We start from the raw sequence: 111046 nt of genomic DNA on the forward strand, positions 1-111046 counted from the left end.
GGGGTTCGTGGATGATCGTGCCGAATAATTGCACGGTCTGGGCCATGCCCTTGGACAATTGCCGGATCGGCTTGTCCGCCGCCGCGCCCATGCCATGCCCCTCCAGCAACGCCCGCGCCCGCTCGCGGCCTTGCCTGAGCGGCAATCCGCGCAGCGCACCCATGAAGGCGATCGCTTCATAGGCCTTCATCGACGGATAGAGGCCGCGCTCCTCCGGCAAATAGCCGACCTGTCGCGCCATGCGCAGCGGCTGCGCGTCACCCAGCAGCGTGCGATGCCCCTCATCCGGGTCGATGATGCCGAGCAAGGTGCGCAACAGCGTGGTCTTGCCCGCGCCATTGGGGCCGAGCACGCCATAGATGGCGCCCGCCGGCACGGCGATGTCGATCCCGTCGACCGCGCGAAAGCTGCCGAATGTCTTGACAAGGCCATGGCCCTCGACGGCATAGGAGGCCGCCGGAACGGGCGCGGACATAAAGGATGGAGCCGGAGTGTCGCCGATCATCCCGTCCTGATAGTCTGGACCCATGCCCGTGCCTATAGAAACCTTGGCCGAACCCCTGGAACAGCGCCTGAAGGCGAAAGCGGCGCGTCTGGGCTTCGTCGCCTGCCGTATCGCGCCCGCCGACGCCGCGCCGCTGGCCGGCGATCGGCTGCGCCAATGGCTGGACGCGGGCCATCATGGCGACATGCTGTGGATGGAGGAGCGCGCCGAACAACGCGGATCGCCCAAGGGCCTCTGGCCCGACGTGCGCAGCGTCATCATGCTGGGCATGAGCTATGCGCCGGGGCGCGATCCGCTGGCGCTGGCCGATGTGCCGGACCGGGCGCGCTTTTCGGTCTATGCCCAGGGCAAGGATTATCATGACGTCGTCAAGAAAGCGCTCAAGGCGCTGGCCCGCTGGCTGGTCGAACAACAGCCCGGCAGCCTGAAGGTGTTCGTGGATACAGCGCCGGTGATGGAAAAGCCGCTGGCGCAGGGCGCGGGCCTCGGCTGGCAAGGCAAGCACAGCAACCTCGTCAGCCGCGACCATGGCAGTTGGCTGTTCCTGGGCGCCATCTATACCGAAATGGCGCTGGCGCCGGACGACGGCGAAACCGACCATTGCGGCCGCTGCACCGCTTGCCTCAACGCCTGCCCGACCGACGCATTCCCTTTGCCCTATGTCGTCGATGCGCGCCGCTGCATCTCCTATCTGACGATCGAGCATAAGGGGCCGATCCCTGAGGAATTGCGCGCCGGGATCGGCAACCGCGTCTATGGCTGCGACGATTGCCTGGCGGTGTGCCCGTGGAACAAATTCGCTGACGCCGCGGCCGCGAACCGCGCGTTCGTGGGTCGCGCGGAACTGGCCGCACCGCAAATCGCCGACCTGCTCGACCTGGACGATGCCGGCTTCCGCGAGATTTTCTCAGGCTCGCCGATCAAGCGGATCGGCCGCAATCGCCTGGTCCGCAACGCCGCGATCGCGGCCGGCAACAGCGGTGATGCGCGGTTGCTGGGCCGGCTGGAAGCGCTGATCGGCGATGACGACCCGGTGGTGGCGGAAACGGCGACCTGGGCGATCGGCAAGCTCTCCGGATGAGCTGATGCGCCGTGATGCCTGACGGCTGGCGTCAGCGCTTCGCTGCGGCGCGGGTAGAGGGCATGGTCGCGGCGGGCAAGGCGGACGGCGGCATCAACTCCCGGATGACGCCCCAATAGCCCTGCGTGATATGCGCATCCGCCGCATAGGCCGGATCGGTCATCAGATGCACGTGCAGCCGGCGCAGATGGTGCCAGGGCACCGACGGGAACAGATGATGTTCCAGATGATAGCTCACATTGAGCGGCGCGATCATGAACCTGTCGAGCAAGGTGGGGATGACGGTGCGCGTACCGTTCAGCTCTCTCTCGTCGGCGACGCCATTATGCTCGGCCATCGACCGAATCCGATTGATGACGTTCGCCCAGATGAATTGCGGGATCAGGACGAGGCCCAATAGCTGCCAGCGTAAGGGCGACCACAGCATCACGCCGTAGAACAGCACGGCCCAGGCGACATAGCGGAGCCGCAACGACAGGCTATAATCATAGCCGAAGCGGCGGGGATTGTGGAAATTGGCGATGGGCGCCCAGACCCGGCTGTCTCGCGCCATGCGATAATAGTTGAGGCCGGCCACGCTGCGAACCAGCAGCCAGGCCATGGCGGCCCAGCTCTTCGGGAAATGCTGGTCGGGGTCCCGCCGCTGGACGCGATAGTCGCGATCCCGCAGCGTATTGGTGTGACGGTGATGGTGCATATGGTTGGCGCGGTACAGATGGATGCTGAAACCCAGCGGATAGGCGACGAAAAGGTCGCCGATCAGATCGTTGAGGCGACGATTGCTGAAAAACATCCCGTGACAGGCGTCGTGCATCATCACCGCCAGGCATTGAATGCGCGATCCGATAACGAATCCGGCCAGAATATAGACGGCAATTCGATCGACATGGATCGCGATCGCGCCCGCTGCGATTGCGATCGCCCATTGCAGGAGCAGCAGCAGCGCGTTGCGGCGGTTGTCGATGACGGACAATTGCCGGATCAGCGGCAAAGTGCCACGCCGGGAGTAGCGATATCCGGGCGCGCGCTCCTCGGGGATATCTTCCATGGGAATGCCTCCGCATGTCGGGCCAGCCTGCGACAATGCTATGATCGGCGCAAACCGGCGTCAAGCATCGTGGCCCTGATATGTGCGGGGTTCAGGGGCGCGCAGGGCGCCTCTGGCCATCATGCCCGACCGATCAATCCATAGGCAGGCGGAACGTGCCCACTTGGCGATCGGCAAGAAAACAGCCTGTCTTGGGGCGACCGATATCGGCCGCTCTTGGCCCCTGCCCTGAAAGAGGGAGGAGAGGTAAGAAGCAGACAGTCCGCCATTCACCCCTCCTTCCGGCACGCACCCTCCCGATACGCCATAGACCGCGTCGTCGCACGGGCGTTGGCAGGGGCTTTCCCTTAGCTATTGGCTCGACAAGTCCTGCAACGGAATGACCTTCACCCCTGTGCCTGTGTCGATCGCCAGACCGGATCGACAGAAGAAGGATCGTCTCAGGCGCGCCCGATCGCTTCCAGCGCTTTCCCCACGGCCGCAATCCCCTCCGGCGCGGCGGCGAAGCCCATATGGGTGCAATCCACTTCGATCGCCTTGTCGCGCTCCCCCGCGCGCCCCCGCGCGCATTCCGGCAGGATCACGCCATCACGCTGCGACCACAAGGCCACGGTCGGCACCGGCGGCTTGGCCTCGCGGGTGCAAGGGAAAGGCGGGCGATCGACCGGAAAGCCCGATACCAACTGGTACAGACGCCAGGCGTGATTGGCGCGCGGGTCGCCCGAAAAGGGCGTGCCCATCGTCACCACGCCGCCGACCTTGTGGGCGGCGAACTTCGCATATTCGCGCGCATAAAGCCCGCCCAGGCTCCAGCCGACCAGCGTCACCGGCGCGCCGGTCCGCTTGCGGATCGCGTCCACCCGCCGATCGATCTTGTCCAGGCTGTCGGGCTTCGGCCCGAAATTGCGGCCCATGCCCCAGTCATGCGCGTCATAGCCCGCCGCGTTCAATATGTCGCGCAACCAGCCCATCCGTTGTTCCGACGCCATCAGTCCGGGAATAAGCAGCACCGACCGGCCGTCGCCCTGCATCTGGCCGGTGAGCAAGGCGGCCTGCGCACGGGTGCGGCTGAGGTCGAAGGGAACGGTCAGATTGCCCAGCAACTGTTGCAAAGGCGGAAGCTGTGCCGCGCGTGGTCCGGGCGCTAAGCGGTCTTTCCAGAAACTGCTGACAGCTTGAGCGTAAGGCGGCACGACGATGATATCCTTGAACCCCGCCGCAGGTTGCGCGACCGGAAACGATGACATTATCGTGACAACGCTGCACGCGTCTATCGGTTTCGCCGCATGCGATCAACGGTTCGTCGTTTGTGACACTGCCTGGTGGCGGCGTTCAGGGCGCCAACGGCGACGTCTGGGCCACGGTCGCGCCCTCGGTCCCGCGCAACTGGCGCGGTTCCAGGATCGCGGCCGTCTCGATCAGGTCCAGCGCGCGCCGTGCTTCCAGATAGCGGCGGGCATATTGCATCCACCGGTCCGCCGCCGCCTTGCCCGGCATCCGCTCCACCTCGCCCAGCGCGGCGCTTACCCGGCCGCCGTCGATATAGCGCAGCGCCCGGTCCATCGCCGCCTGCGGCCGGGGTGAGGGGGTCGATGCCTTGCGGATGGTGACGAGTTCGCGCGCCTCATGCTCCAGCGCATCCCACCAGCCGGTGTCGGCGGGGGGCGTGGTGACGCGGGTGGCGACGTCCATCAGTCCGCCGCGCAGGTCGGCGAGCGTGATCGGTTCGCGCGCCGCATTGATGACGGCGGCGACGGCGCGCGGCTGCGCCTGGCCGAAGCGCAGCCGCAACTGCCCTTCGACATAGCCGAGCGGCGTCCCGCTATCGAGCGCGCGGCGCGCGGCGAAGGCGACCAACAGCCCTTCGGCGCGGGCGGCATTGCCCGACGCCGCCTGCGCCTCCACGGTGATGCGGTTGAGCCGCTCTTCCAACTGGATGACGCGCGTATCCAGCATCTGCGCCGCATCGGCGGTCAGCGGCCGGACGGTCGCGCTCGCGCCGGTGCCGGTGATCAGGCCCTGCGGTTGCGTCGGGGCGGTCGGCTGCGGTTGCGGATCGCCCCAGCGACGCTGAATCTGGGGCCAGGCCCAGACGGTGAGCGCGACGCCCAGGGCAAAAGCAAGCAGGATCAGGATGAGCAGCGGGAGGATCGTGCGGCGGCGCGGCGCCGTCACGGTCGCGTGGCCGACCCCATCCTCATCGCTCATGCTGGCCCTTTCGTCTGTCATTATGCCCGTCATTCGCACAATCGCGCGGCGAGAGCCAGCATCTCGTCATCGACCGGCAGCGCAGACGCCTGCCCGCTCGCCCAGCTCTCGCCGCAGGCGGCAAGCGCCGCCGGGCTGATCGCGACAATGTGCAGCGACGCGCGCCTGTCCTGCTCCATCTGCTCAGCCAGCCTTTCGCCCGCGCGCGGCGAATGGACCAGCAGCACCGATCCGGGCGCCGCGTCGGCGACCAGCGCCGGGTCCGGCGGCAGGGCGATCATGCTGTAAACCGCGACCCGCGTCACGTCGATCGCCTCCGCCGCCATCGGCGCGACGGTGGTCCCGCCCAGATGGAGCAACCGCCGATGCCCATCCGCCGCGATGCGCGCGGCGATGGCGGTGCCGTCGCCAGCGCCCGCCACCACGTCGGCAAAGCCCGCTTCGCGCAACGCCTGCGCGGTCGCTTCCCCCACGGCATAGGTCGGCAGTCCCCGATAGGCGGTCAGCCCCGGTCCGGCCAGGCGCACGCCATGGGCGCTGGTCAGCAGCAGGGCATCGAAATGACTGGCTGGCGGGGACGTCCAGTCGACCGGCTGCGGCGCGAACAGCGGATGCACCCGCACGTCCAGGCCCAGCGCCGCCGCCTTGGCCGCCGTCCTGCCCGCCGCCGGTTCGGGGCGCAGGATGAGGACGCGGTTCACGTGTCGAACAGCGCCCGCAACGCCGGACTGGCCCGCCCCAGCAGCGCATGACCGACCGCCTGCGCCGCCTTGTCGTCGCCGCGCGCCAGCCGCGTCTCTTCGCGGACCGTCTCCTGCCCGTCCGGGCTGATGATCTCCGCGATCAGGTGCAGGTTTTCGCCGTCAACCCGGGCCAGCGCGGCGATCGGGGAATGGCAGGTGCCGCCCAATGCTTTCAGCACAGCCCGTTCGGCCATTACAGCGTCACAGGTGTCGCGGTCGTTGATCGCGCCCAGCGCCTCGATCATGGCGACATTGTCGCCCAGCGTTTCGATCCCCACCGCGCCTTGCGACGGCGCGGGCAGCATGACGTCGATCGCCACGGTCGCGCCGACATCCGGCTGGTCCAGCCGGTCCAGCCCCGCCGCCGCCAGCAACGTAGCATGGACCTCGCCCGCCGCCAGCTTGGCCAGCCGGGTCGCGACATTGCCGCGGAACAGGGTGATGGTCGCATCGGGGCGTAGCCGCTTGACCTGCGCGGCGCGGCGCGGCGAGCTGGTGCCGACGACCGGATTGGCGGGCAGGGCGGCGAAATCATCGGCGCCCACCAGCCGGTCGCGCACATCGGCGCGCGGCAGCATCGCGGCGATACGGATCGCATCCGGCCGCAGCGTCTCCACATCCTTCATGCTGTGCACCGCAAAATCGATCTCGCCCTCGACCAGAGCCCGGTCCAGTTCCTTGGTCCATAGCGCCTTGCCGCCGATCTCGGCCAGCGCCCGGTCCTGTATCCGGTCGCCGCTGGTCTGGACGGTGACGATCGTCACCGCCTCGTCGGGCCAGCCATGGACGGCGCACAGCGCGCGGGCGGTCATGCGGGCCTGGGCCAGCGCCAGGGGCGATCCTCTGGTGCCGAGGCGCAACGGTCGATCGGACAAAAGCATATGCGGCTTGCTCTAATGACCACGGGCATTAGATGGAAGCGGCAATGACAATCATCCTTGGCCTGGAATCGAGCTGCGATGAAACCGCGGCGGCGCTGGTGAGTGCCGACGGCCGGATTCTCGCGCATCGCCTCGCCACGCAGGAAGAGGCGCATCGCCCCTATGGCGGCGTCGTCCCCGAAATCGCTGCCCGCGCCCATGTCGAGGCGCTCAGTCCCCTGATCGCAGCGGCGCTGGCCGATGCGAAGATGACGCTGGCGGACGTGGACGTCATCGCCGCCACCGCCGGGCCGGGGCTGATCGGCGGGGTCATGGTCGGCCTCGTCACCGGCAAGGCGCTCGCCCATGCCGCGGGCAAGCCGCTGATCGCGGTCAACCATCTGGAAGGCCATGCGCTCTCGCCCCGCCTCGCCGATCCGACGCTGCAATTCCCCTATCTGCTGCTGCTGGTGTCGGGCGGCCATTGCCAGTTGCTTCATGTGCAGGGGCCGGGCGCCTATGTCCGTCTCGCCACAACCATCGACGATGCCGCAGGCGAAGCCTTCGACAAGACGGCTAAGCTGCTCGGCCTAGGCTATCCCGGCGGCCCGCAGGTGGAAAAGGCGGCGGCGCTGGGTGATGCCAAGGCCGTTCCTCTGCCTCGCCCCTTGATCCACACCGACGAGCCGCATTTTTCCTTCGCGGGCCTCAAGAGCGCGGTGATGCGTGCGGTCCAGTCGGGCCACTATACGACCGAGGATATCGCCGCGAGCTTCCAGCAGGCGGTGATCGACTGCCTGATCGACCGCACCCGCCGCGCCCTGGGGCAGAGCGAGGGCGTCACTGCGCTGGTCGTGGCGGGCGGGGTCGCCGCCAATAGCTCGGTCCGCGCCGCGCTCGAAGCGCTCGCCGCGGCCCACGACCTGCCCTTCGTCGCACCGCCGCTGTGGCTGTGCACCGACAATGCGGCGATGATCGCCTGGGCCGGGGCGGAGCGCTATGCGGTCGGCCTGATCGACGATCTCACCTTCCCCGCCCGGCCGCGCTGGCCGCTCGACCCGGCGGCCGAAAAGGCGCGTGGCGCAGGAGTGAAAGCATGAAGGCAGGAGTCATCGGTGCGGGCGCCTGGGGCACGGCGCTGGCGCAATTGCTGGCCAGCGACGGCCAGCCGGTCGCGCTCTGGGCACTGGAGCCGGATGTAATCGACGCGATCAATAGGCGGCAGGAGAACCCGCTCTATCTCGCCAATATTCCGCTCTCCCCCTCGATCCGGGCGACCGGCGCCATGACCGACCTTGCGACCTGCGACCTGCTGCTGGTCGTCAGCCCCGCCCAGCATCTGCGCAGCGTCGTCGCCCAGGCCCCCGCCGGCGTGCCGCTTGTTCTCTGTTCCAAGGGGATCGAGGCGGGCACCAGCCTGCTGATGTCGGAAGTCGCGCAGCAGGCGCAGCCGACCTCGCCCATCGCGGTCCTGTCCGGCCCGACCTTCGCCCATGAAGTGGCGAAGGGCTTGCCGACCGCCATCACGCTCGCCTGCGAGGATCGGACGCTGGGCCAGCGCCTCGCCGCCCGCATCGCCCGCCCGTCCTTCCGCCCCTATCTGTCCGACGACGTCATCGGCGCGGAAATTGGCGGCGCTGTCAAGAATGTACTCGCGATCGCTTGCGGCGTCGCCGAGGGCGCAGGTCTTGGCCTCAACGCCCGCGCCGCGCTCATCAGCCGCGGTTTCGCGGAAATGACCCGCTTCGGCCTGGCGCGCGGCGCGCGACCCGAAACGCTGGGTGGCCTGTCGGGTCTGGGCGACCTGGTCCTTACATGCTCCTCCACCAATTCGCGCAACTTTTCGCTCGGCAAGGGGCTGGGCGAAGGTGCAAGCGCCGCAGACCTGCTCGCCAACCGCCGCACCGTGGCGGAAGGGGCCTTCACCGCGCCGGTGCTGCGCGATGCTGCGCGCGCGGCGGGCGTGGAAATGCCGGTGGTGGAGGCGGTGTGTGCGCTGCTCGCCGACGCCGCGCCGCTCGGCGCCGTGATCGACGCGCTGCTCGCGCGGCCGTTGCGGCCCGAATAAGCCGTCGCGCCGCCGCCGCATTGCGCCTAGAACAGATAATAGAAACATGATGACGCAGGGGGTTCAGGGTTCTTTGGCGACACAGGCATCCGCATCCAAGGATCAGGATGACATCGCCGCCCTGGCCAAGGGTGGGCGCACCAACATATTCGGCTTTCTGCTGCGGCTCGCCGCGCGCCTGCCCTTCCTGTTCATCGCGGGACGCTGGTACGGGGCGGACGCGCTGGGCCGTTTCGCCTATGCCGTGCTGGTGGTCGAGTTCGTGGCGCAACTCGCCACGCTAGGGCTCAAGCGCGGCCTCGCCGGCGCGCTGAGCCAGACCGAACGGCCCCATGCTCATGTCGTGACCGACGCCATGGTCGTCACCTTGCTCGCGGCGCTGGTCGGCGCGGGCCTGCTGGTCGCCTTTCCCCAGGCGATGTTCCCCAATAGCGGTATCAACGGCCTCGACCGGCTGCTGGCGCTGGTGGTGATCGCGGTGGCGGGGTCGGACGTGGCGCTGGCGGCCTGCGCCTATCGCTTCGATGTCGGCGCGACCGTGCGCGCCCGATCGATCATCGAACCCTGGGCAATCAGCATCGGCGCCTTCGCCTTCGCTTTCTACTCGACGCGCGACGGCCTCATCCTTTCCTATGCGGTCTCGATGATCGCCGCGATGGTGGCGTCAATCATTCCCATGGCGCGCCATTATGGCCGCCCACGCGGCTGGAAGCCGGATGCCGGGCGCCTGTGGCGGCTTGCGCGGCGCAACCTGCCGCTCGCCGCGGCGGACGGCGTGGAATGGGGTTCGCGCCGGCTCGACATGGCGATATTGGGCCTGTTCGTCAGCCCGGCGGTGATCGGCATCTATTATGTCGCGCAGCAGGTCGCCTCGCTGCCGCAAAAGCTCAAGACGAGTTTCGACCCCATATTGGGGCCCGTCATCACCCGCAACCTGGCCGAAAACAACCTGGCCGCGATCGCCCGCCAGGTCAGTCAGGTCGGCTTCTGGATCATCGCGGCGCAGGCGGGCATCGCGCTCGCGCTCGGCATCCCCGGCGAAGCGGTGATGGGGCTGGTCGGCCCGCATTTCGTCGGCGGCACCGGCGCGCTCGCCTTCCTGCTGCTCGCCGAAGTGGTGGCGGCCACCGCGGTCGTCAGCGAATCGGCGCTGGTCTACATCGCCCGCCACCGCAACCTGATGATCTCGCTGGTCATGATCGGATTGCAGGCGGGCTTCAGCTTTGCGCTGATCCTGCTGGCCCGCCGGCTGGCCATGCCGGTGATGTGGGTGGCGGCGGCGCCGGCGCTGGCGCTCTGCCTGGCGCTGGCGGTCGGCGCCTTCGTCAAGGCGCGACTGCTCGCCCGGCTGCTCGACGCGCCGATCAATGCCTGGCGCTGGCCGCTGCTGAGCGCCGCGGGTGTCGCCTGCATCGTCGGCGCGGGTTTCGTCGCCTTGCCGCCACGGCTGGAATGGGTCGAGCTGGCAGTCGGCGTCTGGGCGATATTGGGGGCCTATGGCCTCGTCATCTGGCGCTGGGGCTTCGGGTCCGACGACCGCGCCCTGTTCCGCAAGCAGAAGGCGGAGTGACCCGATAGAAAGGCCCACCTCCCCAACGAGAGGCGGGCCTTTTCCCAGTCAGGCGAACAGCGCGTCGCGGATCACGACGAGGTCGGCTTCCGGCCGCGCGCCCCAGTGCGAGATCACCTCGGCGGCCGCGGCCGCGCCCAGCGCCAGCGCATCCTCGACGCTGCGGCCGTCGATATGGGCGGCCAGGAAGCCGGCGGCGAACAGGTCGCCCGCGCCGGTCGTGTCGACGATCTGCGCGACCGGCGCGGCCGGCGCTTCATGCCGCACGCCATCCACGATCGCCACGGCGCCCTTTTCGCTGCGGGTCGACACCAGCACCGGCACCTTGTCGGCGAAACGGGCCAGCGCCTTGTCGAAATCGTCGATCTGGGCGAGCGACTGAATCTCGCCCTCGTTGGAGAAGAGGATATCGATCATCCCCTGATCGATCAGGTCGATAAAGTCGCCGCGATGGCGGTCGATCACGAAATTGTCGGACAGGGTGAAAGCGACCTTGCGGCCCGCCCCGCGCGCCGCGTCGATCGCTGCCCGCATCGCCGCGCGCGGCTGCTCGGGATCCCACAGATAGCCTTCGAGATAGAGGATCTTGGCCGACCGGATCAGGTCGAAATCGACCGCCGTTTCGGGCAGGAATTGCGACGCGCCCAGAAATGTGTTCATCGTCCGCTGGGCGTCCGGGGTCACGAGGATCAGACAACGGGCGGTCGGCACTTCGCCATGCATCACCGCTGTGTCGAAGCGGATGCCCAGGGCATGGACGTCATGGGCGAACACTGCACCAAGCTGATCGTCATTGACCTGGCCAATGAAACCGCATTTCATCCCCAGCGCGGCAAGGCCCGCCAGCGTGTTGGCGGCGGAGCCTCCGCTGATCTCCTTGGCCTGCGGCATGTCGGCATAGAGGGCCTCGGCCATGTCGGCGTCGATCAGTTGCATCCCGCCCTTGGTCAGCGCATGTTCGGCCAGGAAGGCATCGTCGCTGCGGGCGAGCACATCGACGATGGCATTGCCGATCGCGACAACGTCGAGCGCCGGGGGCGGAACCTGTGCGGAAGCGGTCACGCAATATCCTTATCTTGAAATGGAAATAAAATTTCGTCGCCTTTATCGGTCCGCGCCCGCCCATGCAACGGCGCTGATTGACCTTGCGTCCATGCGGGAGGATAGACGGAGCCATGGTCCTGACCGCCGCCCTGCGCGCCTTTCCTTCCATTTTTCACGGCGCGGCGCTGCGTCTCCTGTTCAAGACGCTGGTGCTGACTTTGTTCCTGTTCACAGGATTGGGCGCCGCGCTCTGGGCCGCTTTTCATGCCCTGCGGCTCCATTTGGGCTGGGGCGGCGGCGGCTTTGCCGAAGCGACCGCCACGGCGCTGCTGGTGGTCGGCGCGGGGTGGCTGCTGTTCCGCGCAGTGGCGATGGCGGTGATGGGCCTGTTCGCCGACGACATCGTCGAAGCGGTGGAGCGCGACAGTTATCCGCAGGCGGCGCTCGCCGCCCAGCCGGTCGGCTGGGCGCGCAGCCTGCGCTTCGCCTTGGCCTCGCTGGCGCGCACGCTGGGCTGGAACCTGCTGGCGTTACCCGCCTATATGCTGTTGCTGGTGACGGGGGTGGGGACCATCGGGCTGTTCCTGGTTCTGAACGCCTATCTGCTGGGCCGCGACATGGCCGACATGATCGAGCCGCGTCATCCCGCCCTTCCGCCGATCCCGCGGAGCAGCCGGTGGCTTTTGGGGCTCGTTTCGGCGCTTGCGTTCCTGATCCCGCTGGTCAACCTGCTTGCGCCGATCTGGACCGCGGCTATGGCCGTGCATATGTTGCTCGGGCGAAAGACATTCGCATGAATTTCCGATCTTTTGTAACGGCGGCGCTGTGCCTGCCGCTGGCCGCCTGCGGCGGTGGCGTCGTGCCCAGGACCGGCTACACCCCATCGCCGGCCGGTCCTCCCGCCAGCGCCTTCATGAAGCAGGGGCCGTTGATGGGGTCGGACGCGCGCGCGCTGACCCAGATGTTCGGCCAGCCCCGGCTCGACATCCGCGAAACCACGGTGCGCAAATTGCAGTTCGCCAACGGCCGCTGCATCCTCGATGCCTATCTCTACGCGCCGGCGCGCGGCAAGGAGCCGGTTGTCACGCATGTCGATGCACGCAGCCCGGCCGGGACGGATGTCGATCCTGCTGCCTGTGCGACGGCGTTGCAGGCGAAATGACCGATTCGTGAAGCGAACGGCGAAGTTCACACCGTTGTCGGGCCTGCCGGGCCAATAGCCACGGTAAAGCCCCTGCGAAGCCACGGTCAGGTCACGGCAAGGTGGCATATAGGTCACGCCCTCGCGACGCCGACACGCCGGTGTGGCGACAGCCCCATGCTTGTCGCGCGACGACGCGGCCCGAAGCGGCAGGAGGCGAACAAGCCGGTCCACGACCCCGGATAGATCAGACGAAATCCTACATTGGAAGCGGTTTGTGGCGTGACACAGGCGGAGTGGGCCACCGCCTGAAACGTCGATTAAAGACGGTCTTCTCCCTTGCGGGGCAGGGAGCGAAGAAGCCCGTTTTTGATCGAATCCGTGGTCAACGTCGGAGGCGCGCCAATGCCCCATCCTTGCCGATCAGCGGCAGAAGCTGCCCCATGTCGGGGCCGTGATCCAGTCCGGTCAGCGCGCGGCGCAGGGGGAGGAAGAGCGTCTTGCCCTTGCGTCCGGTTTCATCCTTGAGCGCGCCGGTCAGCGTGCGCCAGATGTCGGCGTCGAAGGGGGCATCGGCAAGGATGCGGTGGGCGGCGGCAAGGAAATCGCAGTCCTCTTCCGCTGGCGGAGGCGCATCCACGGGTCCGGTGACGATCCGCCACCAGTCCGCCACGCCCGCCACCGTCTCCAGATTGGGACGGATCGCGGCCCATGCGGCAGCGTCCACGCCAACAGGCAGGCGGTCGGCCACCGCGTCATAGGACAGGAGATGGACGATCTTCTGGTTGAGGGTCGCCAGTTCCCCTTCGTCGAAGCGCGCGGGCGCGCGGCCGAAATGGGCGAAGTCGAAACTGTCGATCAGCGGCTGCATGTCGGCGAACGGCTCGATCGGCTGCGAACTGCCGAGGCGGGCGAGCAGGGATGCGACGCTCATGGCTTCGAGGCCGATTTCGCGGAAATGGGCGACGCCGAGCGAGCCGAGGCGCTTCGACAATTTGCCCTCGCTGCCGGTCAGCAGCGCTTCATGGGCGAAGGCCGGGAGCGGTGCGCCCAGGGCCGTGAACATCTGAATCTGGGTGGCGGTGTTGGAGACATGATCCTCGCCGCGCAGGACATGGGTGACGCCCATGGCGATATCGTCGATCACCGAGGGAAGCATGTAGAGCCAGCTACCGTCGGCACGGCGGATCACCGGGTCGGACAGCAATTTCGGGTCGAAGCGCTGGTCGCCCCGGATCAGGTCGGTCCAGACGATCGGCTGGTCATGGTCCAGCTTGAAACGCCAGTGCGGCGTGCGACCTTCGGCCTCGTACGCGGCGATCTGATCGGCGGTCAGCGACAGGGCAGCACGGTCATAGACCGGCGGCAGGCCCCGGCCGAGCAGGATTTTCCGGCGCAGGTCCAGTTCCTGGCTGGTTTCATAGGCAGGATAGACATGGCCCGACGCCTTGAGCGCCTCGAACCGCGCTTCGTAGAGGGCGAAACGGTCCGACTGTTTTTCCTCGCCGTCCCAGTGGAGGCCGAGCCATGTGAGGTCGGCCCTGATCGAGTCCGCATATTCCGGGCGCGAGCGTTCCAGGTCGGTGTCGTCGAGGCGCAGCAGGAATTGCCCGCCGCTCTTGCGCGCCCACAGCCAGTTGTGGAGCGCGGCGCGAATATTGCCGACATGGAGGTTGCCGGTCGGCGACGGGGCGAAGCGGGTGATGACGGTCATGATTGGTCCTAAACCCGTTCGGTTCGCGCGTAGCATAATCACTTCGCTTCGCTCAGTGCAGGGCTTCGCCTTCGCTCGGCCCGAACGGCCTTTTTGTTGCCTATATCGTGCGAAAGCCGTTGGTGATCGGATAGCGGCGGTCGCGGCCGAAATTGCGGATGCCCAGCTTCACGCCGGGCGGCGACTGGCGACGCTTATATTCGGCGATATAGAGCAGCCGCTCGATCCGGGCGACCGTTTCCTTCTCGAACCCGCGCTCGACCAGCTTGTCGACCGACAATTCCTCCTCGACCAGTCCGTAGAGGATCGGATCGAGTATCTCATAGGGCGGCAGGCTGTCGTCGTCGCGCTGGTTGTCGCGCAATTCGGCGCTGGGCGGCTTGGTGATGACCCGTTCGGGCATCACCGGACCTTCCGGCCCGATGCCAAGACCGAGCGACGGGACATGTTCGTTGCGCCAGCGGCACAGGTCGAAAACGGTGGTCTTATAGGCGTCCTTCAGTACCGAATAGCCGCCCGCCATGTCGCCATAGATGGTGGCATAGCCGACCGACATCTCGCTCTTGTTGCCGGTGGTCAGCAGCATATGGCCATATTTGTTGGACAGGGCCATCAGCGTCACACCGCGAATGCGCGACTGGATATTCTCTTCGGTCAGGTCGCGCTGGCGACCCTCGAAGACGGGTGCCAGCATCGTGTCGAAGGCCGTGACGGCGGGTTCGATCGGGATGGTGTCATAGCGGACGCCGAGCAGGCGGGCGCATTCTACGGCGTCGTCCAGGCTGTCCTGACTGGTGAAGCGCGAAGGCATCATCACGCACCAGACCCGATCCGGCCCGAGCGCATCGACGGCGACCGCAGCGGACAGGGCCGAATCGATGCCGCCCGAAAGCCCCAGCACCACGCCGGGAAAGCGGTTGCGGTTCACATAGTCGCGCAGGCCCAGCACCATCGCATTGTAGATGTCGGCCGGGCGCGGATCGAGGTCATGCTGCTCGCCGGGCAGGCAGACCCACTGGCCGTCCCATTTCTCCCATTGCGTCAGCACCAGCGATTCTTCCCAGTCGGGCAGTTGCTGCGCGAGGGAGAGGTCACCGTTCATCACGAAGGAGGCGCCGTCGAACACCAGTTCGTCCTGCCCGCCGACGCGGTTGAGATAGACGAGCGGCAGGCCGGTTTCGCGCACACGGGTGCCGGCGACGGCGTTCAAGCGGCGATCGTCCTTGTCCACCTCATAGGGGCTGCCATTGGGGCTGATCAGGATTTCGGCGCCCTCGCTGCGCAGATGCGCGGTGACGAAGGGGAACCAGATATCCTCGCAGATCGGCACGCCGATCTTTACGCCCTTGAAATCGATCGGCGCGGGCAGCGGTCCGGGGGCGAACAGGCGCTTTTCATCGAAGGTGCCGTAATTGGGCAGCTCGCGCTTCTGCCGGATCGCGGTGACCGCGCCATTGTCCAGCAGGGCGACGACGTTGAAGAGAACGCCCTGCGAAGCGACCACCGTGCCGACCAGCATCGCCGGGCCGCCATCGGCGGTTTCCTGCGCCAGCCGGTCGAGCTGGTAATTGGCCTGGTCGACCAGGGCGGGCTTGAGCACCAGATCTTCGGGCGGGTAGCCGATCAACTGGAGTTCGGGATAGACGATGAGGTCGGCGCCCTGCGCGCGGGCGCGCCATGCCAGCATGGCGTCGGCATTGGCCTTCAGGTCGCCCACGGACTGGGTCATCTGCGCAAGCGCGATCACGAGTTTGTCGGTCATGGTCCGGCGCCCTAGAGCATTTTCGCCGCTTGCGAAAATGCTCTGTTTTTCGATGCCGCATTTTCGAACCGGACATCCGCTGCGCGCACGTCCTGAAAATGCGCATGTCCATTTTGCCCCACGGCGCAAAAGCGCCTTTCCACATGGGACTTGCGCCGCTAAAGGGGCCGCGTTTCGCGCATCGTCATCAATTCGTCACGCCAATTAGTTTGGGGTTTTTCGCCATGAAACTCATGACCGGCAATTCGAACAAGCCGCTTGCGGCCGCCATCGCCGACTATATCGAAATCCCCCTGACCGACGCCAGCGTCCGTCGCTTCGCCGACGAAGAGGTTTTCGTGGAAATCCATGAGAATGTCCGCGGCGAAGACGTGTTCGTGATCCAGTCGACGGCCTATCCGACCAACGACAATCTGATGGAATTGCTGATCATGATCGATGCGCTCAAGCGCGCGTCGGCCAAGCGAATCACCGCCGTCGTCCCCTATTTCGGCTATGCCCGCCAGGACCGGAAGCCCGGCCCGCGCACCCCGATCAGCGCCAAGCTGGTCGCCAACCTCATCACCACCGCCGGCGCCGACCGCGTCCTGTCGGTCGACCTGCACGCCGGGCAGATCCAGGGCTTTTTCGACATTCCGACCGATAACCTGTTCGGCGCGCCGGTGATGTCGGCCGACATCCAGGCGCGCTTCGGCGACAAGAATATCATGGTCGTGTCCCCCGACGTGGGCGGCGTGGTGCGCGCCCGCGCGCTGGCCAAGCGGCTCGACAACGCCCCGCTCGCCATCGTCGACAAGCGCCGCGAGCGCGCCGGCGAATCCGAAGTGATGAACATCATCGGCGACGTGAAGGGCCGTTTCTGCATCCTGATCGACGATATCGTCGATTCGGCCGGCACCCTGTGCAACGCCGCCGCCGCGCTCAAGGCGCAGGGCGCAGAGGGCGTGATCGCCTATGTCAGCCATGGCGTGCTGTCGGGCGGCGCAGTCGCACGCGTCGATGCGTCGGAACTGCTGGAACTGGTCATCACCGATTCGATCCAGGGCACCGAGGCGGTGAATACGTCCCAGCGCATCCGTCACCTGCCCATCGCCCCGCTGCTGGGCGAAGCGATCAAGCGCATCGCGGACGAGAGTTCGGTGTCCAGCCTGTTCGACTGAAAGGAGAATGGGCTGGCGGCGCTCAGGCCGCGGGCAGCATCACCAGCGGCACCGTCAGGATCATGACCAGCGCGACGACGATGCGCTGGCCGCGCGAGATGCCGAGCGGCTTTTCGCGCCAGAGCATCGGGCAGGCGAGCAGCGCGAAGCCGATCGCCATGTTGGACAAAGTCGCCGAGCCGCCGATCGGCATATCCTGCCGCAGGGCGAGGCCCGCGAACAGGGTGATGAAGCTCAATATCCAACCCAGCAGCGCCATGCGTGCCCCCTTTGCGTCGCAGGCTAGAACGGTCGGGTTGCCGAAGCCTTAATCGGGGATCGGCGTCCAGGGATCGTAGCTGCCGAAGCTCCAGACATTGCCTTCGGGATCGAGCGCGGTGTAGCCGCGACCGGGATAGCCGTCATTGTCCTGCGGCTCCTGCACCACGACCGCGCCTTCGTTGCGGGCGTGGAGGCAATGGGCGTCGGGATCGGGCACGACGACATAGACGCAGGCCGTGATGCCGCCCAGGTCGCGGACGGTGGACCAGGTGTAGAGCGACTCGCCCTCCATGTCCTTGACGCTGCCCAGCATCACCATGCCGTCGCCCAGCACCAACTGGGCATGATGGATGATGGCGGGGTCGGCCTCGTCGGGATAGACGGCGTGGCGCGCAAAGCCGAAGGCCGCGCACAGGAAATCGATCGCGGCGGGGGCGTCGGCATAGCGCAGGCATGGGATGACGGGCGAACCGGGCATCTTCCTCTCCTTCTCTCGTCGGTGGTTCAGTCTAGCGTATCGCGGTCCAAGTCGCTAGGCGAAGGGGATGACCACCCGCGACGACCTGGCCCTCGCCAACCGCCTTGCCGACGCCGCCGGCGCCGCCATCCGTCCCTTTTTCCGCGCCCGCTACGACACCGAGATCAAGGCGGACAAATCGCCGGTGACGGAGGCCGACCGCGCCGCCGAAGCCGCGATCCGCGCGATCCTGGAACAGGAACGGCCGGGCGACGGCATCATCGGCGAGGAATATGGATCGGTGCGCGAGGATGCCGAGCGGGTGTGGATCCTCGACCCGATCGACGGCACGCGCAGCTTCATCGCCGGGCGGCCGATCTTCGGCACGCTGATTGCGCTGACGCAGGCGGGGTGGCCGACCATCGGCATCATCGACCAGCCGATCGCGCGGGAACGCTGGGCCGGGATGAGCGGGCAGCCGACCACCTTCAACGGCAAGCCGGTGCGCACCCGCGCGTGCAAGGCGCTGGAAGGCGCAGGCATCGCCACCACCAGCCCGCATCTGTTCGGCGAGGGCGACGTGCCCCATTATATGGCGCTGGTCGCCGCGGTGTCGGGTGGCTCGCCGCGCCAGGGTCCGGTCTATGGCGGGGACTGCTATAATTACGGCCTGCTGGCGTCGGGATTCCTCGACATCGTCATCGAATCGGGCCTGCAAAGCTACGACTTCGCCGCTTTGGTGCCGGTGGTCGAGGGGGCTGGCGGGCTGATGTGCGACTGGAATGGCGAGCCGCTGACAGCCGAGAGCGAAGGCCATGTGCTGGCGCTGGGCGATCCGGCGCGGCTGGAGGATGTGCTGGAGGCGCTGGGCAGCGCGCCGGAGCATCATCATCACGACCATTAATCGATAGGGCATTAATCGATCGGGCATTAATCGATCGGGGCGGCGTTCCTGACGGCGAGGTCGAACAGGCCGGTGGTCGATTCGTCGAAGCAGACGAAGAGAATATGGTCGAACGCATCGGGATGCAGGCGCAGCGCATCCCGCACGGCATCGGCGGCCGTCGCGGCGGCAAGAGGCTTGGGGAAACCGTAAATGCCGGTCGAGATGGCCGGAAAGGCGATGCCGCGCAGGGCATGATGCCGCGCCAGGCCGAGTGCATGGGCATAGCAGTTGGCCAGGAGCCCGCATTCGCCCTGCCCCCCGCCCTGCCAGACCGGCCCGACCGTGTGGATGACATAGCGGGCGGGCAGGCCATGGCCGCGGGTAATCCGCGCCTCCCCGGTCGGACAGCCGCCGATGATGCGGCATTCGGCGAGCAGGTCCGGCCCGGCGGCGCGGTGGATAGCGCCGTCGACCCCGCCGCCGCCCAGCAGGCTGTTATTGGCGGCGTTGACGATCGCGTCGGTCGCGCAGCTTGTGATGTCGCCCGTCACCACATCCCAGCGGGTCGCGCCGACGATCATTGCGTCAGTCCTTCACCGGGCCGCCGATCGACCAGATATGGCCGAACGGATCGATCACCTGGCCGTAGCGTGCGCCCCAGAACTGGTTGTCGAGCGGAAAGCGAATGGTCGCGCCGGCGTCGAGCGCGCGGGTCCACCATGTATCGGCATCATCGACTTCCAGATGCAGCGTGACCCCGGCCGGCGGCGGCACGGCCTCGCCATGGCTCATCTCGTGAAAATGGTCGTTCAGCATCAGCCCGCCATCGTTGACGATCAGGTGGGCGTGCATGATGCGGACGCCGTCGTCGGCCATGTGGCGCGATTGTTCGGTCGCGCCGAAGGCTGTGGCGTAGAAGGCGATCGCTTCGCCCGCCCGGCCGTCGGCGATGGTGAGATGCGGGGTGACCCCCGGCATGACGAAGGGTGCGTCGCTCATGGCCTTCTCCTCTTCGAGTCGTTGTCCGCGCAGGATAAACCTGCGCACCGCCGATCAGAAGCCGATCAGAAGATGCCGAGGAATTTCTTGTCCTGGCGCTTCTGCTCACCCTTGCTGCCCCGGCCCTTCTCATCCTTGGCCGTGGTTCCGCGGCCGACATCGTCGCGCGGCTGGCCACCCTTGGTGCGCTGCGCCTGCGCGCTGGCACCCGCCAGGATCGGGCCACAGGCCGCGCCCTTGGCATCCCCGGAATCGACGAAGGCCAGCAAAGACGCGATCGGCGTGCCGACCACGCCCAGCGCCAGCGCCGCGCCGCCACGGGTCAGCAGTTCGGGGCTGACCACGGCGATGCCCGGTTTTGCGAAATAGCCGTTGATGCCGACGGGCGACTGGCCGGAAAAGAGGCTGATCTTCTTGCCGTCGGCGCGGAAGGCAAGATCGAGGCTTTCATTCCTGAACGAGAAGCCGCCGCGGCCGATCATCACATTCTTCTTCGTGTCAATCAGGATCGGATCGGCCGCCGCCACGCCGTTGCGCACGGTGAAGGCGATCAGGCCGCAGTTGATCTCCACAGGCTGCTTCAACTTGCCGGAAAACATCTTGGTGACGAACGTGCCGACATCCAGTTCGGACAGCTGGACGTTGCGCGCCCACATCGAGCCGGCGGGCAGGATGATGGCGATGCGGCCGTTCGCAGTGCCGAGCGAATCATGCAATGTATCGCCCAGCCCGGTCATCTGCACCCGCCCCTTGACCGTGCCGCTGGTACCCGATTCCTCCACGCCCCAGCGCGCCAGCAGCTTGCCCATCGGGGTGGGCGACAGGCGGATGTCGTAGGTCGTGCGGACGGGGCGATGACGCGCGTCGATCTCTATGTCCGACGCGACATGACCGCCGGACATGTCGAAGGTCAAGGGCGACAGGGTGAGCAGGCTATGGTCGAGCTTCACCGTGACGGCTGCGTTGGACACCGGCAGGTTGGGCGCGCGGATGGTGCGCATGGTGTAGCGGACATTGGCGTCGAAATTGCGGATCGCTTCGACCCGCAGCGGGGCGTCGGGCAGGATGCGGGGCGCGCCGCCGACCGTCTCCACCGCGCCGGCCGCCCCCTGCGCCGCCAGACGATCGGGGTCATAGCCGATGAACGGGCCGACATCGATGATGTCGAGCGTCTGCGTGGCGAGGTCAGCGTCGATCAGGAGCCGCGCCCTCGGCAGCGACACGGTCATCTTCCCGGCGAGGTCGCTGTCGCCGAAATGGCCTTTCAAATGGGTGAAGCGCCATTCTTCGCCGGCCTTGGTCAGGGCCGATGTGAAGCGATAGGCGCGGGTGTCGGGGATGGCGACGCCCAGGAAATCGAACAACAGGCCGAGATTGGGGCCGTGGGTGACGAGGCGCAGGTCGCTGCCCTCCAGTTCGGTCGCGCCGGGCAAGGTGCCGCTGACCTCCAGCACGGTCGCGTCCGCCACCGCCCGCGCGGCCAGGGCGTTCTTGCCACGGCTGATCGTCTGGTTCGGGGACAGCAACCCGCCGGTCAGGGTGAAGGGCCGGTCGCGCATCATACCCTGGCCGGAAAAGCGGATGTCCTGCGCAAATCGCGTGTCCTGCGCCCGCACCGTCTCGAACCCGATGTCGGTTGCCAGTTGCAGCACGGGGTCGCGATAGCGCAACGTCGTGCCAGCCAGCAGCGCGCGCCGGATCAACGGCAGGTTGAGCGGCTCGCCCTTCCGGTCGGGGTCGCCGAAGGTCCATGTGTTGCTCTTGTGATCGCGCGACCATTCCAGATCGACGGCGGCGCCCCGCAGTTCCAGCCAGGGCACACGATATTTGGCGCCGAAGATCAGACTGAGCGGGGCGATGCGGCTGTCGATCAGCTCGGCCCGGAACAGGTCGGGGCGGCTGGCCCAGGGCAGGTTGGCGACGTGCAACCCTTCGGCGCGGAACTTGATGGCAAGGGGCGCGAAATAGAGCTGGAAGTCGCCGCCCACGCGCACCTGCCGTTCCAGCCGGCTGGTCAGGATGCGTTCGAACGGTCCCTTGAGGAAACGGCCCTTGGTGATGAAGAGGATCAGCCACAAGGCGAAGAGGATACCGACGATCCCCAGAATGATTCGCACCGGCAGCGGCAAACGCCGCCAGCGGTCGCGGGCGCGGCGGACATGGGCATGGAGTCCGTCCGATGGCGCAACATTAGGGGGGTAATCGATGTCGGCCATGGCAGGGGTAACGCCGCGCACATGCTTTAGGTCCGAATCGTCTTGCTTTCCGGCCGATGCCCGCCTATGCGCGCCGTTCGCGATATTCAGTGAGACCGCCCGGCTAACTAGGGCTGCCGGGGCTGTCTGTAATCGTCGCGCCAGACAAGGAGACGAAAATGCCCAAGATGAAGACCAAGAGCGGTGTGAAGAAGCGCTTCAAGTTCACCGCGACCGGCAAGGTCAAGCACGGCGTCGCTGGCAAGCGTCACCGCCTGATCAGCCACAACGCCAAATATATTCGCCAGAACCGTGGCACTTCCGTGCTGTCCGATGCCGACGTGGCGCACGTCCGCCTCTGGGCACCCTACGGCCTGAAGTAAGGAGTAGAGGACAATGGCACGCGTAAAACGTGGTGTAACCACCAAGGCGAAGCATAAGCGGATTTTGGATCAGGCGAAGGGCTATTATGGCCGTCGCAAGAATACGATCCGTATCGCTCGCCAGGCCGTCGAAAAGGCCGGCCAGTACGCCTATCGCGACCGCAAGGTTAAGAAGCGTTCGTTCCGTGGTCTGTGGATCCAGCGCATCAACGCGGGTGTCCGCGCCGAAGGCCTGACCTATTCGCAGTTCATGCACGGTCTGAAGCTGGCCGGTGTCGAACTGGACCGCAAGGTCCTGGCCGACATCGCAATGCACGAAGGCGAGGCGTTTAGCGCCATCATCGCCCAGGCGAAGGCTGCGCTGCCCGCAGCTTAAGCGGACCGATCGCAAGATCGTCAAAAGGGCGCCGGGGCAGATGCTTCCGGCGCCCTTTTTGTTTTCCGGCCTCCGTTCGTTTGTACGAGGGTAGGGCTTCGACAGGCTCAGCCCGAACGGATTGAGGGGTGGCCGGACATCTGAGGGGATTAATCCCATGTCGCTGCATCTGTGGTGGTTGTACGTCACGGCAGTCTTCCTGATCTCGGCCACGCCGGGACCGAACATGCTGCATGTCATGACGCAGAGCATTGCCCATGGCCCGCGCAAGGCGACCGCGACGATGGCGGGCCTGATGAGCGCGGTGCTGCTGTGCCTGACGGCCTCGGCGCTGGGGCTTGGCGCGCTGCTCAAGGCGTCGCCGGGGCTGTTTGCCATATTGCGCTATGCGGGCGTCGCCTATCTGCTGTGGCTGGGGGTCAAGGCGTGGCGCGCGCCGGTGGACGATATTGGCGCGATGGGCGCGACCCGGGCGCGGTCGCTGCGTGCCTTATATGGCACGGGCATGCTGACGGGACTGTCCAATCCCAAGCTGATCATCTTCGCAGCGGCGCTTTTCCCCCAGTTCATCGACCTGCACCGGCCCTTCTGGTTGCAACTGGCAATCCTGATCGCCAGTTTCGTTGTGATCGAAAGCTTCTGGTATGCCGTTTATGCGCTGGGCGGCCTCAGCCTGGCCCGTTGGTTGCAGCCCGCCAATCGGCAGAAACTGTTCAACCGTGGCACCGGACTGTTGTTCATCGGTTTTGGCGGCGCGTTGCTGGGGGCAAGGGCCTAACCCTTTCCTGGCCCGCCCCTTTCCTTGATCGCCATGCCCCGCTAAGGCGCGGACATGCATCCGCCACCACTGGCTCTGGAAGATTTATGACTGAAATTGCCAATCTGAAAGCCGGCCTGATCGCCGACATCGCCGCGGCCGACACGCTCGACGCGCTGGAGGCGCTGCGGGTCGGCGCGCTGGGCAAGAGCGGGGTCGTGACGGGCCTGCTTAAGACGCTCGGGCCGATGTCGCCGGAAGAGCGGATGGAGAAAGGGCCGCCGATCCAGGATTTGCGCGAGAGCGTGACGGTGGCGCTGGCCGACAGGAAGGCGGCGCTGGAGCAGGCCGCGCTCGATGCCAAGCTGGCGTCGGAAAAGGTCGATATGACCCTGCCCGCCGATCTTGGCGCACAGGGATCGGTCCATGCCGTGTCTCAGGTAATGGACGAACTGGCGGAAATCTTCGCGGACCTGGGCTTTTCCGTCGCCACCGGGCCGGAGATCGAGGACGACTGGCATAATTTCACCGCGCTCAACATTCCCGAGACGCACCCGGCGCGCGCGATGCACGACACTTTCTACTTCCCGGACGAGGAAGGCGCGAAGAAGATGTTGCTGCGCACCCATACTTCGCCGGTGCAGATCCGCACGATGATGAACGGCACGCCGCCACCGATCCGCATCATCGCGCCCGGCCGCGTCTATCGCAGCGACAGCGACGCCACGCACACGCCGATGTTCCACCAGATCGAAGGTCTGGTGATCGACAAGGGCATTACGCTGGGTCACCTGAAATGGACGCTGGAAACCTTCCTGAAAGCGTTCTTCGAGCGCGAGGACATCGTGCTGCGGCTGCGTCCCAGCTATTTCCCCTTCACCGAACCGTCGGTGGAGGTCGATGTCGGCTATACGCTGACGAACGGCCAGCGCGTTATCGGCGGCGATGGCGATGCGGCGGGCGGCGGCTGGCTGGAGGTGCTGGGCAGCGGCATGGTCAACCGCCGCGTGATCGAGGCGTGCGGACTGGACCCGGACGAATGGCAGGGCTTCGCCTTCGGCACCGGGGTCGATCGCCTCGCCATGCTCAAATATGGGATGAACGACTTGCGGGCCTTCTTCGACGGCGATCTGCGCTGGCTGAAACATTATGGCTTCTCGGCACTCGACGTGCCCACGCTGAGCGGAGGAGTGGGCGCATGAAATTCACCCTGAGCTGGCTCAAGACGCATCTCAACACCGATGCCGACCTGGCGACGATCCTCAAGACGCTGAACGCCATCGGGCTGGAGGTCGAGGGCGTCGAGAATCCGGCCGAAAAGCTCGGCGGGTTCAAGATCGCCAGGGTGCTGACGGCGGAGCGCCATCCGCAGGCCGACAAATTGCAGGTGCTGAGCGTCGATCATGGCGACGGATCGCCGCTGCAGGTCGTGTGCGGCGCGCCCAATGCGCGCGCTGGCCTGATCGGCGTGTGCGGGGTCGAGGGCGCGGTGGTGCCGGTCAACGGCATGGTGCTCAAGAAGACCGCGATCCGCGGCGTCGAATCCAACGGCATGATGTGTTCCACGCGCGAGCTGGAGCTGGGCGACGATCATGACGGCATCATCGAACTGGATGCAGCGGCGCCGGTCGGGCAGGTCTATGCCGACTGGGCGGGGCTGAACGATCCGGTGATCGACGTCAGCATCACGCCCAACCGGCAGGACTGCATGGGCGTGCGCGGCATCGCGCGCGATCTGGCGGCGGCGGGCCTCGGCACGCTCAATGCCATCATCGTGCCGGAGATCGAAGGCGTGGGCCCCGGACCGGATGTGCGTACGGACGATGTGGACGGCTGCCCGGCCTTCTTCGCGCGCACCGTGCGCGGCGTCACCAATGGCGCTTCGCCCGAATGGATGAGCAAGCGGCTCAAGGCCATCGGCCAGAAGCCCATCAGCGCGCTGGTCGACATCACCAATTACATCATGTTCGATCTCGGCCGGCCGCTGCATGTCTATGACATGGCGACGCTCAAAGGCGGCCTTGTGGCGCGCAAGGGCAAGGCCGGCGAGGAAGTGCTGGCGCTGAACGGCAAGAGCTACGCCGTCGACGAGACGATGACCGTCATCGCCGACATGCAAGCCGTGCATGATATCGGCGGGATCATGGGCGGCGAACATTCGGGTGCGACGAGCGCCACGACCGACGTGCTGATCGAATGCGCCTATTTCACGCCGGAGCGGATCGCGGTGACGGGGCAGAAGCTGACCCTGACCTCCGACGCGCGCGGCCGCTTCGAACGAGGGGTCGACCCGGCGTTCCTGGACGACGGCCTGTCGATCGCGACCAGCCTGGTCGTCAGCCTGTGCGGCGGCACGCCCAGCGAGGCGACCCGCGCCGGCACCCCGCCCGCGACGCCGCGGACCGTGGCCTATGCGCCCGAACAGTGCCTGGCGCTGGCCGGCGTGCAGGTGCCCGCCGATGAACAGAAGCATATCCTTGAAAGCCTGGGCTTCGGCGTCAGCGGCGAAGCGAGCCGCGTCGAATATGAAGATGGGATGCCGGTGACGGTGCCGGGTCGCTGGACGATCATGGTCCCGACCTGGCGCCGCGACGTCGATGGCTGGCCCGATATCGTGGAGGAAGTGGTGCGCATCGTCGGTCTCGACCATGTGCCCTCCACCCCGCTGCCGCGCGTGCCGGGCGTCGCTCGCCCGACCGCCACGCCTGAGCAGATGGTCGAGCGCCGGGTGCGTCGCACTGCCGCCGCGCGCGGGCTGGCCGAGGCGATCAACTGGTCCTTCATTTCGCAGAAGGAAGCCGCCGCCGTGGGCGGGGGCGACTGGACGCTGGCGAACCCGATCTCCGAAGAGCTGAAGGTCATGCGGCCATCGCTGCTGCCCGGCCTGCTGTCGGCGACGAAGCGCAATGTCGATCGCAGCGCGACCTCCGTTCGCCTGTTCGAACTGGGCCGCCGCTATTTCAAGCAAGGCGAGCGGGCGACCGTCGGATTCGTGCTGGCGGGCGAGAAGCTGGCGCGGGGCTGGCAGAGCGGCAAGGCGCAGGGCTTCGACGCGTTCGACGCCAAGGCGGAAGTGATTGCGTTGCTGGCCGCAGCCGGCGCGCCGGTCGGCAATCTCCAGAATTTCGGGGAGGCTTCGGCCGCCTATCATCCCGGCCAGTCTGGCACGCTGCGGCTGGGGCCGAAGGCGGTGCTGGCCGAATATGGTGTGCTGCACCCGTCGCTGGCCAAGCAGTTCGGCCTGACCGGCACCGTGGTGGCCGGCGAAATCTTCCTCGATGCGATTCCGGGCAAGCGCAAGAGCGGCTTCATGCGCGCGCCTTATGCGCCGCCCGCATTGCAGGCCGTGAAGCGCGACTTCGCCTTCCTCGTACCGGACATGGTCGAGGCCGATGCGCTGGTGCGGGGGGTCAAGGGTGCGGACAAGAAGAGCATCGTCGATGTGCGTCTGTTCGACGTCTTCGTCGGGCCGGGGGTGGAGGATGGCTTCAAGTCGCTGGCCATAGAAGTGACGTTGCAGCCGGGCGAGAAGAGCTTTTCCCAGGAAGAGCTGGAGGCGATCAGCGCCGCAGTGGTCAAGGCCGCACAGAAGCTGTGCGGAAGCCTGCGCGGCTGAACATCCTCATCGCTTTTATAAAGAAGGCGCGGTGAACGATCACCGCGCCCTTTTGCATCGACAGGAACAGGGCTTCGACAGGCGCAGCCCGAACGGTTGAGAGGGTAAATACCCTCTCAACCGCCCTACAGATCCACGCCCGCGGCGATCGCTTCCAGCTTGCGGATGCGTTCCTTGAGGTCGGCGACCTCGATCCGGGCGGAAGCGCTCGGCGGTGCAGCCTCTTCGAAGCGGCGGCCCAGTTCGGCGCGCTTCAGCTCCAGCCAGCCGTTCCAGCCGCGCAAGGCCGCCGCCGCGATGATGGCGAGACCGATCAGGCCAGCCGCCGCCAGGGTGATATAGAGATAGGGGTCTTGCATATAAGCCTCCCTGTCCGGTCAGACCGCGCTCAGTCGCGATCCCGGAGCTTTTCGAATTCCCGCTCCAGCGCGGTGGAGCCGTCCGTCGCCAGCCGTTCCAGAACGGCGACGCGATCCTTGAGCGCCTTCATTTCCGCGCGCAGCCTTTCCGTATCCGGATCGGGACCGCGCTGGATGAACTCTTCGCCCTTGTGCCGGCGAACGACGCCATATTTGGCCTGCAAAACCCGCGAGATTGCGATGATCGCCACGATAAGGACGACCATGGAAAAAGGATTGTCGATCATCTGTTTTGTCCCTTGATTATATCGTGCGCTCAGTTGGCCGGGCCGCGCAGCTGTTCGATCTCACGGGTCAGCTGGTGACTTTCGTCGGTGACGATGCGTTCGACCACGGCGAGCCGATCCTTCATCGACCCGATCTCGGCGCGCAGCTGGGCATTTTCCTGGCTCAGCAGCTTGATGCGCTCGACCATTTCCTCGTTCTTCTGCGGATAGACGGCCTTGCCCCAGCTATTTTCCAGCGGATAACCGTGGCGGATGCGCAACCAGGTGGTGAACACCCAGCCGCCGACCGCCAGCGATCCGACGATAACGGCCACCGGGGCGAAGGCTTCGAATGGAAACATGATGATACTCCCCTTGGTCGGCCGGTATCAGCGCAGCGCGTCGATTTCGCGCGCGGTGCGGGCGGCGGGATCGGTGGCGATCCTCTCCAGCACGGCGATGCGGTCTTCGAGGCGGCTGATGCGGCCCACCAGCTTTTCGTTTTCGTTGGAAAGAAGGTCGATTTTTCGACCGGCGTCGGGATCGCTTCGATGAACGGTATTTCCGTTGTCGTCGGTCAGCGGATAGCCGTAGCGCGCCCGCATCCAGGTGGTGATGACCCAGGCGCCCATGGACAGGGCGACGATGGCGACGATGAAGCTTGGTCCTGCGAAGCTCATGATCCTTGGCTCCCTCTAATCCCCTCTGCCATGCGCCTCAGCGCAGGCTGTCGATTTCGTCGGCGAGGCGGGTGTTGCGGCTGGTATAGTGGATTTCGATGTCGGCCAGGCGGCGATCGATGTCGCGGAACTTGGAGCGGACGTCGCGGGTCGAACGGGTCGGGTTGGTGCGCACGCCCTGCCAGAATTTCTCGTCGTCGCGATCGGCATAGAGGCCCAGCGGCTTGTTTTCGGCAAAGTAGGCGACGGCGACATAGGCGATGAGGGTCCAGGGAAAGGCGCCCATCAGGGTGACGAGCACCGCGCCGACCCGGACCCAGGTCACGTCGATTCCGCTATAGTCGGCGATGCCGGAGCACACGCCCATCCATTTGCCATTCTTCTTGTCGAGGTAGAATTTCGTGCGGCGGGCGGTCATGTCAGTTCCTCCGGTCGAGTTCATAGCCGTCGTCGGCCGACGGGCGAGAGGGGCGGAAATCGGGGTTGTCGGCGGCGACGATCCGTTCGACCGTCTGGAGCCGTTCTTCGAGCCGGCGGGCGAGAAGGTGGAGGTCGTCCAGCAGCTTCTCGTCCTCGTCGGTGATCTTGGGCGCCTGCTTCCACTTGGTGACATAGTGGAAGATCAGCCAGGGCATGCCGATGAACAGCATGCCGCAGACCATGATCGGCAGGAACACGTCTTCCATCGGATCAGGCTCCCCCGGTCTTGTCGGCGTTCATGGACGCCTTGAGCGCGGCGAGATCGGCATCGACCTTGTCGGCCGACTTCAGTTCCGCAATCTCCTCCTCCAGCGTCTTGGGGACGCCGCCCAGCGTGGCGGCGTCGGCGCGGCCTTCGGCCATGTCCACGCGGCGTTCGAGCATGTCGAAGCGGGCGAAGGCGTCGTTGACCTTCTCGCCGGCATAGGCTTCGCGGACGCGCAGGCGGTTTTCCGCGCTCTGCATCCGGGTGACCAGACTGTTCTGGCGGGCGCGGGCTTCGCGCAGCTTGCCCTGCAGCTTGGCGATATCCTCTTCCGACGCCTTGAGCGCGTCGTCCAGCGTCTCGATCTCGTGGGCGAGATGATCGGCCATGTCGGTCGCCTTCTGGCGCTCGACCAGCGCGGCCTTGGCGAGGTCTTCGCGGTCCTTCGACAAAGCGAGCTGCGCCTTTTCGGTCCAGCTGTCCTGCAAGGCGGTCAGCTTGGCGATGTGGCGGCGCATTTCCTTCTGGTCGGCGATGGTGCGGGCGGCCGACGCGCGGACCTCGACCAGCGTTTCCTCCATTTCGAGGATGATCATGCGGATCATCTTCGCGGGATCTTCGGCCTTGTCGAGCAGGTCGGTCACATTGGCGGCGATGATGTCGCGGGTGCGGGAGAAAATACCCATTTGAACGTCACTCCTGGTCTTATCGTCTTGTTGGGGGCCGGGGCGGGCGAGAGGGGGCACTCCCGCCCCGGCCGGGGCTTGCGCCTTATGCGAGGTAGCGCAAGGCCGCGGGGGTATCGTGCGTCGCAAGGATCGGGGCTTCGCTGGCGCGGGCCGGACCGACCGCCGAAAGGATCATGGTCGATCCGAACAGCAGGGCGGCGATGGCGGCCGACATCAGCTGGCTGATTTCGCGAACGCTGTTGGTCTGGTTGGTCATCGTCATACTCCCTGAAACTTGGCCTTCATAGGTTCCGCGATTATTTGCGGATTGCCCTGAGCTTTGCAGAGGCCGTGCCAGTTTCGAAAAATGGCCGATTTTCTGGGCTTTTTGAGCCGTTGCGGGCCAGCGGGCCAATATGCCACTTGCCAAGGAGTGGGAAATTTCACCATAAGTTGGCGCATGGAGAAAAATACGCAATTTGTCGGCCAGAGCTTCGCCTTTCTCGACGCGGTCGAGCAGGCGGGGCGCGCGGCCGAACTCAACCGGCCGGTGCTGGTGATCGGCGAACGCGGCACCGGCAAGGAACTGATCGCCGAGCGGCTGCATCATCTGTCGCCGCGCTGGGGCGAGCCGCTGATCACGATGAACTGCGCCGCGCTGCCCGAAACGCTGATCGAGGCGGAACTGTTCGGCCATGAACAGGGCGCGTTCACCGGCGCGACCAAGGCGCGGCCCGGCCGGTTCGAGGAGGCCGATGGCGGCACCCTGTTCCTGGACGAACTGGGCACGCTGTCGATGGCGGCGCAGGAGCGGCTGCTGCGCGTCGTGGAATATGGCGAGGTGACGCGGATCGGCGCGTCGCGGCCGCAGCGGGTGGACGTACGGATCGTAGCGGCGACCAATGAGGATCTGCCTGCCGCCGCTGACGCCGGGCGCTTTCGTCCCGACCTGCTCGACCGGTTGAGCTTCGAGGTCATCACCCTGCCCCCTTTGCGCGCGCGCGAGGGCGATATCACCGTGCTGGCCGATCATTTCGGGCGGCGCATGGCGGCCGAGCGCGACTGGCCGCAATGGCCCGGCTTCACGGCGGCCTGCGCAGCGGAGCTGGAAGGCTATGGCTGGCCGGGCAATGTGCGCGAGCTGCGCAATGTGGTCGAACGCGCGGTCTATCGCTGGAACGAGCCGGGGCGGCCGATCAGCCAGATCACCTTCGACCCCTTCGCCTCGCCGTGGAAGCCCAAGTCAATGATGAAACGGGCCGAGGCGGCACCGTGTGACGCCCCTGCCGCACCGTCAGCACCCACCATGACCTATGAAGAGATTAGCGACCTGCGCGCCGCCGTGGACGGGCACGAGGCGGCGATCATCCGCGCCGCGCTGGAGCGATTTCGGTACAACCAGCGCGCGACCGCCAAGGGGCTGGGCCTGACCTACGACCAGTTGCGCCACTGCATGAAGAAACATGGGTTGAGCGCGGGCTGAACAGCCCGCGCTCGATGGGCAATCAGCGCGTCGGCACCGGCTCCGCGCCGCTATAATCGTAAAAGCCCTTGCCGGTCTTGCGGCCATACCAGCCCGCTTCGACATATTTGACCAGCAACGGCGCAGGGCGATATTTGGGATCGCCGGTGGTGCTGAGGAAGACGTTGAGGATTTCCAGCGCGGTATCCAGGCCGACGAAGTCCAGCAAGGTCAGCGGCCCCATCGGATGATTGAGGCCGAGCTTGCAGCCCTGGTCGATGTCGGTGACGCTGCCCACCCCCTCGCCCAGCACGAACACCGCCTCGTTCAGCATCGGCAGCAGGATGCGGTTCACCACGAAGCCGGGCGCGTCGAAGGCGTGAACCGTAGTCTTGCCGATCTTCGCGGCAAAGCCTTCCACCGCAGCGACGGTTTCGGGGGTGGTGGCGAGGCCGCGAATGACCTCCACCAACACCATCACCGGCACGGGATTGAAGAAATGGACACCCACGAAACGCCCCGCGTCTGGCGCGGCCTGCGCCAGACGGGTGATGGGAATCGAGGATGTGTTGGTCGCCAGGATTGCGTCGGCCGCCAATATCTTGCCGACATTGGCGAAGATGGCACGCTTCACTTCCTCGCGCTCGGTCGCGGCCTCGATCACCAGTTGGGCGTCGGCCAGCGGGGCGATGTCGCCCACCGGCGTGATCCGGGCGAGCGCGGCATCGGCGTCGGCCTGCGTGATCTTTTCCTTCTCCACCGCCTTGGCCAGCAGCTTGGCGATGCCCGCCAACCCCTTTTCCGCGCGGGGCAGGTCGATATCCGACAGAATGACGGCATAGCCAGCCTGCGCCGCGACCTGGGCGATCCCCGCCCCCATCTGTCCCGCGCCGATCACGCCTACCGTGCGAATATCCGTCATGCCTTGCTCTCCCTCATGAATCGTCGCTTCTCCCTTAGCGGGGCGCAGGGCCGACGACCAGTATCGGACAGCTATGCAATCGGGCAGGCGATGGATCGTGCGCAAGTAGCGGACGGATTGCGGGTTCATCCGCCATTTCCGGCTTTGCGTGGGCGCTGCGCCATGGTTAAAAGCGCGCGATGTCCGTTTCAGACCTGATGCCCGCGCCGGCGACCGGACGCTTCCTTGCCGCCGTGCATCATTTCCCGCTGCGCGTCTATTTCGAGGATACCGACCTGTCGGGGCTGGTCTATCACGCCAATTATCTGCGCTATATGGAGCGCGCCCGGTCCGACATGCTGCGTATCGCCGGCATCGACCAGCGCGCCAACCATGAAGACGGTGCGGGCGTCTATGCCGTCACCGACCTTGCCATTCGCTATCGCCGCCCGGCGCGGCTGGACGACGACCTGATGGTGGCGAGCCGCGTCACCGAGGTGCGCGCGGCGAGCTGCGCCATTCATCAGAGAGTCATGCGGGGTCAAGAAGAGTTGACGGACGCCGCCATCACCGTCGCATGGCTGACGCCCCAGGGCCGGCCGCAGCGCCAACCCAAAGCCTGGACCGAAATTTTCACCCGCCTTTGCCAAGGGGAAGACATTCACCCATGACCCTCAACCTGCCTGCCGGCGCCATGACCGACGCCGCGACCATATCCCCGCTCGCCCTGTTCCTGCAGGCCGACATCGTCGTGAAGGGCGTGATGCTGGGCTTGCTGCTGGCCAGCATCTGGACCTGGGCGATCATCATCAGCTTCAGCGTCAGCCTGCGCAAGGCGAGCAAGGAAAGCCGCAAGTTCGAGGCCGATTTCTGGAAGGCGGAGGATATCGACCGCTTCTATGAGGCCCGCGGCAAGGCGGAATTCCCCGCGGCCAAGGTGATGGCGGCCGGCGTCACCGAATGGCGGCGATCGACCGCACAGAAGGTGATCGACCGCGACGGCACGCGCGACCGGCTGGGGACGTCGATGTCGAGCGTCATCGCGTCCGAGGTCGATCGCCTGTCCGACCGACTCAACATATTGGCGACGGTCGCGTCGGCTGCGCCTTTCATCGGCCTGTTCGGCACGGTATGGGGCATCATGCGCGCCTTCACCTCGATCGCGGCAGAGCAGAACAGCTCGCTCGCGGTCGTCGCGCCGGGCATCGCCGAGGCGCTGTTCGCCACCGCCATCGGCCTGTTCGCGGCGATCCCGGCGCTGATCGCCTACAACCGGTTCAGCCATGGCATCAACCGGCTGGAAGCGGGCCTGACCCGCTTTGCCGACAGCTTCTATTCCACGCTGAGCCGTGAGTTGGAGTCGCAGCGATGATCTTGGGCATCGCTGCAAAGAAGGATGCGCGCTGATGGCGATGTCCGGTCCTCCTTCCGCCCGTCGCGGGCGCGGGCGCGCGCCGATGGCCGACATCAATGTGACGCCGCTGGTCGACGTCATGCTGGTGCTGCTCATCATCTTCATGGTGACCGCGCCGCTGCTGGTGACCGGCGTGCCGGTGAACCTGCCCGAAACCCGCGCCAAGGGACTGGACGCGGACGCCAAGCCGACCATCCTGTCCATCGACCGCGACGGCGGGCTGTTCATCGACGAGGCGCAGATCAGCGATGCCGACCTGCCCGACCGGCTGGCGGAAATCGCCGCCGCCCATGCCGGCCAGCCTGAGCCGCCGCAAATCTTTCTGCGCGCCGACACCGCGCTCGACTATGGCCGGGTGATGCGGGTGATGGGCGAACTCAATCGCGCGGGCCTGAACAAGGTTTCGCTGGTCAGCACCGGGTCCGACGCGGCTGATGTCAGCGACGGTTCAGAATAGGGGCCATAGGTCAGCCATATGGAGCGCGCGGAAAAGATCGGCCTTGGCGTCGCGACGGCGGGACATGTCCTGCTGTTCGGGCTGCTGTCGGCCGGATTCCTGGCCACCCCCAACCCGCTGAAGCTGAAGTCGCCGCCGATGGACGTGAGTCTGGTGGACGAAGTCGCGCTGCAATCGACCGCGCCGCAAGTTTCGACCCAGCCGCCGCCGCCCAGCGTCGCGCCGGAAGAAGGCCCGACGGAAGACGCCAAGCCTGCGCCGGAGCCTGCTCCCGCACCGGAGCCGACGCCCGCACCACCACCGCCCAAGGCGGAGCCGAAGCCGGTTTCCAAGCCTACGCCGCCAAAGCCGGTCGTAAAGGAAGCCCCGGCCAAGCCCAAGCCGGTGCCGCCGAAGAAGGATGTGGCTAAGGCGACGCCCAAGCCCAAGCCAGCGCCGGAGAGACCCGCACCCAAGGCCAAGCCTGCGCCTGAAAAGCCAAAGGCGGCTGCGACCGTGCCGTCCAAGAGCGACGCCAAGGCAAAGAGTGAGGCCAAGGCAAAGAGTGAGGCCAAAGCCAAGGCGGATGCGAAAGCCAAGGCCGACGCCAAGGCGAAAAGCGACGCTAAAGCCAAGAGCGATGCCAAGGCCAAGGCCGATGCTGCTGCGCGGGCATCCGGCGCAGGCAAGGCCGACAAGCCCAAGGGGTCATTGCTGGGCAAGGATTTCCTGAAAGGGATCGACACCAAGGATGACGCGCCGCGCACCCCTGCGCCGCCGCCTGCCGCCGCCATGGGGCCGCAGCAGAAGGCCGCGCTGGACGCCGAAATCCGCCGCCAGTTGAAGCCGCACTGGCGGCCGCCTTCGGGTGCGGACGCGGATCAGCTCGTGACCTTGCTGGAAGTGCGGCTGGACAAGAGCGGCGCACTGATCGGCGCGCCCGAAGTGATCGACCAGACCGGCGTCACCGCCAGCAACCGGCCACAGGCTAAGCTGCATGCGGAGCGCGCGATCCAGGCGGTGAAACTCGCCGCACCCTTCCGGAATTTACCGCCTGAATATTATGACCAATGGAAATGGCTCCGGCCACTCCGCTTTGACGCGAGGCTGAACCGATGAAGACCAACTTCCTTCGCCGCATCTCTCTGGCGACCGTCGCGCTTGCCGCCATCCTGTCCGCGCCCGCGATGGCGCAATTGTCGGTCGACGTCACCGGCGAAGTTGACAGCAACGTCAAGGTCGCCGTCCCCGCCATGCCCGCGCAGCAGGATGTGGCGACGCCGGCCGGCACCGCCAGCGAACTGGGCCGCAAGGTGGCCGAGGTGATCGCGTCCGACCTCAAAGGCTCCGGCCTGTTCGATCCGTCGGGGCCTGGCGGGATGCCAGCGGTCGCCTTCCCCGAAGTCACCAACCCGGTCTATGACAAATGGGGCGCCTATCAGGCGCTGGTGCAGGGGTTCGTGCGCACCACCGGGGGCGAGGCCGACATTACGGTCGGCTGCTATCTCTATGACGTGGCGCTCAAGCAGGAACTGACGCGGCAGGGCTATGTCGTCGCGCCGCGCGACTGGCGCCGGGCTGCGCATAAATGCGCCGACGCCATCTATGCCCGCCTGTCGGGCGAAAGTCCCTTCTTCGACAGCCGCATCGCCTATATCGCCGAGAGCGGTCCCAAGGGGAATCGCGTCAAGCGCCTCGCCATCATGGATTCGGACGGGGCGAACCACCGCTTCATCACCAACGGCCAGTCGATGGCGCTGACCCCGCGCTTTTCGCCCGACTATAAGTCGATCCTCTATGTCAGCTATCTGGGCAGCCGCGTGCGCCTCTATATCTACGACATAGGCGCGGGGCAGCAGAAGCTTGTGACCGAAAGCAGCAACGCGACCTTCGCGCCGCGCTGGTCGCCCGACGGCCGTTCCATCCTCTTCTCCATGGCGGTGGCGGGTAATACCGATATCTATCGCGTGTCGGCCAATGGCGGGACGCCGGTGCGGCTGACCACGTCGCCGGGCATCGACGTCGGCGGCAGCTATTCGCCCGACGGCAGCCAGATCGTGTTCGAAAGCGACCGGTCGGGCGGGCAGCAAATCTATGTGATGAACGCCGACGGCTCCAACCAGCGGCGGATCAGCCATGGCGGCGGTCGCTATGCGACGCCCGAATGGTCGCCGCGCGGCGACCTGATCGCCTTCACCAAGCTGTCGGGCGATTTCAAGGTCGCGGTGATGACGCCCAGCGGCGACAATGAGCGTATCCTGACCAATGGCTGGCAGGACGAGCAGCCAACCTGGTCGCCCAATGGCCGCGTGCTGCAATTCTTCCGCACGACGCCGGGCAAGCAGGGCAGCAGCCAGGTGTGGCAGGTCGACCTGACCGGGGTGAACGAACGGCGGATTCCGACACCGCTGAGCGGGTCCGACCCGGCCTGGGGGCCGTTGCTGCCGTAATCTTGCGTTCAGGCGCCTTTGCCCATTGGGGAACCTAGTCGTCTTGACAGCGTAACGAACATCACGGACCCTGATGACTGTCTTAACGGATTGATTTTGACATTTGCATCCCCTGACGGTTGGGATGGGTCTGCAAATGTCAGAATCGGACCACCAGCGGGCGGCATAGAGAATATCGAAGGAGACCCCCATGAAACTGTCCCGGACTCTGTTGATGGCGACCGCCATCATCGCGCTGGCCGCCTGTTCGAAGAAGCCGCCGGCCGAACTGCCCCCTGCCCCTGGCGGCACCGGTGGCACGACCGCCCCTAGCGGGCCGGTCGGTTCCGGCGGCCCGGTCAAGGGCAGCCAGGAGGATTTCGTCGCGTCGGTATCGTCGGACCGCATCTTCTTCGGCCTCGACCAATATGATGTCGATGCGGAAGATCAGGCGACGTTGCAGAGCCAGGCCGCATGGTTGCAGCAGAATCCGTCGGTGCGCGTGACGATCGAGGGTCATGCCGACGAACGCGGCACTCGCGACTATAATATCGCGCTGGGCGAACGCCGCGCCAATGCGGCCAAAAACTATCTCGCCTCGCTGGGCATCGCGCCCGGCCGCATCACCACCGTCAGCTATGGCAAGGAACGGCCGGCAGCGCTGGGCTCGGACGAAGCAAGCTGGGCGCAGAATCGCCGCGCGGTGACCGTCACCATCCAATATTGATCCGCTGGCCTTCGCATGGCTGAAAAGCCCGCCGGTGGAGATGACCGGCGGGCTTTTGCATGGCGACCACAAAGCGGCTGACAAACTGCCCAATTTGGCCGATATGCTTCCGCTATATGGAACGCGCCCATTATGTGGGACGGCAAGTGGACGAAGGCATCATGCAGGACGGCGACGAGAAGCAGGAAGCAGTGAAGGGCACGCAGACGTTGATGCGCGCGCTCGACATCATGGACGAGGTGATCGACGGTCCGATCCGCGCCGCCGACCTGGCCCGCAAGCTGGGCATGAGCAAGACCACCGCGCATCGGCTGGTGCAGGCGCTCAAATCGCGCAATTATCTCGCGGTGACGCGCGACGGGTTCGCGCTCGGTCCCAAGCTGCTGCAACTGGGCGTGCTGGCGACCGAGCAGATCGATTATGTCCGCCTTGCCCGCCCCTTCATGGAACTCCTGTCCGAACGCACCGGATTTTGCGTCTTCGTCGGCAAGCGCGAGGGCGACTGGTCGCGCCATCTGGACCGGGTGACCGGCACCCAGCGGCTGCGCGTCGCCACCGCGCCGGGCGATCGCCGCCCGATCGCGGAGACGGGCCTCGGCAAGGCGCTGTTGCTGGACGAGACGGAAGAGACATGGGAGCGCCTCTACGTCGAGGCCAGGGACGGCAAGGCGACGCCGGCGCAGATCCAGGCCTATGTCGCCGAGATGCGCGCGCACAAGGCGCGCGGCGAAGTGTTGCATGACAGCGAACTGGGCGATGGCGTGCGGTCGATCGCGGTGCCGATCCGTGACGCCAGGGGGCAGATCTGCATCGCCATCTCGATCGCCAGCGCCGCCCATTATCTGACCGACGCCCTGCGGCCGGGGCTGGCCGAGGAGGTGATGCGGTCGGCCGAGCAGATCGGCGCCGCAGTGGGTTATAGCGGACCGCGCCGATAGGATTGGCGCGCCCGGCCGCCGGACACAATAAGGGCGCGGTCACCGGGGTGGCCGCGCCCTTGAGGTTGGGGGAGGAGCTTTAGGCGCATTACATCCGGTAGGTGACGCCGAAGGTGAAGGTCCGGCCGATCCGGGTCTCGAACAAGGTGTCCTGCCGCTGGCTGTCGATATAGAGCCGGTTCTGCTCGTCGGTCAGATTGGTCGCCTCCACCATGATCTTCAGCCGGTCGGTGACATTATAGCTGGCCGACGCGTCCATGAAGAAGGTTTTGGCATTGCCCTGCAGGTCGCTGCCCGGCGAGGCGGGGATGCCGCGGATGAACTTGTCACGGAAATTGCCGGTAGTGCGGATCGAGAATTTCTCATCCTCATAATAAAGCGTTGCCGACGCCGTGTTCTTGGACAGGCCGACCAGGTCCGCCGTGGTCGTCACGGTCGGCACGCCGTTCACGCTGGCGAGGATATATTCGATCTTCGACGTGACGCGGGTGTAATTGCCCAGGAAGCCGAAATTGCCGAGGAACCCGTCGAAGAAGGTGAAGGGGATCTGGGCGTTCAGCTCGATGCCCTTGAGCTTGCCGCCCGGCGTGTTGAACGGCTGCGACACGGTGAACAATTCGGTCGGCAGGGTATTGCTGTTTTCCAGCAGCGCATCTGGAAGGCCGAGCTGGTTGAATGGGATCTGGCTGTTCACATTCTGGATGAAGCTCTTGATGTCCTTATAGAAGAAGGCGGCCGAGAGCAGCGAGCCGGGGCGGAAATACCATTCGACCGCCACGTCGAAGGTGGTCGCCCGAATGGGGTCGAGGAAGGGATTGTTGACGTTGCCGACACGGGTCACCGGATTGACCCCGCTGGTCGGGGTCAGCAGGCCCAGCTCGGGCCGCGCCAGCACCTTGGCGCCGGAGAAGCGCAGCAGCAGATTGTCCATCGGCTCGACCACGATATTGGCCGACGGCAGCCAGTCGTCATAGCTGTTCTTGGCCGCCGCGAACTGGCCGGTGAGGCCGGTGGGCGAAGCGGCGCTGGCCACTGTGACATAGCCCGACGACAGCATGTCGGTCTTGACGTAGCGCAGGCCAGCATCGCCGCGGATGCCGATGCCGATCGCATCCTCCAGGTCGAAATTGGCCATCAGATAGGCGCTGCTCACCTCTTCGCGCACCCGGCTGCGTCCGCCGCCGCATTCGACCCCGCAATAGCGGACCGAATCGAACCCGAAGGTGTTGGCCCATTTTTCCGGATCGATCGCGACCCAACTGGCCGGCGCGCCATTGCCCCATAGCTTGTCGACACCGCTGATCGTGCGGGTGATGTCGGCCAGGCTCGTGCCGGCGGGCAGCGCGCGGACCACGGTGTCGGCGGTATAGGGACGCAGGAAGGTGGACAGGAAGTCGCTGCGCCGATATTGGGCGCCGGCGCGGATCGAGAAGGCGTCGCTGACGGTCCATTTGAGATTGGCCTCGGCGGTCAGATTGTCGGTCTTGTTGCGCGATGGCTTGCCCTGGAAGCTGAAGCCCCCCAGCACGGTGCCGTCGGCGCGACCCGGACCATAGGTGAAGCTGGCCGGATCGTTGACGTCGATGCCGAAGCCGAGCTTTGGCGTGGTGCCGCCGTCGCGGAAGTCGATCGTGAAATTATCGGTGTCGATCGCGTCCATGAAGGTCTGGAGCCGCTTCTTCCCGTCCCAGATCGAGCGGTTGAAGCCGACGATGCCGCTCACCTCCAGGCTGTCGTTCAGCTGGCGCCTGAAGTTGACATTGGCCTGTTTGAAGGTGGACACGAAATGGTCGACAAGCCCTTCGGACCGCACGTCCACGCCGTCGAACACGCCATGAACCAGCGAGCCGTTTTCGTCGAATGCGATGTCGCGCACCGACGTCATCGGCTGGCCGTTATTGGCGGCCGACCGGGCGAAGGAGATGGCGGCGATATAATTGTCGCGCCGCGTCACTTCGAAGCGGGAATAGAGGAAATCGACGGAAATGTCGGTCTGGTCGTCGGGCTGGAATTGCAGTGTCAGCGATCCGCCGATCCGTTCCTGATTTTGCTCGCTGTTGAGGTAGCGCGGGATGCGCGGCAGGAAGGCGCCGCTGCCCGCCACGCCGGACAGGTCGTCGCGGCGTAGATCCTGGATGGCCTGATAGGCGGCGTTGGTGCTGGTGCGCGGATTGCCGGTCGAGCAGTTGAGTGCATCGGCCCCCTTGATCGCATTGTCCGCCGGATTTTGCGGCGCGAAGCCGATCGGCGAACAGAAACCGCCATTGGTGTTGGCGGACAGGATATCGACCGCCGAATAGCCGACTTCGCGGATGTGGCGCTTTTGATAGGCGACCGAGCCGAGGATGCCGAAGCCGCTGTCGCCGAATTGCTTGGAGATCAACAGCGAGGCGCGCGGATCGACCTTCTTGGACAGCTCGTTATAGACGCCGCGCGCGGTCATGGAGAGGACGAAATCGTCCTTCTGGTCGAACGGCTTGGGGGCGGTCAGGTCGACGGTTGCGCCCAGCGAGCCTTCCTCCACATCGGCCGAGGGCGTCTTGCGGACCGAAAGCGCCGAAAAGATTTCGGTCGGGAAGACGTTGAAGTCGAAGCTGCGGCCGTTGTTGCCCGCGCCGTAAATGTCGGACGAGCCGGTCTGCGCCGTGCCTTCCATCCCATTGATGCGGACCCGGGTGAAGCCGGCGCCCAGGCCACGGACCGAAATATTGCGCCCCTCGCCGCCATCGCCGCGCGCCAGCGCTACGCCGGGCACGCGCTGCATCGATTCGGCGAGATTGGAGTCGGGAAATTTGCCGATATCCTCCGCAACGATCGAATCGATCGCCGCGGCTTCCTTGCGCTTCATGCCAAGCGCGCTGCTGAGCGAAGCGCGGAAGCCGGTGACGACGATGTCGGCGACACCCGGATCCGCGGCCGGACGATCGACCGCCGGCTGTTCCTGGGCGATCGCCGGCGCAGCAACCAGCAGCATGGAGGCGATCGCAAGGGCCGAGCTGCGGCGGGCGAACGCGGAACGGGTGTGCAACATAAATCCTCCCCATTTGTCACGGGCGCCATCGCTTATGACGTCCATCGTGTCCCACTATGTGAACTGAGGTATCATCCTATATCGCTAGTCTGACAATTGCCAGAAAAATCATCATGTGATTTTCATGTCCACAATGTGGGCCATCTGCACGCTCAGTTCCTCAACCGCCAAAGCCGGTTGACCATCAGTGTATCCCTATATATGGATCGATAATCTATTTAATGGGATTTTTATCCAGCCGCCTCTGCACGGGCGGTTTGATCTGGGGGAGCGCTGCGGCGCCGCGGCGTTCCCTCTTCTTATCCGATGGGATGCTTCGCTTCATGCCGCTTTCCACTTCCCTCGCCTGGATGCTGACCGCCACTGCCCTCCCAACCGTGCAGAGTTTCGACCTGCGTGCCGGATCGGCGGAATGGCGGCATCCCTATGTGCATGGCGGCCATGGCGTGGAACCAGGCGGCGGCGCGCAGGGCTTCCTTTTTTCGGCAGCGCTGCCCGAAGGTGATTATCGCGTTACGGTGCGGCTGGGCGATGCCCGCCACACGGGCGACACCAGCGTCAAGGCGGAAGCGCGGCGGCTGATGCTGAACCATATCGTCACGCGTCGGGGCGAGAGCGTCGAACGCAGCTTCCTGGTCAATATCCGCACCCCCGCATTGACGCCCCCGCCGCCCAATGCGCCGGGCGGCCGCGCGGTGCGGATCGACGCGCGCGAAGCGCAGGAAGCGACCTGGGACGAGAAGCTGACGCTGGAATTTCTCGGCCGGCCGGCGGTGCAATCGGTACGGATCGAACCCGTGGTCGCACCCACGCTCTTCCTGGCCGGCAATTCGACCGTGACCGACCAATATGCCGAACCGGCCGCAAGCTGGGGCCAGATGCTGCCGCCGATGCTGGACGACGGGATCGTGGTCGCCAACCATGCCAAGTCGGGCGCGACGCTCAAATCCTTCCTGACCGACCTGCGCCTCGACAAGTTGCTGGCGCGCATGAAGCCCGGCGACTGGCTGTTCATCCAGTTCGGCCATAACGACCAGAAGAAGGAATGGCCGCAAACCTATCTCGATGCCGGGACGGGCTATGTCGCCTGGCTCCGCGCCTATATCGCCGAAGCGCGGCGGCGCGGCGCGCATCCGGTGCTGGTGACGTCGCCCGAACGGCGCAATTTCGATGCGCAGGGGAAGATTCTCGATACGCTGGGCGCCTATGCGGCGGCGGCGCGCAAGCTCGCGGTGGAAGAGCAGGTGCCGCTGATCGACCTCAATGCCGACAGCCGGGCCATCTATGAGGCATTGGGGCCGGCGGTCGCGCCGACCGCTTTCAACGATGGCGGCAAGGACAGGACGCACCATGACAATTATGGCGCCTGGCTGCTGGCCAGCGCAGTGGCGGAACGGATTCGCATGCAGATTCCCGCGCTGGCGACGCATGTGACGATGCCCGCCTTTACCCCCAACCGGCCACCCGCAGCGGATGCGATCGCGATCGCCCCCAGCCTGATCCGCAGCGATCAGCGGCCGGCGGGCAATTGATGCGCTTGACCCGCCGCGATCTGACGCTGGGCCTAGCGAGCGCCCTGCTGCCCGTCTTCCCGGCCCATGCCGCGCGCCACTATGACGTCCGCGGCCATGGCGCGCACGGGGATGGGATCGCGATCGACAGTGGCGCGATCAACGCCGCGATCGAGGCCGCCTCCGCCGCGGGGGGCGGCACGGTCGTCCTGCCGCGCGGGCGCTATCTCTGCTTTTCGATCCGGCTCAGGAGCCGGGTGACGCTGCTGCTGGCCGAGGGTGCGGTGATCGAGGCAGCCGATCCGGCGCGCCACGCCGGGCGCTACGACCTGCCAGAAACGGACGTAGACCAACTCTACCAGGATTTCGGCCATAGCCATTGGCGCAACAGCCTGATCTGGGGCGAGGATGTCGAGCAGGTCGCGATCGTTGGCCCCGGCCTGATCCATGGGCTGGGCCTGACCCGTGATGGCCCCGGTGCGCGCTGGAAGAAGCAGGCGGGCGAACGGCCGCTGTCGATGCAGGGCATGAGCGCGGCGGAGATCGGCCATCTGGAACCGGACGCCGTGGCGATGCAGGGGTTGGGCAACAAGGCGATCGCGCTGAAGAACGGGCGCGACATCCGCCTGTCGGGCTTCACCATCCTGAAAGGCGGGCATTTCGCGGTCCTGGCCACCGGCACGCGGGAATTGCGGATCGACGGGCTGACGATCGACACCGATCGCGACGGGATCGACCTGGACTGCGTACGCGATGTGGTGGTGGAGCACTGCCGGGTCAATTCGCCCAATGACGACGGCATCGTGGTCAAAAGCAGCTTTGCCTTGGGCCGGGCGATCGCATCGGAGGATATAGTGATCCGCGACTGCGACGTGTCGGGCTACGACATGGGATCGCTGGTCGACGGCACGAAGCGAACCACGCAGGAGGTCGCACCCGACCGCGACAGGGTGACGGGCCGGATCAAGCTCGGCACCGAAAGCAATGGCGGCTATCGCAATGTGCGGATCGAGGATTGCCGCTTCACCCGCTGCCGCGGCCTGGCCCTGGAGACGGTGGACGGCGGCGTCATGGAACATATCGTCGCCCGCCGCCTGACGATGCGCGATGTCACCACCGCACCGCTTTTCCTGCGGCTCGGCGACCGGCGGCGCGGGCCGGACGGAACCGGCGTCGGCGCGATTCGCGATGTCGCGATCAGCGAGGTCGATGCCCGCGGCATCGACCATCGCTTCCCCGTCGCCATCGCCGGTCTGCCGGGGCAGCCGATCCGCGACGTGACACTGCGCGACATCCATCTTCTCTATCGCGGCGGCGGCACGGCGACCGATGCGGCGCGCGTTCCGGCGGAGTTGCCCGACGCCTATCCCGAACCCAGCATGTTCGGCCTGCTGCCAAGCTGGGCGCTATGGGCGCGCCATGTGGAACGGCTGACGATCGACCGGCTGCGCGCCGAAACCATCGCGCCGGACCAGCGCCCGCCGTTCGCGTTCGACGATGTGCGCCATGTTTCGGTGCGCGACACCCCGCTCTGGCGTTGACGATCCTCCGGGACAGTGTTACCAAATATAGGTAGTAAGTTCCACAATATGGATATTACGGAGCGCGATGTCCATCCACGCCTTCAAGATGCAACTCAAGCCCGGCGTGGTGGACGAGTATCGCAAGCGCCATGATGAAATCTGGCCAGAACTGTCCAACTTGCTGTCGCAGGCGGGCATATATGACTATTCGATCTTTCTGGACGAAGGGACGCTGAGCCTGTTTGCGGTGCTCAAGCTGCAGGACGAGAATCAGCGCGATGCGCTGCCCGGCCATCCGGTGATGCAGCGCTGGTGGGACCATATGGCCCCGCTGATGGAGGTAAAGCCCGGCAACCAGCCCAAGGAATGGCCGCTCCCGCTGCTGTTTCACATGGATTGATCCCATGCGTTCGCTGATCGCCGCCCTGCTGCTCGGCTCCGCCCTGGCTACGCCCCTCCCCGCGCAGGAGGCGAAGCAGACCGCCAATCTGTCCGCGCCCGTGAAGCGCTTTGGCCGCGTGTCGTATGACGCGCGATCGCTGATGGTGGACGGCCAGCGGCTGGTGATCTGGGGCGGCGAATTCCACCCCTTCCGCCTGCCGTCGCCCGACCTGTGGCGCGACATCCTCCAGAAGATGAAGGCGAGCGGCTTCAATACGGTCGCCCTCTATTTCGACTGGGGCTATCACAGCCCGAAACAGGGCGTGTATGATTTCAGCGGCATCCGCGACATCGACCGGCTGCTGACCATGGCGGAAGAGGAAGGCCTCTACGTCATCACCCGCGCCGGTCCCTATGTGAATGCCGAATTGTCGCGCGGCGGCTTTCCCGGCTGGCTGGTCAACCAGCGCGCCCGCGCCCGCACCGACGATCCCGCCTATCTGGCTGCGGTGGACGAATGGCTGACGCAAGTCGATGCGATCGTCGCGAAGCATCAGATCAATGCCGATCCCAGCCGCCGCTATGGCGTCATCCTGCACCAGATCGAAAATGAGCTGGCGCTGACCACCCCGGCGCAGCGCCGCTACATGGACCATCTGGCCGCCAAGGCGCGGGCCGATGGCATCACCATACCGCTGTTCCATAATGATCAGGGCCGCAACGGATATTGGACGCCCGAAAGCAGCAAGATCGACAAGGTCGTGACCGGCCCCAACGACCTCTATGCGTTCGACGGCTATCCCGGCGGCACCTGCACGGTCGGGGGCAAGCCGACCCGCGATGTCGCCGCGCCCGACTGGGGCTATTATGGTCCAGGCGGGGCGAAGGGCGGCGCATCCGCGTCCCCCGAAACGCCCGGCTTCCTGGCGGAGTTCGGCGGCGGCTGGTTCGACTATTGGGGATCGAACGGCGGCTATGCCTGCAACGCGATCCAGCGCGGCAAGCGCTTCCAGCGGGTCTTCTACGGCACCAACCTCGCCAACGGGATCGGCATCCAGAGCTTTTACATGACCTATGGCGGCACCAGTTGGGGCTGGTTGCCCGCGCCGGTGGTGTTCACCAGCTATGATTATGGCGCCGCCATCTCCGAACCGCGCGCACTGCGCGAAAAGGCGCTGGAGATGAAGCAGTTGGGCGGGCTGATTGCGTCAGTCCCCGACCTGGCAGGGATGATCCCGGCTGGCGCGGTGGAGATTTCCTCGCCCAATATCCAGATTTACCACAATAAAGACCCCGAGACGGATGCGCGCTTCCTGATGGTGGCGCACAAGCCGTCCAACGGGCAGACCAGCGACGTCTTCCGCTTCACCGCCGACCTGCCCGACGGCCGCTATAGCGTGCCGATGCAGTTGAACGGCTTCGACGCCAAATGGCTCGTTGCCGGCGTGGCGCTGGGTGGGCAGCGGCTTGTCTATTCGACCTCCGAACTCCAGTCCGCGCAGGTGATGGACGGAGCGGACCTCATGCTGTTCTACGGCCGCGCCGGGGAACCGGGCGAGACGGTGCTGCGCTATGCCTCCGCCCCGAAGGTGACGGTGCTGGAAGGCAGCGCCACCAGCGCCTTCGACGCGGCGAAGGGTGACCTCAAGCTCGATTACAGCCATCAGGGCCGCGCCGTGCTGCGGATCGAAGGCGGCGGACGACCGCCGCTGACGCTGATACTCGCCGACGAAGCCGAAGGCGCCCGCTACTGGCGGCAGGAGGACGCGCTGGTGCGCGGCCCGGCGCTGGTGCGCAGCGCTAAGGTCAAGGACGGCACGCTGGCGCTGACCGGCGATACGGCCGAGGCCAGCCCGCTCGCAATCTGGGCGCCCAAGGCGGTCCGCGCGGTCACATGGAATGGCGCAAAGGTTGCGACGAAAGCCGGGGTTGCGGGCAGCTACACCGCCTTGCAGCCGCTGGCCGGGCCAGCCGACATCGCCTTGCCCGCCTTGACCGACTGGCGCGTCGCCAAGGGGGCACCCGAAGCCGACCCCGCCTTCGACGACGGCGCATGGCAGGCGATCGACAATCGCCCCTCCGCCAGCATCACGGCGCGGCCCGACGGCCAGCCCAACATGGGCATGGACGCCTATGGCTTCCATGACGGCGACGTCTGGTATCGCGGCCGCTTTACCGGCACGCCCGACGCCAGGACGCTTTCGCTCTATTATGGCGCGGGTGGATCGGGGCTGGTGCAGGCCTGGGTCGACGGCCAGTTCCTGGGCGAAGGCGAAACGCCCGCAGGCCTGCCACGCCCCATCACCACCGGCACGGCGCGCTTCGCCCTGCCCGCCGGTGCGCGATCGGGCGAGCATGTCGTCTCCGTCATGGTGCGCAATAACGGCCATAATTGGGATCTGGACAGCGACGATTTCCACAAGGAAGCGCGCGGCCTGATCTCCGCCTCGCTCGAGGGGGGACCGGGCGGACGCAGCTTCGCCGTGCCGATCGCATGGAAGATCCAGGGTAAACAGGGCGGCGAAAACCTGCCTGACGTCGCCCGCGGTCCCGCCAATAATGGCGGCCAATATGGCGAGCGGATGGGCTGGCACCTGCCGGACTTCGACGACAGCGCATGGGCCAGGTCCAGCGTGCCCGCGACGCAGGCGCAGGCGGGCACCAACTGGTATCGCACCGCCTTCAATCTCGCCGTGCCCAAGGGCCAGGACGCGACCATCGCGCTCAGTTTCGGTGACGCCAGGATAGCGCGCTCGCCGGTTCGCTATCGCGTGCTGATCTTCGTCAACGGCTGGAACATGGGCCAGTTCATCGCCCATGTCGGCCCGCAACGGACCTTCCCCATCCCCGAAGGCATCCTCAACCACCGGGGCCGCAATCATGTCGCGCTGGCCGTCACATCCGATGGCCAGCCGGGCGACGCGCTGGAAAGCGTGCGCCTCGTCACCCTTCATACCGTGAAAGGCGGTCTGCCAGTGCAGATGGTTGCCGCGCCAAACGCACCTTCAGATCTCAAGGAGTAATTTCAGTGGCCGCTCTCTCTCATGACGTCCCTCGCCCGCAGGTGATCGACGCCATCGATCGCCTGATGGACAATCTCGTCAATATCCAGGACGAGACCGGCGAATTCCTGCTCCATCTGGACGATGGGCGGATCATCGACACCAAGGGCTGGGCCGGATGGGAATGGACCCATGGCGTCGGCCTGTTCGGCATGTGGCGCTATTATGAACAGACCGGCGACGCCAGGGCGCTGGCGATCATCAAACAATGGTTCGAGGATCGCTTCGCCGAAGGCACCCCGACCAAGAATATCAACACGATGGCTCCCTTCATCACGCTCGCCTACCTCTATGAGCATGAGCCGGACCCGCGCTACATTCCCTATCTCGATAGCTGGGCGGAATGGCTGATGGCCCCCGACGGCCTGCCCAAGACGCAGGAAGGCGGGTTCCAGCATATCGTCTATAATGACGAGAATCCGGGCGAGCTGTGGGACGACACGCTGATGATGTCGGTGCTGCCGCTGGCCAAGATCGGCTTGCTGCTGAACCGCCCGGCCTATATCGAGGAAGCCAAGCGCCAGTTCCTGGTCCACATCAAATATCTGTTCGATACGAAGACGGGCCTGTGGTTCCACGGCTGGGACTTCAATGGCCGCCATAATTTCGCGCAGGCGCTGTGGGCGCGCGGCAATTGCTGGGTGACGATCGCGATCCCCGAGATCATCGAGATTCTGGACCTGCCCGAAGGCGATTTCTTCCGCACCTTCCTGATCGACACGCTGGCGGCGCAGGTGAAGACGCTGAGCGAAACGCAGGATGCCGACAGCGGCCTGTGGCACACGCTGATCGTCGATCCGACCAGCTATCTGGAGGCGTCGGCCACCGCCGGCTTCGCCTATGGCATATTGAAGGCGGTGCGGAAGGGCTATCTGCCGCGCGCCTATGAGGAGGTGGGGATCAAGGCCGTGCAGGGCGTGATCGCCAATATCGATGAAGCGGGCGAGTTGCAGCAGGTCAGCTTCGGCACCGCGATGGGCGACACCCAGCAATTCTACAAGGATATCGCGCTCACCTCCATGCCCTATGGCCAGAGCCTGGCCATCTGCGCGCTGGGTGAATTCCTGCGCACCTATATCTGACGCAGGCGGACGCGGACGGCGGCGATCATGGAAGGAGCGTCGCCGTCCGCGGACCAACAATGATAAGATGGGCTGAGGAGCCGAACATGCCTGAAGCAGCGCCGATCCGACCCGTCCGCTTGCCCAATTATCTCGCCTATGGCTCCAACGATGTGCTGGGTGCGGGGTCGATGGCGGTCATTTCGGGCTGGGTGCTGATCTTCTACACCCAGTTTTGCGGCCTGAGCGCAGGTCAGGCGGCGACGATCTTCGCCGTGGCCCGCATCCTCGACGCCTTCGCCTCGCCGATGATCGGCTATATTTCCGATCATTTCGGATCGACCTGGCTTGGTCGCACATTCGGCCGCCGCCGCTTCTTCATCCTCGCCGCCATCCCGCTGCTGCCGAGCTTCGCGCTGATGTGGCTGCCCGGGCAAGGATTCTGGTACTATCTCGTCAGCTATGTGCTGTTCGAACTGGTCTATGCGATGGAGATCATCCCGTTCGAGACGCTCGCCGCCGAAATGTCGAGCGACTATCGCACCAAGGCCAAATTCGCGGGATCGCGCATCCTCTTCGGCCAGGCGTCGGCGATCCTGGCGGGCTTCCTGCCGCTCTGGCTGATCAACGCGCTGGGCCGGGACAGCGCCGACACCTTCTTCTATATGGGCCTGATCTTCGCCGCCCTGTTCATGGTGACTGCGGGGCTGCTCTATTTGTTCAGCTGGGAACGGCATATGCCGGGTGGACCGGCGGTAGCCGCCGAAAGGCTGGCGGCCGGCGGCGCGGGGCAGGCGTTGAGCGCGCTCTATCGCAACCTCTTCTCGACCATGCGCATTCGCGCCTTTCGCCTGCATCTGGGCATGTATCTGGGCGGCTATATCAGCCAGGATATTTTCAACGCGACCTTCACCTTTTTCGTCATCTTCGCGCTGTCGGGATCGATGGGACAAGCATCGGGGCTGCTGGGGACGATGTATATCGTTCAGTTCGTGGCGGTGATCATCGCTATCAACCTGGCGCTGCGCGCGTCCCCCAGCCGCGCCTATCAGGTCGCCGCCGCCGATTTTGCGGTCGGGGTGTTCGCCCTGATCGGCCTGTGGCTGCTCGGCGTGCCGGCCACCTCCCCCTGGATATGGGCGCCGATCATTTTGGCGGGGCTGGGGCGCGGCGCGCTCAACTATATTCCCTGGGCCACCTATAATTATATGGCTGACGTCGACGAGATCGTGACCGGTCAGCGGCGCGAGGGCAGCTTCGCCGGGGTCATGACCTTCGTGCGCAAGGCGACCCAGGCCGCCGCGGTCGCGGGCGTGGGCTTCATCATGCAGGCGGGTGGCTTCATATCGGGCGCGCCGGTGCAAAGCCATGGCGCGATTCTCACCATGGCGCTGCTGCTGGGGATAGGAACGGTCGGCTGCCTGATGTTCGGCCTGTGGGTGTCGAGACGCTTCCGCCTGAGCCCCGCGACCCACGACATATTGATGCGCGAGATCGAGCATCTGCGCAGCGGCGCGCGCACGCCCAGTTCGCCCGGCGCGGCGCTGGTGGTCGAGGATCTGTCGGGGTGGCGCTACGACCAGCTATGGGGCAATAATCCGGTCGCGGGATTGGCGCGATGATCGGCGCGCTGCTGCTCATCGGCGCCGCGGCCAGCGGTCCCGTCGCGCCCAAGCCGCTGTTCCGCGATCCGGTGCATGACGGCGTGGCCGATGCTTCGACCGTGCGCGATACGCGGAGCGGCGAATGGGTCATGTTCTACACCAATCGCCGCGCCGACCTTCCGCCAGAAGACCCGAAGGACGCGCGCTGGGTGCATGGCACCGCAATCGGCGTCGCGCGGTCGAAGGATGGCGCGCGCTGGACCTATGGCGGAACTGCCGACATTCCCAAAAGCTGCACCGGCGACACGCTGTGGGCGCCCGAGGTGCAATGGCTGGCGGGACAATGGCATATGTGGCTGACGGTGGTGCCGGGCGTCTATCGCGACTGGAACGCGCCACGCTTCATCGTCCATCTGACCAGCCCGGACCTGACGCGCTGGACTTGCGGCGAGCGGCTCGACCTCGGCTCCGACCGGGTGATCGATGCCAGTATAATGGCGTTGCCGGCCGGCGGTTATCGCCTCTTCTTCAATGACGAGCGAATGAACAAGGCGATCCGTGCCGCCGACAGCGACGATCTGGTCCACTGGACGGTCGGCGAGCGGTTGACGGAAACGCCGGGGGAAGGCCCCAAGGCATTTCGCTGGAAGGGACGATACTGGCTGATATCCGACGCATGGCAAGGCTTGCTGGTGATGCGATCCGACGATGCGGCGCACTGGACGACGCAGCCGGATCATATATTGAGTCAGCCCGGTATTCATCCGACCGATCGGGCCAAGGGCCAGCATCCCGACATCATCGTGGCGGGCGAGCGCGCCTATATCATCTATTTCGTCCATCAGGAGGGCGAGGATGAAGCGAAGGCCAATCCCGACTGGAAGCGGCGCAGCGTATTGCAGATCGCCGAGTTGAAGGAAAAGGACGGGGTCGTCAGCGTAGACCGCAACGCGCCGGCGCGGGTCCGGCTGACGCCCTGAATCCCGGCGATTTTCCTTGGCCGTAAAAGCGGCTAGGGAAGAGGGGATGCAGAAAAGCGATCCCAAGAAGAAGCCGCCCACGATCAAGGAAGTCGCCGCCCGTGCGGGCGTGTCGGTCATGACCGCGTCGCGCGCGGTCAACGGCAAAGCGCTGGTCAGCGCCAAAGCGCGGCGCGCGGTCGAACTGGCGGTCAAGGAACTGGGCTATATCCCCAATGCGTCGGCCCGCGCGTTGGCCGGCAGCGCCGACCGGCGGGTCGCGCTGTTGCACAGCAACTCGACCACGTCCGCTTATCTGGGGGAATTGTTGCTGGGTGCGCTGGGCGAAGCACCGCAGCGACACCTGCATCTGGTGGTCGAACAGTGCGCGCCCGGCGCCTTCGCGGAAGAAATCGTCGAGCAGGTTGCCCATGCCAATGTCGCCGGCGTGATCCTGCCACCACCCTTGTGCGATTGGCCGGAGCTGATCGCCGGACTGACGGCGCGCGATATCGCCATCGTCGCAATCGCGCCGGACCAGGACGAGCCGGACATGCTGGCGGTGGGCACCGACGACCGCCATGCCGCCTATGACCTGACCCGGCATCTCATCGAACTGGGGCATCGGCGCATCGGTTTCATAGAGGGCAATGTGCGCCACCGGTCGAGCGCGCGGCGGTTGCAGGGATTTCGCGATGCGCTGCTCCATCATGGGCTGGAGCATGACGACCAGCTTGTCGTGCCGGGCGACTATAGCTATCGGTCGGGGCTGGACGCGGCCGAGCGACTGATAAGCCTGGAGGCGCGGCCCAGCGCGATCTTTGCCTGCAACGACGACATGGCCGCTGCGGCAATCACCGTCGCGCACCAGCGCCGGATCAATGTGCCGGCCGAGATCAGCATCTGCGGTTTCGACGATACGCCGCTGGCGAGCGCGATCTGGCCGGCGCTGACCACCATCCGCCAGCCGATCCGTGACATGAGCCGCGAGGCGATCGGGCTGCTGGCGATGCGCTTCCGCAGCCAGGATGAAGGGGCGGACGAAGTCATCGGCAAGGTGAAGCTGGACTATCAGCTGATCCGCCGCCAGTCGGACGCGGTGCCGGCCCGGCATTGACGCCGGGCCGGACCATCAGACGGCGAGGCGATTGCCGTAGCCGATGATGAGGGTAGCGAAGATCAGCAGGCCGACCCCGCTCCACACCATGCGGCGGACGGCAGGGGCGGCGTCCTTCCACTCCCTGAACGCGAACCCCCAGAAGGTGCCGAAGATGATGATCGACGCCATGTGCAGCGTCCAGCTGGAAAAGCCGAAACGGCCCATCTGGCTTTCGCCCATCGTGTAGAAGAAGAACTGGAAATACCAGGCGGTGCCGGCCAGTGCGCAAAGCAGGAAATTGGGCAGCAGTGCCGGCCGCTGTCCACTGGCGTCGGGCGCGCCCACCCATTGGCCCGCCGACCTGTTCTTGGCGATCAGCCAGCCGCACCAAAGCGCGTTGGTGATGAGGCCGCCGAACATGACGATACACAGGGTCGGGAGACCGACCCAGAGCGGCCCGGTGCCCGCGGCGCGGCTGAGTTCGTTCACCGGCTGCCCCGCCGCCAGACCGAAGGCGAAGCAGGAGGACATGATGCCGGAGAAGATGGCAACGGCGATGCCCTTCCTGAAATCGAACTCGGCGACGGCGGCGGCCTTCTGTTCGGGCGACAGCGCCTCATCCTTGCGCGCGCCGGCCATGGCGACGACGATGATGCCGAGCAGGGTGACGGCCAGACCCAGCAGCACGATCTTGCCATGCAGGGTGCCGACGATCTCCGTCATGAAGCTGCCGTCGACGATCGGCGGGATCAGCGTGCCAAAGACGGTGCACAGGCCCAGCACCACCGCCATGCCGAGCGACAGGCCCAGATAGCGCATGGTCAGGCCATAGGTCAGGCCGCCAAAGCCCCAGAGGAAACCGAAAAAGACGCACCAGCCGACGACCGAGGACGGCACCTGTCGCATCACGCCCATCAGGTCGCTGGTCTGGATGGAGGCGAAGAACCAGGGTGCGATCACCCAGGAGAAGATACCGCCGGTGAGCCAGAAGATTTCCCAGTTCCAGCGCTTCACGCCGCGATAGGGAACGTAGAAGCTGGCCGAGGCCAGGCCGCCCAACCAATGGAACAGCACGCCGAGCAATGGATTTCCGATCATAGGTCAAGTCCCAGGCGATAGAGGCGGTTGGCGTTGCCGGCGAAGAGTGCGCGGCGGTCGGTATCGGGCAGGTCCGCGACGATGGCGTGATAGGCGTCCATGTAGCGATCGATCGGGCCGAACAGCTTGTCGGTCGGGGTGTCGCTGGCAAAGGCGCAGCGATCGGGGCCGAAGAGATCGATGGTCTCGCGGACCAGCGGTTCGATCGTCTCGCGGGTCCAGTCGCGTCGGATGAAACCCATGCCCGACAGCTTGACCGCGACATGGGGCAGCTTGGCGAGCGCCTTCATGCCCTTGCGCCAGTCCTCCAGACCATCGACATCGGTCAGGACCGGCATGCCCATATGGTTGATGATGACCGGAATGTCGGGATGGCGCGCGATCAGCGCAGCGAGGCCCGGCATTTGTCCCGGATAGCATTGCAGGTCGAAGGAGAGGCCGTGCTTGGCCAGCAACGCATAGCCCGCCTGCCATTGCGGATCGACGGTCAGGTCGACCGGACCATAGGTGCGCCGGGGATCATGGTGCCAGTTGACGATATGGCGGATGCCCTTGACCCGCGGGTGCGCCGCCTGGGCGGCGAGCAGGGCATCGACATCGGGATCGTCGAGGGCGGCGAAGGCGACGAAGCCGGTGGGGAGGCCTTCGACTACGGCGAGGCCGTCGAGCCACTGGGTTTCGCGCAAGGCGCTGTCCGCCGCGGCACCGGCATCGACATGGACCGCGCCGACGACATTCCAGCGAGCAAGGTCGGCGCGATATTGCGCGACGCCATAGTCATGAGCGATTGCTTCGACGCTGCCGTTCGGTCCGTCGTCGGAGAAAGGAGCGCTCAGCCAGTCGTAGCGGATATGTTTGAGATCCCACAGGTGGATATGGGCATCGACAAAGGGGATCATCGACCTCTCCGGTAAAGGGCGCTGGATGCGCCGCATGGGGCTATTGGCCAGAGAGACATCCGCCACGCCCATGGCGCAGGCCGAACCGAGCAGGACGGTCAGCATCGCGCGGCGGTCATGGATCGGCGTCAACGGCATCTCTCCCCGATCGAAGCGGCGCGCTGGCTCTGGGACCAGTCGCGCCGCGCAACTTCTCATATCAGAAGGTGGTGCGCCCCCCCGACGTGTCGAAGGTCGACGCGGTGGTGAAGCTGCATTCCTCGCTGGCCATGAAGCAGACCATGGCCGCCGATTCCTCGACCAGACCAAGGCGGCCCATCGGGATTTTCGAGCGCATATAGTCGACCTGGCTTTGCGGCAGTTGGGCGAGAATCGGGCTTTCGAAGGTCGCGGGGGTCAGCGCGTTGGCGATGACACCCTTGCCGGCCATTTCTTTCCCAAGGCTCTTGGTGAAGCCGATCACGCCTGCCTTGCTCGCAGAATAGGCGCTGGCGTTGGGATTGCCTTCCTTGCCCGCGACGGAGGCGAGATTGACGATCCGGCCATAGCCGTTTTCGAGCAGGAAGGGCGCGACTTCCCGGTTGCAGTAGAAAAGGCCATTGAGGTTGATGTCGATCACCCGCTGGAAGCTGTCGACCGGATAGTCCCAGACCGTCGCGGTCGCGCCGGTGATGCCGGCCGAGCAGATGAGGATATCGACCTTGCCCAGCGCGGCGGCGGTTTCCTTCGCGGCGGCGGCGACGGCGGCATAGTCGCTGACGTCGAGCGCCACGACATGCGCTGCACCGATCTCGGCGCTGGTGGCCGCGAGCACATCGGGATTGAGATCCCATAGCGCCACCTGACCACCTTCGGCGACGATGCGCGCGGCGACCTGCTTGCCCAGGCCCGACGCACCGCCGGTGATGATCGCGTTGCGGCCTGCGAAACGGCCGGCATAGACGCTCATCCGAGCACCACGTCGCCGAGGTGACGCCATTCCGATACCTGCTGCTTCTGGGTGCCGAGCCTGGCGATGCCCAGTTCCATGACGTCGCCGGCCTTCAGATAAATGGCGTCGGGCTTCTTGCCCTCGCCCACGCCCGGCGGGGTGCCGGTGATCATCAGGTCGCCCGGATAGAGCGTGACATATTCACTGACATAGGCAATCAACTGCGCGACGTTGAAGATCATCGTCTTCGTGTTGCCGGTCTGCATCCGCTCGCCATTGACGTCGAGATACATGTCCAGATCCTGCGGGTCGCCGACCTCATCGGGTGTCACCAGCCAGGGACCGACGGGGCAGAAAGTGTCATGCCCCTTGCCCTTGCTCCACTGGGTGCCACGCTGCTTCTGGTTGAAACGTTCCGATACGTCGTTGACGAGGGTGTAGCCCGCGACCTTCGACAGGGCGTCCTCTTCGCTGACGAAGCGGCAGGTTTCGCCGATCACCACGCCCAGTTCGACTTCCCAGTCGCCATGGGTGCTGTTCCTGGGCAACATCACTTCGTCGTTCGGGCCGTTCAGCGACGACAGCGCCTTCATGAACATGACCGGCTCGGTCGGGATCGGCAGGTTCGATTCGATCGCATGATCCTCATAATTGAGACCGATGGCGACGATCTTGCCGATGCCCTTGACCGGCACGCCGTAGCGGGGTTCGCCCTCGACGACCGGCAGCGATGCGATGTCGGCGGCCTTGGCGGCGGCCAGCGTTGCGACGGTCAATTCGGGGACGACGCCCGACAGATCGCGGATGTTGCCATCGGTATCGATGACGCCGGGCTTTTCCTGGCCAGGCTGGCCGAAACGAACGAATTTCATGGGATCAGTCTCTCTTTTACGGCAATCAATGGGTATAGGGGCGGTGCATCGCGATGTCGGGGTTGAGGTCGACGCCGAAGCCGGGCTTGTCGAGCGCGCTCACCTTCAGGCGGCCATTTTCCGGCACGGGTTCGCCCAGCAATTGCGGATGGAACATCGGCACCACTTCGGTCGGCCCCGGATGCATCATCAGGAACTCGGCAAAGGGCGAGTTGTGGCGGGTGATGACGAAATGATAGCTGTAGACCGACGATCCATGCGGCACGACCATCTTGCCATGGGCGTCGGCGAGCGCGCTGATCTTCAGCAATTCGGTGACGCCGCCGCACCAGCCGACGTCGGGCTGGACGATGTCGCAGCAGTCCATTTCCAGCAACATGCGGAAGCCCCAGCGGGTTGCCTCATGCTCGCCGGTGGTGACCAGCATCCCCTTGGGCACGTTGCGCTTGAGCTGTTGATAGCCCCAATAATCGTCCGGGCTGATCGCTTCCTCGATCCACTTGAGGCCAAGCTCATGCGCGGCGATGGCGAGGCGGGTCGCATAATCGACGTCGAGCGCCATCCAGCAATCCCACATCAGCCAGAAATCCTCGCCCACCTTCGCGCGCATGTCGGCCAGTTCGGCGATATTCTTCTTCAGGCCCTCGACACCCTCGGCCGGGCCGTGGTGCAGCGCCATCTTGCCGCCGATGAAGCCGAATTCCTTCGCCTTGTCGGGCCGCGCGCCGGTGGCGTAGAATTGCAGTTCGTCGCGCACCGCGCCGCCCAGCAGATGATAGACCGGCTCCTGCCGCAGCTTGCCGAGCAAATCCCAGAGCGCGAGGTCGACACCGGAAATCGCGTTCACGACCAGACCCTTGCGCCCATAATATTGGGTCGAGAAATACATCTGATCCCAGATCTTCTCATAATCGGTCGGCGAGCGGCCTTCCAGGAAGCGGGCGAGATGCTTTTCCACGATATAGGCGGCCGGTTCGCCGCCGGTCGTTACCGCGAAACCGACGGTGCCGTCCTCCGCCTCGATCTCCACGACCAGCGTACCCAGCACGTTGATCCCGAAGCTCTGCCGCGACTGGCGATATTCGGGATATTTCGACATCGGCGTCGCGATATGGTCGTCGATCCAGTGGCCTTCGCCCTGGTCATGATAATCCGCCCCGCCCCCGCGCACGGTGAAGGCACGGACATGCTTGATCTTCGGCAACGTCACGATCGGCACGCATACACTCCCTGAATCACGCCGATGCCCAATATGTGGGAATATTCGGCAGAAAATTTCAACATATGATAAAACACCGATAAAGTTGGATCTGGGGAGGAGGCTTGATCGCAAGAATCAATGCCCAGCCTCTCCATCACCCTTGTTTTTCTCATTTTGTGGGATAGAGTGTTATTAGATGAGACAGAAAACGTCAAACCCGGAATCGGACGCACCGGAAAATTTGGGGCGAGAGGAAAAGGCGAAGGCGGGCGGGTCGCAGACCTTGCAGCGCGGGCTGGACCTGCTCGACCAGGTGATCGATGGCCCGATCAAGCTGGCCGACCTGTCGGAGCGGATGGGGCTGACGCGCTCGACCACGCATCGGCTGGCCAACGCCATGGTAGAGCGCGGCTTCCTGACCTTCCTGCCGCGCGAGGGCTATCAACTGGGGCCGAAGCTGCTGCAACTCGGCTTTCTGGCGCAATCGCAGGCCGATGTGGTGCAGATCGCCCGGCCGCATCTGGAGGCGCTGGCCGCGGCGAGCGAGGATGTCGTGCATCTGGGCCGGCTCGATGGCGACCAGGCGCTCTATCTCGACAAGATTCCCGGCCGCCGCCGCGTGGAGATCAGTAGCCGCATCGGCGACCGCCATCCGCTGACCTCCACGGGCCTGGGCAAGGCGCTGCTGATCGACGACGCGGAGGCGAATTGGCGCAGGCTGTTCGACGCAGACCAGGCCACCGGCACCCACCAGCAGGACTATGACGGCTGGCTGGAGCGGATGCGCGCCTATGCCGCCGCGGGCCGCGCATTCGACCTGGAAGAGAATGAAGACCAGATACGCTGCGTCGCCGCGCCGATCCGCGATGCGTCGGGCGCGATCATCGCCGCCATCAGCCTGTCGAGCGCCGCCCAATATATGGACGACGATCGCATGGCGGCGCTGAGCGAGGATGTCCGCGCCGCCGCGCACAAGGTCAGCGCCGATCTGGGCTGGACCCCCGGCGTCAAATCCCCCCGCCGCCCGGCGCGGCGCTAACCATCGAAGGAAAATCCGCCCCATGAAGCTGCTTGAAGGCAAGACCGTCCTCGTCACCGGCGCATCGACCGGCATCGGCCGCGCCGCCGCCATCGGCGCGGCCCGGCACGGCGCCGATGTCGTCATCAACTATGCGAACAGCGATGGTCCAGCCGCAAGCTGCGTGACCGAGATCGAGGCGCTCGGCCAGCGCGCCATCGCAGTGAAGGGCGACGTCGCCGATCCGCAGACCGCGCAGGATTTCGTGGCAAAGGCGGTCGAAGCATTCGGCAAGGTCGACGTGATGGTGAGCAATGCAGGCATCTGCCCCTTCCACGCGTTTCTGGACATGCCGGTCGATGTGGTGGAGCGGACCTTCAGGGTGAATTTGCATGGCGCCTATTTCATGGTGCAGGCGGCGGCACAGCAGATGGTGAAACAGGGTCATGGCGGGTCTATCGTCGCGGTATCCTCCATCTCGGCGCTGGTCGGCGGCGAGTTCCAGACCCATTACACCCCGACCAAGGCCGGCGTACATTCGCTGATGCAGTCCACGGCGATTGCGCTGGGCAAGCATGGCATCCGCTGCAACAGCGTGCTGCCCGGCACCATTTTGACCGAGATCAACAAGGATGATCTGGCCGATGTCGAGAAGCGTCAGTATATGGAGGCGCGCACGCCGCTCGGTCGCCTTGGGGCGCCGGAGGATCTGGCCGGGCCGATCGTTTTCCTGGCGTCGGACATGGCCGCCTATGTCACCGGCGCTGCGCTGCTGGTGGACGGCGGCATGTATGTGAATCTGCAATAGGCGCGTCGTGCCGCTGCTGGAAGGGGCCGACTGGCCATGAACCCGATCGACCGCCGCACCCTGATCGCCGGCGCCATGGCGAGCGCCGGACTGGCCAGTCCGGCATTGGGCCAGACGGTGAAGACCGGTCCCTTCCCGCTGCCCGCGGGGTTCGAACGTTTCCCGATCTGGCCGGACCGGGCGCCCGGCGGCGATACCGTCCAAGTGCAGGAGGTTGAGACGCTGCGCCGGCCCGACAGCGGCCCGGACGATGGCGTCTTCGCCCATGTCGTGACGCCCACTCTGACGCTGCTGCGGCCGGAGAATCCCAATGGCGCGGCGATATTGCTGATCCCCGGCGGAGGATATAGCCGGGTCGCCATCGGTCATGAGGGATATAATGTGGCCCGGCGCTTCGCGGAGGCGGGCTATGCCTGCTTCTCGCTGCTCTACCGCCTGCCCGGCGACGGATGGGCGGCGGGAGCGGAGGCCCCGTTGCAGGATGCCCAGCGCGCGCTGCGGCTGGTGCGGGCGCTGGGTGTCCGCGAGCGCTTCGAGGCGAACCGGGTCGGGGTGATGGGCTTTTCGGCGGGTGGGCATCTCGCCGCCTGGCTCACCAGCCGCGCGCCGGTGGAGAGCTACAAGCCGGTCGATTCCGCCGACCGGGAGCCGATCAAGGCGGCGGTCGCGGCCTATCTCTACCCCGTCATTCAGATGGAGGGGCCGTTCGTCCATCAGGGATCGCGTACCCAGTTGCTGGGCGCTGATCCCTCCCCAGCGCGGATGCGTGCCTATTCGCTCGACCAGGATGTGAGCGCAGACACGCCGCCGGTGTTCCTGGCCCATGCGATCGACGATCCTGCCGTGCCGGTCGAGAACAGCCTGGCGATGCTGGCGGCGCTGCGCGCACGCAAGATAGCGGCCGAATGCCATTTGTTCGAAAATGGCGGCCATGGCTTCGGGCTGGCCGCCTCGCCCGCCGCGCCCGCGCCCTGGCCGGACCTGTTCCTCGATTTCGCGAAACGCCACATAATATGACCAAAAACGTCGCCCTTTTCGTCACCTGCCTTGTCGACATGATGCGGCCGCGCATCGGGTTCGCCGCGATCCGCGCGCTGGAGGCGGCAGGGTGCGCCGTGGTCGTGCCCGAGGGGCAGACCTGCTGCGGCCAGCCCGCGCTCAACAGCGGCGACCGGGACCATGCCGCTGCGCTGGCGAAGCAGACGATCGCAGCGCTGGAACCTTATGAAGCTGTCGTCATCCCGTCCGGCTCCTGCGCAGGGACGATCCGCTGCCACTATCCCGAGATTTTCGCGCATGACTCCGTCTGGCTGCCGCGGGCGCAGGCGGTGGCGGCGAAGACATGGGAGGTCATGGCCTATCTCGACCAGACTTGCGGCTGGACGCCCCAGGGCGTCAGCGTCGACGCAAGGGCGACCTATCATGATAGCTGTTCGGGACTGCGCGAACTGGGTATCAAGGCGCAGCCGCGCCGGCTGCTCAGGACCATCGACGGCCTGACCTTCGCGCCCTTGGCCGGCGAGGAGACATGTTGTGGCTTCGGCGGCACCTTCTGCGTCAAATATCCCGCCATTTCCAACGCGATCGTCGGCGAGAAAGCGGACGCGATCGACGCGACCGGGGCCGACCTGCTGCTGGCAGGCGATCTGGGCTGCCTGATGAACATCGCGGGGAAGCTGCATCGCAAGGGCAGCAAGGTGCGCGCCTATCATGCGATCGAACTGATCGCCGGCATGGGCGACGGGCCGGCGATCGGAGAAGAGGCGTGAGCGGTTTCAAGGAGCGCGCCGACGCGGCGCTGGCTGATCCGATCCTCAAGATCGCGGTCGAACGCACGGCGGGCACGGCCGAGACGAAGCGTATGATCGCCATCGACGCCTTTCCCGATTTCGAGGCCGCACGAACCCGCGCCGCAGCAATCAAGGACCATGTGATCGCCCATTTGGGCGCGTATCTGGAGCAGTTCGAGGCGAATGCGATCGCTGCGGGAGCAAAGGTGCATTGGGCCGAAACCGCCGACGAAGCCTGCAAGATCGTCATCGATATCTGCAAGGCGGCAGGCGCAGGGAGCGTCGCGCGATCCAAATCGATGCTGGGCGAGGAAATCGGCCTGCCCCATGCGCTGGCCGAGGCCGGGATCGACCGCGTCGAAACCGACTTGGCCGAGCATATCATACAGCTGGCCGACGAGCGCCCGTCGCACATCATCTGGCCCGCCATGCACAAGACTCGCGAACAGGTGTCGGCGCTGTTCAAGGCCAGGCATCGCAGTCCGCATGAGGAAGAGACGATCGCCGCCATGGCCGAAAGCGCCCGGCGGGAACTGCGCACGCAAATGCTGGGCGCGGACGTCGGCATATCGGGCGCGAATTTCCTGATCGCGGATAGCGGCGCGGTCTGCACCGTCACCAATGAAGGCAATGCCGAACTGTCTTTGGTGCCGCCGCGCGTCCATATCGTGACGGCGGGGATCGAGAAGATCGTGCCGTCCACGCCGCACGCCATCCATATGCTGCGCATGCTGGCGCGTTCGGCGACCGGCGCGGCGCTGACCCAATATACGACCTTCTATACCGGACCGAAGCGCGCGGGCGACCGCGACGGGCCGGACGCGATGCATATCGTGCTGGTCGATAATGGCCGCACGAAAATGCGCGAGGAAGGGCTGGCGGAGATGCTGCGTTGCATTCGTTGCGGCGCGTGCATGAATCATTGCGTCGTCTTCCGCCAGATTGGCGGCCATGCCTATGGCGGCACCTATCCAGGGCCGATGGGCGCGGTGCTGACTCCGGCGCTGGACGGGCTGGCGCCCAATCGCGACCTGGCCCATGCCTGCACCCTCAACGGCAAGTGCCAGGAGGTGTGCCCGGTGCGCATCCCGCTGCCCACCCTGCTGAAAGGCTGGCGCGAGAAAAGCTGGCGCGAAGGGCTGGAGCCGGCATCGATCCGCGCAGGGCTGGGCCTGTGGGCCTGGGTCGCCATGCGGCCGCGGCTCTATCGGCTGGGCACCGGCATCGCCGTCCGGGCGCTGCGGCTGCTGGGGACGAAGGGCTGGATCGCGAAACTTCCGCTGGCCGGCGGCTGGACCCGTGATCGCGATATGCCCAAGCCCGCCGCCCGGACCTTCATGGCGCAATATCAGAAGGAACGCCGCCCATGAACGCCCGCGGCACGATCCTCGGCCGGTTGAAAGGGCCGGCGCCAGACCGGGCGGAAGCCATGGCGCTGCTGCTGGTCGCGCCCGAGCGTCCGGCAGTGGACGAAACGGCGCTGGAAGCGGAATTTCTCTCCCGGCTCGCCTTGCCCAGTGTCAATGCCAGCCATGACGTCATCAGGGCAATGGCGGACCTGCCCGCCGCCATTGCCCGCTATCTTGCGGAACAGGGTGAAGCGCTCACACTCTGCCTGCCACCCGATCCGCGCCTGAAAGCTATCGACTGGAAGGGGTTCGCCCTCCACGCAAGCGCCGCGGCCGACGAAGCCGCCGTCCTCGCCATCGCGCGCAAGGGGATCGCCGAGACCGGATCACTGATTTTCGAGACCAGCCCGACTGCGCCGATGCTGCCCAATTTCCTGGCGCTGCACCATATCGTGCTGCTGGCCGTCCGCGACATCGCGCCCTATCTTGAAGATGCGCCGCTGGCCGGCCCGCAACCCCGCGCCCATTATTGGGTCACCGGCGTATCGGGCACCACCGATATCGAAGGCACCTATGTCCGCGGCGCGCACGGCCCGCGCTTCCTGCATGTCATTCTCTTGCAGAATTGACCGCATGTCGGACCTCAATTCCACATTCAGGGAATAAACGCTTACTTTTGGATCGTCGACCGCTATAAGGGGGCAAAATGCCTGCGATGGAGTCCCCCGATGTTCGACAAGACCTATTATGCGACGCACCCGGACATGATGGAGTGCGTATCGAACGAGGAATTGCGCGACCGCTATCTGATCGGCGGCCTGTTCCGCGACGGGGAATGCGTCCTGAACTACACCCATGCCGAACGGTTCGTGATCGGCGGCGTTTCGGTGGCCGATGCGCCGGTGAAGCTACCGGTGCAAAGCGAGCCGGCGTCGGCGGCGGGCCATCCCTTTCTGGAGCGGCGCGAACTGGCGATCGTCAATGTGAGCGGTGCAGAAGGCATGGTGACCGTCGATGGTGAAGTCTTCACCCTCGGCAACAAGGATTGCCTCTATGTCACCATGGGCGCGAAGGACGTTGAGTTCGCCGGTACGGGCGCGCGCTATTATCTCGCCTCCTGCCCGGCGCACAAAGCGTTCACGACCCGCAAGCTGGGCATCGCCGACGCCAATGCGCTGGAGCGCGGCAGCCTGGAGGAATCGAACGAGCGGACCATCTACCAGCTCGTCATCCCCGGCATCTGCGACAGCGCGCAGCTGGTCATGGGGCTGACCGTGCTGAAGCCTGGCAGCGTGTGGAACACCATGCCGCCGCACATCCATGAGCGGCGCAGCGAAATCTATTTTTATTTCGAGCTGGACGGCCCGGCCGACCGCGTCTTTCACTATATGGGTGAGGGCGAAGCGATGCGCCACATCGTCATGGCCAATGAGGAAGCGGTGATCTCCCCGCCCTGGTCGGTGCATATGGGCAGCGGCACCAGGGCCTATGCCTTCATCTGGGCGATGGCGGGCGAGAATCAGGATTATACCGACATGCATGTGCTGGATATCTGCCAGCTGGCCTGAATCTCCTCTCCCTTCGGGGAGGGATCGGGGGAGGGCATGTCCATGAAGCCCCTTTCCGACACGCCCCCCCTAGCCCCTCCCTGAAGGGAGGGGGAACAGGATCTCTATGACCACCCCCTTCGACCTCACCGGCAAAGTCGCCATCGTTACCGGCGCCAATACCGGCATCGGCCAGGCGATCGCGCTGTCGCTGGCCGCCGCAGGCGCCAACATCGCCGCGGTGGGTCGCACGCCCGCGGAAGCGACCGTCGCGCAGGTCCGTGCGCTCGGCCGCAGGGCGGAGATCGTCTCCGCCGACCTTTCCAATATCGAGCCGGTGCAACGCGTGGTGGACGAGACGATTGCAGCGCTGGGCGGGCTCGACATCCTCGTCAACAATGCCGGGATCATCCGCCGCGCCGACAGCGTCGACTTCACCGAGTCGGACTGGGACGCAGTGATCGACACGAATCTCAAGGTGCTGTTCTTCCTATGTCAGGCAGCGGGGCGACATATGATCGCCCAAGGATCGGGCAAGATCGTCAACATCGCCTCTTTGCTGTCCTTCCAGGGCGGTATCCGGGTGCCGAGCTATACCGCGGCCAAGAGTGGCGTGGCGGGCCTGACCAAGCTGCTGGCGAATGAATGGGCGTCCAAGGGCATCAATGTGAACGCAATCGCGCCCGGATACATCGCCACCAACAACACCGCCGCCCTGCAGGCCGATGAACAGCGCAATCGACAGATTCAGGAGCGCATCCCGGCAGGGCATTGGGGCGAGGCCAGCGACATCGGCGGAGCCGCCGTGTTCCTCTCATCCAGCGCAGCGGGCTATATCCATGGACATGTGCTGGCCGTCGATGGCGGCTGGCTGGCGCGCTGAAGGGGCGCGCCTGCCTGGGCAGGCAGCGAGATTGGAACTCGGCTCCTGCCTGCGCAGGAGCACGGCTTGTCGGGAGGAGGACTTGCCCCGTCCACAGCAAAGGAGAGAAACGATGCCCTCATTCGACCGGCGAACGGCGCTGGCTACGGCGGGACTTGCGAGCCTTGGGCTGACGTTGCCGACCAAGGCGGCGACGCGCCGGGGCGCCCGTCCCGGCCCCTATCTGATCGGCGCGGACATTAGCTGGATTCCCGAGGATGAGGCCGCGGGCGCGCGCTATTTCGTGGATGGCGTACAGAAAGACCCGATCCTGCTGCTGCGCGATGCCGGGTTCAACGCGATCCGGCTGCGCATCTTCGTCGATCCGGCGAAGGGTTATGCCAAGCGCGAGCCGGACAAGGCCTGGGCCGGCCTGGCCCAAGCCATCATGCTGGGGCGGCGCATTCGGGAGGCCGGCCTCTATCTGGTCCTGAGTTTCCATTATAGCGACATATGGGCCGACCCCGAGCATCAGGGCGTCCCCGCGGCCTGGGAAGGCTACGATCTCGGGCAGCTTGCCAAGGCAGTCGACACCCACACCCATGACACGCTGGTCGCGATGCGCGCGGGCGGCGCGCCGGTCGACATGGCGGTGATCGGCAATGAAACGACCTTCGGCATCCTCTGGCCGCTTGGCCAGGTGCAATTATCCACCCCCACCGGCAATCCGGTCACCGACGCCAATCATGCGAAGGTCGGCGCAGTCGGCGGGTTCGACGCTTTTGCGTACTTGCTGCGCGCCGGAATCGCCGGGGCGCGGCGGGCCGAACCGGCGATTGCGATCCAGTTGCATAATCATCTGGGCCGCCATTGGCCGATCGTACGCGAATGGACCGACGCGCTGGTCGCGCGGAAGGTCGATTTCGACGTCATCGGCTTTTCCTGCTACCAGCAACGCGCGCAGGGCGACTGGGCGACGACCTTCGCGCAGTTCGTAAAACGCTATCCCGACAAGGGGTTGCTGGTCGCCGAATATTCCAGCCGCAAGCGCTATATCAACGATCTGGTCCACGCCCTGCCGGCCAGACATGGCTGGGGCGCCTTCATCTGGGAGCCGACCCGGCATCAGGAGGCCATCTTCGACCAGGACGGCCAAAATGCCGGCGAAGGGGCCAAGCCAGACCTGATTGCGCAAGGGCTGAACAGCGCCGAAGCACCCGGCGGCATCGCCGGGCAGCCGGCAGTGGCGGTCCAGCCGGAATCGACTGGTCCGATGGGCCATGGTGACGATTATGTCGCCAATCCGCTGTTGGATATCTACCGCCAAATGGCGAAGGATTACCGGTGAGGCGGCGCGATTTCGCTCTGGGCCTTGGCGCGCTGGCGCTGACGAGTTGCGCCACCCGGCGCATGGCACAGGACAAGGACCCGCTGGTCTTCGCCTATTTCACTACCGGCCAAACAGGCGAAGCCGACGGCCTGAAACTCGCCGTCAGCGACGACGGCTTCGCCTTTCGTCCGCTGGCGGGCGGGCGCAGTTTGCTGGTTCCGCAGGTGGGCGAGAAGAAACTGCTGCGCGATCCCTTTCTCTTCCATGACGGCCGGACCTATCATCTGTTATGGACCACGGCCTGGAAAGGCGTGACGATCGGCCATGCGACCAGCGCCGACCTGGTCCACTGGTCGGCGCAAAGGGCCATTCCGGTGATGGCGGACGTACCCGGCGCGCGCAATTGCTGGGCGCCCGAGGCGATCCGCGATCCCCGCACTGGGCGATACGACATCTTCTGGTCCAGCACCGTCACCGGCCGCTTCACCGAAACCGCCGGTACATCCGAATCAGCCTATAATCATCGACTCTGGTACAGCAGCACGACGGATTTCGAGACGTTCGCCCCGGCCCAGCCGCTCTACGACCCCGGTTTCAGCGTGATCGACGGCAGCTTCACGCGGGGGCCTGCAGGCGACCTCTGGCTGGTGGTGAAGGACGAGACGGTCGATCCGCCGCGCAAATGGCTGCAGGTCGCTAAGGCGGACAGCCCCACCGGCCCCTTCGGCCCGTTGTCCCCGCCCTTTTCTCCCGCCTGGGTCGAGGGCCCCATGACGGCCCGGATCGGCGACGCGCTGCTCTGCTATTATGATATCTACAAGGAAGGTCGCTGGGGCGCGGCGATGACTCGCGACATGATGCGGTGGACCGATGTAAGCGCGCGATTGGCCATGCCGACGGGCGCACGTCACGGATCGTTGCTGCGCATCCCGCGTGCCTTGGTGGACGCGATCGGCTGAGCGGGCTCGAACAATCTATTTAGCGCCGGCACTTCCCCTTCGCCCAGCCGCAAGGCACGTTCGGCAAGGCCAAGCTGCCTGTGATCCCAAGAACGACTGCTATTGCTTCCGCGAAACGGTGGGAGAATCGCTGGTTCCTGCCCCCCGCTGCCGCGCTATGGCGCGCAATTGTGCGTCACTTGGGGGGGAAGGATGTCACGCAGGCGTTGGCGCACGACTTCGGCCCAGATGCGATAGCCCCGCGCATTCATATGCACCCCATCACGCTGATAATTGTCGCCCATTACGCCCCCGGCAAAGAGCGGTGTCGTGATGTCACCATAATAGGCCACCCGCATATGGGGCAGAAATTGCTGCGCCGCCGCGTTGAACAGGCGCTGTTCGCGCAGGAAGGCCGCCCGGCCGGGGCTGGGCTTCGCCGACAGCAGCAGTACCGGCACATCGGGCAAGAGCCGGTCGCGCAGATCGAACAGGCTGGCGAGTTGGCGCATCACCGTGCGGACGGGCACGCCATTGGCAATGTCATTTTCGCCGACGTAGAAAATCAGTGCGCGCGGGCGCCCCTCGCGGGGCTTGATATTGGCGAAGCGCGGCAGAATGTCCGCCAGCGTCGCACTGTTGATTCCCCGATTTTCCGTCGCCCAGGGCGCCATGTCCCGATCGAGGCTGGTCCAGCGATGGATCGAGGAACTGCCGACGAACCAAAGCGTGCAATTGCCCGCTGCGGCCATGTTGTCAGGCAGGGTCGCCGTGGATTCTCGATAGCGGCCATAGAGCCGCCACCCGACAAGGATCACGGCGAAGACGAGCAGCGCCGTCAGGAGCTTGGCGAGAGGCGAGGAATCGATGCTTCGCAATAGGACAACCTCCAAGTAGCGGGCGGAATGGCGCTATTTCGGCGGAAACACCATCCACAACGGTTCGGCACATTATCCGTTCACCACATATTTTAAAGCGTTTGCAAGTACAGATGGCGCAGGCTCATACGGGGCCGGGGGTTTATCAGCGTGGGCAAGAATCCGTCGATCGACCTTCTCAAGGGGGTCTTGATCCTTCTGGTGATGGCCGGGCATGCCATGGAGCTTGCCCATCAGCAGCATCTGGCGCTATGGATCGGCGCGGGATTCCGGATGCCGTTGATGATCGGCATATCAGGCTATCTGTTGAACCTCACCCGCACCCGCACAGAACAGACGGGGGTGTTGCTGGGCCGCTATGGCGAGCGCATGTTGCTGCCGTGGCTGGTCGCCCTCATCGTCTATCTGCTGGTGAGCGGCTGGTCCGTGTCCTGGATCACCCCGCTGGACCTGATGCTGCGCCCGCCTTTCCACCTCTGGTATGTGCCGGTTCTCTTCTTCCTGATCCTGGTGACGCGCCTCCTTCCCTTGCCGCCGCTGCTGCTGCTGGCGATCGGCGCGCCGATCAGCCTGGCGACCATGTATGGCTTTGGTCTTGACCACGGCCCGGTCGGGATCAGCCTGATGTCTCCCGACAGCCGTTTCCTGCGTTTTCCGGTGTATTTCTTCTTCGGTATGTTGATGGCGGAGAAGGGATTGCCGACGCGCTATCTGGGCATCGCGCTGCTCGTCATGGCGCTGGGCCTCACCTGGTGGGCAGGCCTTCGGGGCAGCGGCAACGGGCTGGCCTATGTTCCCGCGCGGCTGATGATGTGCCTGGGCCTGATCGCGCTGCTGCCCCGCCTGTCGGCGTTGCGCCTGTCCTTCGCCCCACTCAACCGGATCGGCCGGGACAGCCTGTTCTTCTACCTCTGGCACCCGCTGGTGATGGGGGCCGCGCTGGCGGGCGGAGCCAGCGCGATGGCGACGCTGGCGCTTTCGATCCTGATCTTGCTGCTCGCCAGCCGCCTGTTCGCGCCAAGCACGCTGATTCGTCGGCTGGTCGGCAGCGCACCCGCGCCGCGCGTACACATGGTCGCGCCGGAACCGTCGGACGTCGCGCCGCAGCCGGCCTGATTCCTCAGATCATGTCAGAGCTTGCCATATTTGGCTTCGAAGCCGGCAATGTCGCCGGCGGCGAGATATTTGGCCTGATCGACCCACTGATCGCGCACCGGGCGGCCCTTGAAATTGCCCAGCTTCGCGTCGATCGCAGCGATATCGGCATCGCCCCAGGCCGCGACCTGCGCATAGCGGGTGACGCCCAGTTCGACGAGCAACGCCTTGAGCTTGGGGCCAACGCCCTTGAGGCGAAGAAGGTCGTCAGGCTCATCCGTGACCGCCGCGACGGCAGGCGATACGGGAATGGGTTCCGGCTCGACAATCGGATCGACGGACGTGACTGGCACGACCGGTTCTGTGGGGACCACCGGGGCGACAGGCTCCACCACGACCGGGGCCGCAGCGACCGGCGCCGCGATGATCGGATCGACGAAGGGCGTCGGCGTCGGGGGCGGTGCGGCGATGGGGGCGGCCACCGGAGCGGGTGGCGCGGCCGGTTCGACCGGCTGCTCCGCCTTGCGCTTGCCCGACAGCAGGAAGACAAGCGCGATGATGACCAGCAGCGCGACCAGCAGCCACAGTCCATAGTCCATGAAGAATTCCTGCATCGCGCTCCGTCTCCCCTGCCAAATCCTGACGCTATTTAAGGACGGTTTGCCACGCGCTGCAAGGGCATGGCCTATTGCGCCTCGCGCGCGACCTCCCGCCAGCCGATATCGCGACGACAGAAGCCGGTCGGGAAGTCGAGCGCGTCGACCGCGGCATAAGCCGCGACCTGTGCCGCGCCGACCGTATCTGCGGTCGCGGTGACGTTGAGGACGCGCCCGCCATTGGCGATCAGCACGCCATTTTTTTCCGTGGTGCCGGCGTGGAAAATCTTCGCGCCGTCCTTTTCCGCTGCGTCAATCCCGTCGATCGCGCCGCCCTTGTCGGGCGTGCCGGGATAACCGTTGGCCGCCATGACGATGGTAAGCGCGGCGCGGTCCGCCAACTGGACCGGCCCCTGTTCCGCCAGATGGCCCTGCGCCACGGCAAGCAGCAGATCGATCAGGTCGCCGTCGAAACGGGTCATCAGCACCTGGCATTCGGGATCGCCGAACCGGGCATTATATTCGATCAGCTTCGGCCCTTTGGCGGTCAGCATCAGGCCGGCATAGAGAACGCCCGAATAGGGCATGCCTTCGGCCGCCATGGTGTCGACGGTCGGGCGGATGATGGTTTCCATCACCTGGCGCTCCAGTTCCGGCGTCAGCACGCGGGCCGGGCTGTAGGCGCCCATGCCGCCGGTATTGGGGCCGGTGTCGCCATCCCCCACCCGCTTGTGGTCCTGCGCCGATCCGAAGGGCAGGATCGCGCTGCCGTCTGTCAGCGCGAAGAAGCTGGCTTCCTCGCCGGTCATGAATTCTTCGAGCACCACTTCCTCGCCCGCCGCGCCGAATGCGCCAGAGAACATGGTGTCGAGCGCTTCGACGGCTTCGTCGCGGGTTTCGGCGATGATGACGCCCTTGCCCGCGGCCAGCCCGTCCGCCTTGATGACCACCGGCAGCGCGAAATCGTCGAGCGCTGCGAGCGCGCCATCCTTGCTGGTGACCCGGACATAGGCGGCGGTGGGGATGTTCGCGCGCTGGCACAAATCCTTGGTAAAACCCTTCGACCCCTCAAGCTGCGCGGCTTTCTTGTTGGGACCGAAAACGGGCACCCCCATGGTGCGGAGGTTGTCGGCAAGGCCATCGACCAGCGGCGCTTCCGGCCCGATCACCACCAGCCCGATCGAATGGCGGATGCAGAAATCCATCGTCGCGCGATGATCCGTCGCGTCGAGGTCGACCAGCGTGGCATGCTCGGCTATGCCCGGATTGCCCGGCGCGGCGTAGAGCGTATCGAGCCGGGGCGATTGCGCCAGTTTCCACGCCAGCGCATGTTCGCGGCCGCCGCCGCCAAGCAGAAGGATGTTCATGTCGCCCATGTCCCCGGAATTTGATGCCTATGACAGTTCGGGCCGCCTGTTAGCGGAGGAACGCGCAGGGGACAACGCGCCGCCGCTCAGCGTCAGCGAATTGTCGGGCATGCTCAAGCGCACGGTCGAGGATCGATTCGGCCATGTCCGGCTGCGCGGCGAGATTTCGGGCTTCAAGCGAGCGGCGTCGGGGCATCTTTATCTGGCGTTGAAAGACGAGAATGCGGTGCTGGACGGGGTGATGTGGAAGGGTGGCGCACAGCGGCTGGCCTTTTTCCCGCAGGACGGCGTCGAGGTGATCGCCACCGGCAAGCTGACAACCTATCCCGGCCGGTCCAAATATCAGATCGTCATCGAACGGATGGAACTGGCCGGCGAAGGCGCGCTGATGGCGCTGCTGGAGAAGCTGAAGGCCAAGCTGGCGGGCGAAGGGCTGTTCGCGGTCGAGCGCAAGAAGGCGCTGCCCTTCCTGCCGCGCACGATCGGCGTCGTGACGTCGCCGACCGGTGCCGTCATCCGCGACATCCTTCACCGGCTCGCCGATCGCTGCCCGACCCATGTCCTCGTGTGGCCGGTGCTGGTGCAGGGTCAGGGCGCGGCGGAACAGGTGGCGCGGGCGGTGCGGGGCTTCAGTGCGATGGACGGCAGCGGGCCAACGCCCCGGCCGGACCTTGTGATCGTCGCACGCGGCGGCGGGTCGATCGAGGATCTGTGGAGCTTTAACGAAGAGATCGTCGTGCGCGCTGTCGCCGACTGCACGATTCCGATTATTTCGGCGGTGGGGCATGAGACGGACACGACCCTGTGCGACTATGCCGCCGACCGGCGCGCACCCACGCCGACCGCAGCCGCCGAAATGGCGGTTCCGGTACGGGCGGAATTGCTGGCGGGCCTCGGCGAGATGGGTTTGCGGGCCGGACGCGCGGTGCGTCGTGGCGCGGCGCAGGCCAGGGAGCGGCTGGAGATGCAGGCGCGGTTGATGCCGACGCCGGATATGCTGCTCAGCCCCCAGCGGCAAAAGCTGGATCAGTTGTCCGACGGGCTGGTGAGCGGGTTGCGCCATCGGCTGGCCGATGCGCGCGCGCATCTGGGGCAAGCGGGCGGCGCATTGCGGCCGGCCCTGCTGCGCCAGCATGTCCAGCGCGCGGGCGAACAACTCGACCGGCTGAAGCTGCGTCCCGATTATCTGCAACGCGCTTTGTCCGATCGCGCGATCGCCTTCGACCGGATGTCGCGCCATTTCGCCTCGCTCGATCCCGATCGTCCGCTGCAAAAGGGCTATGCGCGGGTGATGGCGCGAGGGCGTCTGGTGCAGTCTGTGGCCGCAGCGCAGACGGCTGGCCAGGTGACGCTGCATTTCAAGGACGGGACGGTGGAGGCCGCCATCGGCGATAAGCCGCCGCTTGAGAAGCGCCCGCCCGTCGCTATATCCCCATCATCACCGCGGCCCGCCCGCAAGCCGCGCGAGGCGAACGAAACGCCGCAGCAGGATCTATTTTCCTGATCGAGCGAAGAAAGGCCTGACCCATGTTGATGTCCAATCGCGACCGGATCGCCCGGCTCCACTACATGCCCTATAGTTTCCGTGTGCTGCAGGCGGGCGACCATGTCCTGTGCGCCGTGACCGGGCGAAAGATCGCGCTGGAGGATCTGCGCTACTGGAGCATCGCCCGGCAGGAACCCTATGCCAATGCCGATGCGTCGGTACAGGCGGAATTGAAGGCGCTTGGGCCGCGATGAGGCGGATCGGCCTGGCGCTGCTGCTGGCCTGCGCCGGAACGGCCGTCGCGCAGCCCGGCCCCCGCTCCGGGACGATGCAGACCGATTTTCAGCTGACCGGCACGGCGACGCAGGGCGGCACGCTGGTCGGCACCGCGCCGTCCGGTACGGTCGCGCTGAAGCTGGATGCGCAACTGGTGCCAGTGGACGCCGACGGCCGCTTCCTGATCGCCTTCGACCGGGATGCCCCGCCGATCGCGCGCCTCACTGCGCGCCTGCCTGATGGACGGACGATCGAACGCGCATTGACCGTCGGGCCACGCGCCTGGCGGATCGAGCGGATCGACGCGCCGATGCGGCCCACCAAGAGCACAGAGGCGTTTCTGGCGCTGCGCAAGCCGGAGCTGGAGGCGATCGCCAACGCGCGTGCGATGGTAACCGACGCGCAGGGCTGGCGGCAGCGCTTCGTCTGGCCGAGAATAGGGCGAATATCCGGGCTGTTCGGATCACAGCGCGTCTATCAGGGAACGCCCGGCGCCTATCATGGCGGCGTTGATGTGGCGGGCGCGACTGGCGTTCCAGTGATGGCCCCCGCTGACGGCGTGGTAATCCTCGCCGCCGCCAACACACCCTTCACGCTGGAAGGACATTTGCTGATGGTCGATCATGGCCATGGCCTCAACAGCGCCTTCCTGCACCTGTCGCGGATCGACGTAAGGGTCGGCGACCATGTGGCCCAGGGGCAACGCATCGGCGCGGTCGGCGCCACGGGGCGCGCGACCGGACCGCATCTCCATTGGGGAATGAAATGGAACGAGGCGCGGATCGACCCGATGCTGCTCGCCGGGCCGATGCCGAACGGGCTTTAGATTCGGCGCGCAGCAAGCCGTCGTCGGCTCCCGCTGGCGGCAATAAGCGTCAACTGACCCGCTTCATACGAATTGCTCGCCCGCCCTCGAGCTTGCCCATGAAACTGCCCATGGCGGCGCGCTTCAATTCGATCTTCTGGCCGGGCTTGGGTTCGCGCCCGGTCACCGCTTCGGTCGTCATCCATTGGGCACCGTCTTCCAAGACAATCTGCCACTTGCCATAGCCCAGGCTCCGGACCGACGCGATCACCGCATCGATATGGGTGACGCCCTCTTCCTGCGGCTTGTCGCCGCCGTCGTCATCGCCGCCGCCGAGGAAAGGCAGTTTGGGGAAAGAGAAGCCGAACAGCGTCTTGCGCGTCTTGTTGAGTTCGCTCTTGTCGAGCACCACCACCTCGTCGCGCTGGGCAGCAGCGTCGATCGCGCCGACCTGCCGATCGAAACAGGCGAGCCGCTCCGCATTGTCCGTTATGGCGCGACACTGGAGCAGGTTGGTGAAGATTTCCGGCCGGGGCTGCTGCCGCTGTGGCGCCGCCTGGGCCGCCCCCGCCACAAGGCACAGCATGGTTACGAAAATCCAGCCCTGCTTGCCGTTCATATTCGTGCTTCCTCTTCCGAACCCTGTGTCGCCACTAACATGCACCCGCGGGATATGACGTCAATATGACAGTCTTCGCCGATACCGGACGTCTCAAACGCCACAATAGGTCGGCTATCCACTTCATGATGTATGATTGCTACATCCTTTTGTAACTTCGTGTAATTTTCTTGCAATACGGCCGTAAAACAGCGGCGCGCCCACCTTGTTGCATTTATGATACAGCCGCCTTCAAAAGCGGCCATGTCCCTTTTCCCCCGCTTTACAGCGCCCCGAAGCCCGCGCAGTTTCGTCGCATCCATACGGGGGGATCGCTGTCGGGCACCATATCCCTTCGTACGGGCCACTTATGTGGCAGGCTATCTGCCAAACTCCAGAGCAAGGGACTGGAACCGTGAAAATATTTTCGAAGAGGGCACTATTGCGTGCCAGCGCCGCACCGGCGATCCTGGGCGCGTCGCTGATCGCGACGGCTGCATTCGCGCAGGACGCGCCGCAGACGGCGGAAGCCGATGCCGGCGACACCATCATCGTTACGGGTTCGTTGATCCGCAACCCGAACCTGGAGCGTTCGACGCCGGTCACCGCGACCACGTCCGACCAGATCGAACTGAAGCAGAACAACACCGCGGAAGATATTCTGCGTGAAATTCCGGGCATCGTTCCCAGCATCGGTTCGGCCGTCAACAACGGCAACGGCGGCGCTTCGTTCGTCAACCTGCGCGGCCTGGGTTCCAACCGCAACATCGTCCTGCTCGACGGCGACCGCCTGGTCCCCGCCGAACTGAACGGTCGTTTCGACCTTAACAACGTTCCCGTCGCCCTGATCGAGCGCGTGGACGTGCTGACCGGTGGCGCATCGACCACCTACGGCGCGGACGCCATCTCGGGCGTGGTGAACTTCGTCACCAAGTCGGACTTCGCCGGGCTGGAAGGCACGATTTCGAACCAGCTGACCGAAGAAGGCGACGGCAACTATTTCCGCGCCGACGTCACGCTCGGCGCGAATTTCGACGACGGCAAGGGCAATGTCGTCTTCTCGATCGGCTATCAGCAGTCGGACCCGGTCTATCAGGGCGGCCGCGACTATTCGGTCTTCAACATCGACTCCTACAGCGGCGCCATCGGCGGTTCGGGCACGTCGAGCCCGTCGCGCTTCACCGGCACCAACCCGTCGGGCACCGCGACCGGCAACGGCACGCGCCAGATCACGGCCGACGGCACCGCCTTCCGCCCTACCACCGCGTTCGACGCTTTCAACTTCAATCCGTATAACGTCTTCCAGACGCCGTTCGAACGCTTCAATATGTTCGGTGCCGGTCGTTACGAAGTCAGCGACGCGGTCGAAGCCTATACGCGCGGCATTTTCTCCAAGAACACCGTCAAGACCATCATCGCGCCGTCGGGCGCCTTCGGCATCGCCGTCGATATCCCGCTCAGCAACCCGTTCCTGACGACGGCGCAGCGCAACGCCTTCTGCCAGCGCAATACGGCCTCGGCTGCGAACATCGCCCTGGGCGTCTACACCCCGCTGTACACGGCCGCAGAGTGCGCCGCAGCGGCGACGGCCACCGATCCGAACGACCCGAACTATCGTGAAGTCACCACCGCCCTGTCGCGTCGCGCGACCGAGCTGGGGCCGCGTATCTCGGAATTCACCACCACTTTCTTCGACTATAAGCTCGGCTTCCGTGGCGGCATCACCGACACGATCAGCTGGGACGTTTCGGGCGCCTATGGCGAGAGCGAGCAGACCCAGACCCAGAAGGGCTACTGGCTGAACTCGCGCGTGCGTCAGGCGCTGCAGGCGACCAGCACCACCGACTGCCTCGACACGTCGAACGGCTGCGTGCCGCTGAACGTGTTCGGCCCCGATGGTTCGATCACGCCGGAAATGAACGCGTTCCTGAACGCCAACAGCCAGGTCGTCACCAAGACCTCGCTGGCGCAGGCCAATGCCACCATCAACGGCGACTTCGGCTGGTCGGCGCCCTGGGCGAGCGACGCGGTCGCCTTCGCCATCGGCGGCGAATATCGCAAATATGCCGCTTCGCAGGAATCGGATCTTCTCTCGCAGTCGGGTGACCTCGGCGGCGCCGGCGGTGCGGCTCCGAACATTGCGGGCGGCTATGACGTCTATGAAGCCTTCGGCGAACTCGTACTGCCGCTGGTTCAGGACAAGCCCTTCTTCCAGGATCTGACCCTGGAAACCGGCATCCGCTACTCGAAGTACAGCGTCGACGCGCCCAGCAACCCGTCCTACAAGACCACGACCTGGAAAGCCGGCGGCAGCTGGACCCCGGTGGACGGCTTCAAGATCCGCGGCAACTATGCCCATGCCGTTCGCGCGCCTAACATCGCCGAACTGTTTGCGCCCGTGAACACCCTGCTGACCAACCTTGGCACCGATCCTTGCTCGGGTTCGGCACCGCTCGGCAACGCCAATCTGGCCGCGGTCTGCATCGCGCAGGGCGCTCCGGCGACCACCATCGGCGCGATCACCAACGATCCGGCCGGTCAGGTCAACTATACCGGTGGCGGCAATCTGGCGCTGAAGCCTGAAAAGTCGAACAGCTGGACCATCGGTGCAGTCTTCCAGCCGTCGGGCCTGCGTGGCTTCTCGGCGACGATCGACTATTACAACATCAAGATCACCGACGCGATCACTTCGCCCACGCCGGGCGACGCGATCGGCGCTTGCTTCAACAACATCACCGCCTCCAGCGCGACCGATCCGGCCTGTACCGCGATCCGCCGCAACCCGCTGACCGGTGAACTGTTCGGTGAAGCGGCGACGACCCCTGGTCTGTCGCTGGTGACCTCGAACCTGGGCAAGCTCAGCACCGACGGTGTCGATTTCTCGCTGAACTACCAGAAGGATATCGGCTTCGCCAACCTCGCGCTCAGCCTGACCGGCAACTGGACCAACAGCTCGAAGTTCCAGGCGACCTCGGTTTCCCTGAACCGCGAGTGCGTGGGCTATTATTCGGTCAACTGCGCGTCGATCCAGCCCAAGTGGCAGTTCTCGCAGCGCACCACTTTGTCCTTCGAGAAGGTCGACGTTTCGCTGCTCTGGCGCTACATCGACACGGTGAAGTTCGAGCCGCAGCAGATGGCCGACGACATGGCCGCTGCTCTGGCCGCGAATCTGGATGACGATGGCACGGTTCTGCCGCTCGACGACCAGGGTTGCCCGAACTACGAAACCACCGATGAAGGCGGTTGCATCGTCGATCCGAAGTTCCGGAAGATCAAGGCCGAGCATTATTTCGACCTGACCGGCCGCTTCCATGTTTCGGACGAGATCACCATCACGCTGACGGCTCAGAATATTCTGAACAACAAGCCCAAGGTGGTCGGCAACACGATCGGTTCGACCAGCTACAACAGCGGCAACGTCTATCCGTCGACCTACGACGCGCTGGGCCGTCGCTACGCGATCGCTGCGAAGTTCCGCTTCTAAGCCACGCGTCAGCCATCAAAAAGGAGGGGCCGGTGGAAACACCGGCCCCTTTTTTCGGGCTATTCGAAGGAGAGGGCCGCGCCGTGCGTTGGAGCAGTCGGTTGCTCAGTCGAGCAACGAATTGGGCAGCGTCATCGCGATGCCGCCATTGTCCGCCAGGACACGCGCCCAATGCACAACCTTATCCACCTCCTCGCCATGAAGGCTGCGGCCCTGCTGCGCCGCCCGCGCGCGCTGGCCGGGCGCGAAACCCGCCCCGCTCTTGGCATCACGGGCAAAGATCGGACCGCTAACGATGGCGTCGATCGCGCTGCCGTCCAACCTCAGATCGAACAGGCCGGCGAGCGCCGCCAGGCTGTCCCCCGGGCGTTCCACCAGCGTTTCGCTGTCGAGCGTCGCTACCCGGTCACACAGCTTGCCGGCGATGTCCTGAAATTGCCGCTGCTGCGCCAGCCAGCCGGCCGCAGCCACCTGGATGTCGGTGAGGCCGAGATAATCGTCGGGTGCGATGCCCAGCGGCGCCAGCATCCCTTCACGCAGCAGTTTGCCAAACAGATCGCGCACCCACAGGCGCCCCCACATGCCCTTGCGCGCGATCGAGGCGAGATAGGCGTCGAGCGGGGCATGGAGCAGCAGCGCGCGCGCCTGCGGCCGCAACGCCATGATGCCTGGGATCAGCGGATTGACGATGTTGGACGGCTTGACCACCACCGCCTCGCCCGGTGCGAACGGGCGCGCGAGCAGCCGCAGTCCATCATCGAGCACCCGCGCGACATCCGGCCCCTTCGCCCCGCGATGACGCCAGCCGATCAGATCATTGAGCAGCACCGGCTCCTTGAGTCCCATCGCGACGCCGGGCCGGTCGAACGCGGCGGCGAGCAGGGTCGAGCAGCAATAGGCCGAATGGAAGAGGAAATGGGCGGGCGCCGGCGCCCTCGCCTGTTCGACGGCCTCGGCGCGGCGCACCACTAGAGGTTGACCAAGATCGCCCAGATATTCGTCTGTGAGGAAGGGAATGGCGGCATGGCGTTCGCGCGGCACCGGCAGGAGATGAAAAGCGTCATGGTTCGGATCATAGCGGTGCGCCAGCCATTGGGCGCTGCGCATGACGTCGCGGATCGATGGGAGAGAGGCGCTCATGCGTCAGCCTTGGCATGCGTGTGTTTCCCGCACAAGCCGTGCGGACGTCCCCCCACTTGCCAGCGCCTAGGCTTCTGATAGCGATAGGGAATAGAGGTCAGGGGCACTTTATGGACGTGACGGTGGGGCGGTTGTTGCAGCAGGCTGTGGAGGCGCGCCGCCATGGGCGGGCCCGAGAGGCGGAGCGTGCGCTGGGCGAAGCATTGCGCCATAGCCCGAACGAACCGCAGGCGCTCAACCTGATGGGACTGATCGCGCTCGACCGGCGCGACTTCAGCGCGGCGGGTATCCAATTCCGGGCGGCGGCGCAGGCCGATCCGGGGGAAGCCGCTCTGTGGATGAATGTCGCATCGGCCGAACGCGGGCTGGGCGCGGCGGAGGCGGAACGGGCCGCACTGAACCGGGCGATAGCGATCGAGCAACGCAACCTGACGGCGCAAATCCGCATGGCGGAACTGCAGCAACGGCTGGGCGAGGCGCAGGGTGCGGCCGAAAGCTGGGGCAAGGTGCTGGCGCTGACTACCGGCATGGCCGACATTCCCCCGGCGCTGGCAGAGATATTGGCGCAAGCTCGCCGCTTCGTCAGCGATCATCATGCGCGCTTCGCCGCCTTTGTCGAAACGGGACTGGCCGATCAGTTGGGCGCTGCCGATCCGTTGGCGCGGCGGCGCTTCCAGGCCTGTCTCGACCGCGAGTTCGGACGGCGCACCGTCTATCAGAACCAATGTTCGGGTCTGCATTACCCCTTCCTGCCCGCCGACGAATTTTTCGATCGCGCCCATTTTCCCTGGATGGCGCAACTGGAAGCGCAGACCGATGTGATCCGTGGCGAATTTATGGCGATGGTCGCCCGCGACGGAGGAAATATCCGTCCCTATGTGCGGCAGGATAGCGGGACGCCGGACAATATATGGACGGCGCTCGATGGATCACTCGACTGGGGCGCATCCTTCCTGTGGGAATATGGCGTGCGCAACGAAGCGGTCTGCGCCGCCTGTCCACAGACGATCGCGGCGCTGGAGGCATTGCCGCGAGCGGACATTCCTGGCCGCGCGCCGTCGGCCTTCTTTTCGCTGCTGAAGCCCGGCAGCCGGATTCCGGCGCATACTGGCGTCACCAACAGCCGCGCCATCGTCCATCTGCCCCTCGTCGTGCCGCCCGGCTGTTTCTTTCGGGTGGGCGGCGAAACACGGGCATGGGAAGAAGGCGTCGCCTTCGCCTTCGACGACACGATAGAGCATGAAGCATGGAACGAGAGCGATCATTTGCGCGTGTTGTTGATCTTCGACGTATGGAATCCGCATTTGTCGCTTGAAGAACAGCGATTATTGAAGCAATTCTATGCCACGGCCGATGCGAGCAAGACGAGGGATATCGCGGCGAGCATCTGATCGACGGCAGAATGATGGAGCCCGCCTGACCGGCGACCTATCGTTTCAGCCGCGTTCCTGGGAGATAATAAGTGCGAGTTTTGAAAGCAGTAATCGCGTCGAGTCTGTTTGCCATCGCCATGCCCGCTTTGGCGGAAGACAAACCCAAGCTGGATCGCAACGATCCCAACGCCGTGCGCTGCAAGCGCCTGGAGGTCACCGGGTCGCTGGTGCGCCGCGAGCGCATCTGCAAGACCAATGCAGAATGGCGCGCTATCAGTGACCAGCAGGGCCGCGATGCGGACGACCTGATCACCCGCAGCCGCGCAGGCATGAACCCGAACGGCTGATGCACGGCGGCGGCTGTGCTGACGGCGACTGATACCGGCCTGGACGTGACCGGATCGCTCGTGCGCAAGGCGCGTCTCTGCAAGCTTCCGCAGAATGGCGGATAGTCCGCAAACGAAACAGCCGCGATGCGGATGATTTGATCAGCCGGTCGGGGGGTGAAAAGCTGGTGATATGGCAAAAGGGCCACCATATCATATGGTGGGCCTTTCGTCTTTGCAGCAGAGCGGCAGCCTTAAACGACCTCCAGCCTCAACGCCCCGTCGCCATCCTCGACCCGGACGGTCGATGCGTCGGGGATTTCGCCGCGCAGGATCAGGTCGGCCAGCGGATCCTGCAGATAGCGCTGGACCGCGCGCTTCAAGGGGCGTGCGCCATAGACCGGGTCATAGCCGACCCGGCCGAGCCAGGCACGCGCCTCGTCGGTCAGATCGAGCACGATCTTGCGATCCTTGAGCAGCTTGCCGATACGCGCCACCTGGATATCGACGATCGGGGCCATATGGGCCGCGCCCAGACGGTGGAACAGGATTACTTCGTCCAGCCGGTTCAGGAACTCCGGGCGGAAATGGGCGCGGACGATGTCCATTACCTGATCCTCGACCTTTTCCACCGGCTCGTCATCGGCCAGGCCGGTGAGATATTGGCTGCCCAGGTTCGACGTCAGCACGATGATCGTATTGGTGAAGTCCACCGTGCGTCCCTGCCCGTCGGTCAGGCGGCCATCGTCCAGCACCTGGAGCAGGATGTTGAACACATCGCCATGCGCCTTCTCCACCTCGTCGAACAGCACGACCTGATAGGGGCGGCGGCGGACGGCTTCGGTCAGGACGCCGCCTTCCTCATAGCCGACATAGCCCGGAGGCGCGCCGATCAGCCGGGCGACGCTGTGCTTCTCCATGAACTCGCTCATGTCGATGCGCACCATGGCGCTGTCGTCATCGAACAGAAATCCTGCCAGCGCCTTGGTCAGTTCGGTCTTGCCAACGCCGGTTGGCCCCAAGAAGAGGAAGGAACCGAGCGGCCGGTTGGGGTCTTGCAGACCCGCGCGTGACCTGCGCACGGCGGTCGACACCGCCTTGACCGCATCGGCCTGGCCGATCACCCGCTTGCCCAGCGTTTCTTCCATCGCCAGCAGCTTTTCGCGCTCGCCGGTCATCATCCGCTCGACCGGGATGCCCGTCCAGCGCGCGACGACGCCGGCGATATCCTCCGCCGTCACCTCCTCGCGCAGCATCGCGCCTTCCGAAGCGGTTTCCGCTTCGGCGAGGCGCTTTTCCAGCGCGGGAATGGTGCCGTAGGACAGTTCGCTCATCTTCGCGAGGTCGCCCGCGCGCTGGGCCTGCTCCAGTTCGAGCCGGGCGGCGTCGAGTTGCTCCTTGACCTTCGCTTCGCCGGCGATCTTGTCCTTTTCCGACTGCCAGCGCTGGGTGAGCGAGGCGGATTGCTCCTCCAGATTGGCGAGATCCTCTTCCAGCGTGTCGAGCCGGTCGGCCGATGCCTTGTCGGTCTCCTTCCTCAACGCCTCCCGCTCGATCTTGAGCTGGATGATGCGGCGGTCGAGATTTTCGATCTCCTCCGGCTTGGATTCCACCTCCATGCGCAGGCGCGAGGCGGCCTCGTCCATCAGGTCGATCGCCTTGTCGGGCAGGAAGCGGTCGGTGATATAGCGGTTGGAGAGCGTCGCCGCGCTGACCAGCGCGCCGTCGGTGATCCGTACGCCGTGATGAAGTTCGTATTTCTCCTTGAGGCCGCGCAGGATCGAGATCGTGTCCTCGACCGTGGGTTCGCCGACGAAGACGGGCTGGAAGCGCCGCTGGAGCGCGGGGTCTTTTTCGACATATTTGCGATATTCGTCCAGCGTGGTCGCGCCGATGCAATGGAGTTCGCCGCGCGCCAGAGCGGGCTTGAGCAGATTGCCCGCGTCCATTGCGCCTTCGCTTTTACCCGCGCCGATCAGCGTGTGCATCTCGTCGATGAAGAGGACGATCTGGCCATCGGCGCCCTTTACCTCGTCCAATACGCCCTTCAGCCGTTCCTCGAACTCGCCGCGATATTTGGCGCCCGCGATCAGCGATCCCATGTCGAGCGCCATCAGGGTGCGGTCCTTGAGCGTATCGGGCACGTCGCCATTGGCGATGCGCAGCGCGAGACCTTCGGCGATCGCGGTCTTGCCGACGCCGGGGTCGCCGATCAGGACCGGGTTGTTCTTGGTCCGGCGGGCGAGGATCTGGATGGTGCGACGGATTTCCTCGTCGCGGCCGATGACCGGGTCGAGCTTGCCCGCGCGCGCCGCTTCGGTGAGGTCGCGGGCGAATTTCTTGAGCGCATCGTAGCGATCCTCCGCACCCGCCGTGTCGGCGGTGCGTCCACCGCGCAAGGCATTGATCGCGGCGTTGAGCGCTTCGGGCTTTACGCCTGCGGCGGCGAGCGCCTTGCCCGCCGTCGTGGTGGTGGCGAGGGTGAGCGCGAGCAGCAGGCGCTCGACGGTGACGTAGCTGTCGCCCGCCTTCGCCGCGACCTGCTCGGCGCTGTCGAGGACGCGCACGGCGTCATTGTCCAGGCCGGGGGTCTGTTGCGCGCCGCTGCCCGATACGACCGGCACCTTGGCCAGCGCCGCGTCGACGTCGCGCAGCGCAACTTGCGCCGAGCCGCCCGCCGCCTTGATGAGGCCGGACGCCATGCCCTCGCTGTCCTCCAGCAGAGCCTTCAGCAGATGTTCCGGGCCGATCCGCTGATGGCTCATGCGGATCGCGACGGTTTGCGCCGACTGGAGGAAACCTTTGGCGCGGTCAGTGAATTTTTCGATGTTCATGTACGTCCACCCAATATGACGGGATTGATGTAGTGTTGCTTAAAAAGCACACAAGGGGTGGCGCATGATTATCCTAATGCGCCGCTTTCTTCGCATTGGGCGCGAAGGTGTCGCCGAAGAAATCCGCCTGATACCAAAGGGGCGCGGCATCGCTGTCGGCCAGCGCGCGGGTGATGCGGTAATTGGCTTCCGCAAAACGAGCGCCTGCGTTCCAGTCTATCTTCTGGTTCATATCGTCGCCCGGATGATGATAGGCGCCGCCCAGGAAATCGCCCCACGCCTTTTCGCCGCCATTGGCGAAGCCGGTGGCGAGGAAGACGGCGGGCACGCCCTGCTTCACGAACATATAATGATCCGACCGCACGAAGATGCCTTCCTGCGGCATCGGGTCGGGCGAAAGTTTGATGGTCATCGGTGCGACTGCGTTCGCCACGATCGGCCCGAGCGTGGAATGGTTGGCGCCGAAAGCGATGACGTCGGTGAAGGGATAGAGCAGCAACGGCATGTCGAGATCGACATTGCCGACGATCTGCCTGACAGGCACCGCCGGATGGCGGGCGAAATAGTCGGCGCCGAGCAGACCCTTTTCTTCGCCGGTGGAGGCGAGGAAGATGATCGAGCGGCGCGGCTTTTGCGGGGATTGCGCCATGGCGCGGGCGACTTCCAGCAGGGTCGCGATGCCCGCCGCGTTGTCGAGCGCGCCGTTGTTGATGCGATCGGTATCGGGCTTGTCGTCGGGCTTCGCCTCGCTGATCCCGATATGGTCGAGATGGGCGGACAGAACGACATATTCACGCTGCAGCACCGGGTCGCTGCCCGGCAGGATGGCGACGACATTGGGACTGGTGACACGCTTGCCCACGCTTTCCACCTGGATGCGGGCGCTGCCCTTGAGCGCGAAGCCTCTGGGCTTGCCGCCCGGCTTGTCGGCTTGTTTGCGGATGGCGGCGATCGACTGGGGCGCGCCGGCGAACAGCGCTGCGACCACCGGCTCGTTCACGGATGCGGCGGCGCGGATGCCGGGCGCATCGACATGCGCCTGGCCATCGGTATCGACCCAGGTGAAATCGGGTTCGTTGGCGAAGGTCAGCATCCGCGCCCAGGGCCGCGCTTTCATCGATTGCAGCGTGCCGACCGAGAGCATGCCGACCGCGCCGTGCGCCTCCGCCACCTTCGCCTTGGTCGCGGAGAGATGCGCCCCCTCCTCGCTCGGCAACCCCTTGGGATAGCCGCGCAGGGTGACGACGATTTTCCCCTTCACGTCGAGACCGGCATAGTCGTTGAGGCCCATGCGGGCATTTTCGATGCCATAGCCGACGAAGACCAGCGGCGCAGACAGATCGACCTTGGGTTCGTCGGGGTTCAGGCCGACGATGACGTCGGTGCCGTGAGTCCAGCTTTTGTCACCCGCGGGGCCGGTCAGCGTCAGGACGGCGGGAATGTTCGTCCGTTCGGTCTGCTGGAAGGCGATGCGCTGGAGCCAGCCGCCTGCATCCCCGGCGGGCTTGAGGCCGAGGCCGTCAAACTGGCTGGCGACGTAGCGCGCCGCGATCTCATGCCCTTCGCTGCCAGTATCACGCCCTTGGAGCAGGTCGTCAGCGAGAAATTCGACATGGGCGCGCATGGCGGCGGCGGTGAATACCGGATCGGCGGCGCTCCGGGCCGGGAGAGCGGCGGGCAACAGCAGCGCCGTCATGGCGGCAAGGGCGAAGGGGGTTTTCATGGAGATATCTGTCCACTGGATGGCGGGATGGGCGGAGGATTGCCGCCCTACCCCCGCCCTGTCCAGCAATAAGCGTATTGCACGTCTAAAACGGCCCGCTATGCTGCGGCCTTATGTGCAGCGGCCGTGTTCTATCGCTGCAAAGTCTCCCTTTTCATGAGGTTCTCATGGCCCTTTCCCCGATGTCGCGCCGCCTGTCTTTGACGATGGGCCTGTCCGTCCTGGCGCTGTCGCCGATGGCGCAGGCTGCCAAGCCCGTTGCGGCGGCGGCTCCCGCCCCGGTCGCCAGCCTCGTGTCGCAGGTCGATATTCCCTATGAGGAATTTACCCTCAAGAACGGGCTGCGCGTCATCGTCCATACCGATCGCAAGGCGCCGGTGGTGGCGGTGTCGGTCTGGTATCATGTCGGATCGCGGTTCGAACCGGCGGGCAAGACCGGTTTCGCCCATCTGTTCGAACATCTGATGTTCTATGGGTCGGAAAATGCCGATGGGCCGTTCTTCGGGCGACTGGAGGATATCGGCGCGACCGACTGGAACGGGACGACCTGGTTCGACCGGACGAATTATTTCGAGACGGTGCCGACCGGCGCGCTGGACCGGGCGTTGTTCCTGGAATCCGACCGCATGGGCCATCTGCTGGGCGCGGTGACGCAGACCAAGCTGGATACCCAGCGTGGCGTGGTCCAGAATGAAAAGAGGATGGGCGAGAATGAGCCCTATGGCCTGGTCGAATATGCCCAGCTCGATGCGATGCTGCCCGCGGGCCACCCCTATCGCCACTCCACCATCGGGTCGATGGCGGACCTGAACGCCGCGAGCCTGGCCGACGTGCAGAGCTGGTTCAAGACCCATTATGGCCCGAACAACGCCGTGCTGGTGCTGGCCGGGGATATCGATGCCGCCACGGCCAAGACGAAGGTGGAGAAGTGGTTCGGCAATATCGCCGCCGGCCCCGCGCCCAAGGATGTGGATGCAACCGTGCCGACACTCGACAAGGATGTCGAGAAGGTGATGCACGACAATGTCGCGGCGACGCGCCTCTATCGCAACTGGATCGTGCCGGGGGTCAATTCCGACGAATTGCAGCAACTGGACCTGGCGATGACGGTGTTCGGCGGGCTGAAATCCTCTCGCCTCGACAATGCGCTGGTGCGTGACGAGAAGGTCGCGGTGGGCGTGAAGGCCAGCATCCAGCCTTTCGAGAAGCTGTCGATCGCGGAGATCACGGTCGACGTGAAGCCCGGCGCGGACCCGGTCGCGGTGGGCAAAAGGCTCGACCAGCTGCTGGCCGACTATCTGGACAAGGGACCGAGCGCGGACGAGGTGCTGCGCGCGGCGACGGGCCAGGCGGCGGGGACGATTTCGGGGCTGGAGAAGGTCGGCGGCTTTAGCGGCAAGGCGGTGACGCTGGCCGAAGGCGCGGTCTATTCCAACGATCCGGCCAAATATAAGAAGGATCTGGCCGTCTATGCCGCCGCGACGCCGCAGAGCGTGAGCGCCGCCGCGCGCAAATGGCTGGGACGGCCGGTGTTGCGCCTGACCGTCGCGCCGGGCGAGCGGTCGGCCGCTGACAATGCGCTGGCGGGCAATGCGACCCACAAGCCCGCCTTCTTCCGCAATCCCGATGCCGCCGCGCCCGTCGCTGCGACGCCGCCGGCGCCGACCAAGATCGCCGAGCCGCCGATCGAGCCGGTCAAGGATCTGGACTTCCCCGATATCGAGCATGCGACGTTGAAGAACGGCATCAAGGTCGCGCTGGCGCGACGCACTACGGTGCCGACGGTGCGCGTGTCGGTGGCGTTCGATGCCGGCAATGCGGCCGATGACAAGGCGAAGCTGGGCACGGCGGGGCTGACCGCCGCGCTGCTGGACGAAGGGACCAGGACGCGGTCGTCGATCCAGATCGCCGAGGAGCAGGAGCGGCTGGGCGCGTCGATCAGCGCGGCCAACAGCATGGACCGGACCACGGTGGGCCTGTTCGCGCTCAAGCCCAATCTGGATGCGTCGCTGGACCTGCTGGCCGATGTGATCCGCAATCCCGCCTTCGCCCCGGCGGAGGTGGAGCGGCTGCGCAGCCAGATGCTGACCAAGATCGCGTCGGAGAAGACCGAGCCGATGGCGATCGCCCAGCGGATGTTGCCGCCGTTGCTCTATGGGCAGGCCCATCCCTATGGCATTCCCTTCACCGGGTCCGGCACGGAGACAGGCGTCAAGGCGGTGACGCGGGCGGACCTGACCGGATTCCACGATGCCTGGCTGCGGCCCGACAATGCGACCATCTTCGTCGCGGGCGATACGACGCTGGCCGAACTGATGCCGCTGCTGGAAAAGCGCTTCGGCGACTGGAAAGCCCCCGGCGTGGCGAAGGGCGTCAAGACGTTCCGCATGGACCGGATGATGCGCCCGTCACGGATCGTGCTGGTCGACAAGCCGCAAAGCCCGCAGTCGATGATCCTGGCCGGGCTGCTGACCAACAAGAGCGGGACCGACAATCCCGTGACGTTGCAGACCGCCAATGAGGTGCTGGGTGGATCATCCTCCTCGCGCCTGATCATGGACCTGCGCGAAACCAAGGGCTGGGCCTATTATGCCGGGTCCGCGCTACCCGGCGTCAAGGAAACGATCCCTCTGCTGGTCTATGCCCCGGTGCAGACCGACAAGACCGGCGAGTCGATCGTCGCCGCGCGCAAGGATATCAGCGATTTCCTGACCGCCAAGGGCACGACCGAAACGGAGCGCAACCAGACGATCAACAGCCAGATCCTGTCTCTGCCCGGCAGTTTCGAAACGTCCTCCGACCTTTTGAGCGCGATGATGCGCAACGACCTGATCGGGCGGCCGGACGATTATTACGAGACGCTGCCCAAAACCTATCGCGCCATGACCGCCGCCGATTTCGACAAGGCCGCGCGCGAGGCGATCAACCCCGACCGGCTGATCTGGGTCGTGGTAGGCGACGCCAAGCTGGTGCGACCGCAGCTTGACGCGGTAGGGCTGCCGGTGGAAATGGGCACATTGGCTGATTGACGCCAACGTAAAGGAGAATCGAGATGGCTGCAGTGGATGGCGCTTATGATTGCGTGGCCAAAACGCCGATGGGCGACCAGAAGGGGGTCTTCACCGTCATCAGCAGCGGCGACCGCTTCAACGGCACCTTTGCCGGGATGATGGGGTCGCTGGATGTGGTCGACGGCAAGGTCGATGGCGCGAAGCTGACATGGAAGATGGAAATGACCATGCCCATGCCGATGACGCTCGAATGCGAGGCCGACGTGGCGGGCGATGCCATCACCGGCACGATGCAGCTCGGCGCATTCGGCGCGTCGGCCTTCAACGGGACGCGCCGGGCTTAGGCATCGTCCGCCGTCGGCAGCGGGTTCCCGCTAAAGCGCGGCGTGTAGTTCAGACGACAGAACCGGGCTGCCGCCTGCGCGGGAGCCCGGTTCTGGCTTTAATAATCGCGGCGCGACCTTCCTGTGCGCGACAGCGAGCGAGACAGCAATACGCCGTTGACAATTTCCATTAGTTAGCTATCTAATGGAAATGCCCCTGTCAGAACCCAAGCGCGCACTGGCGCACAAGATGGCTCCGGTCGCCCGCGCCTGGCGGCAACTGGCCGACACTGCCCTGGCGGAATTCGGCGTATCCAACAGCGCCGGATGGTGCCTGATCCATATCGATCGGCTGGGTGGCGAGGTAGGGCAAAGCGCGCTGGCCGAGTCGCTGGATATCAGCCAGCCATCGCTGGTCCGCACGCTGGACCAGTTGCAGACCGGCGGACTGGTGACGCGGGCGCAACATCCCGACGACAAGAGATCCAATATTGTCGGGCTGGCTCCGGCGGGGCGAGATCTGGTCGGCAGGATCGAAGCGAAGCTCGACGCCCTGCGGGCCGAGTTGCTGAAGGACGTGCCCGAAGAGGCGATCGAGGTCGCAGTATGGCTGCTGGACCTGCTGAGCCTGCGCATCGCCGAACGGAAGAGCGCGGCGTGAGCATCCGGCCATGAGCGGCAAGATCTTCGGCGAACGCTTCGGCGAACGCTTCGGCGTACCGGTCGCGCTCTTTTCCCTCAAATGCCTGGTTGCGGCCATGCTGGCGCTCTACCTCGCGTTCAGCATCGGGCTGGAGCGGCCCTATTGGGCATTCCTGACCAGCTATATCGTCGCCCAGCCGATGGCCGGCGCGGTGATTTCCAAGGCGGTTTTTCGCGCCATCGGCACATTGGTCGGCGCGACGTTCGCCGTCGCCATCGTTCCGCCGCTCGTCAATGCGCCCGAATTGCTGGTGCTGGCCATGGCGTCATGGCTGGCGTTGTGCGTATTCGTGTCGCTGATGGACCGCACGCCGCGATCCTATATGTTCGTGCTGGCGGGCTATACCGCCTGCCTGATCGTCTTCCCCGACGTCGATACGCCGCAGACCATCTTCACCGTGGCGTCGTTGCGCGTCCAGGAGATTTTGATCGGCATCGCCTGCGGCAGCCTGGTCCATAGCGTGGTGCTGCCCGGATCGATCAGCAGCGTGCTGCTGGCGCGGGTGGAGGCGATGCTGCGCGACGCCGAGCGCTGGACCCGCGACGCGATCGCGACGGAACCGGTAGCGGGGCTGGACGCCGAGCGCCGCCGGCTGGCGCAGGACGTCACCGAATTGCACCAGATGTCGGTCCACCTGCCCTTCGACATCAGCCGCCTGGCGCCGCGAGTGCGGACGGTTCGCGCGTTGCAGGACCAGTTGTCATTGTTGCTGCCGCTGGGCGCGGCGGCGGAGGACCGGCTGGCGCAGCTAAAGGCCGCCAACGGCGGAACCGTGCCGCCGCAGGTCGAGAGGCTGATCGCCGATGTCCGAGACTGGCTGGATTCGCCGGTGGTCGACAATGACAGCCGGGCGCGGCTGGCCCAGGCGCTGATCGACCGCTGCGCCGGACTTGAGCCGACGGCGGCACCCGACATGGGCTGGGCCGACATGATGCGCCTGAGCCTCTACGCCCGGCTGGCCACGCTGATCGCGGCGCATCGCGACTGCCGCGACCTGCACGACCAGATGGCGACGCACAGTCGCGCCGCGGTGACGCCGCGCGTCGCGCAACTGCTGGAGGGCCGGCGCAACCGCGAACTGCACCGCGACTATGCCAGCGCAGCGCGCGGCGCGTTCAGCGCCTTCGTCACGGTGGCGCTGGGCTGCGCGATCTGGATATTGAGCGGCTGGAAGGATGGCGGCACCGCGGTGATGCTGGCGGGCGTGTTCCTGGCGCTGTTCGCGGCGGTCGACAATCCGCTGGCCCCGCTCAGGGGCTTCATGGTCGGCACGGTCGCGGCGTCGGCGCTGGGCGCGCTGTACGGCTATGCGATCATGCCGCGGCTGGACGGCTTCCTGATGCTGGCGCTGGCCTATGCGCCCGCTTTGCTGCTGCTGGGCGCGATGATGGCGTCGCCGCGCTGGGCGGGGATTGCGCTGCCCACCCTGCTGGGGTTGGGCAGTCCTGTGCTGCTGTCGAGCAGCTATGTCAGCGCCTTTGGCAGCTATATCAACGGCGCGGTGGCGCAGATCGTCGGCATCTGGTTCGCGATCCTGATGGCCGGGCTGTTGCAGTCGGCCGGGGTCGAACGCGCGATCCGCCGCACGCTGCGCGCCGGCTGGACCGACATCGCCAATCGCGCGACATTGATGAGCCCGCCCGACGTGCGCGGCTGGATCAACCGGATGCTCGACCGCATCGCCCTGCTCGCCCCGCGGCTGGCGGCGACCCGTGCCGACAGCGGCAAGCCGCTCTACGACGCCCTGCGCGACCTGCGTACAGGCGTCGCGATCGGCGAACTGCGCCAGTTGCGACTGGACCTGCCCCCGGAAGAAGGCGCTCCGCTGACCGCGGTGCTGGGCGGGGTGAGCCGCCATTATCGCGGGCTGGACCCGGACAAGCCGGTGCCCGCCGACCCCGCGCTGCTCCACGATATCGACGGCGCCATCGACGCGCTGAGCGCCCATCCCCGCCTGCCGGTGCGCCGCGAGGGCGTGCTGGGGCTGGTGAGCCTGCGCCGCAACCTCTTCCCCGACGCCCATGCCTATCGGAGAGCCATCGCATGACCGGCGAAATTGCCATGGGGGGCATCTTCATCCCCACCCTGTTGCTGCTGGCGCTGGTCGCGCTGGTGCTGAGCTGGGCGCTGACCCGGCTGATCGCCGCCTTCGGCCTCTATCGCTTCCTGGCCTATCGCGCGGCGGTGGACCTCAGCCTTTTCATCCTCCTGCTCGGCGGCCTCGCCTTGCTCGTCCCCACCTTTGGAATCCGTCTATGAACCGCCTGTCCGATTCGCCGTTTTGGAAGGGGCTGGTCCGCAGCGCCGCCACCATCCTGCTCGTCATCGCCGCGGCGCTGGTCGCGATCTGGATGTGGAATCATTATGAGCGCAGCCCCTGGACCCGCGACGGGCGGGTGCGCGCCGATGTGGTGCGGGTGACGCCCGACATCAGCGGGCTCGTGACGTCGGTCGCGGTGCATGACAACCAGCAGGTGAAGGCCGGCGACCTGCTGTTCGTGATCGACACGCCGCGTTACGCACTGGCGCTGGATCAGGCCCGGTCGCAGATCGCCAGCGCGCAGGCGACATTGGCGCAGGCACGGCGGGAGGCGCGGCGCGACCTGGCGCTGGGCGACCTGGTGGCTGCGGAGACGCATGAGCAGAATGTCGCGCGGGTCGAGACGGCACAGGCCGCGCTGACCGAGGCGATGAGCGCGCGCGAGGGCGCGGCGCTGAACCTGCAACGGACGCGGGTGCTGGCGTCGGTCAATGGCGTGGTCACCAATCTGGACCTGCATCCGGGCGACTATGTCGGCGCGGGGAGCCAGGCGCTGGCCCTGATCGACAGCGATTCGATGCGGGTGGAGGGCTATTTCGAGGAAACCAAGCTGGGGCTGATCTGCATCGGCGCGCCGGTGACGGTGCGGCTGATGGGCGAGGCGCAGGATCTGCACGGCCGGGTCGAGAGCATCGCCTTCGGCATCGACGACGACAGCCGGACCAACAGCGGCAACCTCCTCCCCTCCGTCGAGCCGACCTTCAGTTGGGTGCGGCTGGCCCAGCGCATTCCGGTGCGGGTGAAGCTGGACAAGGCGCCGGCGGGGTTGCGGCTGATTTCGGGCCGGACCGCAACGGTGACGGTGCAGCCCGCGGCGCCTGAGAAAAATGGGGACAAGGATGGCAAGGCGGGGGTTTGCCGTCATGGCTAAGGCTAACCGGACCAAAAGGCAGCCTGTTCCCGCCTGCGCGGGACCGCATAAGGGTTTGGGGGCCGCGCTGTTGGTGTTGGCCCTGTCCGCCTGTGCGACCGGCGGGCCGGATTATCGCCCGCCGGCCCGGTCCGCCGCCACCGCGCCGGCCGCGACCGGGGCGTTTCATTCGGCGCAGGGCGGGCAATATAGCCAGGCCGACCTGCCCGACCATTGGTGGCGTCTCTATGCCGATCCACAACTCGATACGCTGATCGCGCAGGCGCTGGCCGCCAATACCGACCTGCGCCAGGCCGACGCCAATCTGGCCCAGGCACAGGCGGTATTGCGGGAGGCGGAGGCCGGGCGCACCGTCACGACCAGCGTCAGCGGCAGCGGCCTGTCGCTGTCGCGGCCATCCAGCACCGGCTACAGCCTGCCGGGCGTGGTCGGCTATGATCTGGGCCTGTCCGCCAGCTATCCGCTGGACCTCAACGGCCGGATCAAGCGCGCGATCGAGGCGAGCGGCGCGGATGTCGAGGCCAGCGCAGCGGCGCGCGACTATGTGCGGGTCAGCGTCGCGGCGGCGACCGCGCGGGCCTATGCACAGATATGCGCGGCCAATTACAGCCTGGGCGTAAACCGGCGGGTGGTGGCGTTGCAGCGCGATACGCTGAACGCGACGCGGCGGCTGGCGAAGGGCGGGCGCGGCACCGCCTTCGACGTCAGCCGGGCGCAGGCTGCGGTGGACAGCAGCGCGGCGGCGCTGCCGGCGTTCGAGGCGCAACGGCAGAATGGGCTTTACCTGCTGGCGACCCTGCTGGGGCGGCCGCCGGCCGATTACCCACGCGATGTCGAGAGTTGCGCCGCGCTACCGTCCTTGCGCATGGCCCTGCCCGTCGGCGACGGCGCGGCGCTGATCCGGCGGCGACCCGACATCCGCCAGGCCGAGCGCGCCATCGCGGCGGATACCGCGCGGCTGGGGGTGGCGACCGCCGACCTCTATCCGCAGATCAGCATTGGCGGGTCGGTCGGCCTGTCGGGGCCGCTCAAGGATCTGGGTTCGGGCACGGGATTCGGCTTCAGCCTGGGGCCGCTCATCAGCTGGAGCTTCCCCAACCGGCCGGTGGTGCGGGCGCGCATCGCGCAGGCCGATGCCGCGGTACAGGGCGATCTGGCCGGGTTCGACGGTACGGTGCTGGAGGCGCTACGCCAGACCGAGACGGCGCTGGAAAGCTATCGCCGCGATGCCGAGCGGGCGGCGGCATTGGACCGGGCGCGGGACAGCGCGGCGCTGTCCGCAAGCCAGGCGGGCAAGCTGTTCCGATTCGGACGGGGCGATTTCCTGTCGCTGCTGGACGCGCAACGCAGCCTGGCCAGTGCGGAGGTCACCGCGGCGGCAGCGCGGACGCAACTGGTACAGGACCAGATTGCGATCTTCCTGGCGCTGGGCGGCGGCTGGGAGTGAAGCCGGTCGCTGGATCGGCCTATTGAAAGCATCGAGTTTGAAGTAAACCCGATCGCCCTGAGCCTGTCGAAGCCTGTCCTGAGCGCCAGCTGCAGGCAGGCAGTCGCAGGGGGCTATTCTTTCTTTCGACGTCGCAAAAGGAAGAACAGGGCTTCGACGGGTTCAGCCCGAACAGGAGAGAGGTAACGGCGAGATTTTAGCTGCCGTTCGGGCCGCCGCCGGTGTTGCTGCCGCCACCACCGCCGCCCATGCCGCCAGCGCCGACCGCGCCGATATTGCCGAAAATCTCGTCGAACAGGCTGCGGTTGCGGCCCAGCGTCGGGGTCTTGTCGCCCATGGGCGAGATGTGGGCGACCTGGTCCAGACCCATGCGATCGACTGCCGCGACATTGCCAGCGGGGTCGAAGCGGACGCGCAGCACGGTCTGTTCCACCGGCTTGGGATTGGAGAAGGCGAGTGCGCGCATTTCGCGCGACACATAATACCAGTCCTGCTCGCCGAACTGCGACACGAAGCTGGGGCGACCTAGCGTCCCTTCCACCGAGGCGCGGTTATCGATGCCGGGCTGGACCGAATCGACCAGCAGCTTGTCGATCGAATAGCCCTGATGCGTGCGGATGCGGGTGCAGCCCGATGCGCCCAGCACCAGCGCGCTGAGGCCGATCGCGAGCAGGATACGCCCGCGTGGCGAATGACGGCTGAACTGACGCATGAACTTCTCCTGCGGGGGGCCGTCCCGCGAACCCAAGAAACTGATGTCGCCATTGCATTGGGCGACGCAGCGATCAATATGGAAATGCGCAAGCCCCGGCAAGGGGCGCAAAACATCGGACGGTGCGTCGCCGTCCGATCCGTCACGAAAAGCTGTTGCCCGATGTCCGCTTCCCCCTCCTTCCTCCAGCGCCTCTTTGGCCGCACCGATCCCAAAGAGGGGCTGCGCCCGCTCTATAACGCCGTGATCCGGGAGGGACGGGAGCCGCACTGGTATGTCGCGGGCGCGGTGCCCGACACGCTGGACGGGCGATTCGACATGATCGTCGCGATTTTGGCGCAGGTGCTGATCCGGCTGGAGCAGCAGAATGGCGCGCAGGAGAGCGTGTGGCTGACAGAATTGTTCGTCGACGACATGGACGGGCAGTTGCGGCAGGAAGGCATTGGCGACGTCGTAGTCGGCAAACATGTCGGCCGGATGATGAGCGCGCTGGGCGGGCGGATCAGCGCCTATCGCGCGGCGCTGACGGGCGAGGCCGATCTGGCGGAGGCGTTGCGGCGCAACCTCTATCGCGGCGCGGATGTGGAGGACGCCGCGATCGCCCATGTCGAAGGCGCGCTGCGGGCGCGCTGGACACGGCTGGGCTGCGTATCGCGCGACGCGCTGCTGACGGGAGATATCGGATGAGCATCAATCCCTCCCCCAATCTGGTCCCCGAATTTTCGCGGACCCACAAGGTCGACCAGATCGCGCGGCTGGCGGGCAAGCTGCATATCGCGGCGAAGCAGCCGGAGCGCGACGCGCTGGCGCAGCGATTCGGCCTGGCGGCGCTCGATCGGCTGGAGGCCGATTATGGCGTGGCGAACGAGGATGGCGCGATCGTCGCGCGCGGGCGGGTGCGCGCGGAACTGGCCCAGCCCTGCGTCGCGACGGGCGTGCCGGTGCCCGAAACGATCGACAGCGATTTCATACTGCGCTTCGTGGTCGAGAGCGAAGATGTTCAAGCGGCCGACGAACTGGAGCTGGACGCGGAGGATTGCGACACGATCGGCTATGACGGCCATGTCATCGACATGGGCGAAGCGGTGGCCGAGACGATGGCGCTGGCGATGACGCCCTTTCCCCGCGCGCCCGACGCGGACGCCTATCTGAAGGAGGCGGGCGTGCTGAGCGAGGAACAGGCCAGCCCGTTCGCGGCGCTGCTGGCGCTCAAGGACAAGGAATAGGATTTCCCCATGTCCGCCATTCTGGTCGCACTCATGCTGGCGAGCGCCGCGGGTGGGGCGCAGGCGCGGCCCATGATCGGTGAGGATGTGGCCCGGGTCCAGTGGGACATGGCGGAGAATCGGGCCCAATGCGCGCCGCTGGCGCTGCTGTCCGACGGCGGCGCCAAGGGCAAGGCGCGCGCAGCCGATTTCAGCGGCGGCTGGGCGGTCGCGTTCGACCTGCCGGGGAAACGGAGCGCCTATGGCTTTGCCGGGCCGGGCATCATCCTCATGGATGCCGAGCCGGATGCGGCGCAGCGGGCGCGGCTGGACAGGCAATGGCCGTACAGGCGCACATTGGCCGCCCTGCCCGGCCCCGCCTTCGCCGGCTATGGGCTGATCGGCGCGGAACCTTATCCTGCGGCCAATCCGGAGGGCAAGGGCTCGCAGTCGCTTGCATATCTGCGGATCGACGGGCAGCGCTGCACCTATAATGTGTGGAGCCGGATCGGCCGCGCCCATCTGGAGACGCTGCTCGACAATCTGCGCCTCCAGGATTGACGCAGCCGACTCTGTTTCCCTTTCGTTCCTGATTATGGCATAGGCGGCGCATGGACGCCTCGCCGCCGCCGCTGCGCAAGATCATCCATGTCGACATGGACGCCTTTTATGCGTCGGTTGAGCAGCGCGACGATCCTTCGTTGCGAGGATTGCCGATCGCAGTGGGCGGCGGCGGGCCGCGCGGAGTAGTGGCGACATGCAGTTATGAGGCGCGCACATTCGGCGTGCGATCCGCCATGCCGGGCGCGCGGGCGCGGCGGCTTTGCCCCAACCTCATCTTCGTGAAGCCGCGGTTCGAGGTGTATCGCGCGGTGTCGGGACAGGTGCGGGAGATTTTCAGCCGCTTCACCGATATCGTCCAGCCGTTGTCGCTGGACGAAGCCTATCTCGACGTGACCGTGAACAAGCCGGGCATCGCGTCGGCGACGCAGGTGGCGGAAGAGATCAGGCGGATGATCCGGGAAGAGACGGGGCTGACCGCGTCGGCCGGCGTGTCCTACAACAAGCTGATCGCCAAGCTGGCGTCGGACCAGAACAAGCCCGACGGCGTATGCGTGGTGCGGCCGAGCGAGGGGCCGGCCTTCATCGCGGCGATGCCGGTGCGGCGCATCCATGGCGTGGGGCCGGTGACGGCGAAGCGGATGCAGGCGCTGGGGATCGAGACGGGCGCGGATTTACGCGCGCGCGACATGCGCTTCCTGCAGGCGCATTTCGGCAGTGCGGCGGACTATTATTATCGCGCGGCGCGGGGCGAGGACGATCGGCCGGTGCGCGAGCGCGAGGGGCGCAAGTCGGTGAGCGTGGAGGACACGTTTTTCGACGATCTGGTCGAGGAAGCGGCGCTGGTGGCGGAGATCGAGCGGATCGCGGCGAGCCTTTGGACCCGGATCGAGAAAGCGCAGGCCTGGGGCCGGACCGTGGTGTTGAAGGTGAAGTTCGCCGATTTCCGCATCATCACCCGGTCGCGGAGTTTCTCGACGCCGGTGCGGTCGCCCGACATATTGGCGCAGGCCGGGCGGGAACTGCTGGTCGCGCAGCTGCCGCTGCGCATGGGGGCGCGGCTGCTGGGACTGGGCGTGCATAATCTGGAGGGGGAGGAAGAGAACGCGGCGCAGGGCGGGCAACTGGCGCTGGGATTGTAGACGCGCGCCGTGCCCACCTCGCTGCGACTGACGCGCTACGCGCAGGCGGAAAGGGTGTTAAGTCTGCTTTAGAAAGGCAACCAGGTCCGCTTTTCGCTGAACTTCATATAGCCCGCGTTGACGCCCAGGCGATAGCCGACGCCCAGCCGGATGGGGATCAGCACGACATTGCCCCAGCGCAGATAGGAAGCGGTGAAGCCGCCGACCAGATAGGCGGTGCCCTCCGCCGCGGGGAAGCGGTGGTAGAGTTCCTGGGTGTCGTAGAGATTATAGACGAGGACGAAGGTGTTGGCCGCATTGCCGCCAACGTCGAATCCGATCGACGGGCCGGTCCAATAGACTTCGCGCTTGCCCTCCACCTTGTGGTTGAGGGTGCCAGAGCCGTAGCGCAGGCCGACGACGAAGGCGCCCGACGCTTCGCGCCCGGCAATATAGGCGTTGGGGCGGCCCTGATCCTTCAGCACCTTCTCGATGATGCCGGCAAGGCCCTCGGCGCCCTTGCCGAACACGCCTTCGGCCGCGCCGATCAGATCATCCTCCTGATAGGATTCGGCGGGCGAGAGGGCGGCGGGCGGCGAGTTGGTCGTGACCGGCGCCCCGGTGGCAGTGTTGCCGGCGGCGTTGCCCGCCTGCGGCTCATAGGGAGCGACGCCGGGGGTGACGCTCGCGTCGACGCCGGGATCGGTGGGGGTGGTGTTGGCCGGCGGCGGCGGCGCGAGGTCGGAATCGATCGCCGTATTGGGATCGATCGTCTTCACCTGCGCGGAGGCGGCGAGCGGCGTCAGCGCCATGCCCGCCAGCGCCGCGACCAGCGCCGTGGCGCGCGCGATGCGGCCGCCCCTCTGCCCTTTGATGCCGATCATGCCCGTTACTCCCCGAAAAGCCCGCTTCCTAGTCATCATAGGGCATTGCGACCAGCAAGCTGAAACGACAATGAACGAACGGCGACCCGAGTCGATTCCGCGCCGGAACGAAAGACGAAAGGCTGCGAAAATTCCGCAATCAGCCCGTTGCCATGCTGCAAAGCCCTCGCTATAGCCCCTGCCAGCCATTGCTCTCCTGTCTGGGTGGGCAAATTTCGTGCGGAGACGTGGGTGAGTGGCTGAAACCAGCGGTTTGCTAAACCGTCGTGGCCTTAAGGGGCCACCGAGGGTTCGAATCCCTCCGTCTCCGCCAATTTTTCGACAGCATCGGACCGCATGAAGCCAAACGCCGCAGATTTGCGTGCTTTGTCGGCTCCAATTTGTCCGCAATTGTCCTCATTTGTTCTCATGCAGCCGGTCTGCCATATGGTTTGACCTATGGTATGTGATTCGGAGGATATGGTATGGCGGCGCTGACGGACACCAAGGTCCGCACCGCGAAGGCGACCGGCAAGGCTTATAAGCTGACGGATGGGGGCCAGCTTTACCTGCATGTGTCGACCGTGGGCGGTCGCACCTGGCGCATGAATTACCAGTTTGGCAAGAACGACGCGGGCAAGCCTGTCCAGAAGACGCTGACGATCGGCACCTACCCCGCCATATCGTTGAAGGACGCGCGGGAGGCGCGCGACGTGGCCAAGACGCTGTTGGCCAAGGGAATAGAGCCGAAGCCGGTCGATCTATTCCAGCGGGCCGCGCCAATTGCGGACACGCGGCCGACCTTCGAAGAAATCGGGCGGGAATGGCATCGGCTGCAGAAATCACGCTGGTCTAAGGTTCACGCTCAGGACGTCATGGACAATCTGCAGGGAGAGGTCTTTCCCGTGCTAGGTTCGCTGCCGATTGCCGACATCGAGACGCCACGGGTTTTCGAACTGCTCCGGTCGATCGCCGATCGCGGCGCTGTCGAAACTGCGCACCGGACGCGGCAGCGGATCAGCGGCATTTTTGTGTTCGCCATCGCTACGGCCCGCGCCGTGCGTGATCCTGCAGTTGGTCTGGCAGTAGCATTGCCGCAGAAACCCAAGGCGAAGCCCCAACCTGCGATCACGACGCTTACCGAATTGCGCCAGGTGATCATTGATTGTGAGGGCGAACGGTGCCGCGCGCAGACGAAACTTGCCTTGCGGCTGCTGGCATTGACGGCCGTGCGACCGAACGAATTGCATGGTGCGCGCTGGGCGGAGTTCGAAGGGCTGGATGGCGCGGCACCGCTTTGGCGCATACCGGCGGCCAGGATGAAAGGTGACATCGACCGGAAGACTGAGATCGAGGGCGATCACCTGGTCCCGCTCGCCCCGCAAGCCGTTGCTATCCTGCAGGCGATGCTGCCGCTGACTGGTGAAATCGCGTTGGTCTTTCCGACCGATCGCCATTTGCACCGGCCCATGTCTGAAAACACGTTGCGCGCGCTGCTGATCCGGGCCGGATATCATCAGCGTCACGTCCCCCATGGGTTCCGATCGGCCTTTTCGACCATCATGAATGAAAGGGTCGAGCGTCAATGGCGCGCCGCCGGCAACACTGGTGTGTCGCCGGATAGAGCGATCATTGATTTGATGCTGGCCCATGTCCCCGCCAACCGGGTTGAGAAGGCCTATAATCGCGCGGCCTATATGGAGCGACGACGCGAACTGGCGCAGGACTGGGCGGATATTTTGATCGCCGATATGTGGCCGCCGGAAATGCACATCGGCGAGCCGATCAGATGGGCAGCGACCGGGCCGGGGCGGCCCGGTCGATAGCTTTTAGGCAGCATCCTGCAGCCAAGCGTCCACCTGGCTCTCTACCCAACGAGAACACTTCGGACCCAGCTTGCGAGGTGCGGGAAATTGTCCGCGCGATACCAGCGTATAGATATGTGATCGAGATAGTGACGTGCGCTGCATGACGTCAGCGATTTTGAGGAGACGATCGTTAGTCATTACTATGCTGCCTCCTGTAACCGTTGCGAGTGGTAGAGTTCTGCAATGCGGTCGCGAACAAGATGGGCGGTATCGTAGGGCGTGTTGAGATTGTGCACCGCCAGGATGGAGCGTCGAACCTGAGCAATCTGTTGGGCTTCGTCTATCGACGGGATACGCTGGGGCCACCCTTTCACGTAACGGAGATTTTGCGGCATAGCAGCTTCAAGCCGCTGTCGATCCGCCCCCAGCACCTTGCCTCGCCACAGATCAGCCGCCAACGATGCCGGCAGTAGATCAGGCGCGACATCGCCCAGCCACCGCTGAGGCTGGAAGCTGAATGTAGAAGATGCCTCCCGCTCGACTAGGTGGAAAAGCACGCCTCTGTTGCCAGGTGCCCTTGCTGCCGCCGTAATATCCTGCTCGCTGGCTAGAACGCAGAATGCACAGCCCATCCTGGTAGAGCCGTGGACTCGATAGCTTTCATGCAGCGGCAGTCCGTGAGCGCTGATATAGGCGTAAACTTCGCCCTCGGTGATGTTGACGCCAGGGTGCCAGGTTGTGATGCACCCGCCCCCTTTCCTGGTGTAGCTTGGCCCTTCGCGTTTCGAGATAGGAGCTAAGCGGCGTTTCGCGCTTTCCTCGCGCCGGATACCAACGACGGAAACAATTTCGGTCTGCCTCCAATGGCGCAATAGCGCTGGCAACATCACTTGGGTCTTCATCTCTGAGGTACAAAATCGGTTGTTCGCCGATGACCATGGGCCTGTGAGATGGTAGGTTTCCAAATTGACATATCGTTGTCGGCCAAGTTCGAAGCGGCGTTCCCACTTTGACAGCATGTCATAACTTTTGTTGCGAACCAGAAGCGGTATCCCAAGCGCGTCCGCAGTTGCTTCAACCGTCGCCGGTGTCGAAGGCCACTCAATGCGGCCGAGATCTGCATGAATTGCGACGCGGCGATCGTGAGGATGGCCTAATTGGTCGAGCAGCCTGTTGGCAGCGTGGCTTATCGAGACACTGTCTTTGCCGCCCGAGAGGCTGAAAGCGACGGGTGCGCCTGCGGTGATTGCCGCGATCGTGCGATCGTCGATCGCGAGGTTGTCGAAGCCAGTGGTAAATAGCGACAATTGTGGGACGCGCCTCACGGCTGCACCGCCTTCCGGCCAGCATCGGTGATGCGCCACCAATAGATGTTGCCGCCGCCGATCGGCGTGACCCCTTCGACCATGCCCCACCGCGCGAGGCGGCGGAGCATGGTGCGGGCCATGGAGGTCAGACCGAAGCCGCAAGCCTTGGCGACATGGTGGGTGGCGGACAGGCCCGCCGGCGTTTCGGCCAAAAATGCTAGGGCGGTGTGGTCAATGAGAGGGATGCTGGCAGGCTTCACCGGCGATCTCCTTTGGCGTTGGCGAGCGACCAGGCCACCACGAAGGGCGTGGCGGCCAGGACGGCGATGATGAAAAGGGTGCGGAGGCAGGTTTTGCGCATCAGTCCATGCCCAGGGCGGACAGATAGGTTTCGAGGATCGACTGCATTTCCTGCCGCTCGTGGGGCTGCAATTTCCGCAGGCGGACGATCTCTTTCATTTGTTTTGTGTCGAAGCCCTTGGCCTTATATTCGGCATAGACGTCCTTAATGTCGTCCGCGATCCCCTGCTTTTCTTCCTCCAGGCGCTCCACGCGCTCGATGCCGAGGCGGAGGTCTTCGGCGGCTGCATTTTCGTTTGCCATGTGTCGTGCTTTCAGTTGGGCAGACCGACGATCGTCGGCGCCTGGTTGGCAATGGTGATGATGAGGGCGATGCCGGCGGCGTTCAGTGCGCCGGCGAAGGCGACAGTGATCGAGGCGCTGAGCGCGAGTTCGACCAGCTGATCGCGACGCCGACTGCGCGGCGCGCAGCGGTTGCACCGGCAACGCAGCGCATGGATGCGGGCGGATGGATCATGCCGCATGGCGGGTCGCCTTAGCAGCCCGGCTGTCTTCCCAGGCGCGGGCCTGTTCGCAGCGGGTGCAGAGTTGGGGATCGTCGGCCGACCAATTGGCGTCGTTGCCGTTATGGTCATATTGGACGCTGTGTTCGTCCCACCCGCAACCGGTGCAAAGCCGGGGATGCTGGTGTGCCGGCAGGTTGGCCAACTGGTGATAGACATCGATCGAGAAAAAGTAGGGCTTGCCCTCGGTGATGTAGATCCGCTGGTGGCGCAGATTCTCCGCTTCGAGGTTACGGAAATACTGCTCTACATCGTGCTGATGTTCGGGGCGAACCCAGAACGGCGCTGCCACCTGGGCAATGGAGAGGCCGGCGGCGCGCCTTCGCAAGCGAACATATTGCCAAGGCGTCATGACACGCCGGGGCGGCTCTTGGTCGCCCAGCATGGACAGGAGAGAGGGAACGCTACGCATGGTTCGTCCTTTCGTGGTCAAGAGTGTTTGGAGACGGCGCGGGAGGGATCGTGAAAGACCCAGCAGCGGACAGAGCCGGTGCCGTCGTTGCGGGAATTGACGATCGCGCTCTGCTCGACAAAGCGGCGCTGCTTCGACGTTTTGAGGGCGCGGATCAGTTCGGAATGGCTGGGCAGTTCGAGGCGCTTTTCCGCGCATCGCGCCTCCATTTCGTTGAGGCGGACGGCGATCATGCCGTCTTTCCAGTTGCGGCTATGGTTGATCTGGCCGCTCGTGGCGTCGGGCATTATACCTTCTTCCAGATAATCGAAGCGGGTCCAGAACAGCGTTACGATCGGGTCTTCACTGTTGACCGCCAGTTGCCGATCGGCGGCCATCTGGACGATGAACTTGGCGGCCTGGGCCTGCTGGTCGTCACTGAGCGGCACCACGGCGCGGATCGCGTCAAGGAAAGCGAGCAGCTGACCGTGTGTCTTGGCCAGGCGGTTGGTGCGGATTGCCGGCATGGCCAGCAATTCTTCTTCATATTGCGTGAAGGCCTGGCGGAACCGCGCCATGATGTCGCTCTCGCGCTTGGCGGCATGGACAATGAAGCCAGAGATTTTCTCCACTGGCCATTGTTCGAGCCGTTCGGCCGACGCCTTTGACGCCTGGGTAAAATTCGACATGTCGAAGCCGAGCGACATGATGCGCTCCAGCACCGCCCGGCTCGCATTGACCGGCTCATTCTGCTCGATGACGATCGCGCCCCGAAAGGGCGGTTCGAACGTCTCCATGCCGCCATTTTTGACGCCGCGTGAGCGGACGGTGCGGCCGTTATAAGCGGTCTTCAATTCCTCCCATTCGAACTTGCGGGCGTGGCTAGCTTCCTCCCGCCGATCGCCTTCGATCAAGACGACGGGAAGATTGCCCACCTTGCCCAGGTTGCGTGCCATAGCCGCTGGCGTCGCCTTGGCCGGATCGAAGCCCTCGTAATTTTCGCGGCCGAGCAGCTTCCAGAGGAACTCGATCAGGGTCGTTTTGCCGGTGCCGGGCAGGCCGTGCATTTCGAGGAAGGGGAAGCTTTTCATTTCGCCGCGGATCTGCTCGGCAAAGAGCGAGGCGAAGTAGAAGGTCAGGCAGACGACGCCCTTGGCCCCATAGGCGGCCCACAGGTCATCCAGCCAACTGGTGTCCAAATGATCCGCGTCATAATCGATATCCAGGAGCCGTTCGGAGGTGCCGAGTTTCAGCGCCTGCTTACCGATCTGGAAAAATTCATTATCGTTTGGCTTGTAGACGCGGCCGCCGGCAACCGCGATATCGCCGAACACATAGGCCTTGGCGTCGCGGCAATAGCCGGTGAAACCGAGCGGTCGCACGTCGGGCAGATCAGGGGTCTGATGCTGCAATATGCGGGTCAGCTGGAAGGCACTGCCGGTCCAGACGCCGCCAAAGGCGAACAGGCGATCCTCAAAATTGGAGGCTTTGCGCAGCTGGGCGGCGGTAAAGTCACCCTTGATCGGCGCGCGCTTGCCGGGAAAGGTGATGTTGAGGAAGAATTTCGTTTCGTCGGTCGCGTCGTCCCGCTGGCGATACAGGACGCGGAAGGCGCAGTTGGCGATTTCCTCGATCGTCAGGGCTTCGCGTGAGGCGGCCAAGCGGATCGCCTGCTCTTCGTCGCGGTCGATGTCCTCCAGCTTGCGCGTCTTGGCCTGGCGATATTCCTCGATCTTCTCCTGCACGGTGCCGGCGTCGATCGAGCACCAATAGGTGCGGCTGTTGAAGGTGAAGTGGAAGCTATTCCACCGGTGCCGATCCCAGAGCAGGAAGGCCTTTTCCTGGGCGGTGGGGGCGAGAAGTACCTCGCCATGCCAGAGATAGTCGGCTCGGTGCGTCTCGGTCAGCCGATCAAAGCCAAGCAGATCATTCCAGTCGAGATCGTTGCCGGTTTCATCTTCGCCCATGGGCTGTGCCGCGCCGACTTCCCACCCCTGCTGTCGGGCCTTGGCGACATAGTCACGAGTGAACTTTGTGCCAGCAGGACCGGCATCAAAGGCAAAGATGAGCTTGGGCCGCTTGAATGGCGTATCGGTAGCGGCGCAGGCGGCCGCCAGCTGTTTCAGAAACTCATCGGGATAGTTGTTGGTCGACATGGTCGACACGGCGCGCTGACCCGCCTGTTCCAGCGCCCAGGCATTGAATATGCCCTCTGCAAACCAGATGCTGTCGGCCGCTGCCATGTCCGCCATCGTGACGTCAGGGCGTTGCCAGGCTTGGCCCTTATAGGATTTGCCGGGGGCGAAGCGGGCTTTGCGGTCGAAGCGGCCAGGCTGGTCGATCAGCCTTTCCCACCATCCACCGCCTGGTAAGGGGAAGCGCACGGTGGCCGAACCAAAATTGCGTTCCGGATGTTTGAAATATTCCTGGCTGTAGGCATCTCGCATGCCCATCAGGTTCAATTTTCGGGCATCGGTCAGGTAGGCGTCAGCCGCAGCGTTGGGCCTCTCTGTCGTCGCCTTAAACCGCTTCGACCAGGTATCGAAAATATCAGGATAGAGATCGCGGACAGATGCTTCCCACCCGCATTTGTTCATGCGGCCGCACTTGACGACCCACGGATTGTCGCTGCGCGCATAGACCTCTCGGCCGTCGCATTCCTGGCACTTGCCGCCCTGCAGATAGGTGCCGGTTTCCTTCTTCCATTGGAAATCCGCCTTGAGGCGGGCGAGCAATTCGCGGCGTGTTCCATCGCGCATGGTCATGGTGAGATCGGGAGCTTTCGCAGGCAAAGAGATGGCGTTCCCGGCGGCAGGGGTGCGCCGGGTGGATGGGGTAAGGATTAGGACAGGGCGGCCGAGCCGCCGGGCCTTAGCTGGTCATGGCGTCGGCAACGGGTTCGGTGGGTGGCCCATCATCATTGGCGGCGCGATCGTTGTCCGCGTGACGCCAACTGGTCATGGGCAGCGCGATCATGGGCGCGGGCACGCGGCTCGCGACTGTGGCGCGCAGCGTCTCCATCGCGACGACGAATATCGACCCGCAGTGAACAGCGTCCCTGCAGTGATAGTAGATCTCGCGATAGAGCGGCGTGGCCTTGCCCGTGGTCGAGCGCGCGAAAGCGCGCTCGCCGCAGGCAGGGCATTGCACAGAAGGCATACGCGGTGCGCCCCCGCCCTTATTGATCTTTGGCCCCCGGCCAGCATGCATAATCATTCCCCCGTCTTCACCTGGCCGACCCCATTGCCGGGCAGGAATGACTTGAGCCGTGCGATCAGGCGGCCAATGGCGGCGTCACCCTGTTCGGCTTCGGCGATTGCGTGATGGATGGCCGTGGGCGAAGCGCCAGGCTGGGTAAGGGCCATGCTGGCAGCAAGGGCGTCGGCCGATTCGCGGGCCACATTCGAAATGTCGCCGATGAGGGCGATGCGACAGGCCGCCGGGTTTGCCATGACAGCTTCCATCTGGCGCAGATAACTGGCCAGGATCGGCGGCAAGCCTTCGCCGCCAGCCTCCACGAAAGCGCGATCGAGGGCAAAGGCGTGGGCCAGCGTCGGCGTTGCATCCTGGCCGCCTTCCCGCCACAACTGCAGCGTCCGTTTGGCGCGTCCGGTCACACGGCGGGCGGCAGGGATGCCGATGACCGTCGTGATCTCATGCACGGCAAGCGCGAAGGACAAGGGTGCGCGGGTCTTCGTCATGCGGCGGCCCGCCGTTTAAGAAATGTTTCGAGCGCGCGGGCGACGTCGGCGATATCGTCTTCGGCAAGTCGGAGCCGGCCTTCCCAATTGCGCGTCGCGTTTTCTAGGAAAGCCATGGCATCATCGCGCGAAACCGGAACCGGAATGGCATCAGGCGAGACGGTCACGACCCGCGATTTGAGCGACGACAGATAAGTTACCGCCCTTTCATAGGTGTCGCGCCGGTAACCGAAAGAATTGCCGTCGATTTCGCCAGCCAGCACGAAGGTCAATGCGTCAACCGTCGCGCCCAGTTGCGCCTGAGTAAGCATGATGCGCGCGTTGCCCTTCATGCCCCTGCCCTCCCGATCATGCACATTACAAAGATCATGGCGAAAGCGCAGCCGGAGAAGATGGCGTGATGATACCAGCGATAGGGCTGGCAGATACGATCTTCGGGGATCATACCGCCACCGCCATGGCACCAGCGAGGCGGCCCGCAGCAATGGCGATGTGGGCTGACGCCGTAAGGCGGATCGGCTGATCCTTGCGGATATTGCCCAGATGATGCTGGTTGCGGATCGCCTGCCACAGGTCGTGCCGGGTGCAGCGGATTTGCATCTCCAGTTCGGTGACTGTCATCGGTGCCTGTCGATCGAACAGGCTGTTGAGCAGGCCGATTTCAACCGTCTGCTGGTGTGTGAACGTCTTGCCGCAATTGCGCGGCTTGATGAGGATGACAGGCATCAGGCGGCGTCCTTTCGTTGCGCTTTGCCGCTGCGATGGCAGGCGACGGGCGGCGAACAGAGGGATAGAGACAAGTCATCGACGGCATCGGGCCGACCGAGGGGGAAGACGACATGCTCAGCGGTGATCGGAAGGTTCAGCGCCAAACCGACTTCCAAAACATGCGGTTGCTTTTCCGCCGGAATGCGACCGACCCGTTTCCATGCCGCAACGTTTGATGGTGGTTCGCCGATGTGCCTTGCCATCGGTCGGATGCCGCCAAACAGTTCGAAAACTGAGATGTTCTGTTCCATGGGCAGCTTGTGCAAAATATTTACACAAGCCGCAAGCCATAATTTGCTCTGACTAGTGCAAAAATTTCACACACAATCCGACATGCCTCCTGTCGGACCCAAATTGAAAGCGCTTCGCCTGCGGGCTAGGCCGACCCTTACCATTCGAAAAATGGCGGAAGAGCTAGACATTGGCTATTCCCGATATGCTTATTTCGAAGATGAGAAACGGTACAAGAAGCCAACATTGCCGCTCGATTTGGCGCGTGCCATTGCGGATGTTCTCGGCCAGCATGGGATCGATGCGGGAGACGTCATGCTGCTCGCAGGGCTAAGCGAAGCGGAAGCCGAACCAGATGTTCGCGCTATCGAGGCCGCTCGACCCCAACAGCACTTCATCACCCTGCCTGTCGCTCTGCCTAGTGAAAACGCGCTGGCTGATATGTTCGAAAGTTTGCTTTCGCTGATACCGGCGGAAGCGACGCGGGCCGAAGCCGCGCGAATTCTCGCTCAGCGGCTTCCATCTGGCTTTGCAGCGATCGGACCTGTCTTGCTCGATCTGGGCATGCATCATGGCTCTGCATCCGCAACAGCGTCTCGATCTCCCGCCATAGATCATCACGAGCCTGAACAGCCGTCGCACATTTGATCGGGCATTCCGGGCAGGCAAATTCGCATCCTGGCGTCAATCTGATCGCTCGCCCGCTCAACCTTACGCCCTTGCATGTTCCTGATTCGTTCTCGTTCTGGCGATCCGGAACGAAATAGGAAAGCGGAAAAGGGTGGAGAGGAAAATTCCTTGTGGACAAGAGTCCCGCCCGTTCGGCTATGCTGTTTCAGAAAATTGAACAGGTGCCCGATGATTACAGAAACCCTGATTGATGACGATGTTTGGGCTGATGCTCCTGAGAATAACCAAGAAGCTTTCCTCTTTGTCGCCACAAGAGGCAGACAAAAACTTGATTCGATCATTGCTGCCAAGGCGATTGGTGATGCGTTGATCGGCCAGCCCTATGGTGAGGACGAATGGCGCGATCAATATATTCACGAGATTTCGACCCTAGCAGACAGTCTGGGCATCAGCGGCCTTCATGGCCTGAGTCAGTCCATCGGCTCCGCGATAAACAGGCAAAATTTCATGGCGTCGCTCGCTAGGGTGCTCACCAGAATAAAGGCCGAGCGTCGCGCGGAATTGCGCGCTGACAGTGTCCGACTTTCTTATCAAACAAAGAAAACGATACGAGAAAACCTCGAAGAGCTTCGCGCAAAAGTCAATGCATCCAACCTTTCGGACGAGGTGAAGGCAGCCCTGCATAAGAAAATCGATGCGGTCGAAGCCGAACTGGACCATCAGCGATCGAGCTTGCGCCCGATCTGGCTATTGCACGGGGCAATTGCATTGTTCAGTGTCATGCCGCCAGCTGTAGGGATGTTAAACGACGCGCCGGGTGCCATCGCGACGATGAAAGCGATCAGCCACAGCGTTCACCAGGCGAAGGCGGATGAGGAGAGCTTGGAACGGGCGAAGCATCATCCGCCGTTGCTGACGGACGATCGACCCAAACAGATTGAAGATCATTCAGGCAACACGTGACCGCTCTCATCCCCCTCCATTTCGACCAGGCCGACGTTCGCATGGTGATGCGGGAGGGGGAGCCGTGGTGGGTGCTGAATGATGTCTGTTCGACCATAGGTATTTCTGGCCCGCGAATGGCAGCCGCGCGCCTGTTCAACTGGCAAAAAGATTACGTATGGATTCCTGACGCAATCGGCCGGCAGCGGAAAACCCTCGTGGTGAACGAGGCAGGCATCTACGGATTGGTCATTGGCAGCAACAAGGCTGAGGCCGAACGGTTCGCCCATTGGCTGTTCAAGGACGTCCTACCCTCGATCCGCAAATACGGCTCCTACCCACCGCCGGAAACCACCCCCTCGCACACAATCCTCGAAGAAAGCCCATGGGAGGGTATTGAGACAAAGACAGTCGGCCAGCGGTTTAAGCAAGAGCGTCTGCGGTGGGAGGCGGACAATGCGCGATCGTTCGCCGACGTGCCCAGCTTTTCGAAACGCATCATCATGGCGATCGAGGATGATATGGGCGGCGCGACTAAGGGCAATCGCCTGCATATCATGACGGTCGCCGGTCTGGACACGCTGTATATATTGACGGGTCGGCGGACCATGACCGAGCCGGAGCGCGCGTTGCGCGACACATACCGAAATGCCGAGCCGCAACGACGGCAAGCCATGATCGCGCAGATCGGCGCGACGTTGCAGTTGGGGCGGTCCAGCGCGGACGATGTGGCGTGATGCTTAACCGCCTATGGCACTGGCGGACGAATAGCCTGTGGGTTTGGATACCGCTTTGGCTGTTCGCCTTCCTGCTGCTGGGTGGCTTCCTGCTCTAGACCGTGCCGCCCGTGTTCAATGCCGCCCCTCAATCTCATTACGGGCGGCCTGGGCCAGAAAGGCGCTGCGGGTCAGTTTGCGCATGGCCGCGGCGCTGTCGATCGCGTCCAGCATCCCGCGATCCATGGACAGGTTCACCTTGGCCAGCTTTCCGGTGTTGCGGATATAGGGGACCATGATGATGAACGCGCCATCGGGTGCGTCGGGCATGGCTGCATGTTGGATGCTGTCCAGGCTGTCCGGCGGCATGGGCATATCTTCGAAGAAGAGCGACAAGGCCTCGATCGCGTTGGGCACGATATCTTCCCTGCTGTCCGCCGCCGAAAAGCAGCCGGGCACATCGGGAAATTCGACGCCATAGGCGCTGTCGTCATCCTTATGCACGATGGCATAGAAATAGTGCATTTTATCTGGCCCTCCTTGGCCTTTAGTCCTGCCAACCGGCCATTTTCGCGATGCTACGGGCGGTGCCGGTGGGCAGGTCTTTTTTCGGGTGCGGGACGATGACGGTGATAGCGCCCTTGCGAAATTTGTGATGCGATCCGGCGATGCTCACCAGTTGGAAGCCATCTGCGATCAGGCGCTTTACGATCTTTTTGCTGTCCCGTTCCATGCATATATATTTACGCACAAAGCTGCCCTAGTCAAGCGTGATGCGCAAATATTTGCGTATTAGGCGGGCGTTTCCATTTTGAGCGCCGTCGAAAATCCGCCGCTCTTATCCAGGCTGTGCGTCACCTCGCTCACCAGCCAGGCGCCGTCGATCCCGGCCTTGATCCCGGTCACGGTCGCCCGCAATTCGGGATAGATGTCCGCGCGGCCGAGCGCCAGTTTCATGTCCAGGGTGGCGGGCGCGCGTTTGAGCCGGTCCCGTTCTGCCACGGCCGCGCGCTTCGCCGATGCTTCATCCGCATAGGTTTTGCGCAGGCGTTTCGCGCCTTCCTCCTTGCCCACGGTCACGGTCTGGCGCTTGGCGCCCTTCCGATCATGCCAGCTTGCCGTCACGCCATCCTGCCCGTCACGGGCCTGGCGCTGCCAGCTATGGCCGTCGCCATCGCGACGGCGCAGCGTGATTGTCGGCAACGCCTTCCCACTGGCGGTCTCTCCCGCGCCGATCGGCGCGAAGATCAGGACTTTGTCCTTAATGGTCGCCACCGCGCCATTTTCCCGCCCCAGGCGGCGCAGGAAGGCGATATCGCTTTCGCGGCTCTGGCTGATTGTGGGAAGGGCAATGGCGGCGAGGGCAGGCGCGACCTTCGCGGTAAGGCCATTGCGGCCCGCGACATCGGAGAGGACCGCGCCCAGGGTGGTGGCTTTCCAGCTTTGTTCGCGGCGGTTGCGGATCTGGCTGGTGAAGTCCACGGCGCGCGCGCGGATCTTGATCTGATCAGGCGGGCCGGCGTGCGACACGTCATCCACCTTGAAGCTGCCCTTGTCCACGAGGCCGATCGCCACGTCGCGGCCGCGCTTCCAGCCCAGCGCCAGGCGCAGGATCGCCCCTTCCTTTGGGATCGCCAGCAGGCCGTCGCCATCCTCCAGAGTGATATCCAACTGGTCGGCCTCGTCGCCGCGCTTTTCCGATAGCGACAGGCCGATCAACCGGGGCCGCATGCGATCGGTCAAATCCTTGCCGTCGAGCGTCACGCGCCAGTCGGCGACATTATTGATCGCATCGCTCATGCGACCGTCGTTCCATCGGCCAAGGCGGGGTCATCCACGCGCAACAGGTCAATCGCGAAGTCGATGCGCCGCGCACGGCCATCCGCCATGATGGCCGC

Annotated in this window: 115 protein-coding genes and 1 tRNA gene (2 of these 116 cut by a window edge); 62 read left to right on the top strand and 54 right to left on the bottom strand. The window is 65.0% G+C overall.

Annotated elements, in window-relative coordinates; translation table 11 throughout:
* On the bottom strand, positions 1–505 hold the 5' portion of the coding sequence (locus ABT375_RS12115) for an ABC transporter ATP-binding protein (protein WP_416464895.1). Its footprint begins 485 nt before the window's first position; 505 of the gene's 990 nt are visible here — the first part of the coding sequence; it begins with the start codon at positions 503–505; its stop codon lies off the left edge, out of view.
* Positions 506–527: 22 nt separating this feature from the next.
* On the opposite strand from ABT375_RS12115, the gene queG reads away from it, so the two are divergent.
* Entirely contained in the window at positions 528–1586 is a 1059-nt protein-coding gene (gene queG, locus ABT375_RS12120; RefSeq protein WP_416462622.1) for a tRNA epoxyqueuosine(34) reductase QueG, read from the top strand.
* 31 nt (positions 1587–1617) lie between these two features.
* On the opposite strand, the gene ABT375_RS12125 is transcribed toward queG, so the two are convergent.
* The 5 genes from ABT375_RS12125 to hemC all read right to left on the bottom strand — a co-directional run bounded on the left by ABT375_RS12125 (position 1618) and on the right by hemC (position 6466).
* Entirely contained in the window at positions 1618–2634 is a 1017-nt protein-coding gene (locus ABT375_RS12125; protein ID WP_416462624.1) for a fatty acid desaturase family protein, read from the bottom strand.
* Positions 2635–3074: 440 nt separating this feature from the next.
* Complete coding sequence (locus ABT375_RS12130) at positions 3075–3827, bottom strand: alpha/beta fold hydrolase (RefSeq protein WP_315975805.1); 753 nt, start codon at positions 3825–3827, stop codon at positions 3075–3077.
* 139 nt (positions 3828–3966) lie between these two features.
* Positions 3967–4863 carry a hypothetical protein gene (locus tag ABT375_RS12135; protein ID WP_416462626.1) on the bottom strand — a complete coding sequence of 299 codons (897 nt, stop codon included), beginning with the start codon at positions 4861–4863 and terminating at the stop codon, positions 3967–3969.
* A gap of 8 nt (positions 4864–4871) precedes the next feature.
* The gene (locus ABT375_RS12140; protein WP_261935918.1) at positions 4872–5543 is read right to left on the bottom strand and encodes a uroporphyrinogen-III synthase; all 672 of its coding nucleotides are present in this window, start codon (positions 5541–5543) and stop codon (positions 4872–4874) included.
* Entirely contained in the window at positions 5540–6466 is a 927-nt protein-coding gene (gene hemC, locus ABT375_RS12145; RefSeq protein WP_416462628.1) for a hydroxymethylbilane synthase, read from the bottom strand. The genes ABT375_RS12140 and hemC overlap by 4 nt, the downstream gene beginning before the upstream one ends.
* Before the next feature lie 44 nt (positions 6467–6510).
* Between hemC and tsaD the strand changes: the two genes are divergently transcribed.
* The 3 genes from tsaD to ABT375_RS12160 are packed head-to-tail and all read left to right on the top strand — an operon-like array spanning position 6511 to position 10083.
* A complete protein-coding gene (tsaD, locus tag ABT375_RS12150) occupies positions 6511–7545 on the top strand; it encodes a tRNA (adenosine(37)-N6)-threonylcarbamoyltransferase complex transferase subunit TsaD (RefSeq protein ID WP_416462630.1) in 1035 nt (344 codons plus the stop codon).
* Positions 7542–8513, top strand: a complete 972-nt coding sequence (locus tag ABT375_RS12155) for an NAD(P)H-dependent glycerol-3-phosphate dehydrogenase (RefSeq protein WP_416462631.1) — start codon at positions 7542–7544, stop codon at positions 8511–8513. The genes tsaD and ABT375_RS12155 overlap by 4 nt, the downstream gene beginning before the upstream one ends.
* A 49-nt stretch (positions 8514–8562) precedes the next feature.
* The gene (locus tag ABT375_RS12160; protein WP_411973982.1) at positions 8563–10083 is read left to right on the top strand and encodes a lipopolysaccharide biosynthesis protein; all 1521 of its coding nucleotides are present in this window, start codon (positions 8563–8565) and stop codon (positions 10081–10083) included.
* A 48-nt stretch (positions 10084–10131) separates the two neighbouring features.
* Here the strand turns inward: ABT375_RS12160 and ABT375_RS12165 are convergent, their stop codons facing one another.
* The gene (locus tag ABT375_RS12165) at positions 10132–11145 is read right to left on the bottom strand and encodes an adenosine kinase (RefSeq protein ID WP_224546474.1); all 1014 of its coding nucleotides are present in this window, start codon (positions 11143–11145) and stop codon (positions 10132–10134) included.
* A gap of 113 nt (positions 11146–11258) precedes the next feature.
* Here ABT375_RS12165 and ABT375_RS12170 point away from each other — a divergent pair, with 113 nt between their 5' ends.
* Positions 11259–11924: an EI24 domain-containing protein gene (locus ABT375_RS12170; RefSeq protein ID WP_416462633.1), complete on the top strand. Its 666-nt coding sequence runs from the start codon at positions 11259–11261 to the stop codon at positions 11922–11924.
* On the top strand, positions 11921–12289 hold the full coding sequence (locus ABT375_RS12175) for a hypothetical protein (RefSeq protein WP_224546478.1): 369 nt from the start codon (positions 11921–11923) through the stop codon (positions 12287–12289). The genes ABT375_RS12170 and ABT375_RS12175 overlap by 4 nt, the downstream gene beginning before the upstream one ends.
* Before the next feature lie 364 nt (positions 12290–12653).
* Here ABT375_RS12175 and gltX read toward each other — a convergent pair whose 3' ends face one another.
* Together gltX and ABT375_RS12185 are read right to left on the bottom strand one after the other, a co-directional pair.
* Positions 12654–13982 carry a glutamate--tRNA ligase gene (gene gltX / locus ABT375_RS12180; protein ID WP_416462635.1) on the bottom strand — a complete coding sequence of 443 codons (1329 nt, stop codon included), beginning with the start codon at positions 13980–13982 and terminating at the stop codon, positions 12654–12656.
* Positions 13983–14082: 100 nt separating this feature from the next.
* Positions 14083–15744 carry an NAD+ synthase gene (locus ABT375_RS12185; protein ID WP_416462637.1) on the bottom strand — a complete coding sequence of 554 codons (1662 nt, stop codon included), beginning with the start codon at positions 15742–15744 and terminating at the stop codon, positions 14083–14085.
* Between the two features lie 224 nt (positions 15745–15968).
* On the opposite strand from ABT375_RS12185, the gene ABT375_RS12190 reads away from it, so the two are divergent.
* On the top strand, positions 15969–16904 hold the full coding sequence (locus tag ABT375_RS12190) for a ribose-phosphate pyrophosphokinase (protein ID WP_224546482.1): 936 nt from the start codon (positions 15969–15971) through the stop codon (positions 16902–16904).
* Between the two features lie 22 nt (positions 16905–16926).
* Here ABT375_RS12190 and ABT375_RS12195 read toward each other — a convergent pair whose 3' ends face one another.
* Entirely contained in the window at positions 16927–17163 is a 237-nt protein-coding gene (locus tag ABT375_RS12195) for a hypothetical protein (protein WP_224546711.1), read from the bottom strand.
* 48 nt (positions 17164–17211) lie between these two features.
* On the bottom strand, positions 17212–17643 hold the full coding sequence (locus tag ABT375_RS12200; protein WP_224546483.1) for a VOC family protein: 432 nt from the start codon (positions 17641–17643) through the stop codon (positions 17212–17214).
* Between the two features lie 67 nt (positions 17644–17710).
* Between ABT375_RS12200 and ABT375_RS12205 the strand changes: the two genes are divergently transcribed.
* The gene (locus ABT375_RS12205) at positions 17711–18526 is read left to right on the top strand and encodes an inositol monophosphatase family protein (protein WP_224546484.1); all 816 of its coding nucleotides are present in this window, start codon (positions 17711–17713) and stop codon (positions 18524–18526) included.
* A 26-nt stretch (positions 18527–18552) separates the two neighbouring features.
* Here ABT375_RS12205 and ABT375_RS12210 read toward each other — a convergent pair whose 3' ends face one another.
* From ABT375_RS12210 to ABT375_RS12220, 3 genes are all read right to left on the bottom strand, one after another.
* On the bottom strand, positions 18553–19089 hold the full coding sequence (locus tag ABT375_RS12210; RefSeq protein WP_416462640.1) for an O-acetyl-ADP-ribose deacetylase: 537 nt from the start codon (positions 19087–19089) through the stop codon (positions 18553–18555).
* A 4-nt stretch (positions 19090–19093) separates the two neighbouring features.
* A complete protein-coding gene (locus ABT375_RS12215; RefSeq protein WP_224546486.1) occupies positions 19094–19507 on the bottom strand; it encodes a VOC family protein in 414 nt (137 codons plus the stop codon).
* A gap of 65 nt (positions 19508–19572) precedes the next feature.
* On the bottom strand, positions 19573–21723 hold the full coding sequence (locus ABT375_RS12220; protein ID WP_416462642.1) for an AsmA family protein: 2151 nt from the start codon (positions 21721–21723) through the stop codon (positions 19573–19575).
* Between the two features lie 158 nt (positions 21724–21881).
* On the opposite strand from ABT375_RS12220, the gene rpmI reads away from it, so the two are divergent.
* The 5 genes from rpmI to pheT all read left to right on the top strand — a co-directional run bounded on the left by rpmI (position 21882) and on the right by pheT (position 26834).
* A complete protein-coding gene (gene rpmI, locus ABT375_RS12225; RefSeq protein ID WP_007711873.1) occupies positions 21882–22085 on the top strand; it encodes a 50S ribosomal protein L35 in 204 nt (67 codons plus the stop codon).
* 13 nt (positions 22086–22098) lie between these two features.
* Positions 22099–22461: a 50S ribosomal protein L20 gene (rplT, locus tag ABT375_RS12230; protein WP_224546488.1), complete on the top strand. Its 363-nt coding sequence runs from the start codon at positions 22099–22101 to the stop codon at positions 22459–22461.
* 157 nt (positions 22462–22618) lie between these two features.
* Positions 22619–23239, top strand: coding sequence for a LysE family translocator (locus tag ABT375_RS12235; protein WP_224546489.1), 621 nt, complete (start codon positions 22619–22621; stop codon positions 23237–23239).
* 86 nt (positions 23240–23325) lie between these two features.
* A complete protein-coding gene (gene pheS / locus ABT375_RS12240) occupies positions 23326–24420 on the top strand; it encodes a phenylalanine--tRNA ligase subunit alpha (protein ID WP_416462644.1) in 1095 nt (364 codons plus the stop codon).
* Positions 24417–26834, top strand: coding sequence for a phenylalanine--tRNA ligase subunit beta (gene pheT, locus ABT375_RS12245; protein ID WP_416462646.1), 2418 nt, complete (start codon positions 24417–24419; stop codon positions 26832–26834). Before pheS ends, pheT begins: the two co-directional genes overlap by 4 nt.
* 125 nt (positions 26835–26959) lie before the next feature.
* Here pheT and ABT375_RS12250 read toward each other — a convergent pair whose 3' ends face one another.
* The 8 genes from ABT375_RS12250 to ABT375_RS12285 form a co-directional block, all read right to left on the bottom strand.
* Positions 26960–27193 carry a hypothetical protein gene (locus ABT375_RS12250; RefSeq protein ID WP_416462648.1) on the bottom strand — a complete coding sequence of 78 codons (234 nt, stop codon included), beginning with the start codon at positions 27191–27193 and terminating at the stop codon, positions 26960–26962.
* A gap of 29 nt (positions 27194–27222) precedes the next feature.
* Complete coding sequence (locus ABT375_RS12255) at positions 27223–27480, bottom strand: hypothetical protein (protein ID WP_224546497.1); 258 nt, start codon at positions 27478–27480, stop codon at positions 27223–27225.
* Between the two features lie 29 nt (positions 27481–27509).
* Positions 27510–27821 carry a hypothetical protein gene (locus tag ABT375_RS12260; protein ID WP_224546499.1) on the bottom strand — a complete coding sequence of 104 codons (312 nt, stop codon included), beginning with the start codon at positions 27819–27821 and terminating at the stop codon, positions 27510–27512.
* A gap of 27 nt (positions 27822–27848) precedes the next feature.
* Positions 27849–28139, bottom strand: a complete 291-nt coding sequence (locus ABT375_RS12265; RefSeq protein ID WP_224546501.1) for a hypothetical protein — start codon at positions 28137–28139, stop codon at positions 27849–27851.
* A 37-nt stretch (positions 28140–28176) separates the two neighbouring features.
* Complete coding sequence (pspC, locus tag ABT375_RS12270) at positions 28177–28557, bottom strand: envelope stress response membrane protein PspC (RefSeq protein WP_224546502.1); 381 nt, start codon at positions 28555–28557, stop codon at positions 28177–28179.
* Position 28558: 1 nt separating this feature from the next.
* On the bottom strand, positions 28559–28825 hold the full coding sequence (gene pspB, locus ABT375_RS12275) for an envelope stress response membrane protein PspB (RefSeq protein ID WP_261935908.1): 267 nt from the start codon (positions 28823–28825) through the stop codon (positions 28559–28561).
* A 4-nt stretch (positions 28826–28829) separates the two neighbouring features.
* A complete protein-coding gene (pspA, locus tag ABT375_RS12280; RefSeq protein ID WP_261935907.1) occupies positions 28830–29510 on the bottom strand; it encodes a phage shock protein PspA in 681 nt (226 codons plus the stop codon).
* An 85-nt stretch (positions 29511–29595) separates the two neighbouring features.
* A complete protein-coding gene (locus ABT375_RS12285; protein WP_224546506.1) occupies positions 29596–29769 on the bottom strand; it encodes a hypothetical protein in 174 nt (57 codons plus the stop codon).
* Positions 29770–29952: 183 nt separating this feature from the next.
* Between ABT375_RS12285 and pspF the strand changes: the two genes are divergently transcribed.
* The gene (pspF, locus tag ABT375_RS12290) at positions 29953–30975 is read left to right on the top strand and encodes a phage shock protein operon transcriptional activator (RefSeq protein ID WP_224546507.1); all 1023 of its coding nucleotides are present in this window, start codon (positions 29953–29955) and stop codon (positions 30973–30975) included.
* A 22-nt stretch (positions 30976–30997) separates the two neighbouring features.
* Here pspF and ABT375_RS12295 read toward each other — a convergent pair whose 3' ends face one another.
* Positions 30998–31876, bottom strand: coding sequence for a 3-hydroxybutyryl-CoA dehydrogenase (locus tag ABT375_RS12295; RefSeq protein WP_261935905.1), 879 nt, complete (start codon positions 31874–31876; stop codon positions 30998–31000).
* A gap of 179 nt (positions 31877–32055) precedes the next feature.
* Between ABT375_RS12295 and ABT375_RS12300 the strand changes: the two genes are divergently transcribed.
* The 7 genes from ABT375_RS12300 to ABT375_RS12330 all read left to right on the top strand — a co-directional run bounded on the left by ABT375_RS12300 (position 32056) and on the right by ABT375_RS12330 (position 37799).
* Positions 32056–32526, top strand: a complete 471-nt coding sequence (locus ABT375_RS12300) for a YbgC/FadM family acyl-CoA thioesterase (RefSeq protein ID WP_416462651.1) — start codon at positions 32056–32058, stop codon at positions 32524–32526.
* Positions 32523–33227, top strand: a complete 705-nt coding sequence (tolQ, locus tag ABT375_RS12305; RefSeq protein WP_224546509.1) for a protein TolQ — start codon at positions 32523–32525, stop codon at positions 33225–33227. The genes ABT375_RS12300 and tolQ overlap by 4 nt, the downstream gene beginning before the upstream one ends.
* Before the next feature lie 34 nt (positions 33228–33261).
* On the top strand, positions 33262–33726 hold the full coding sequence (locus ABT375_RS12310) for an ExbD/TolR family protein (RefSeq protein WP_416462653.1): 465 nt from the start codon (positions 33262–33264) through the stop codon (positions 33724–33726).
* Between the two features lie 18 nt (positions 33727–33744).
* A complete protein-coding gene (gene tolA, locus ABT375_RS12315) occupies positions 33745–34824 on the top strand; it encodes a cell envelope integrity protein TolA (protein WP_416462655.1) in 1080 nt (359 codons plus the stop codon).
* Positions 34821–36155 (top strand): Tol-Pal system beta propeller repeat protein TolB, encoded by a 1335-nt coding sequence (gene tolB, locus ABT375_RS12320; protein ID WP_416462656.1) that lies wholly within the window; start codon positions 34821–34823, stop codon positions 36153–36155. Before tolA ends, tolB begins: the two co-directional genes overlap by 4 nt.
* Before the next feature lie 190 nt (positions 36156–36345).
* Positions 36346–36861 carry a peptidoglycan-associated lipoprotein Pal gene (pal, locus tag ABT375_RS12325; RefSeq protein WP_261935902.1) on the top strand — a complete coding sequence of 172 codons (516 nt, stop codon included), beginning with the start codon at positions 36346–36348 and terminating at the stop codon, positions 36859–36861.
* Positions 36862–36977: 116 nt separating this feature from the next.
* A complete protein-coding gene (locus ABT375_RS12330; RefSeq protein ID WP_224546515.1) occupies positions 36978–37799 on the top strand; it encodes an IclR family transcriptional regulator in 822 nt (273 codons plus the stop codon).
* Between the two features lie 88 nt (positions 37800–37887).
* Here the strand turns inward: ABT375_RS12330 and ABT375_RS12335 are convergent, their stop codons facing one another.
* Positions 37888–40830: a TonB-dependent receptor gene (locus ABT375_RS12335; RefSeq protein ID WP_416462658.1), complete on the bottom strand. Its 2943-nt coding sequence runs from the start codon at positions 40828–40830 to the stop codon at positions 37888–37890.
* A 323-nt stretch (positions 40831–41153) separates the two neighbouring features.
* Between ABT375_RS12335 and ABT375_RS12340 the strand changes: the two genes are divergently transcribed.
* The 8 genes from ABT375_RS12340 to ABT375_RS12375 all read left to right on the top strand — a co-directional run bounded on the left by ABT375_RS12340 (position 41154) and on the right by ABT375_RS12375 (position 52048).
* Positions 41154–42362: a rhamnogalacturonan acetylesterase gene (locus ABT375_RS12340; protein ID WP_416462660.1), complete on the top strand. Its 1209-nt coding sequence runs from the start codon at positions 41154–41156 to the stop codon at positions 42360–42362.
* Positions 42362–43882, top strand: a complete 1521-nt coding sequence (locus tag ABT375_RS12345; RefSeq protein WP_224546522.1) for a glycoside hydrolase family 28 protein — start codon at positions 42362–42364, stop codon at positions 43880–43882. Before ABT375_RS12340 ends, ABT375_RS12345 begins: the two co-directional genes overlap by 1 nt.
* A 67-nt stretch (positions 43883–43949) precedes the next feature.
* Entirely contained in the window at positions 43950–44264 is a 315-nt protein-coding gene (locus ABT375_RS12350; RefSeq protein WP_416462662.1) for an L-rhamnose mutarotase, read from the top strand.
* 4 nt (positions 44265–44268) lie between these two features.
* Positions 44269–47268, top strand: coding sequence for a glycoside hydrolase family 35 protein (locus ABT375_RS12355; RefSeq protein WP_416462664.1), 3000 nt, complete (start codon positions 44269–44271; stop codon positions 47266–47268).
* A gap of 5 nt (positions 47269–47273) precedes the next feature.
* On the top strand, positions 47274–48389 hold the full coding sequence (locus ABT375_RS12360; RefSeq protein ID WP_416462666.1) for a glycoside hydrolase family 88/105 protein: 1116 nt from the start codon (positions 47274–47276) through the stop codon (positions 48387–48389).
* A gap of 86 nt (positions 48390–48475) precedes the next feature.
* Positions 48476–49990, top strand: coding sequence for an MFS transporter (locus ABT375_RS12365; protein ID WP_416462668.1), 1515 nt, complete (start codon positions 48476–48478; stop codon positions 49988–49990).
* On the top strand, positions 49987–50952 hold the full coding sequence (locus ABT375_RS12370; protein WP_416462670.1) for a glycoside hydrolase family 43: 966 nt from the start codon (positions 49987–49989) through the stop codon (positions 50950–50952). The genes ABT375_RS12365 and ABT375_RS12370 overlap by 4 nt, the downstream gene beginning before the upstream one ends.
* 46 nt (positions 50953–50998) lie before the next feature.
* Positions 50999–52048, top strand: coding sequence for a LacI family DNA-binding transcriptional regulator (locus ABT375_RS12375; RefSeq protein ID WP_416462672.1), 1050 nt, complete (start codon positions 50999–51001; stop codon positions 52046–52048).
* A gap of 15 nt (positions 52049–52063) precedes the next feature.
* Here the strand turns inward: ABT375_RS12375 and rhaT are convergent, their stop codons facing one another.
* From rhaT to rhmD, 5 genes are all read right to left on the bottom strand, one after another.
* The gene (rhaT, locus tag ABT375_RS12380) at positions 52064–53128 is read right to left on the bottom strand and encodes an L-rhamnose/proton symporter RhaT (protein ID WP_416462674.1); all 1065 of its coding nucleotides are present in this window, start codon (positions 53126–53128) and stop codon (positions 52064–52066) included.
* On the bottom strand, positions 53125–54027 hold the full coding sequence (locus ABT375_RS12385; RefSeq protein WP_416464896.1) for an amidohydrolase family protein: 903 nt from the start codon (positions 54025–54027) through the stop codon (positions 53125–53127). The genes rhaT and ABT375_RS12385 overlap by 4 nt, the downstream gene beginning before the upstream one ends.
* 199 nt (positions 54028–54226) lie before the next feature.
* A complete protein-coding gene (locus ABT375_RS12390; protein WP_416462675.1) occupies positions 54227–54976 on the bottom strand; it encodes an SDR family NAD(P)-dependent oxidoreductase in 750 nt (249 codons plus the stop codon).
* Positions 54973–55830, bottom strand: coding sequence for a fumarylacetoacetate hydrolase family protein (locus ABT375_RS12395; RefSeq protein WP_129925526.1), 858 nt, complete (start codon positions 55828–55830; stop codon positions 54973–54975). Before ABT375_RS12395 ends, ABT375_RS12390 begins: the two co-directional genes overlap by 4 nt.
* 25 nt (positions 55831–55855) lie before the next feature.
* On the bottom strand, positions 55856–57040 hold the full coding sequence (rhmD, locus tag ABT375_RS12400) for an L-rhamnonate dehydratase (protein WP_416464897.1): 1185 nt from the start codon (positions 57038–57040) through the stop codon (positions 55856–55858).
* Between the two features lie 187 nt (positions 57041–57227).
* Between rhmD and ABT375_RS12405 the strand changes: the two genes are divergently transcribed.
* From ABT375_RS12405 to ABT375_RS12450, 10 genes are all read left to right on the top strand, one after another.
* The gene (locus tag ABT375_RS12405) at positions 57228–58070 is read left to right on the top strand and encodes an IclR family transcriptional regulator (protein ID WP_224546535.1); all 843 of its coding nucleotides are present in this window, start codon (positions 57228–57230) and stop codon (positions 58068–58070) included.
* A gap of 22 nt (positions 58071–58092) precedes the next feature.
* Positions 58093–58857 carry an SDR family NAD(P)-dependent oxidoreductase gene (locus ABT375_RS12410; protein WP_224546537.1) on the top strand — a complete coding sequence of 255 codons (765 nt, stop codon included), beginning with the start codon at positions 58093–58095 and terminating at the stop codon, positions 58855–58857.
* A gap of 36 nt (positions 58858–58893) precedes the next feature.
* On the top strand, positions 58894–59874 hold the full coding sequence (locus ABT375_RS12415; RefSeq protein ID WP_416462678.1) for an alpha/beta hydrolase: 981 nt from the start codon (positions 58894–58896) through the stop codon (positions 59872–59874).
* Positions 59871–60626 carry a (Fe-S)-binding protein gene (locus ABT375_RS12420; RefSeq protein ID WP_416462680.1) on the top strand — a complete coding sequence of 252 codons (756 nt, stop codon included), beginning with the start codon at positions 59871–59873 and terminating at the stop codon, positions 60624–60626. Before ABT375_RS12415 ends, ABT375_RS12420 begins: the two co-directional genes overlap by 4 nt.
* Positions 60623–62017, top strand: a complete 1395-nt coding sequence (locus ABT375_RS12425) for a lactate utilization protein B (protein WP_416462682.1) — start codon at positions 60623–60625, stop codon at positions 62015–62017. The genes ABT375_RS12420 and ABT375_RS12425 overlap by 4 nt, the downstream gene beginning before the upstream one ends.
* Positions 62014–62625 (top strand): LUD domain-containing protein, encoded by a 612-nt coding sequence (locus ABT375_RS12430; RefSeq protein WP_416462684.1) that lies wholly within the window; start codon positions 62014–62016, stop codon positions 62623–62625. The genes ABT375_RS12425 and ABT375_RS12430 overlap by 4 nt, the downstream gene beginning before the upstream one ends.
* Positions 62626–62724: 99 nt before the next feature.
* A complete protein-coding gene (gene kduI, locus ABT375_RS12435) occupies positions 62725–63564 on the top strand; it encodes a 5-dehydro-4-deoxy-D-glucuronate isomerase (RefSeq protein WP_416462686.1) in 840 nt (279 codons plus the stop codon).
* A 106-nt stretch (positions 63565–63670) separates the two neighbouring features.
* On the top strand, positions 63671–64426 hold the full coding sequence (gene kduD / locus ABT375_RS12440) for a 2-dehydro-3-deoxy-D-gluconate 5-dehydrogenase KduD (protein ID WP_416462688.1): 756 nt from the start codon (positions 63671–63673) through the stop codon (positions 64424–64426).
* Positions 64427–64538: 112 nt separating this feature from the next.
* Complete coding sequence (locus ABT375_RS12445; RefSeq protein WP_416462690.1) at positions 64539–65753, top strand: glycosyl hydrolase 53 family protein; 1215 nt, start codon at positions 64539–64541, stop codon at positions 65751–65753.
* Positions 65750–66694, top strand: a complete 945-nt coding sequence (locus ABT375_RS12450; protein WP_416462692.1) for a glycoside hydrolase family 43 protein — start codon at positions 65750–65752, stop codon at positions 66692–66694. The genes ABT375_RS12445 and ABT375_RS12450 overlap by 4 nt, the downstream gene beginning before the upstream one ends.
* A gap of 155 nt (positions 66695–66849) precedes the next feature.
* On the opposite strand, the gene ABT375_RS12455 is transcribed toward ABT375_RS12450, so the two are convergent.
* Positions 66850–67551 carry a GDSL-type esterase/lipase family protein gene (locus ABT375_RS12455; protein ID WP_416462694.1) on the bottom strand — a complete coding sequence of 234 codons (702 nt, stop codon included), beginning with the start codon at positions 67549–67551 and terminating at the stop codon, positions 66850–66852.
* A gap of 150 nt (positions 67552–67701) precedes the next feature.
* Here ABT375_RS12455 and ABT375_RS12460 point away from each other — a divergent pair, with 150 nt between their 5' ends.
* Complete coding sequence (locus tag ABT375_RS12460) at positions 67702–68667, top strand: acyltransferase family protein (protein WP_416462696.1); 966 nt, start codon at positions 67702–67704, stop codon at positions 68665–68667.
* Between the two features lie 14 nt (positions 68668–68681).
* Here ABT375_RS12460 and ABT375_RS12465 read toward each other — a convergent pair whose 3' ends face one another.
* Together ABT375_RS12465 and purD are read right to left on the bottom strand one after the other, a co-directional pair.
* Positions 68682–69260, bottom strand: coding sequence for a hypothetical protein (locus ABT375_RS12465; RefSeq protein ID WP_416462698.1), 579 nt, complete (start codon positions 69258–69260; stop codon positions 68682–68684).
* A gap of 71 nt (positions 69261–69331) precedes the next feature.
* Entirely contained in the window at positions 69332–70609 is a 1278-nt protein-coding gene (gene purD / locus ABT375_RS12470) for a phosphoribosylamine--glycine ligase (RefSeq protein ID WP_224546558.1), read from the bottom strand.
* A 7-nt stretch (positions 70610–70616) separates the two neighbouring features.
* Here purD and xseA point away from each other — a divergent pair, with 7 nt between their 5' ends.
* From xseA to ABT375_RS12485, 3 genes are read left to right on the top strand one after another with little or no spacing between them, the layout of a single operon-like run.
* Positions 70617–72113, top strand: a complete 1497-nt coding sequence (xseA, locus tag ABT375_RS12475) for an exodeoxyribonuclease VII large subunit (RefSeq protein WP_416464898.1) — start codon at positions 70617–70619, stop codon at positions 72111–72113.
* Positions 72114–72136: 23 nt separating this feature from the next.
* Complete coding sequence (locus ABT375_RS12480; protein WP_224546560.1) at positions 72137–72349, top strand: DUF2093 domain-containing protein; 213 nt, start codon at positions 72137–72139, stop codon at positions 72347–72349.
* Positions 72346–73197 carry a M23 family metallopeptidase gene (locus ABT375_RS12485; RefSeq protein WP_416462700.1) on the top strand — a complete coding sequence of 284 codons (852 nt, stop codon included), beginning with the start codon at positions 72346–72348 and terminating at the stop codon, positions 73195–73197. Before ABT375_RS12480 ends, ABT375_RS12485 begins: the two co-directional genes overlap by 4 nt.
* A gap of 49 nt (positions 73198–73246) precedes the next feature.
* Here ABT375_RS12485 and ABT375_RS12490 read toward each other — a convergent pair whose 3' ends face one another.
* The gene (locus ABT375_RS12490; RefSeq protein WP_224546562.1) at positions 73247–73795 is read right to left on the bottom strand and encodes a type VI secretion protein; all 549 of its coding nucleotides are present in this window, start codon (positions 73793–73795) and stop codon (positions 73247–73249) included.
* Positions 73796–74189: 394 nt separating this feature from the next.
* Here ABT375_RS12490 and ABT375_RS12495 point away from each other — a divergent pair, with 394 nt between their 5' ends.
* Complete coding sequence (locus ABT375_RS12495; RefSeq protein ID WP_416462702.1) at positions 74190–77258, top strand: TonB-dependent receptor plug domain-containing protein; 3069 nt, start codon at positions 74190–74192, stop codon at positions 77256–77258.
* 105 nt (positions 77259–77363) lie between these two features.
* Here ABT375_RS12495 and ABT375_RS12500 read toward each other — a convergent pair whose 3' ends face one another.
* Positions 77364–78398, bottom strand: a complete 1035-nt coding sequence (locus tag ABT375_RS12500) for a hypothetical protein (RefSeq protein ID WP_416462704.1) — start codon at positions 78396–78398, stop codon at positions 77364–77366.
* A 110-nt stretch (positions 78399–78508) separates the two neighbouring features.
* Between ABT375_RS12500 and ABT375_RS12505 the strand changes: the two genes are divergently transcribed.
* Positions 78509–79789 carry an aspartyl/asparaginyl beta-hydroxylase domain-containing protein gene (locus tag ABT375_RS12505; RefSeq protein WP_224546565.1) on the top strand — a complete coding sequence of 427 codons (1281 nt, stop codon included), beginning with the start codon at positions 78509–78511 and terminating at the stop codon, positions 79787–79789.
* A 119-nt stretch (positions 79790–79908) separates the two neighbouring features.
* The gene (locus tag ABT375_RS12510) at positions 79909–80118 is read left to right on the top strand and encodes a hypothetical protein (protein WP_224546566.1); all 210 of its coding nucleotides are present in this window, start codon (positions 79909–79911) and stop codon (positions 80116–80118) included.
* Positions 80119–80351: 233 nt separating this feature from the next.
* On the opposite strand, the gene clpB is transcribed toward ABT375_RS12510, so the two are convergent.
* Together clpB and ABT375_RS12520 are read right to left on the bottom strand one after the other, a co-directional pair.
* Positions 80352–82931: an ATP-dependent chaperone ClpB gene (clpB, locus tag ABT375_RS12515; protein WP_224546567.1), complete on the bottom strand. Its 2580-nt coding sequence runs from the start codon at positions 82929–82931 to the stop codon at positions 80352–80354.
* Between the two features lie 73 nt (positions 82932–83004).
* Positions 83005–84654, bottom strand: a complete 1650-nt coding sequence (locus ABT375_RS12520; RefSeq protein ID WP_416462706.1) for a M28 family metallopeptidase — start codon at positions 84652–84654, stop codon at positions 83005–83007.
* Between the two features lie 167 nt (positions 84655–84821).
* Here ABT375_RS12520 and ABT375_RS12525 point away from each other — a divergent pair, with 167 nt between their 5' ends.
* From ABT375_RS12525 to ABT375_RS12555, 7 genes are all read left to right on the top strand, one after another.
* Positions 84822–87683 carry a M16 family metallopeptidase gene (locus ABT375_RS12525; RefSeq protein ID WP_416462708.1) on the top strand — a complete coding sequence of 954 codons (2862 nt, stop codon included), beginning with the start codon at positions 84822–84824 and terminating at the stop codon, positions 87681–87683.
* Between the two features lie 23 nt (positions 87684–87706).
* A complete protein-coding gene (locus ABT375_RS12530; protein WP_224546570.1) occupies positions 87707–88009 on the top strand; it encodes a hypothetical protein in 303 nt (100 codons plus the stop codon).
* 190 nt (positions 88010–88199) lie between these two features.
* Positions 88200–88649 carry a MarR family winged helix-turn-helix transcriptional regulator gene (locus ABT375_RS12535; RefSeq protein ID WP_224546571.1) on the top strand — a complete coding sequence of 150 codons (450 nt, stop codon included), beginning with the start codon at positions 88200–88202 and terminating at the stop codon, positions 88647–88649.
* A gap of 10 nt (positions 88650–88659) precedes the next feature.
* Positions 88660–90738 carry an FUSC family protein gene (locus tag ABT375_RS12540; protein ID WP_416462710.1) on the top strand — a complete coding sequence of 693 codons (2079 nt, stop codon included), beginning with the start codon at positions 88660–88662 and terminating at the stop codon, positions 90736–90738.
* Positions 90735–90950 carry a DUF1656 domain-containing protein gene (locus ABT375_RS12545; protein WP_416462712.1) on the top strand — a complete coding sequence of 72 codons (216 nt, stop codon included), beginning with the start codon at positions 90735–90737 and terminating at the stop codon, positions 90948–90950. Before ABT375_RS12540 ends, ABT375_RS12545 begins: the two co-directional genes overlap by 4 nt.
* Positions 90947–91882, top strand: a complete 936-nt coding sequence (locus ABT375_RS12550) for an efflux RND transporter periplasmic adaptor subunit (protein WP_416462714.1) — start codon at positions 90947–90949, stop codon at positions 91880–91882. The genes ABT375_RS12545 and ABT375_RS12550 overlap by 4 nt, the downstream gene beginning before the upstream one ends.
* A 70-nt stretch (positions 91883–91952) precedes the next feature.
* On the top strand, positions 91953–93329 hold the full coding sequence (locus ABT375_RS12555; protein WP_416462716.1) for an efflux transporter outer membrane subunit: 1377 nt from the start codon (positions 91953–91955) through the stop codon (positions 93327–93329).
* Positions 93330–93525: 196 nt separating this feature from the next.
* Here the strand turns inward: ABT375_RS12555 and ABT375_RS12560 are convergent, their stop codons facing one another.
* The gene (locus tag ABT375_RS12560) at positions 93526–94041 is read right to left on the bottom strand and encodes an outer membrane protein assembly factor BamE (RefSeq protein WP_224546576.1); all 516 of its coding nucleotides are present in this window, start codon (positions 94039–94041) and stop codon (positions 93526–93528) included.
* 162 nt (positions 94042–94203) lie between these two features.
* On the opposite strand from ABT375_RS12560, the gene ABT375_RS12565 reads away from it, so the two are divergent.
* From ABT375_RS12565 to dinB, 4 genes are read left to right on the top strand one after another with little or no spacing between them, the layout of a single operon-like run.
* Positions 94204–94728: a ubiquinol-cytochrome C chaperone family protein gene (locus ABT375_RS12565; RefSeq protein ID WP_416462718.1), complete on the top strand. Its 525-nt coding sequence runs from the start codon at positions 94204–94206 to the stop codon at positions 94726–94728.
* Complete coding sequence (locus ABT375_RS12570; protein WP_416462720.1) at positions 94725–95267, top strand: DUF177 domain-containing protein; 543 nt, start codon at positions 94725–94727, stop codon at positions 95265–95267. The genes ABT375_RS12565 and ABT375_RS12570 overlap by 4 nt, the downstream gene beginning before the upstream one ends.
* A gap of 9 nt (positions 95268–95276) precedes the next feature.
* Positions 95277–95807, top strand: coding sequence for a hypothetical protein (locus ABT375_RS12575; RefSeq protein WP_416462722.1), 531 nt, complete (start codon positions 95277–95279; stop codon positions 95805–95807).
* 50 nt (positions 95808–95857) lie between these two features.
* Complete coding sequence (gene dinB / locus ABT375_RS12580; protein ID WP_416462724.1) at positions 95858–96949, top strand: DNA polymerase IV; 1092 nt, start codon at positions 95858–95860, stop codon at positions 96947–96949.
* Between the two features lie 68 nt (positions 96950–97017).
* Here the strand turns inward: dinB and ABT375_RS12585 are convergent, their stop codons facing one another.
* On the bottom strand, positions 97018–97812 hold the full coding sequence (locus ABT375_RS12585; RefSeq protein WP_416462726.1) for a DUF1134 domain-containing protein: 795 nt from the start codon (positions 97810–97812) through the stop codon (positions 97018–97020).
* A 221-nt stretch (positions 97813–98033) separates the two neighbouring features.
* Here ABT375_RS12585 and ABT375_RS12590 point away from each other — a divergent pair.
* Positions 98034–98125: transfer RNA gene (locus tag ABT375_RS12590), tRNA-Ser, on the top strand.
* A 151-nt stretch (positions 98126–98276) separates the two neighbouring features.
* Positions 98277–99617: a tyrosine-type recombinase/integrase gene (locus ABT375_RS12595; protein ID WP_416462728.1), complete on the top strand. Its 1341-nt coding sequence runs from the start codon at positions 98277–98279 to the stop codon at positions 99615–99617.
* Between the two features lie 3 nt (positions 99618–99620).
* On the opposite strand, the gene ABT375_RS12600 is transcribed toward ABT375_RS12595, so the two are convergent.
* The 12 genes from ABT375_RS12600 to ABT375_RS12655 form a co-directional block, all read right to left on the bottom strand.
* A complete protein-coding gene (locus tag ABT375_RS12600) occupies positions 99621–99797 on the bottom strand; it encodes a helix-turn-helix transcriptional regulator (protein ID WP_416462730.1) in 177 nt (58 codons plus the stop codon).
* Between the two features lie 2 nt (positions 99798–99799).
* Positions 99800–100906, bottom strand: a complete 1107-nt coding sequence (locus tag ABT375_RS12605; protein WP_416462732.1) for a phosphoadenosine phosphosulfate reductase family protein — start codon at positions 100904–100906, stop codon at positions 99800–99802.
* 14 nt (positions 100907–100920) lie between these two features.
* The gene (locus tag ABT375_RS12610; protein WP_416462735.1) at positions 100921–101166 is read right to left on the bottom strand and encodes a hypothetical protein; all 246 of its coding nucleotides are present in this window, start codon (positions 101164–101166) and stop codon (positions 100921–100923) included.
* 100 nt (positions 101167–101266) lie between these two features.
* Positions 101267–101509 (bottom strand): DUF2312 domain-containing protein, encoded by a 243-nt coding sequence (locus ABT375_RS12615; protein WP_416462737.1) that lies wholly within the window; start codon positions 101507–101509, stop codon positions 101267–101269.
* An 11-nt stretch (positions 101510–101520) separates the two neighbouring features.
* A complete protein-coding gene (locus ABT375_RS12620; RefSeq protein WP_416462739.1) occupies positions 101521–101730 on the bottom strand; it encodes a hypothetical protein in 210 nt (69 codons plus the stop codon).
* On the bottom strand, positions 101720–102181 hold the full coding sequence (locus ABT375_RS12625; RefSeq protein ID WP_416462740.1) for a hypothetical protein: 462 nt from the start codon (positions 102179–102181) through the stop codon (positions 101720–101722). The genes ABT375_RS12620 and ABT375_RS12625 overlap by 11 nt, the downstream gene beginning before the upstream one ends.
* 17 nt (positions 102182–102198) lie before the next feature.
* Positions 102199–104925, bottom strand: coding sequence for a toprim domain-containing protein (locus tag ABT375_RS12630; protein ID WP_416462742.1), 2727 nt, complete (start codon positions 104923–104925; stop codon positions 102199–102201).
* A gap of 106 nt (positions 104926–105031) precedes the next feature.
* Positions 105032–105319 (bottom strand): ogr/Delta-like zinc finger family protein, encoded by a 288-nt coding sequence (locus ABT375_RS12635; protein ID WP_416462744.1) that lies wholly within the window; start codon positions 105317–105319, stop codon positions 105032–105034.
* A 53-nt stretch (positions 105320–105372) separates the two neighbouring features.
* Positions 105373–105861, bottom strand: coding sequence for a hypothetical protein (locus ABT375_RS12640; protein WP_416462747.1), 489 nt, complete (start codon positions 105859–105861; stop codon positions 105373–105375).
* The gene (locus tag ABT375_RS12645) at positions 105858–106193 is read right to left on the bottom strand and encodes a hypothetical protein (RefSeq protein WP_416462749.1); all 336 of its coding nucleotides are present in this window, start codon (positions 106191–106193) and stop codon (positions 105858–105860) included. Before ABT375_RS12645 ends, ABT375_RS12640 begins: the two co-directional genes overlap by 4 nt.
* Before the next feature lie 109 nt (positions 106194–106302).
* Entirely contained in the window at positions 106303–106587 is a 285-nt protein-coding gene (locus ABT375_RS12650) for a hypothetical protein (RefSeq protein WP_416462751.1), read from the bottom strand.
* Positions 106587–106880, bottom strand: coding sequence for a carph-isopro domain-containing protein (locus ABT375_RS12655; RefSeq protein WP_416462753.1), 294 nt, complete (start codon positions 106878–106880; stop codon positions 106587–106589). Before ABT375_RS12655 ends, ABT375_RS12650 begins: the two co-directional genes overlap by 1 nt.
* 103 nt (positions 106881–106983) lie before the next feature.
* Here ABT375_RS12655 and ABT375_RS12660 point away from each other — a divergent pair, with 103 nt between their 5' ends.
* From ABT375_RS12660 to ABT375_RS12670, 3 genes are all read left to right on the top strand, one after another.
* Positions 106984–107508, top strand: a complete 525-nt coding sequence (locus ABT375_RS12660) for an XRE family transcriptional regulator (protein ID WP_416462755.1) — start codon at positions 106984–106986, stop codon at positions 107506–107508.
* Positions 107509–107718: 210 nt separating this feature from the next.
* Complete coding sequence (locus ABT375_RS12665; RefSeq protein ID WP_416462757.1) at positions 107719–108453, top strand: hypothetical protein; 735 nt, start codon at positions 107719–107721, stop codon at positions 108451–108453.
* The gene (locus ABT375_RS12670) at positions 108450–109169 is read left to right on the top strand and encodes a Bro-N domain-containing protein (protein WP_416462759.1); all 720 of its coding nucleotides are present in this window, start codon (positions 108450–108452) and stop codon (positions 109167–109169) included. The genes ABT375_RS12665 and ABT375_RS12670 overlap by 4 nt, the downstream gene beginning before the upstream one ends.
* Before the next feature lie 114 nt (positions 109170–109283).
* Here the strand turns inward: ABT375_RS12670 and ABT375_RS12675 are convergent, their stop codons facing one another.
* The 4 genes in view from ABT375_RS12675 to ABT375_RS12690 are tightly spaced (at most 59 nt apart) and all read right to left on the bottom strand, a layout consistent with a single transcriptional unit that may run on beyond the window.
* Positions 109284–109673, bottom strand: a complete 390-nt coding sequence (locus ABT375_RS12675; protein WP_416462760.1) for a type II toxin-antitoxin system HicB family antitoxin — start codon at positions 109671–109673, stop codon at positions 109284–109286.
* Positions 109674–109695: 22 nt separating this feature from the next.
* The gene (locus tag ABT375_RS12680; RefSeq protein ID WP_416462762.1) at positions 109696–109881 is read right to left on the bottom strand and encodes a type II toxin-antitoxin system HicA family toxin; all 186 of its coding nucleotides are present in this window, start codon (positions 109879–109881) and stop codon (positions 109696–109698) included.
* Between the two features lie 59 nt (positions 109882–109940).
* A complete protein-coding gene (locus ABT375_RS12685; RefSeq protein ID WP_416462764.1) occupies positions 109941–110948 on the bottom strand; it encodes a contractile injection system protein, VgrG/Pvc8 family in 1008 nt (335 codons plus the stop codon).
* A protein-coding gene (locus tag ABT375_RS12690; protein WP_416462766.1) for a phage tail protein crosses the window boundary here: on the bottom strand, positions 110945–111046 show its 3' end. 309 nt of this gene lie beyond the right edge of the window; only the last 102 of its 411 coding nucleotides appear in the window; the start codon falls outside the window, past its right edge — the gene reads right to left on this strand; the stop codon is at positions 110945–110947. Before ABT375_RS12690 ends, ABT375_RS12685 begins: the two co-directional genes overlap by 4 nt.

Source organism: Sphingomonas sp. VDB2 (genome assembly GCF_047946695.1).
Lineage (GTDB): Bacteria > Pseudomonadota > Alphaproteobacteria > Sphingomonadales > Sphingomonadaceae > Sphingobium > Sphingobium bisphenolicum.

What these genes read in the sequence shown, in the direction of transcription:
- queG (WP_416462622.1), top strand. Translation starts at nt 528, where the DNA reads ATGCCCGTGCCTATAGAAACCTTGGCCGAACCCCTGGAACAGCGCCTG.
- ABT375_RS12125 (WP_416462624.1), bottom strand. Translation starts at nt 2,634, where the DNA reads ATGGAAGATATCCCCGAGGAGCGCGCGCCCGGATATCGCTACTCCCGG.
- ABT375_RS12135 (WP_416462626.1), bottom strand. Translation starts at nt 4,863, where the DNA reads ATGACAGACGAAAGGGCCAGCATGAGCGATGAGGATGGGGTCGGCCAC.
- hemC (WP_416462628.1), bottom strand. Translation starts at nt 6,466, where the DNA reads ATGCTTTTGTCCGATCGACCGTTGCGCCTCGGCACCAGAGGATCGCCC.
- tsaD (WP_416462630.1), top strand. Translation starts at nt 6,511, where the DNA reads ATGACAATCATCCTTGGCCTGGAATCGAGCTGCGATGAAACCGCGGCG.
- ABT375_RS12155 (WP_416462631.1), top strand. Translation starts at nt 7,542, where the DNA reads ATGAAGGCAGGAGTCATCGGTGCGGGCGCCTGGGGCACGGCGCTGGCG.
- ABT375_RS12160 (WP_411973982.1), top strand. Translation starts at nt 8,563, where the DNA reads ATGACGCAGGGGGTTCAGGGTTCTTTGGCGACACAGGCATCCGCATCC.
- ABT375_RS12170 (WP_416462633.1), top strand. Translation starts at nt 11,259, where the DNA reads ATGGTCCTGACCGCCGCCCTGCGCGCCTTTCCTTCCATTTTTCACGGC.
- ABT375_RS12175 (WP_224546478.1), top strand. Translation starts at nt 11,921, where the DNA reads ATGAATTTCCGATCTTTTGTAACGGCGGCGCTGTGCCTGCCGCTGGCC.
- gltX (WP_416462635.1), bottom strand. Translation starts at nt 13,982, where the DNA reads ATGACCGTCATCACCCGCTTCGCCCCGTCGCCGACCGGCAACCTCCAT.
- ABT375_RS12185 (WP_416462637.1), bottom strand. Translation starts at nt 15,744, where the DNA reads ATGACCGACAAACTCGTGATCGCGCTTGCGCAGATGACCCAGTCCGTG.
- ABT375_RS12190 (WP_224546482.1), top strand. Translation starts at nt 15,969, where the DNA reads ATGAAACTCATGACCGGCAATTCGAACAAGCCGCTTGCGGCCGCCATC.
- ABT375_RS12195 (WP_224546711.1), bottom strand. Translation starts at nt 17,163, where the DNA reads ATGGCGCTGCTGGGTTGGATATTGAGCTTCATCACCCTGTTCGCGGGC.
- ABT375_RS12200 (WP_224546483.1), bottom strand. Translation starts at nt 17,643, where the DNA reads ATGCCCGGTTCGCCCGTCATCCCATGCCTGCGCTATGCCGACGCCCCC.
- ABT375_RS12205 (WP_224546484.1), top strand. Translation starts at nt 17,711, where the DNA reads ATGACCACCCGCGACGACCTGGCCCTCGCCAACCGCCTTGCCGACGCC.
- ABT375_RS12210 (WP_416462640.1), bottom strand. Translation starts at nt 19,089, where the DNA reads ATGATCGTCGGCGCGACCCGCTGGGATGTGGTGACGGGCGACATCACA.
- ABT375_RS12215 (WP_224546486.1), bottom strand. Translation starts at nt 19,507, where the DNA reads ATGAGCGACGCACCCTTCGTCATGCCGGGGGTCACCCCGCATCTCACC.
- ABT375_RS12220 (WP_416462642.1), bottom strand. Translation starts at nt 21,723, where the DNA reads ATGGCCGACATCGATTACCCCCCTAATGTTGCGCCATCGGACGGACTC.
- rpmI (WP_007711873.1), top strand. Translation starts at nt 21,882, where the DNA reads ATGCCCAAGATGAAGACCAAGAGCGGTGTGAAGAAGCGCTTCAAGTTC.
- rplT (WP_224546488.1), top strand. Translation starts at nt 22,099, where the DNA reads ATGGCACGCGTAAAACGTGGTGTAACCACCAAGGCGAAGCATAAGCGG.
- ABT375_RS12235 (WP_224546489.1), top strand. Translation starts at nt 22,619, where the DNA reads ATGTCGCTGCATCTGTGGTGGTTGTACGTCACGGCAGTCTTCCTGATC.
- pheS (WP_416462644.1), top strand. Translation starts at nt 23,326, where the DNA reads ATGACTGAAATTGCCAATCTGAAAGCCGGCCTGATCGCCGACATCGCC.
- pheT (WP_416462646.1), top strand. Translation starts at nt 24,417, where the DNA reads ATGAAATTCACCCTGAGCTGGCTCAAGACGCATCTCAACACCGATGCC.
- ABT375_RS12250 (WP_416462648.1), bottom strand. Translation starts at nt 27,193, where the DNA reads ATGCAAGACCCCTATCTCTATATCACCCTGGCGGCGGCTGGCCTGATC.
- ABT375_RS12255 (WP_224546497.1), bottom strand. Translation starts at nt 27,480, where the DNA reads ATGATCGACAATCCTTTTTCCATGGTCGTCCTTATCGTGGCGATCATC.
- ABT375_RS12260 (WP_224546499.1), bottom strand. Translation starts at nt 27,821, where the DNA reads ATGTTTCCATTCGAAGCCTTCGCCCCGGTGGCCGTTATCGTCGGATCG.
- ABT375_RS12265 (WP_224546501.1), bottom strand. Translation starts at nt 28,139, where the DNA reads ATGAGCTTCGCAGGACCAAGCTTCATCGTCGCCATCGTCGCCCTGTCC.
- pspC (WP_224546502.1), bottom strand. Translation starts at nt 28,557, where the DNA reads ATGACCGCCCGCCGCACGAAATTCTACCTCGACAAGAAGAATGGCAAA.
- pspB (WP_261935908.1), bottom strand. Translation starts at nt 28,825, where the DNA reads ATGGAAGACGTGTTCCTGCCGATCATGGTCTGCGGCATGCTGTTCATC.
- pspA (WP_261935907.1), bottom strand. Translation starts at nt 29,510, where the DNA reads ATGGGTATTTTCTCCCGCACCCGCGACATCATCGCCGCCAATGTGACC.
- ABT375_RS12285 (WP_224546506.1), bottom strand. Translation starts at nt 29,769, where the DNA reads ATGACCAACCAGACCAACAGCGTTCGCGAAATCAGCCAGCTGATGTCG.
- pspF (WP_224546507.1), top strand. Translation starts at nt 29,953, where the DNA reads ATGGAGAAAAATACGCAATTTGTCGGCCAGAGCTTCGCCTTTCTCGAC.
- ABT375_RS12295 (WP_261935905.1), bottom strand. Translation starts at nt 31,876, where the DNA reads ATGACGGATATTCGCACGGTAGGCGTGATCGGCGCGGGACAGATGGGG.
- ABT375_RS12300 (WP_416462651.1), top strand. Translation starts at nt 32,056, where the DNA reads ATGTCCGTTTCAGACCTGATGCCCGCGCCGGCGACCGGACGCTTCCTT.
- tolQ (WP_224546509.1), top strand. Translation starts at nt 32,523, where the DNA reads ATGACCCTCAACCTGCCTGCCGGCGCCATGACCGACGCCGCGACCATA.
- ABT375_RS12310 (WP_416462653.1), top strand. Translation starts at nt 33,262, where the DNA reads ATGGCGATGTCCGGTCCTCCTTCCGCCCGTCGCGGGCGCGGGCGCGCG.
- tolA (WP_416462655.1), top strand. Translation starts at nt 33,745, where the DNA reads ATGGAGCGCGCGGAAAAGATCGGCCTTGGCGTCGCGACGGCGGGACAT.
- tolB (WP_416462656.1), top strand. Translation starts at nt 34,821, where the DNA reads ATGAAGACCAACTTCCTTCGCCGCATCTCTCTGGCGACCGTCGCGCTT.
- pal (WP_261935902.1), top strand. Translation starts at nt 36,346, where the DNA reads ATGAAACTGTCCCGGACTCTGTTGATGGCGACCGCCATCATCGCGCTG.
- ABT375_RS12330 (WP_224546515.1), top strand. Translation starts at nt 36,978, where the DNA reads ATGGAACGCGCCCATTATGTGGGACGGCAAGTGGACGAAGGCATCATG.
- ABT375_RS12335 (WP_416462658.1), bottom strand. Translation starts at nt 40,830, where the DNA reads ATGTTGCACACCCGTTCCGCGTTCGCCCGCCGCAGCTCGGCCCTTGCG.
- ABT375_RS12340 (WP_416462660.1), top strand. Translation starts at nt 41,154, where the DNA reads ATGCCGCTTTCCACTTCCCTCGCCTGGATGCTGACCGCCACTGCCCTC.
- ABT375_RS12345 (WP_224546522.1), top strand. Translation starts at nt 42,362, where the DNA reads ATGCGCTTGACCCGCCGCGATCTGACGCTGGGCCTAGCGAGCGCCCTG.
- ABT375_RS12350 (WP_416462662.1), top strand. Translation starts at nt 43,950, where the DNA reads ATGTCCATCCACGCCTTCAAGATGCAACTCAAGCCCGGCGTGGTGGAC.
- ABT375_RS12355 (WP_416462664.1), top strand. Translation starts at nt 44,269, where the DNA reads ATGCGTTCGCTGATCGCCGCCCTGCTGCTCGGCTCCGCCCTGGCTACG.
- ABT375_RS12365 (WP_416462668.1), top strand. Translation starts at nt 48,476, where the DNA reads ATGCCTGAAGCAGCGCCGATCCGACCCGTCCGCTTGCCCAATTATCTC.
- ABT375_RS12370 (WP_416462670.1), top strand. Translation starts at nt 49,987, where the DNA reads ATGATCGGCGCGCTGCTGCTCATCGGCGCCGCGGCCAGCGGTCCCGTC.
- ABT375_RS12375 (WP_416462672.1), top strand. Translation starts at nt 50,999, where the DNA reads ATGCAGAAAAGCGATCCCAAGAAGAAGCCGCCCACGATCAAGGAAGTC.
- rhaT (WP_416462674.1), bottom strand. Translation starts at nt 53,128, where the DNA reads ATGATCGGAAATCCATTGCTCGGCGTGCTGTTCCATTGGTTGGGCGGC.
- ABT375_RS12385 (WP_416464896.1), bottom strand. Translation starts at nt 54,027, where the DNA reads ATGATCCCCTTTGTCGATGCCCATATCCACCTGTGGGATCTCAAACAT.
- ABT375_RS12390 (WP_416462675.1), bottom strand. Translation starts at nt 54,976, where the DNA reads ATGAGCGTCTATGCCGGCCGTTTCGCAGGCCGCAACGCGATCATCACC.
- ABT375_RS12395 (WP_129925526.1), bottom strand. Translation starts at nt 55,830, where the DNA reads ATGAAATTCGTTCGTTTCGGCCAGCCTGGCCAGGAAAAGCCCGGCGTC.
- ABT375_RS12405 (WP_224546535.1), top strand. Translation starts at nt 57,228, where the DNA reads ATGAGACAGAAAACGTCAAACCCGGAATCGGACGCACCGGAAAATTTG.
- ABT375_RS12410 (WP_224546537.1), top strand. Translation starts at nt 58,093, where the DNA reads ATGAAGCTGCTTGAAGGCAAGACCGTCCTCGTCACCGGCGCATCGACC.
- ABT375_RS12415 (WP_416462678.1), top strand. Translation starts at nt 58,894, where the DNA reads ATGAACCCGATCGACCGCCGCACCCTGATCGCCGGCGCCATGGCGAGC.
- ABT375_RS12420 (WP_416462680.1), top strand. Translation starts at nt 59,871, where the DNA reads ATGACCAAAAACGTCGCCCTTTTCGTCACCTGCCTTGTCGACATGATG.
- ABT375_RS12430 (WP_416462684.1), top strand. Translation starts at nt 62,014, where the DNA reads ATGAACGCCCGCGGCACGATCCTCGGCCGGTTGAAAGGGCCGGCGCCA.
- kduI (WP_416462686.1), top strand. Translation starts at nt 62,725, where the DNA reads ATGTTCGACAAGACCTATTATGCGACGCACCCGGACATGATGGAGTGC.
- kduD (WP_416462688.1), top strand. Translation starts at nt 63,671, where the DNA reads ATGACCACCCCCTTCGACCTCACCGGCAAAGTCGCCATCGTTACCGGC.
- ABT375_RS12445 (WP_416462690.1), top strand. Translation starts at nt 64,539, where the DNA reads ATGCCCTCATTCGACCGGCGAACGGCGCTGGCTACGGCGGGACTTGCG.
- ABT375_RS12465 (WP_416462698.1), bottom strand. Translation starts at nt 69,260, where the DNA reads ATGCAGGAATTCTTCATGGACTATGGACTGTGGCTGCTGGTCGCGCTG.
- purD (WP_224546558.1), bottom strand. Translation starts at nt 70,609, where the DNA reads ATGAACATCCTTCTGCTTGGCGGCGGCGGCCGCGAACATGCGCTGGCG.
- xseA (WP_416464898.1), top strand. Translation starts at nt 70,617, where the DNA reads ATGTCCCCGGAATTTGATGCCTATGACAGTTCGGGCCGCCTGTTAGCG.
- ABT375_RS12480 (WP_224546560.1), top strand. Translation starts at nt 72,137, where the DNA reads ATGTTGATGTCCAATCGCGACCGGATCGCCCGGCTCCACTACATGCCC.
- ABT375_RS12485 (WP_416462700.1), top strand. Translation starts at nt 72,346, where the DNA reads ATGAGGCGGATCGGCCTGGCGCTGCTGCTGGCCTGCGCCGGAACGGCC.
- ABT375_RS12490 (WP_224546562.1), bottom strand. Translation starts at nt 73,795, where the DNA reads ATGAACGGCAAGCAGGGCTGGATTTTCGTAACCATGCTGTGCCTTGTG.
- ABT375_RS12500 (WP_416462704.1), bottom strand. Translation starts at nt 78,398, where the DNA reads ATGAGCGCCTCTCTCCCATCGATCCGCGACGTCATGCGCAGCGCCCAA.
- ABT375_RS12505 (WP_224546565.1), top strand. Translation starts at nt 78,509, where the DNA reads ATGGACGTGACGGTGGGGCGGTTGTTGCAGCAGGCTGTGGAGGCGCGC.
- ABT375_RS12510 (WP_224546566.1), top strand. Translation starts at nt 79,909, where the DNA reads ATGCCCGCTTTGGCGGAAGACAAACCCAAGCTGGATCGCAACGATCCC.
- clpB (WP_224546567.1), bottom strand. Translation starts at nt 82,931, where the DNA reads ATGAACATCGAAAAATTCACTGACCGCGCCAAAGGTTTCCTCCAGTCG.
- ABT375_RS12520 (WP_416462706.1), bottom strand. Translation starts at nt 84,654, where the DNA reads ATGAAAACCCCCTTCGCCCTTGCCGCCATGACGGCGCTGCTGTTGCCC.
- ABT375_RS12525 (WP_416462708.1), top strand. Translation starts at nt 84,822, where the DNA reads ATGGCCCTTTCCCCGATGTCGCGCCGCCTGTCTTTGACGATGGGCCTG.
- ABT375_RS12530 (WP_224546570.1), top strand. Translation starts at nt 87,707, where the DNA reads ATGGCTGCAGTGGATGGCGCTTATGATTGCGTGGCCAAAACGCCGATG.
- ABT375_RS12535 (WP_224546571.1), top strand. Translation starts at nt 88,200, where the DNA reads ATGCCCCTGTCAGAACCCAAGCGCGCACTGGCGCACAAGATGGCTCCG.
- ABT375_RS12540 (WP_416462710.1), top strand. Translation starts at nt 88,660, where the DNA reads ATGAGCGGCAAGATCTTCGGCGAACGCTTCGGCGAACGCTTCGGCGTA.
- ABT375_RS12545 (WP_416462712.1), top strand. Translation starts at nt 90,735, where the DNA reads ATGACCGGCGAAATTGCCATGGGGGGCATCTTCATCCCCACCCTGTTG.
- ABT375_RS12550 (WP_416462714.1), top strand. Translation starts at nt 90,947, where the DNA reads ATGAACCGCCTGTCCGATTCGCCGTTTTGGAAGGGGCTGGTCCGCAGC.
- ABT375_RS12560 (WP_224546576.1), bottom strand. Translation starts at nt 94,041, where the DNA reads ATGCGTCAGTTCAGCCGTCATTCGCCACGCGGGCGTATCCTGCTCGCG.
- ABT375_RS12565 (WP_416462718.1), top strand. Translation starts at nt 94,204, where the DNA reads ATGTCCGCTTCCCCCTCCTTCCTCCAGCGCCTCTTTGGCCGCACCGAT.
- ABT375_RS12570 (WP_416462720.1), top strand. Translation starts at nt 94,725, where the DNA reads ATGAGCATCAATCCCTCCCCCAATCTGGTCCCCGAATTTTCGCGGACC.
- ABT375_RS12575 (WP_416462722.1), top strand. Translation starts at nt 95,277, where the DNA reads ATGTCCGCCATTCTGGTCGCACTCATGCTGGCGAGCGCCGCGGGTGGG.
- dinB (WP_416462724.1), top strand. Translation starts at nt 95,858, where the DNA reads ATGGACGCCTCGCCGCCGCCGCTGCGCAAGATCATCCATGTCGACATG.
- ABT375_RS12585 (WP_416462726.1), bottom strand. Translation starts at nt 97,812, where the DNA reads ATGATCGGCATCAAAGGGCAGAGGGGCGGCCGCATCGCGCGCGCCACG.
- ABT375_RS12595 (WP_416462728.1), top strand. Translation starts at nt 98,277, where the DNA reads ATGGCGGCGCTGACGGACACCAAGGTCCGCACCGCGAAGGCGACCGGC.
- ABT375_RS12600 (WP_416462730.1), bottom strand. Translation starts at nt 99,797, where the DNA reads ATGACTAACGATCGTCTCCTCAAAATCGCTGACGTCATGCAGCGCACG.
- ABT375_RS12615 (WP_416462737.1), bottom strand. Translation starts at nt 101,509, where the DNA reads ATGGCAAACGAAAATGCAGCCGCCGAAGACCTCCGCCTCGGCATCGAG.
- ABT375_RS12620 (WP_416462739.1), bottom strand. Translation starts at nt 101,730, where the DNA reads ATGCGGCATGATCCATCCGCCCGCATCCATGCGCTGCGTTGCCGGTGC.
- ABT375_RS12625 (WP_416462740.1), bottom strand. Translation starts at nt 102,181, where the DNA reads ATGCGTAGCGTTCCCTCTCTCCTGTCCATGCTGGGCGACCAAGAGCCG.
- ABT375_RS12630 (WP_416462742.1), bottom strand. Translation starts at nt 104,925, where the DNA reads ATGACCATGCGCGATGGAACACGCCGCGAATTGCTCGCCCGCCTCAAG.
- ABT375_RS12635 (WP_416462744.1), bottom strand. Translation starts at nt 105,319, where the DNA reads ATGCCTTCTGTGCAATGCCCTGCCTGCGGCGAGCGCGCTTTCGCGCGC.
- ABT375_RS12640 (WP_416462747.1), bottom strand. Translation starts at nt 105,861, where the DNA reads ATGACGAAGACCCGCGCACCCTTGTCCTTCGCGCTTGCCGTGCATGAG.
- ABT375_RS12645 (WP_416462749.1), bottom strand. Translation starts at nt 106,193, where the DNA reads ATGAAGGGCAACGCGCGCATCATGCTTACTCAGGCGCAACTGGGCGCG.
- ABT375_RS12650 (WP_416462751.1), bottom strand. Translation starts at nt 106,587, where the DNA reads ATGCCTGTCATCCTCATCAAGCCGCGCAATTGCGGCAAGACGTTCACA.
- ABT375_RS12655 (WP_416462753.1), bottom strand. Translation starts at nt 106,880, where the DNA reads ATGGAACAGAACATCTCAGTTTTCGAACTGTTTGGCGGCATCCGACCG.
- ABT375_RS12665 (WP_416462757.1), top strand. Translation starts at nt 107,719, where the DNA reads ATGATTACAGAAACCCTGATTGATGACGATGTTTGGGCTGATGCTCCT.
- ABT375_RS12675 (WP_416462760.1), bottom strand. Translation starts at nt 109,673, where the DNA reads ATGCACTATTTCTATGCCATCGTGCATAAGGATGACGACAGCGCCTAT.
- ABT375_RS12680 (WP_416462762.1), bottom strand. Translation starts at nt 109,881, where the DNA reads ATGGAACGGGACAGCAAAAAGATCGTAAAGCGCCTGATCGCAGATGGC.
- ABT375_RS12685 (WP_416462764.1), bottom strand. Translation starts at nt 110,948, where the DNA reads ATGAGCGATGCGATCAATAATGTCGCCGACTGGCGCGTGACGCTCGAC.